General features: G+C 57.3%; 107 protein-coding genes and 16 pseudogenes (1 of these 123 cut by a window edge). 61 read left to right on the top strand and 62 right to left on the bottom strand.

Features of this window, described 5'->3' with window-relative positions; all coding sequences use genetic code 11:
• The first annotated feature begins 81 nt into the window (after nucleotides 1–81).
• Both NO878_RS14070 and NO878_RS14065 read left to right on the top strand, forming a co-directional pair.
• Nucleotides 82–330 (top strand): antitoxin VapB family protein, encoded by a 249-nt coding sequence (locus NO878_RS14070; RefSeq protein ID WP_256406600.1) that lies wholly within the window; start codon nucleotides 82–84, stop codon nucleotides 328–330.
• Nucleotides 327–734: a PIN domain-containing protein gene (locus NO878_RS14065; protein ID WP_256406599.1), complete on the top strand. Its 408-nt coding sequence runs from the start codon at nucleotides 327–329 to the stop codon at nucleotides 732–734. Before NO878_RS14070 ends, NO878_RS14065 begins: the two co-directional genes overlap by 4 nt.
• A 145-nt stretch (nucleotides 735–879) precedes the next feature.
• Here NO878_RS14065 and NO878_RS14060 read toward each other — a convergent pair whose 3' ends face one another.
• The gene (locus tag NO878_RS14060) at nucleotides 880–1,008 is read right to left on the bottom strand and encodes a hypothetical protein (RefSeq protein ID WP_256406598.1); all 129 of its coding nucleotides are present in this window, start codon (nucleotides 1,006–1,008) and stop codon (nucleotides 880–882) included.
• Between the two features lie 332 nt (nucleotides 1,009–1,340).
• Here NO878_RS14060 and NO878_RS14055 point away from each other — a divergent pair, with 332 nt between their 5' ends.
• From NO878_RS14055 to NO878_RS14045, 3 genes are read left to right on the top strand one after another with little or no spacing between them, the layout of a single operon-like run.
• Entirely contained in the window at nucleotides 1,341–2,519 is a 1,179-nt protein-coding gene (locus NO878_RS14055; RefSeq protein WP_256406597.1) for an ABC transporter substrate-binding protein, read from the top strand.
• 30 nt (nucleotides 2,520–2,549) lie between these two features.
• Nucleotides 2,550–4,022: a S8 family serine peptidase gene (locus NO878_RS14050; RefSeq protein WP_256406596.1), complete on the top strand. Its 1,473-nt coding sequence runs from the start codon at nucleotides 2,550–2,552 to the stop codon at nucleotides 4,020–4,022.
• A gap of 2 nt (nucleotides 4,023–4,024) precedes the next feature.
• Entirely contained in the window at nucleotides 4,025–4,627 is a 603-nt protein-coding gene (locus NO878_RS14045) for an ArsR/SmtB family transcription factor (protein WP_256406595.1), read from the top strand.
• 343 nt (nucleotides 4,628–4,970) lie between these two features.
• Here NO878_RS14045 and NO878_RS14040 read toward each other — a convergent pair whose 3' ends face one another.
• The 3 genes from NO878_RS14040 to NO878_RS14030 all read right to left on the bottom strand — a co-directional run bounded on the left by NO878_RS14040 (nucleotide 4,971) and on the right by NO878_RS14030 (nucleotide 7,953).
• Nucleotides 4,971–6,020 (bottom strand): hypothetical protein, encoded by a 1,050-nt coding sequence (locus tag NO878_RS14040; RefSeq protein WP_256406594.1) that lies wholly within the window; start codon nucleotides 6,018–6,020, stop codon nucleotides 4,971–4,973.
• Between the two features lie 272 nt (nucleotides 6,021–6,292).
• Nucleotides 6,293–7,681 carry a DUF6498-containing protein gene (locus NO878_RS14035; RefSeq protein WP_256406593.1) on the bottom strand — a complete coding sequence of 463 codons (1,389 nt, stop codon included), beginning with the start codon at nucleotides 7,679–7,681 and terminating at the stop codon, nucleotides 6,293–6,295.
• Nucleotides 7,682–7,749: 68 nt separating this feature from the next.
• Nucleotides 7,750–7,953, bottom strand: a complete 204-nt coding sequence (locus tag NO878_RS14030) for a hypothetical protein (RefSeq protein ID WP_256406592.1) — start codon at nucleotides 7,951–7,953, stop codon at nucleotides 7,750–7,752.
• Nucleotides 7,954–8,299: 346 nt separating this feature from the next.
• On the opposite strand from NO878_RS14030, the gene NO878_RS17200 reads away from it, so the two are divergent.
• Both NO878_RS17200 and NO878_RS17195 read left to right on the top strand, forming a co-directional pair.
• Complete coding sequence (locus tag NO878_RS17200) at nucleotides 8,300–8,521, top strand: DUF3592 domain-containing protein (protein ID WP_343218066.1); 222 nt, start codon at nucleotides 8,300–8,302, stop codon at nucleotides 8,519–8,521.
• A 24-nt stretch (nucleotides 8,522–8,545) separates the two neighbouring features.
• Complete coding sequence (locus NO878_RS17195) at nucleotides 8,546–9,010, top strand: DUF3592 domain-containing protein (protein WP_343218065.1); 465 nt, start codon at nucleotides 8,546–8,548, stop codon at nucleotides 9,008–9,010.
• Nucleotides 9,011–9,523: 513 nt separating this feature from the next.
• Here the strand turns inward: NO878_RS17195 and NO878_RS14020 are convergent.
• A complete protein-coding gene (locus NO878_RS14020; protein WP_256406591.1) occupies nucleotides 9,524–10,348 on the bottom strand; it encodes a hypothetical protein in 825 nt (274 codons plus the stop codon).
• Between the two features lie 397 nt (nucleotides 10,349–10,745).
• Between NO878_RS14020 and NO878_RS14015 the strand changes: the two genes are divergently transcribed.
• On the top strand, nucleotides 10,746–11,504 hold the full coding sequence (locus tag NO878_RS14015) for a hypothetical protein (protein ID WP_256406590.1): 759 nt from the start codon (nucleotides 10,746–10,748) through the stop codon (nucleotides 11,502–11,504).
• Between the two features lie 333 nt (nucleotides 11,505–11,837).
• On the opposite strand, the pseudogene NO878_RS14010 reads toward NO878_RS14015, so the two are convergent.
• Nucleotides 11,838–12,144: pseudogene (locus NO878_RS14010) on the bottom strand (hypothetical protein); the annotation flags it as partial.
• Between the two features lie 83 nt (nucleotides 12,145–12,227).
• On the opposite strand from NO878_RS14010, the gene NO878_RS14005 reads away from it, so the two are divergent.
• The 5 genes and pseudogenes from NO878_RS14005 (at nucleotide 12,228) to NO878_RS13990 (ending at nucleotide 14,458) form a co-directional block, all read left to right on the top strand.
• A complete protein-coding gene (locus NO878_RS14005) occupies nucleotides 12,228–12,530 on the top strand; it encodes a hypothetical protein (RefSeq protein ID WP_256406589.1) in 303 nt (100 codons plus the stop codon).
• A complete protein-coding gene (locus tag NO878_RS14000) occupies nucleotides 12,531–13,043 on the top strand; it encodes a PIN domain-containing protein (protein ID WP_256406588.1) in 513 nt (170 codons plus the stop codon).
• Between the two features lie 30 nt (nucleotides 13,044–13,073).
• A pseudogene (locus NO878_RS13995) lies at nucleotides 13,074–13,396 on the top strand (DUF8158 family protein).
• 354 nt (nucleotides 13,397–13,750) lie between these two features.
• Nucleotides 13,751–13,843 (top strand): annotated as a pseudogene (locus NO878_RS17395) (DUF8160 family protein); the annotation flags it as partial.
• 219 nt (nucleotides 13,844–14,062) lie between these two features.
• A complete protein-coding gene (locus NO878_RS13990; protein ID WP_256406723.1) occupies nucleotides 14,063–14,458 on the top strand; it encodes a DoxX family protein in 396 nt (131 codons plus the stop codon).
• 513 nt (nucleotides 14,459–14,971) lie between these two features.
• Here the strand turns inward: NO878_RS13990 and NO878_RS13985 are convergent.
• Both NO878_RS13985 and NO878_RS13980 read right to left on the bottom strand, forming a co-directional pair.
• Nucleotides 14,972–15,292: a DUF7521 family protein gene (locus NO878_RS13985; RefSeq protein WP_256406587.1), complete on the bottom strand. Its 321-nt coding sequence runs from the start codon at nucleotides 15,290–15,292 to the stop codon at nucleotides 14,972–14,974.
• Nucleotides 15,289–15,636, bottom strand: a complete 348-nt coding sequence (locus NO878_RS13980; protein WP_256406586.1) for an ArsR/SmtB family transcription factor — start codon at nucleotides 15,634–15,636, stop codon at nucleotides 15,289–15,291. The genes NO878_RS13985 and NO878_RS13980 overlap by 4 nt, the downstream gene beginning before the upstream one ends.
• A gap of 142 nt (nucleotides 15,637–15,778) precedes the next feature.
• Here NO878_RS13980 and NO878_RS13975 point away from each other — a divergent pair, with 142 nt between their 5' ends.
• From NO878_RS13975 to NO878_RS13955, 5 genes are all read left to right on the top strand, one after another.
• Complete coding sequence (locus NO878_RS13975) at nucleotides 15,779–16,132, top strand: DUF4870 domain-containing protein (protein ID WP_256406585.1); 354 nt, start codon at nucleotides 15,779–15,781, stop codon at nucleotides 16,130–16,132.
• 425 nt (nucleotides 16,133–16,557) lie between these two features.
• The gene (locus NO878_RS13970) at nucleotides 16,558–17,085 is read left to right on the top strand and encodes a hypothetical protein (RefSeq protein ID WP_256406584.1); all 528 of its coding nucleotides are present in this window, start codon (nucleotides 16,558–16,560) and stop codon (nucleotides 17,083–17,085) included.
• A 247-nt stretch (nucleotides 17,086–17,332) separates the two neighbouring features.
• Complete coding sequence (locus NO878_RS13965) at nucleotides 17,333–18,304, top strand: DUF3592 domain-containing protein (RefSeq protein ID WP_256406583.1); 972 nt, start codon at nucleotides 17,333–17,335, stop codon at nucleotides 18,302–18,304.
• A 332-nt stretch (nucleotides 18,305–18,636) separates the two neighbouring features.
• Nucleotides 18,637–19,602: a hypothetical protein gene (locus NO878_RS13960; RefSeq protein WP_256406582.1), complete on the top strand. Its 966-nt coding sequence runs from the start codon at nucleotides 18,637–18,639 to the stop codon at nucleotides 19,600–19,602.
• 168 nt (nucleotides 19,603–19,770) lie between these two features.
• A complete protein-coding gene (locus NO878_RS13955; RefSeq protein ID WP_256406581.1) occupies nucleotides 19,771–19,911 on the top strand; it encodes a TrkA C-terminal domain-containing protein in 141 nt (46 codons plus the stop codon).
• A gap of 181 nt (nucleotides 19,912–20,092) precedes the next feature.
• Here NO878_RS13955 and NO878_RS13950 read toward each other — a convergent pair.
• From NO878_RS13950 to NO878_RS13935, 4 genes and pseudogenes are all read right to left on the bottom strand, one after another.
• Nucleotides 20,093–20,773 (bottom strand): annotated as a pseudogene (locus tag NO878_RS13950) (hemolysin family protein); the annotation flags it as partial.
• A gap of 413 nt (nucleotides 20,774–21,186) precedes the next feature.
• Nucleotides 21,187–21,531, bottom strand: coding sequence for a hypothetical protein (locus NO878_RS13945; protein WP_256406580.1), 345 nt, complete (start codon nucleotides 21,529–21,531; stop codon nucleotides 21,187–21,189).
• A gap of 236 nt (nucleotides 21,532–21,767) precedes the next feature.
• A complete protein-coding gene (locus NO878_RS13940; protein ID WP_256406579.1) occupies nucleotides 21,768–22,160 on the bottom strand; it encodes a hypothetical protein in 393 nt (130 codons plus the stop codon).
• 1,463 nt (nucleotides 22,161–23,623) lie between these two features.
• Nucleotides 23,624–24,505 (bottom strand): annotated as a pseudogene (locus NO878_RS13935) (helix-turn-helix transcriptional regulator); the annotation flags it as partial.
• A gap of 138 nt (nucleotides 24,506–24,643) precedes the next feature.
• Here NO878_RS13935 and NO878_RS13930 point away from each other — a divergent pair.
• The 4 genes and pseudogenes from NO878_RS13930 (at nucleotide 24,644) to NO878_RS13915 (ending at nucleotide 28,090) form a co-directional block, all read left to right on the top strand.
• Nucleotides 24,644–24,967 (top strand): DUF6788 family protein, encoded by a 324-nt coding sequence (locus tag NO878_RS13930; protein ID WP_256406577.1) that lies wholly within the window; start codon nucleotides 24,644–24,646, stop codon nucleotides 24,965–24,967.
• Between the two features lie 58 nt (nucleotides 24,968–25,025).
• A pseudogene (locus NO878_RS13925) lies at nucleotides 25,026–25,619 on the top strand (DUF234 domain-containing protein); the annotation flags it as partial.
• Between the two features lie 218 nt (nucleotides 25,620–25,837).
• Nucleotides 25,838–26,251, top strand: coding sequence for a hypothetical protein (locus NO878_RS13920; RefSeq protein WP_256406576.1), 414 nt, complete (start codon nucleotides 25,838–25,840; stop codon nucleotides 26,249–26,251).
• Between the two features lie 624 nt (nucleotides 26,252–26,875).
• Nucleotides 26,876–28,090 carry a Cdc6/Cdc18 family protein gene (locus tag NO878_RS13915; protein ID WP_256406575.1) on the top strand — a complete coding sequence of 405 codons (1,215 nt, stop codon included), beginning with the start codon at nucleotides 26,876–26,878 and terminating at the stop codon, nucleotides 28,088–28,090.
• A gap of 320 nt (nucleotides 28,091–28,410) precedes the next feature.
• Here the strand turns inward: NO878_RS13915 and NO878_RS13910 are convergent, their stop codons facing one another.
• Both NO878_RS13910 and NO878_RS13905 read right to left on the bottom strand, forming a co-directional pair.
• Complete coding sequence (locus NO878_RS13910) at nucleotides 28,411–30,576, bottom strand: type B DNA-directed DNA polymerase (protein ID WP_256406574.1); 2,166 nt, start codon at nucleotides 30,574–30,576, stop codon at nucleotides 28,411–28,413.
• A 244-nt stretch (nucleotides 30,577–30,820) separates the two neighbouring features.
• Nucleotides 30,821–32,125: an RNA-guided endonuclease InsQ/TnpB family protein gene (locus NO878_RS13905; RefSeq protein WP_256406573.1), complete on the bottom strand. Its 1,305-nt coding sequence runs from the start codon at nucleotides 32,123–32,125 to the stop codon at nucleotides 30,821–30,823.
• Between the two features lie 44 nt (nucleotides 32,126–32,169).
• Between NO878_RS13905 and NO878_RS13900 the strand changes: the two genes are divergently transcribed.
• Together NO878_RS13900 and NO878_RS13895 are read left to right on the top strand one after the other, a co-directional pair.
• Nucleotides 32,170–32,316, top strand: a complete 147-nt coding sequence (locus NO878_RS13900) for a hypothetical protein (protein WP_021056832.1) — start codon at nucleotides 32,170–32,172, stop codon at nucleotides 32,314–32,316.
• Between the two features lie 1,413 nt (nucleotides 32,317–33,729).
• Nucleotides 33,730–34,986 carry an RNA-guided endonuclease TnpB family protein gene (locus NO878_RS13895; protein WP_256406572.1) on the top strand — a complete coding sequence of 419 codons (1,257 nt, stop codon included), beginning with the start codon at nucleotides 33,730–33,732 and terminating at the stop codon, nucleotides 34,984–34,986.
• A gap of 99 nt (nucleotides 34,987–35,085) precedes the next feature.
• Here NO878_RS13895 and NO878_RS13890 read toward each other — a convergent pair whose 3' ends face one another.
• From NO878_RS13890 to NO878_RS13875, 4 genes and pseudogenes are all read right to left on the bottom strand, one after another.
• Complete coding sequence (locus NO878_RS13890) at nucleotides 35,086–35,781, bottom strand: nucleotidyltransferase family protein (protein ID WP_256406571.1); 696 nt, start codon at nucleotides 35,779–35,781, stop codon at nucleotides 35,086–35,088.
• 2 nt (nucleotides 35,782–35,783) lie between these two features.
• Nucleotides 35,784–36,449, bottom strand: a complete 666-nt coding sequence (locus NO878_RS13885) for a helix-turn-helix domain-containing protein (protein WP_305882756.1) — start codon at nucleotides 36,447–36,449, stop codon at nucleotides 35,784–35,786.
• A 97-nt stretch (nucleotides 36,450–36,546) separates the two neighbouring features.
• Nucleotides 36,547–36,861, bottom strand: a complete 315-nt coding sequence (locus NO878_RS13880; protein ID WP_256406569.1) for a DUF8156 family protein — start codon at nucleotides 36,859–36,861, stop codon at nucleotides 36,547–36,549.
• Between the two features lie 2 nt (nucleotides 36,862–36,863).
• Nucleotides 36,864–37,703: pseudogene (locus NO878_RS13875) on the bottom strand (hypothetical protein).
• Nucleotides 37,704–38,077: 374 nt separating this feature from the next.
• Here NO878_RS13875 and NO878_RS13870 point away from each other — a divergent pair.
• Complete coding sequence (locus NO878_RS13870) at nucleotides 38,078–39,727, top strand: hypothetical protein (protein ID WP_256406568.1); 1,650 nt, start codon at nucleotides 38,078–38,080, stop codon at nucleotides 39,725–39,727.
• 545 nt (nucleotides 39,728–40,272) lie between these two features.
• Here NO878_RS13870 and NO878_RS13865 read toward each other — a convergent pair.
• The gene (locus NO878_RS13865; RefSeq protein WP_256406567.1) at nucleotides 40,273–40,473 is read right to left on the bottom strand and encodes a hypothetical protein; all 201 of its coding nucleotides are present in this window, start codon (nucleotides 40,471–40,473) and stop codon (nucleotides 40,273–40,275) included.
• A gap of 199 nt (nucleotides 40,474–40,672) precedes the next feature.
• On the opposite strand from NO878_RS13865, the gene NO878_RS13860 reads away from it, so the two are divergent.
• On the top strand, nucleotides 40,673–42,889 hold the full coding sequence (locus NO878_RS13860) for an MBL fold metallo-hydrolase (RefSeq protein WP_256406566.1): 2,217 nt from the start codon (nucleotides 40,673–40,675) through the stop codon (nucleotides 42,887–42,889).
• Between the two features lie 774 nt (nucleotides 42,890–43,663).
• Here the strand turns inward: NO878_RS13860 and NO878_RS13855 are convergent.
• From NO878_RS13855 to NO878_RS13815, 9 genes are all read right to left on the bottom strand, one after another.
• Nucleotides 43,664–44,248, bottom strand: a complete 585-nt coding sequence (locus tag NO878_RS13855; RefSeq protein ID WP_256406565.1) for a hypothetical protein — start codon at nucleotides 44,246–44,248, stop codon at nucleotides 43,664–43,666.
• Complete coding sequence (locus NO878_RS13850) at nucleotides 44,245–44,613, bottom strand: ribbon-helix-helix domain-containing protein (RefSeq protein WP_256406564.1); 369 nt, start codon at nucleotides 44,611–44,613, stop codon at nucleotides 44,245–44,247. The genes NO878_RS13855 and NO878_RS13850 overlap by 4 nt, the downstream gene beginning before the upstream one ends.
• A 707-nt stretch (nucleotides 44,614–45,320) precedes the next feature.
• Nucleotides 45,321–46,436 carry a single stranded DNA-binding domain-containing protein gene (locus tag NO878_RS13845; protein ID WP_256406563.1) on the bottom strand — a complete coding sequence of 372 codons (1,116 nt, stop codon included), beginning with the start codon at nucleotides 46,434–46,436 and terminating at the stop codon, nucleotides 45,321–45,323.
• Nucleotides 46,437–46,919: 483 nt separating this feature from the next.
• Entirely contained in the window at nucleotides 46,920–47,348 is a 429-nt protein-coding gene (locus NO878_RS13840; RefSeq protein WP_256406562.1) for a universal stress protein, read from the bottom strand.
• Between the two features lie 305 nt (nucleotides 47,349–47,653).
• Nucleotides 47,654–49,633 (bottom strand): molybdopterin oxidoreductase family protein, encoded by a 1,980-nt coding sequence (locus NO878_RS13835; RefSeq protein ID WP_256406561.1) that lies wholly within the window; start codon nucleotides 49,631–49,633, stop codon nucleotides 47,654–47,656.
• Nucleotides 49,634–49,648: 15 nt separating this feature from the next.
• Nucleotides 49,649–50,386, bottom strand: a complete 738-nt coding sequence (locus NO878_RS13830) for a DUF1641 domain-containing protein (protein WP_256406560.1) — start codon at nucleotides 50,384–50,386, stop codon at nucleotides 49,649–49,651.
• A 2-nt stretch (nucleotides 50,387–50,388) separates the two neighbouring features.
• Nucleotides 50,389–52,671, bottom strand: coding sequence for a formate dehydrogenase subunit alpha (gene fdhF / locus NO878_RS13825; RefSeq protein ID WP_256406559.1), 2,283 nt, complete (start codon nucleotides 52,669–52,671; stop codon nucleotides 50,389–50,391).
• Nucleotides 52,668–53,645: a 2Fe-2S iron-sulfur cluster-binding protein gene (locus NO878_RS17320; protein WP_256406558.1), complete on the bottom strand. Its 978-nt coding sequence runs from the start codon at nucleotides 53,643–53,645 to the stop codon at nucleotides 52,668–52,670. Before NO878_RS17320 ends, fdhF begins: the two co-directional genes overlap by 4 nt.
• Before the next feature lie 4 nt (nucleotides 53,646–53,649).
• Nucleotides 53,650–55,056 (bottom strand): NADH-ubiquinone oxidoreductase-F iron-sulfur binding region domain-containing protein, encoded by a 1,407-nt coding sequence (locus NO878_RS13815; RefSeq protein WP_256406557.1) that lies wholly within the window; start codon nucleotides 55,054–55,056, stop codon nucleotides 53,650–53,652.
• 275 nt (nucleotides 55,057–55,331) lie between these two features.
• Between NO878_RS13815 and NO878_RS13810 the strand changes: the two genes are divergently transcribed.
• On the top strand, nucleotides 55,332–56,618 hold the full coding sequence (locus NO878_RS13810; protein ID WP_256406556.1) for an L-lactate MFS transporter: 1,287 nt from the start codon (nucleotides 55,332–55,334) through the stop codon (nucleotides 56,616–56,618).
• A 48-nt stretch (nucleotides 56,619–56,666) separates the two neighbouring features.
• On the opposite strand, the gene mobA is transcribed toward NO878_RS13810, so the two are convergent.
• Nucleotides 56,667–57,329 (bottom strand): molybdenum cofactor guanylyltransferase, encoded by a 663-nt coding sequence (gene mobA, locus NO878_RS13805; RefSeq protein ID WP_256406555.1) that lies wholly within the window; start codon nucleotides 57,327–57,329, stop codon nucleotides 56,667–56,669.
• Between the two features lie 171 nt (nucleotides 57,330–57,500).
• Here mobA and NO878_RS13800 point away from each other — a divergent pair.
• Together NO878_RS13800 and NO878_RS13795 are read left to right on the top strand one after the other, a co-directional pair.
• Nucleotides 57,501–57,629: pseudogene (locus NO878_RS13800) on the top strand (Mur ligase); the annotation flags it as partial.
• Between the two features lie 44 nt (nucleotides 57,630–57,673).
• A complete protein-coding gene (locus NO878_RS13795; protein ID WP_256406554.1) occupies nucleotides 57,674–58,726 on the top strand; it encodes an NAD(P)-dependent alcohol dehydrogenase in 1,053 nt (350 codons plus the stop codon).
• Nucleotides 58,727–58,979: 253 nt separating this feature from the next.
• Here the strand turns inward: NO878_RS13795 and NO878_RS13790 are convergent, their stop codons facing one another.
• Nucleotides 58,980–59,219, bottom strand: a complete 240-nt coding sequence (locus NO878_RS13790; RefSeq protein WP_256406553.1) for a P-loop NTPase family protein — start codon at nucleotides 59,217–59,219, stop codon at nucleotides 58,980–58,982.
• Nucleotides 59,170–59,370 (bottom strand): annotated as a pseudogene (locus tag NO878_RS17190) (RNA polymerase subunit sigma-70); the annotation flags it as partial. The gene NO878_RS13790 and the pseudogene NO878_RS17190, both read right to left, overlap by 50 nt.
• Before the next feature lie 498 nt (nucleotides 59,371–59,868).
• On the opposite strand from NO878_RS17190, the gene NO878_RS13785 reads away from it, so the two are divergent.
• The 4 genes and pseudogenes from NO878_RS13785 (at nucleotide 59,869) to NO878_RS13770 (ending at nucleotide 62,204) form a co-directional block, all read left to right on the top strand.
• On the top strand, nucleotides 59,869–60,741 hold the full coding sequence (locus NO878_RS13785) for a ParA family protein (protein ID WP_256406552.1): 873 nt from the start codon (nucleotides 59,869–59,871) through the stop codon (nucleotides 60,739–60,741).
• Nucleotides 60,734–61,219: a DUF7970 domain-containing protein gene (locus NO878_RS13780; RefSeq protein WP_256406551.1), complete on the top strand. Its 486-nt coding sequence runs from the start codon at nucleotides 60,734–60,736 to the stop codon at nucleotides 61,217–61,219. The genes NO878_RS13785 and NO878_RS13780 overlap by 8 nt, the downstream gene beginning before the upstream one ends.
• A gap of 266 nt (nucleotides 61,220–61,485) precedes the next feature.
• On the top strand, nucleotides 61,486–61,857 hold the full coding sequence (locus NO878_RS13775; RefSeq protein ID WP_256406550.1) for a MarR family transcriptional regulator: 372 nt from the start codon (nucleotides 61,486–61,488) through the stop codon (nucleotides 61,855–61,857).
• Nucleotides 61,854–62,204, top strand: a pseudogene (locus NO878_RS13770) (type II toxin-antitoxin system PemK/MazF family toxin). Before NO878_RS13775 ends, NO878_RS13770 begins: the two are co-directional and overlap by 4 nt.
• Nucleotides 62,205–62,546: 342 nt before the next feature.
• Here NO878_RS13770 and NO878_RS13765 read toward each other — a convergent pair.
• From NO878_RS13765 to NO878_RS13745, 5 genes are all read right to left on the bottom strand, one after another.
• A complete protein-coding gene (locus NO878_RS13765) occupies nucleotides 62,547–63,542 on the bottom strand; it encodes a cytochrome d ubiquinol oxidase subunit II (RefSeq protein WP_256406549.1) in 996 nt (331 codons plus the stop codon).
• Nucleotides 63,535–64,983, bottom strand: a complete 1,449-nt coding sequence (locus tag NO878_RS13760; protein WP_256406548.1) for a cytochrome ubiquinol oxidase subunit I — start codon at nucleotides 64,981–64,983, stop codon at nucleotides 63,535–63,537. Before NO878_RS13760 ends, NO878_RS13765 begins: the two co-directional genes overlap by 8 nt.
• 118 nt (nucleotides 64,984–65,101) lie before the next feature.
• Entirely contained in the window at nucleotides 65,102–65,767 is a 666-nt protein-coding gene (locus tag NO878_RS13755) for a cytochrome c biogenesis CcdA family protein (RefSeq protein ID WP_256406547.1), read from the bottom strand.
• Entirely contained in the window at nucleotides 65,764–66,312 is a 549-nt protein-coding gene (locus NO878_RS13750; RefSeq protein ID WP_256406546.1) for a TlpA family protein disulfide reductase, read from the bottom strand. Before NO878_RS13750 ends, NO878_RS13755 begins: the two co-directional genes overlap by 4 nt.
• Complete coding sequence (locus NO878_RS13745; RefSeq protein ID WP_256406545.1) at nucleotides 66,309–66,995, bottom strand: SCO family protein; 687 nt, start codon at nucleotides 66,993–66,995, stop codon at nucleotides 66,309–66,311. The genes NO878_RS13750 and NO878_RS13745 overlap by 4 nt, the downstream gene beginning before the upstream one ends.
• A 954-nt stretch (nucleotides 66,996–67,949) precedes the next feature.
• Between NO878_RS13745 and NO878_RS13740 the strand changes: the two genes are divergently transcribed.
• The 3 genes from NO878_RS13740 (at nucleotide 67,950) to NO878_RS13730 (ending at nucleotide 69,846) form a co-directional block, all read left to right on the top strand.
• Nucleotides 67,950–68,309 (top strand): ArsR/SmtB family transcription factor, encoded by a 360-nt coding sequence (locus NO878_RS13740; protein WP_256406544.1) that lies wholly within the window; start codon nucleotides 67,950–67,952, stop codon nucleotides 68,307–68,309.
• Complete coding sequence (locus NO878_RS13735; RefSeq protein WP_256406543.1) at nucleotides 68,306–68,593, top strand: DUF7521 family protein; 288 nt, start codon at nucleotides 68,306–68,308, stop codon at nucleotides 68,591–68,593. The genes NO878_RS13740 and NO878_RS13735 overlap by 4 nt, the downstream gene beginning before the upstream one ends.
• A 332-nt stretch (nucleotides 68,594–68,925) precedes the next feature.
• Nucleotides 68,926–69,846 (top strand): sulfite exporter TauE/SafE family protein, encoded by a 921-nt coding sequence (locus NO878_RS13730; RefSeq protein WP_379824272.1) that lies wholly within the window; start codon nucleotides 68,926–68,928, stop codon nucleotides 69,844–69,846.
• 4 nt (nucleotides 69,847–69,850) lie between these two features.
• On the opposite strand, the gene NO878_RS13725 is transcribed toward NO878_RS13730, so the two are convergent.
• The 6 genes from NO878_RS13725 to NO878_RS13700 form a co-directional block, all read right to left on the bottom strand.
• A complete protein-coding gene (locus NO878_RS13725) occupies nucleotides 69,851–70,189 on the bottom strand; it encodes a DsrE family protein (protein WP_256406541.1) in 339 nt (112 codons plus the stop codon).
• 49 nt (nucleotides 70,190–70,238) lie between these two features.
• On the bottom strand, nucleotides 70,239–70,949 hold the full coding sequence (locus NO878_RS13720) for a DUF2270 domain-containing protein (RefSeq protein ID WP_256406540.1): 711 nt from the start codon (nucleotides 70,947–70,949) through the stop codon (nucleotides 70,239–70,241).
• A 42-nt stretch (nucleotides 70,950–70,991) separates the two neighbouring features.
• On the bottom strand, nucleotides 70,992–71,387 hold the full coding sequence (locus tag NO878_RS13715; RefSeq protein WP_256406539.1) for a DUF302 domain-containing protein: 396 nt from the start codon (nucleotides 71,385–71,387) through the stop codon (nucleotides 70,992–70,994).
• A gap of 104 nt (nucleotides 71,388–71,491) precedes the next feature.
• Nucleotides 71,492–71,809, bottom strand: a complete 318-nt coding sequence (locus NO878_RS13710; RefSeq protein ID WP_256406538.1) for a rhodanese-like domain-containing protein — start codon at nucleotides 71,807–71,809, stop codon at nucleotides 71,492–71,494.
• Between the two features lie 129 nt (nucleotides 71,810–71,938).
• A complete protein-coding gene (locus NO878_RS13705) occupies nucleotides 71,939–72,511 on the bottom strand; it encodes a DsrE/DsrF/DrsH-like family protein (RefSeq protein WP_256406537.1) in 573 nt (190 codons plus the stop codon).
• A gap of 2 nt (nucleotides 72,512–72,513) precedes the next feature.
• A complete protein-coding gene (locus NO878_RS13700; protein ID WP_256406536.1) occupies nucleotides 72,514–72,756 on the bottom strand; it encodes a sulfurtransferase TusA family protein in 243 nt (80 codons plus the stop codon).
• 206 nt (nucleotides 72,757–72,962) lie between these two features.
• Between NO878_RS13700 and NO878_RS13695 the strand changes: the two genes are divergently transcribed.
• From NO878_RS13695 to sta1, 6 genes are all read left to right on the top strand, one after another.
• Nucleotides 72,963–74,144 (top strand): MBL fold metallo-hydrolase, encoded by a 1,182-nt coding sequence (locus tag NO878_RS13695; RefSeq protein ID WP_256406535.1) that lies wholly within the window; start codon nucleotides 72,963–72,965, stop codon nucleotides 74,142–74,144.
• Between the two features lie 2 nt (nucleotides 74,145–74,146).
• A complete protein-coding gene (locus tag NO878_RS13690) occupies nucleotides 74,147–74,647 on the top strand; it encodes a YeeE/YedE family protein (RefSeq protein ID WP_256406534.1) in 501 nt (166 codons plus the stop codon).
• On the top strand, nucleotides 74,644–75,096 hold the full coding sequence (locus tag NO878_RS13685) for a DUF6691 family protein (RefSeq protein WP_256406533.1): 453 nt from the start codon (nucleotides 74,644–74,646) through the stop codon (nucleotides 75,094–75,096). The genes NO878_RS13690 and NO878_RS13685 overlap by 4 nt, the downstream gene beginning before the upstream one ends.
• 92 nt (nucleotides 75,097–75,188) lie before the next feature.
• A complete protein-coding gene (locus NO878_RS13680; RefSeq protein ID WP_256406532.1) occupies nucleotides 75,189–75,338 on the top strand; it encodes a DUF7512 family protein in 150 nt (49 codons plus the stop codon).
• 17 nt (nucleotides 75,339–75,355) lie between these two features.
• Nucleotides 75,356–76,339, top strand: coding sequence for a sulfite exporter TauE/SafE family protein (locus NO878_RS13675; protein ID WP_424020094.1), 984 nt, complete (start codon nucleotides 75,356–75,358; stop codon nucleotides 76,337–76,339).
• Nucleotides 76,340–76,405: 66 nt separating this feature from the next.
• Nucleotides 76,406–76,810, top strand: a complete 405-nt coding sequence (sta1, locus tag NO878_RS13670) for a Sta1 family transcriptional regulator (RefSeq protein ID WP_256406530.1) — start codon at nucleotides 76,406–76,408, stop codon at nucleotides 76,808–76,810.
• A gap of 112 nt (nucleotides 76,811–76,922) precedes the next feature.
• On the opposite strand, the gene NO878_RS13665 is transcribed toward sta1, so the two are convergent.
• Nucleotides 76,923–77,291: a rhodanese-like domain-containing protein gene (locus tag NO878_RS13665; RefSeq protein ID WP_256406529.1), complete on the bottom strand. Its 369-nt coding sequence runs from the start codon at nucleotides 77,289–77,291 to the stop codon at nucleotides 76,923–76,925.
• A complete protein-coding gene (locus tag NO878_RS13660; protein ID WP_256406528.1) occupies nucleotides 77,284–77,847 on the bottom strand; it encodes a class I SAM-dependent methyltransferase in 564 nt (187 codons plus the stop codon). Before NO878_RS13660 ends, NO878_RS13665 begins: the two co-directional genes overlap by 8 nt.
• 182 nt (nucleotides 77,848–78,029) lie before the next feature.
• On the opposite strand from NO878_RS13660, the pseudogene NO878_RS13655 reads away from it, so the two are divergent.
• The 4 genes and pseudogenes from NO878_RS13655 to NO878_RS13640 all read left to right on the top strand — a co-directional run bounded on the left by NO878_RS13655 (nucleotide 78,030) and on the right by NO878_RS13640 (nucleotide 82,430).
• Nucleotides 78,030–79,154, top strand: a pseudogene (locus NO878_RS13655) (MBL fold metallo-hydrolase).
• 166 nt (nucleotides 79,155–79,320) lie between these two features.
• Nucleotides 79,321–80,612, top strand: a pseudogene (locus NO878_RS13650) (MFS transporter).
• 72 nt (nucleotides 80,613–80,684) lie between these two features.
• Nucleotides 80,685–81,334: pseudogene (locus tag NO878_RS13645) on the top strand (transposase); the annotation flags it as partial.
• A 433-nt stretch (nucleotides 81,335–81,767) separates the two neighbouring features.
• Nucleotides 81,768–82,430 carry a hypothetical protein gene (locus NO878_RS13640; protein ID WP_256406526.1) on the top strand — a complete coding sequence of 221 codons (663 nt, stop codon included), beginning with the start codon at nucleotides 81,768–81,770 and terminating at the stop codon, nucleotides 82,428–82,430.
• Between the two features lie 381 nt (nucleotides 82,431–82,811).
• Here NO878_RS13640 and NO878_RS13635 read toward each other — a convergent pair whose 3' ends face one another.
• The 4 genes from NO878_RS13635 to NO878_RS13625 all read right to left on the bottom strand — a co-directional run bounded on the left by NO878_RS13635 (nucleotide 82,812) and on the right by NO878_RS13625 (nucleotide 86,060).
• A complete protein-coding gene (locus NO878_RS13635; RefSeq protein ID WP_256406524.1) occupies nucleotides 82,812–83,762 on the bottom strand; it encodes a universal stress protein in 951 nt (316 codons plus the stop codon).
• Between the two features lie 2 nt (nucleotides 83,763–83,764).
• Entirely contained in the window at nucleotides 83,765–84,781 is a 1,017-nt protein-coding gene (locus NO878_RS13630) for an LLM class flavin-dependent oxidoreductase (RefSeq protein WP_256406523.1), read from the bottom strand.
• 288 nt (nucleotides 84,782–85,069) lie between these two features.
• A complete protein-coding gene (locus tag NO878_RS17315; protein ID WP_424020093.1) occupies nucleotides 85,070–85,225 on the bottom strand; it encodes a DUF7535 family protein in 156 nt (51 codons plus the stop codon).
• A 244-nt stretch (nucleotides 85,226–85,469) separates the two neighbouring features.
• A complete protein-coding gene (locus NO878_RS13625; RefSeq protein ID WP_256406522.1) occupies nucleotides 85,470–86,060 on the bottom strand; it encodes a TetR/AcrR family transcriptional regulator in 591 nt (196 codons plus the stop codon).
• A gap of 183 nt (nucleotides 86,061–86,243) precedes the next feature.
• Here NO878_RS13625 and NO878_RS13620 point away from each other — a divergent pair, with 183 nt between their 5' ends.
• From NO878_RS13620 to NO878_RS13610, 3 genes and pseudogenes are all read left to right on the top strand, one after another.
• Complete coding sequence (locus NO878_RS13620) at nucleotides 86,244–86,843, top strand: TetR/AcrR family transcriptional regulator (protein ID WP_256406521.1); 600 nt, start codon at nucleotides 86,244–86,246, stop codon at nucleotides 86,841–86,843.
• The gene (locus NO878_RS13615) at nucleotides 86,843–88,312 is read left to right on the top strand and encodes an MATE family efflux transporter (RefSeq protein ID WP_256406520.1); all 1,470 of its coding nucleotides are present in this window, start codon (nucleotides 86,843–86,845) and stop codon (nucleotides 88,310–88,312) included. The genes NO878_RS13620 and NO878_RS13615 overlap by 1 nt, the downstream gene beginning before the upstream one ends.
• A 103-nt stretch (nucleotides 88,313–88,415) precedes the next feature.
• Nucleotides 88,416–88,538: pseudogene (locus NO878_RS13610) on the top strand (site-specific integrase); the annotation flags it as partial.
• A gap of 53 nt (nucleotides 88,539–88,591) precedes the next feature.
• On the opposite strand, the gene NO878_RS13605 reads toward NO878_RS13610, so the two are convergent.
• Nucleotides 88,592–90,904, bottom strand: a complete 2,313-nt coding sequence (locus NO878_RS13605; RefSeq protein WP_248898464.1) for a nitric-oxide reductase large subunit — start codon at nucleotides 90,902–90,904, stop codon at nucleotides 88,592–88,594.
• Nucleotides 90,905–91,060: 156 nt separating this feature from the next.
• Between NO878_RS13605 and NO878_RS13600 the strand changes: the two genes are divergently transcribed.
• The 3 genes from NO878_RS13600 to NO878_RS13590 all read left to right on the top strand — a co-directional run bounded on the left by NO878_RS13600 (nucleotide 91,061) and on the right by NO878_RS13590 (nucleotide 92,393).
• On the top strand, nucleotides 91,061–91,252 hold the full coding sequence (locus NO878_RS13600) for a DUF7333 family protein (protein WP_248898465.1): 192 nt from the start codon (nucleotides 91,061–91,063) through the stop codon (nucleotides 91,250–91,252).
• Nucleotides 91,253–91,497: 245 nt separating this feature from the next.
• Nucleotides 91,498–91,821, top strand: a complete 324-nt coding sequence (gene sugE, locus NO878_RS13595; protein ID WP_256406519.1) for a quaternary ammonium compound efflux SMR transporter SugE — start codon at nucleotides 91,498–91,500, stop codon at nucleotides 91,819–91,821.
• A gap of 116 nt (nucleotides 91,822–91,937) precedes the next feature.
• Nucleotides 91,938–92,393 carry a ferritin-like domain-containing protein gene (locus tag NO878_RS13590; protein ID WP_256406518.1) on the top strand — a complete coding sequence of 152 codons (456 nt, stop codon included), beginning with the start codon at nucleotides 91,938–91,940 and terminating at the stop codon, nucleotides 92,391–92,393.
• Between the two features lie 59 nt (nucleotides 92,394–92,452).
• Here the strand turns inward: NO878_RS13590 and NO878_RS13585 are convergent, their stop codons facing one another.
• The 4 genes and pseudogenes from NO878_RS13585 to NO878_RS13570 form a co-directional block, all read right to left on the bottom strand.
• Nucleotides 92,453–93,310, bottom strand: a complete 858-nt coding sequence (locus tag NO878_RS13585) for an MBL fold metallo-hydrolase (RefSeq protein WP_256406517.1) — start codon at nucleotides 93,308–93,310, stop codon at nucleotides 92,453–92,455.
• Nucleotides 93,311–93,359: 49 nt separating this feature from the next.
• Nucleotides 93,360–94,166, bottom strand: coding sequence for a bile acid:sodium symporter (locus tag NO878_RS13580; protein ID WP_379824236.1), 807 nt, complete (start codon nucleotides 94,164–94,166; stop codon nucleotides 93,360–93,362).
• Nucleotides 94,167–94,512: 346 nt separating this feature from the next.
• Nucleotides 94,513–96,292 (bottom strand): annotated as a pseudogene (locus NO878_RS13575) (ribosome biogenesis/translation initiation ATPase RLI).
• Between the two features lie 90 nt (nucleotides 96,293–96,382).
• Nucleotides 96,383–97,477, bottom strand: coding sequence for a hypothetical protein (locus tag NO878_RS13570; protein ID WP_256406514.1), 1,095 nt, complete (start codon nucleotides 97,475–97,477; stop codon nucleotides 96,383–96,385).
• Between the two features lie 116 nt (nucleotides 97,478–97,593).
• Here NO878_RS13570 and NO878_RS13565 point away from each other — a divergent pair.
• Nucleotides 97,594–98,232: pseudogene (locus NO878_RS13565) on the top strand (IS6 family transposase).
• A gap of 90 nt (nucleotides 98,233–98,322) precedes the next feature.
• The gene (locus tag NO878_RS17390) at nucleotides 98,323–98,487 is read left to right on the top strand and encodes a DUF7837 family putative zinc-binding protein (protein ID WP_465262110.1); all 165 of its coding nucleotides are present in this window, start codon (nucleotides 98,323–98,325) and stop codon (nucleotides 98,485–98,487) included.
• A gap of 514 nt (nucleotides 98,488–99,001) precedes the next feature.
• Here the strand turns inward: NO878_RS17390 and NO878_RS13560 are convergent.
• On the bottom strand, nucleotides 99,002–100,765 hold the full coding sequence (locus NO878_RS13560) for a transposase (protein WP_256406513.1): 1,764 nt from the start codon (nucleotides 100,763–100,765) through the stop codon (nucleotides 99,002–99,004).
• A gap of 232 nt (nucleotides 100,766–100,997) precedes the next feature.
• Between NO878_RS13560 and NO878_RS13555 the strand changes: the two genes are divergently transcribed.
• Nucleotides 100,998–101,615: a hypothetical protein gene (locus tag NO878_RS13555; protein ID WP_256406512.1), complete on the top strand. Its 618-nt coding sequence runs from the start codon at nucleotides 100,998–101,000 to the stop codon at nucleotides 101,613–101,615.
• A 615-nt stretch (nucleotides 101,616–102,230) separates the two neighbouring features.
• On the opposite strand, the gene NO878_RS13550 is transcribed toward NO878_RS13555, so the two are convergent.
• Entirely contained in the window at nucleotides 102,231–102,668 is a 438-nt protein-coding gene (locus tag NO878_RS13550; RefSeq protein WP_256406511.1) for a DUF7979 domain-containing protein, read from the bottom strand.
• 738 nt (nucleotides 102,669–103,406) lie between these two features.
• On the opposite strand from NO878_RS13550, the gene NO878_RS13545 reads away from it, so the two are divergent.
• On the top strand, nucleotides 103,407–103,994 hold the full coding sequence (locus NO878_RS13545) for a hypothetical protein (protein ID WP_256406510.1): 588 nt from the start codon (nucleotides 103,407–103,409) through the stop codon (nucleotides 103,992–103,994).
• 479 nt (nucleotides 103,995–104,473) lie between these two features.
• Here NO878_RS13545 and NO878_RS13540 read toward each other — a convergent pair whose 3' ends face one another.
• From NO878_RS13540 to NO878_RS13520, 5 genes are all read right to left on the bottom strand, one after another.
• Nucleotides 104,474–104,797, bottom strand: a complete 324-nt coding sequence (locus NO878_RS13540; protein WP_256406509.1) for a DUF7979 domain-containing protein — start codon at nucleotides 104,795–104,797, stop codon at nucleotides 104,474–104,476.
• A gap of 446 nt (nucleotides 104,798–105,243) precedes the next feature.
• Nucleotides 105,244–105,645 (bottom strand): hypothetical protein, encoded by a 402-nt coding sequence (locus tag NO878_RS13535; RefSeq protein WP_256406508.1) that lies wholly within the window; start codon nucleotides 105,643–105,645, stop codon nucleotides 105,244–105,246.
• A gap of 138 nt (nucleotides 105,646–105,783) precedes the next feature.
• Nucleotides 105,784–106,392: a ribbon-helix-helix domain-containing protein gene (locus NO878_RS13530; protein ID WP_465262111.1), complete on the bottom strand. Its 609-nt coding sequence runs from the start codon at nucleotides 106,390–106,392 to the stop codon at nucleotides 105,784–105,786.
• A 385-nt stretch (nucleotides 106,393–106,777) separates the two neighbouring features.
• Entirely contained in the window at nucleotides 106,778–108,490 is a 1,713-nt protein-coding gene (locus NO878_RS13525) for a transposase (protein ID WP_425493653.1), read from the bottom strand.
• Between the two features lie 95 nt (nucleotides 108,491–108,585).
• A complete protein-coding gene (locus tag NO878_RS13520) occupies nucleotides 108,586–109,185 on the bottom strand; it encodes a hypothetical protein (protein ID WP_256406505.1) in 600 nt (199 codons plus the stop codon).
• 416 nt (nucleotides 109,186–109,601) lie between these two features.
• On the opposite strand from NO878_RS13520, the gene NO878_RS13515 reads away from it, so the two are divergent.
• From NO878_RS13515 to NO878_RS13500, 4 genes are read left to right on the top strand one after another with little or no spacing between them, the layout of a single operon-like run.
• A complete protein-coding gene (locus NO878_RS13515) occupies nucleotides 109,602–109,982 on the top strand; it encodes a hypothetical protein (RefSeq protein ID WP_256406504.1) in 381 nt (126 codons plus the stop codon).
• 5 nt (nucleotides 109,983–109,987) lie between these two features.
• A complete protein-coding gene (locus NO878_RS13510) occupies nucleotides 109,988–110,857 on the top strand; it encodes an FAD:protein FMN transferase (protein ID WP_379824244.1) in 870 nt (289 codons plus the stop codon).
• Nucleotides 110,841–111,128, top strand: coding sequence for a thrombospondin type 3 repeat-containing protein (locus NO878_RS13505; RefSeq protein WP_220599877.1), 288 nt, complete (start codon nucleotides 110,841–110,843; stop codon nucleotides 111,126–111,128). The genes NO878_RS13510 and NO878_RS13505 overlap by 17 nt, the downstream gene beginning before the upstream one ends.
• Nucleotides 111,128–111,670: a hypothetical protein gene (locus NO878_RS13500; protein ID WP_220599876.1), complete on the top strand. Its 543-nt coding sequence runs from the start codon at nucleotides 111,128–111,130 to the stop codon at nucleotides 111,668–111,670. The genes NO878_RS13505 and NO878_RS13500 overlap by 1 nt, the downstream gene beginning before the upstream one ends.
• On the opposite strand, the gene NO878_RS13495 is transcribed toward NO878_RS13500, so the two are convergent.
• Entirely contained in the window at nucleotides 111,667–112,188 is a 522-nt protein-coding gene (locus NO878_RS13495) for a winged helix-turn-helix transcriptional regulator (RefSeq protein ID WP_256406502.1), read from the bottom strand. The two genes, NO878_RS13500 and NO878_RS13495, sit on opposite strands and share 4 nt — an antisense overlap.
• Before the next feature lie 3 nt (nucleotides 112,189–112,191).
• On the bottom strand, nucleotides 112,192–112,368 hold the full coding sequence (locus tag NO878_RS13490; RefSeq protein WP_256406501.1) for a hypothetical protein: 177 nt from the start codon (nucleotides 112,366–112,368) through the stop codon (nucleotides 112,192–112,194).
• 446 nt (nucleotides 112,369–112,814) lie between these two features.
• Between NO878_RS13490 and NO878_RS13485 the strand changes: the two genes are divergently transcribed.
• A protein-coding gene (locus tag NO878_RS13485; protein ID WP_256406500.1) for a helix-turn-helix domain-containing protein crosses the window boundary here: on the top strand, nucleotides 112,815–113,171 show its 5' end (the start). 594 nt of this gene lie beyond the right edge of the window; only the first 357 of its 951 coding nucleotides appear in the window; its start codon is at nucleotides 112,815–112,817; its stop codon lies off the right edge, out of view.

The raw sequence follows: 113,171 nt of genomic DNA, 5'->3' as shown, positions 1-113,171 counted from the left end.
TCCTGGGCGACTGAGGCGGCGACGGGGCGGTCTCTCCATATCTCCAATAAGTATATCCGTCTTGTTAACTAACTTGTTAACATGAGCGACGAGGACCATCACATCCGAGTATCGGAATCAAATTACCGAGCGCTGGAGGCACGGAAGCGAGGCGGGGAGAGTTTCGATGATGTTGTGGGGCGATTGATCGACGAGGACCGAGACCTGCTTGCCGGGTTCGGAAACCTTGCCGGAACCGATGCCGGCGAGGAACTGGAGCGGGTCGCGGAGTCGGTCGACGAGGATGTTGAGCGGGCTGTTGAGACGTTCGGCGGGGACGGCGCTGAATGACCAATCGGTTTGTCCTCGATTCATCGTTTTTGATTGATTACGAACGGGGGGAGGACGCCGCCCGGCGATTTCTGGAGAGCCACCCCGACGCGACGTATTTTATACCGTCAGTCGTGTACGGCGAGGTCCTCCTCGGCGCGGCGCTCGGAGGAGCGCGGATTACCGAGGTTCAACAGGGTCTTGAGTGGGCTGAAATCCTCCCGGTAATCGACACGACCATGCTTCGGGCGGCAGAGGTCGCGAGCGCGGCCCAAGAGAGAGGCGTCCGTCTTGATGGTGTCGACGCGTTCGTTGCCGGGTGCACCGTCGAACACGGGGCCACACTCGTTTCTCGGGATTCAGACCATGTTGACGCCGCCGACGCGGGGGTTCTGGAAATCGCCACATACGGCGACGAGGTGTGAGCGGAGAAACCCTCCACTCCGCGGCGCACATCTACTTCGGATCGACCCACGTGGTCTGTCCGATGCATCGACGCAACAATTCAGTCTCCACACCCGGTGTACAACCGCCCTTACCTCGGGGTTAGAGTATTCAGATGCGTGAGTGTCAAGTCCGGCGATCAGCGACCCCGGCTGAACCCGGGCCGTCCAGCCCGGGCACCGCCACGCCGACGTCGTGGGGGCGCCACAGGAGGGTGGTCAGGACGTGAGTCGCGGCGTAGACTGACAGTTCCACCGCCGTTGGCCACCCCGAGGTCCGGGACCGTCTGTTCACACTCGCTGGTTGTCTGCTCTGGCAAAATAGATGAGTTGCTAACACGTAATGGTCGGAATACCTCGAGAATCAGTCGCCTGATTCAGTCGCTGTCCGGATTACCGTGTTGAAAAGGGTAGGAAATCGGGGTGAATCCTGGTCAGACGAGGTCCCTCGCGGTGGGTGAAAGAAGGTATTTGATTGCTTTGGTGGTAAAATCAGCACTTACAATAGCCAGCCGTTAATTACCTATCCTGATACGTTCGAGGTGTATGTCCCCGCGAAGCCCTCCACCTCGCGGCTCAGCTCCCGAGGTGAGTGACACGCCCGCCCTCTCTCGTCGCGCGTTCCTCGGTACGATTGGCGCAGGAACCGTCTCGGCCCTGTCTGGCTGTCTGGGGAGCGGCGACTCGGCCTCCCCGTCATCGCTCTCCTCGTGGCCGCCGCAGACGGACACCGACGGGGTCGTTCTCCGTTCGGTCTACAGTCGGTGGCTCGACTGGGCGGAAGGCCGATTCGAGGACGCGTACGGCATCTCCTTTCGGAACTGGGAGGATCCTGTCCTCTGGGACTACCACCCGGCGGAGACGGACGCGCTGAGTCCGGTATTAAATCCCATCCACCACCACGTCCTTGACCCGGTGTCGGATCGACTCGGAAATCCACTGAATTCGACTCACGGTCCGACGCGGGCTATCGATATCGTCGACGTTAGGCCGGGATGGCTCGAGGCGGGCGTCGAGAACGGCTTCGTCGAACCGCTTCCCGTCGAGATGATGCCAGCTTGGGAGAACATCCCCGAACGGTTCCGTGACGGTGTCCACCGGCAGGACGGCGAGACGTACGGCGTGCCCACCGAAGCAGTCCTCACGACGCTCACCTATGACACCGATGCCTTCGACGAGTGCCCGGATTCGTGGGACGTGCTCTGGGATGACCGGTTCGACGGGGAGGTCGTCCTCGGCGGCGGCTACTGGGACCTCCCGCTCATCGTCGCACTCTACACCGGACAGGATCCGAAGAGTCCGGATGACTTCGAAGCCATCCGCGACGCGTTGGAACGGCTCAAAGCGCAGGACGTCACGATGGCGTATCGGGATGAAGTCATCGAGAAGTTTCAGTCGGACGAGGCTGTCGTGGGTACGATGGGGCAGTCGATGGCGTACCGTGCACGGTTCGACCACGGTCTGGCCGTCGACTACACCGTCCCCCGGGAGGGGAGCGTCTACAAGTGCTATTATCAGCTGGTCCCGACCGACGCGCCGAACCCGATGGCGGCGCTCCGGCTCCTGAACTGGCTGTCCCGTCCGGAGGCAGCGGCCGAACTGTTTGAACGTGAACGCGCCGTCCCGGCGGCGGGCGTCGGTGACGAACTCAGCCACGACGTTGCCTCGTACATCCGGTGGGACGACAGCTGGACGCTGTACAGGACGTTTCCGCTCTCGGATGACCTGAGCATACGATACGGGGAGATCATGCGGGATGTGTTCTGAGTCCCATCTCGCTCGGAGGAGAGCGTGACGATGGCACGACTGCGACGACTCACTCACCGGGCACTCGTGGGCGGTCTCGTCCTCGGTCTCTGCGTCCTCCTCGTCTGGCCGTCGCCCCTCGGCGGGCCGGCGCCTTGGTCGGGGACGATCGTGGATGTCTGGAGCGGCCAGGATTCGGACGTCGACGCCGAGAACGTGACCGTCCCGCCGGGTATCGCCGCCGTCCACGATCGCGGCGTTACCGGTTCGGGTGTCACCGTCGGCGTCCTTGACGTGACGGGCTTCGGAATCGACCATCCGGCGCTTGCGGGCCACGTCGTTGCCGCACGCTCGTTCGACGACTCGGTGGGTGTGGCGAACGGCGGAGCGAACAGACACGGCACTGCCGTCGCCCTCTCGCTTGCCGAACTCGCTCCGGATGCCTCGCTCTATCTCGCTGTCGCCCACTCGTCGGCCGACGTCGAGGATGCGACGGCGTGGTTCATCGAACACGATGTGGATGTCGTTGTTGCTCCGTTCAACTCACCGGGGACATCAGCCGACGGGACGGCACGCGTGTCGGTCGCCCTCTCACGTCTCCGTGAAGCCGGCGTCGTCGTCGTTGCCTCGGCCGGGAACTTCGGACAGAGCCACTGGCAAGGGAACCTCGCGCCGACCGACGATGGCCGCCACCGATTCCGTGCCGGCGTCAGAAACCGGGTGTTCCCCGTTCCGAACGAACCGCGATGGCCCACCGACGCCGGACTGTGGCTGACGTGGAACGGGTCACGTTTCCCGCACGACCTGAACCTCGAACTGTATCGATTCACTCGAGACGGTCCCGAACTCGTCGCAACGTCGCGGCGGATCAGCACTGACCGGGATCGAAGCGAGTACCTCGGCGCGACCCTCTCCTCCGGCGAGTACTACTTCGTTCTCGACGTGCCCGAACGGACGATGCCCCACGTCGACGAACACCGGCCACGGGTCGAGGTGATAGCCTCCGGAGTCGTGTTCGATCAGACTCGTCCCGGAGGAAGCCTTACGGCTCCAGCCACTGCTCCCAGCGTCGTCGCCGTCGGTGCTATCACTCCTGACGGTGATGTGAGCGAGTACAGTTCGCGGGGACCGACTTCGACCGGTCGGCGTGGTGTTGACATCGTCGCGCCGACCGATTCGCTCTCGGCCGTCGACGGCCTCAACGCCCCCGGGACTTCATCGGCGGCGGCCTACGTCGGTGCGACGGCTGCACTCATCAAGAGCGCTGACCCATCACGTTCGGCTGTAGCGGTCGAACGTCGACTCACGTCAACGGCGGATGACCGTGGCCAACACGGTCCCGACACCGTCACCGGGTACGGGCGCGTCTCGCCGGTGGCCGCCGTCTTCGGTGACGAACCAGGGTCGTCCGAAGCTCCCGAAACTGCGTCTATCCCGGCGCCGCGTCCGACGGACCGATCGGCGGATCCGACCACCCCCCGGGGAACGGTATCCGCCGCTGTCGTGAATCACACCCCTCCCTAACGATGTCAAGTCCACTCACCCGCATCACACGGACGGTTACTCGCACAGATGATGATCAGACTCCGCGGTTCGTTGCACTCGGAAGCGACGAGAGCGACGATGTCCTCGACGCGCTCGGGTCGGGAACCAGCCGTCGCATTTATCGGCGTATCCTCGAGGATCCGGCGACGTCTTCGGCCATCACTAGCGACGTGGAAACGTCCGTCCAGAACGTCGCACACCACGTCTCGAATCTCGAAGACGCCGGACTCATCGAACCCGTTGGAATGCGCTACTCCGAGAAAGGACGGGAGATGACCGTTTGGGGTGCCACAGACAGCTGCGTCGTCCTCGGACCCGACGAGGAGTCGAGCCGCGATTCGCTCGCTAGTGACCTCGGAACGCTTGCCGTTCTCGCACTGGCAACAGTTGTCGTCCACGGTGGGGTGACCGCCGCGCGTTCCGTTCTGTCGCCGGCCGTGGATCCGCTGGTGGCGTCAAGTCCCGGTACGGGGACACCACCAGCCGGCCTCGTCGAGACTGCTCTCACTATCGTTGAACCCGGCGTACTGGTCTTCGTCGTAGGTCTCCTGTTCGTTCTCGCGACCCGTCTCAGTCGGTGGTGACGAGACAGTTCAATCCTGATTTGCAGTAGTCCTGATCTTACTAGCTATATTTCAGTCACATAGATTAACTCGCTGCTTGGGGATACGTCGCGGCAATGCCTCCTCAGGAGGAACCCAATCCAGACCAAGAGCGTCAAAGAGAGAAAGCCGCTGACAAGCCGGAAGCGGAACACTTGGACTCTATATCGGGTCGAGACACGAGACACAGAGTGATGTAGATACCCTGTCGAAGCTTCTTCAAACAGCATTCGCTGATCCTGACTTTCCAATCGACTACGAGACCGTGAAAGCGCAAGAGGTGATCGGATAGGTCTGAATCATTATTTGTGTAAATGAGAATATCTCAGCTAAGAAGCAGTTGCAAAGTCTTTGGGATGGCGACACTGAGAAGTAACTGTGACCAGATGCTAAATGTAGCTGGATACTCGCTCGTGGCGTTTACTCGCGCGATTCGGTCCTCAATATCGGTCACCGTCTCTTCATGTTCCTCGGGGATCTCGTATTGCTTCACGTCCCACGGCTCCTCTATATGAGAGCGGTATTCTTCCTCCAAGTGCCGGATCTCTTCGCGCTTTTCTCGATGCATAAATCGGTGTAGCACGAACACCGCAAAAGCCACGGTTCCGATTGAAATCAGCCAAACGCTAGTGAACACAATATTGGTTATCGTCGCTGGAGGACCCGCCCACGTGTCAACGAATGGTGCATACGTGATGAGCGAGTATCCGACGAGACCGGCGACAATAAAGTAGTAAGCTTTCTTGATGAGTTCCCCTAGCGGCCGAAGACCTCCGACCCCCTGTGGATCAAGGAAGTGGATTCCGACATCCGACTTGGCGAGACGCCACGGTGCGAGAAGTTGTATCGAGAGATAGACGGTGAAAAACTGGATCAATATTGGAGTATAGACGAATGGAAATACAAAATAATTGAATACATAATCTGCCAGCACCCAACCATCAGTGACCTTTGCACCCGGGAGAAATTGGATACCAGCAGCGATCACAAACAAAATCCAAGGGAGTCGTGTAGGGATAATATTGATGAACGGTTTCGGATTACTTGCTCTGTCGGGAATCTTCATATCAGCGACAACCTGGTCATAATCACGCTTGAGGGTGTGACTCCCCCAAGCCGCACCCAGCAAGAGAATCGGCTGAAGGACAAAATACGGATTGATGGAATAAACTGTAGGAGCACCAATATATATTTTGTAGGCCGCACTCCAAATGGAGAGGGGAATGACGGTAACAACCACGTATAGATACGAGGGTGGCACGCTCCACGAAAGCCGATTTGTGAGCCACCCGAATCCAAGCCCAGTGGCAAGTCCGTCGAGCCAAAGAGTTGGGCTGCTCTGTTCCTCCTTCTGCTCGCTCTGCTGGGTGCTCACACAATAGCTGTTCGAAGTTAATACGAAAAAACTACGCACGGAACTGCCACTCAAGAGTTGATCCCACTTCCACAGGGATAGTTAAAACCGCACTTCCCAACGGGGTGATATCTACGCAGGCGTAGTGGCCGGGTGATTACGCTGTTCCAAAATAGAATTCTACGCTGGAGTCGTTGGGGTAGAATCACTGAACGTGGCTCACGAGGCAGCTCCAATATAGCGCGAGCTACCGACGATCTGTCCGGATGTGCGTAGACACGACAGGCAGTCAGTTATATGCGCCTGAGCGCCACCCAGATCATAAGTACGACCGGCAGCAGAAAGATCGGTCCAACGCCGATAGAGAGTCCGATTAGCTGTGCGGTGCCGACTTTCGGGCTGAAGGCGAGACCGACGGGAACGGCGAGAAAGCAGAGTGCAAGCACCAGGCCGGACGCGATGACTGCCGAATCTCGTTCGGGGCGAGTTGGGTCCGCTACCGGGAGTTCGAGCGTCTCGATCGTGGCGTCGAGGTCGGCAACCGGGCCGAGTTGGGCGTTACGGCCGTCGGGATCGACCCCCGAAATGTCCAGCGTGCCGGTGTCGAGCAGTCGGTTCGGAATCGCGTTGCGGATCGAAAACGTCGCCGAGTCCACCGGGGCGGTCCACTGAACGGCTCCGAGTGCGGTATCGTAGGCTACGAGCTCCTCTGCGTACCGGCGGTACTCGATCGTTCCGTACCGCAGATAGTAGCTGCCGATACGCGCGCCGGCGACGACGAAGACGAACACTAGCCACGGAACAAGCCAGACGGAACCACCGGTGAGTACGGCGAACGTCAGCCCGATTAGGGCGACGAACGTGGACCGATGGGCAAACCCGAACGCGACCATCGGGAGGCTGCCGAGGAGAACCGGCGTCGCGTCGACGGACACCCGTCCGCGAACGGGTCCGTCCGGAGCGTCGATATCCGGAAGCGGTTCGCCGTTGTCCTCGTGGAAGGTCTGTTCGAAGATGGCTGGCACCGGGAGTTCCGTGTGATCCGTGACGACTCGGTATACCGAAGTCGTCGTTTTGACGACGACGATGCCAGTAAGGAGGAACAGGCCACCGGGGCGCGTACCGGCGCTGGCAACCAGACCCAACGTGAGGATCACGACACCGAGCTGTACGGGTTCACGCAGGATCTCTTGTGCGGAGACTTCGGTGTACTCCCGTTCGGCGAGATAGTCTGACCGAAACTCGTAGCCCTGCGTGACCACCAGTCCGGCACCGCTGACGAACAGGGAAAGCGACGGTCGTATCACCGGGGCCACCACCAGCCAGAAGAGGACACTCACCGGGAGGACGGCGCCGGCCCACACCCCGAGTATCGACGCCGCGAACGGAATGTTCCGTGGATAGATCGCAGGCAGCCAGGAGGTGGGACGCCAGCCGCCACGCTTCTCACGAAGTTCGTGGAGCGGCTCGATATCTGGAACTCCCGGCGAGCCGCGTTCGGCGAACAGTGCCTTCGCTGCAGCCAGTAGCACCGTCACCAGTCCCTCGATCCAATACAGGAGCAAGAGCGAGTAGACATCCCAGCCGAGGGTCAGGACGCCGACCAGCGGAACGAAGTTAGCGACGGCCGCGACGCTGCCAACGCGATGTCTTTCCCACCTCGTCGGCGGACGGACGCGCATATATCAATCGAGTCGCGAACGCGAGATCCTGCTCGGCTTCATGACGGCGCCGCGGACGGTACTCATCGCTACCGACGGGCGAGTTCGTAGGCGAGGGTTGCCGGAACGGTGATACCCAACGTGACGAATGTCACGTCGTCGACCGAGGGACTGGATCGGGTGAGCGCAGCGAAAAACACGAGTGCGCCGACGGCGAGAACGCCGACGACGGTCGCGACGTACTCCGGTGTCCAGTCCACTTGGCGCGTTTCGGAGGGCACGTGCGATGGCACCACTATGGTGTATCGAGGCAGTCCACAAGAATACTGCTGTCGGATATCTCCAACGGCAACAGTGCTAGACTCTTCGCCGGTGTCTCAGCGGTCACACGAACGTCGGTACCAAGGCTGGCAACGGGGAGTGTAGCGAGTGCGGCAACGGCGGGGCTACGACCGGCAGTCTGGAGTCACCCAAATCGGGATAGCCACCGAATCCGAGGTATCGCTGTGGAATCTCGTTACGCTCTGTCACGCCGAAGAACGAGGCTGTCGCTCGCACTCTATCCCTCGGATACGTGTGCGGCAGACACCACTCTCATACTGCTCGGTTGCCATACCAGCGCTCGAAATGAAGCTCCCCGTGAGAATCACGACTCTCCACCTCTCACGAAAGAGCGTGTACCTGCTGGTCCTCGCCGCTGCCCTCGTTGGAGCCGGTGGGTACAGTTACGTCCAGCAGGGACAGGCGATCGACAACGCTGTCACGGTCCAAGCAACGGTCGACAGTGCGCAGGTGGAGCGACTTGACGCCGGCCGAGGCATCGATTACGAACCGGAGATCGAGTACACGTACGACTACTAGGCCGAGACATACACGAGCGATCAGGTGTTCCCGGGTCCGACCGTTCGCGCCTACTCGAAGCGGTCGCAAGCGCAGTCCATCGTTCGGTCGTATGGGCCGGGAACGACCGTCCAAGCGTACGTCCGGCCGTCCGCCCCGGGCGACGCGTACCTGATCAGGGAGCGGACCCCGTGGCCGTCGCGAGCGTTTGCCGTCGGGGGCGTTCTGCTGTGTATCGTCGTACTCGCCGGACTGGGACCGAAGCACCCGGGACAGCACGAACTCCGCCCGGCGAGCGAAGTGCGGTCGCCGCCGTCCCGAACGTGGGTCGAACGACACGGCGAGACCCTCTATTGGTTGTCGAAACGGTTATGGGCCGTCTGCTTCGTGGCGTTCTGGCTCTCGATGATCGGGCTGTTTTTCGGTATCCTGAGCCTCCCCGACAGCTCGGTGCAGACCGACCTGGTTGGCCCGGTCGGACTCCCACTGCTCGCGGGAGCCGGCTTCTGAGTCGGGATGATCCTCTCGCTGTGTCTGTACGGCATCTGGTCGTTCAGCCAGTACCGGCGGCTACGACGGCGGCTCCCCGATCCGACGCCGCCGAGCCCGTTCACGCATCCGAGTCGGCTCGTCACGATACTCGGGACGAGCCGCGACGGGTTGCCCGAGTACGGCCGACGCGTCCGATTGACCGGATAGGCGTTCGTAATCGCCGCAGGGATGACGGTCGTCGCCGTCCACCTCCGCTATACGGCTAGCTGAGGCGTACCTGGTAACCGTCGCGTGTGGGCTCGGTGGATCGAACCCACCAGCCAACCAGCGAGAGACCGCTGCTTCAGGATCACCGGTAAGCAGCGGTCGTCGACAGCAGCGAGCGTACACCGAACTACTTGAATCCGTCAGTAGTGAACGGCGCGGCCGGTACAGGTGGTGTCTGCGGTCGGCTGAGTGTCCGCTTATCGGGGCCAACTGAATCGACGGCGGGAGTTCACCCGAGCGCTCGTTGGATACCGAAGACATCGGTTAGGAGTCCGCCCCGATCTCGAAGTACCGAGTGTCGGCTGTCGGCTCAGTCGCGAAGCCGGCTTCGTCGGGGCTGAGTCGCTGAATCCCGCTCGGGACGACGGTCTCTGTCACGGTCTCGCCTCGAGGAACGATGAAGCCGACCGGTTCTCCGGCATCGGCCAGCCACGCAGGGGCGATGAGCCCCAAGAAGATCCCGTTTCTCTCCCCGACGTTGTCGACCGAGAATTCGACCCCGACATCGCCGTTCTGCTCCGTGATGATCGCGTTCTGGAGGCGCAGATCGGGCACGTGCGGGAACGCGGCGACGGTCGGATCGTCGAGTTCCCATACCGCGCGAACTTCGCCGTCCGGCCGGTACGCGATGGCAGCGGACTCCGCGGCTTCGGCCTTGACGGGCACCCCGATACACGTCCCGCCACACTCCCGTGTGACGCTCCGAACGTACTGTTGGGTCTGCGGCGGCGACCGGACCACCCCGTTACGTTCCAAGACAAACGACGACGGCTCGAAGTCGATGTCTCCGTTCACGGCGACGACGACGAACTGGATTCCGTCCTCCCGTTGAACGGCGAGAAACTGCGAGCTGTACGCGACGATGGAACTCTGCACCCTCGGGTCCGCGACCGTAACCGACACCCCATCAGCGACCGTTGTGGACTCGCCCGTGGCGAGTCGCTGTGGCCCGGGATCCGTCCGCGTGGGCGTGGTCGTCTCGTCGGTGCGTGTACTCTCGTCACTGCCCCGGTCGGGTTCCCCAGCACAACCGGCTATAGACCCAAAGGCGGCGGTGCCAAGCGTCGCGAGGACTCGACGACGCTTCATACTGGGTGTTGACGACCTCTAAGCTAACTAGCCTTTCTAACCCAAACCAAGGGGCGTACCCTCTGTACTTGTCACATCGATTATGATGGATATCCGATGAGTGGCTGAACCACCTGTTGAATGTATGAGACAGCGCTCATCTATCTGGATTGCTTCAAGAGATTTGCATACAACTGTATCGCCCATCCAGCATGATAGCGTTAGCAGCCGCATCGAACACCGGATCTAAGAGATGAAGATCCAGATAGAAGCGCTCTACGCCTCGTTACTGCCTACGATGTCGATATTCCGAACGACTGGCCTCGGCCGCTCGCGTGGCTTTAGAACGCTCATCTAACTTCGCGGTGCGTACGAACCACGCGTAAATTTTTCAATATCTGGGTATGAGCAGGCAGACATGGTCCTCCCGCCCTCCATTAGGCAGTTAGATCGCTTGGTTGACCGTAGGAGTGTCCGAGTTGTTCTGGCGGTCGTTCTGATCGGTCTGATAGCCTACTATCCAGGAGCGATGGCATCGCCGTATGAGGATACAGGGCTTGAGGGATACTACGACAATCGAATCGTAGAGCAGGCAAGCGATGTTAAATCAATCAAACATGAAAGAGTCACGGAGGAGACGCCTGTATACCAGTACACAGAACTCTCTCCTGTTGCGCAGGAAGTCTTCGACAAAACGAGAGCGGCCGAGACGAACTCCTTCACAATACGGATCTGCCAGGACTGGGTGCTTACCTGCGATGCATATCATGAATCTGAGACCCCTGAGGAGTTTCAGTACGGTGCTGTCGGACATAATGTCGACAGAAGCGAACTGTATACCGTGATCGAATATGAGGACGAAGCATATGTTCTCCAGACGGGGGCTCTGGGACACGGAGATAGCTTCGGTCTGGGTGCGGCCCTGTCCGTGATCGGTGAATCTTTGCTCGTGCTAGCAGTCTCCGGGGTTCTCGTTCATAATACGATCAGACCCTCAGAAACCGATAGTAACGAGGTTGCCTCCATCGATATTGCCCTCGCCGTCTTTATCGGGGTGGTAGCTTTAGCTGCTCCGTATCTTCATATGTGGGACGTACTCACTGTTGCCTGGTCTCGTCTGATCATCGCTGGAGCTGTTGTTATTGGGTTTCCAGTATATTACCTCAGATTCAGATAGCGTGTAGATACGCTGATTCCGTACGAAGAGAAACGTTCGTAACCAATTTCAAGCAATGCTCGGCGTGGCTAACCGTATCTGAGAACTGGTTTCCACCGTTCTACTTCACGAAAGACGCAGTTGACGGCAGCGTATGACCTGTCGTAGCCGCCAAGGAAGCTCCCGTAGGGTGCGTAGATAGATTGGCGAAATATTGGCACCGGAGACGTCACACCGAACCCGTGGCCGCCGCCCGATCACCGACGACGTCCATCGGCGAGCCGGTGACGGTGTCGTCGGCGACGGACAGCTCTCCATAAATATCGTTGCTCGTTTCGGTCACCGGGACGCTGAGCCGGAGCGTCGACAGCTCGTTTGCCGGCGTCGGACCGACTTGTTCACCGCTGTCGGGAGATCACAGACGGCGCCGTCGTGCTGGTAGGGGGTGAACTCACGTGCGACGTGGATTCGATTGAGCAACCGTTGACTGGGCGCGATCTGGGCGAGTGTCGTCGTTGCGTGTCCGTTTGCGTCGACCCAGAAGGCGGGCCCGTCGTGTAGGAGGAGGTGATCGAGCACAAGCGACTGCAAGATCGGGACGCTGCGGTCTCTCCACGTCGAGCAGCGTGATGCCGTCGTCGAGCTGCGGCAACAGCATCTCGTGGACGAGTGCCGCTCGGTCGTATTTGGCTCACATCGTACACACGAAAACGGCTAAGTACGTTGGCTCACAATGTACACATCATGAGTACCGATAAGAAGCGCGTGCAGTTTCGGGCCCCCAATCGGCTCATCGACCGGGCCGACGCACTAGCCGCCGTCCTCGGGGAAGACCGAACAGACGTCCTCGTGACCGCGCTTCGGGAATACCTCCAAGACGCCGCTCACGACGACACACTCACCCAGGAGATTGCCGCCGCCTATTACGACGACGAGATCAGTTTCGAGCAGCTCAAAGCGCTTGTTGGCGCCGAAGAGGCAGCAAACCTCCGAGTGTTGAAACAGCAGTTGGACGAGGACTTCATCGACGAGGTCGCCGACGTATAGATGTCGCGGCTCATCGCAGACGCCTCTGCCCTCGTGAGTCTCGGGATCGTTACTGACGACGACCCCGATCCACTCGCGCTCTGTCTATCCATATATGAGGTCGTCGTCCCAACGGCGGTCATCGATGAACTCCGAGAGATTGCCTCCTACGATGACGTCCATGGACACGCTGCGTCAACCGTCCTCGATCAAGCGGAGTTATTCACGACACAGTCTGCTGATCTCGATGCCGAGTTTCCGCTCGATGACGGTGAGAACGCGGCGGTCACGCTCGCGAACGATCTTGAGGCTGCGCTCTTTCTCTGTGACGAGTTCAACCAACTTGGCTTGATCCACGCCTCACTCGTTGATACCCGACTCGTCACGACACCGACACTGTTCTCGGCTTTCGTTCGAACTGGGCAACTGTCTGCTGCTGATGCGCGGGTACTCCTCGATGAAATCAGCGATGCCCGTAGCTGGGGCGCGAACAGTTACGTGCAACGGGCCCGATCATTGTTTGAGGAGTCCTGACACGAGGAGGATACTTCGGAGTGTACAGGAATGCCACGTATCGACGCTCTCTACGACGTTCGAGAGCGAACTAAGAATCCTGAGCACGCATCAGTTGACGACGTGGTTGAACCCGTCCTCAAACGCGCACAGCATCCGCGGACCGGGACGTGCATCTCGACGAGCTGATGGCGATTGTCGTCGATCGGTACGGAAGAGAGCCTGTCAGAACCGTTATCCATCGCGTCCTTGTCGACCACTCCCCTTTTCAGACTGCCACGCACGGTATTGAGTTGCGCAACGCCGACGGTAGTCGTATCGGGACAGCAGGCGGCCAGTTCCTTACAGAATTGAACGCGCAGCACCACGATTGACAGACAGTTTCTGAAAGCCCTCGGCCACTCGGCATCCCGCGACCACGCGAGACTGTGTCTCGCTTGCTCCCGCTCGCCGCTAAAGACTCGCTTCGCGCCGTGTGCTCGGGAGACGTAGTCTCCCGGTCCGAGGCGGCCTCGCCCTTTCTGAGTCCGCTAGGACGGTAGCTGGGTCGCTGATCGTCGCGGCCGACTGGACAGGTGTGTACGTCACGGCCCACCCCACTCGCCGCTGCCGCCCTCCGCGTCGCTGGCGACCGCAAATATATCAAAAATACAATTGTTATACCTTTATACCGTGAAGGCCAAAGCAGTCAACAAGGATAATTTGAGAGCGGATTCACATCTCGTTCCTACCCGCTACTCGTGCAGTTCGGTGTTGAGGCGTTCGCTGAGGCGGGTGCTGAGGAAATCCAGGCCCGCCTTTCAGAACTCGGCGACGAATGACCTCTTGATGCATACGGTCTTGGACCACTTCCTAGTGGGAACTTCTCCTCGGATGCTTATCGAATAAGACCTCTGAGAATACGAGTACCGGTCTAGAACCCGTCTACGTTTCGGTGAGCAAGCCACACGACACGTCGTGCGAGATGACCCCTGCGAGTGCCTGCGATGGAGATTCCACGAAACGCCGAGATTAAATCACTGAGTCCCGTTGTGAGCATGATGTCTGAAACGAAGACCGAAGACGGAAGTGCACCGTCACTGGTTGGTCGCCTCCTCTTTGGGGGTGGGCTCGCAGCACTGGCGCTGCGGAATCTCACAAACCTCGATGGCCGTATCGCGTATGCGGACGCCAAGGGGGTCCCGTTCGCAGAAAGACTGGTTCCCGCAGCCAGTGGCCTCCTCCTCGGTGGGGGCCTCGGCATCGGAGCTTGGAAGTTCCCCAAACTCTCGGCGAGTAGCGTCGCAGCGTTTTTCATCGGTGTTACACCCGTCATGCACGACTTCTGGGCCGACGACGACGAGGCATTCGACGAGGAACTGACCTCGTTCCTGCAGAACCTCACACTTCTCGGCGCAGCGATCGCGTTCTTCCGGCGCGCGAGTCGGAACTCATAGCTAAAGGTCTCAGTTAGCGATCTGTACTGTACGGTTGGACGAATACTCGAACCGGCGAAGAATCGGATCCTGAGTGCCAGGCGGTATTAGCGCGGGCCGAGACGGTTACTGAGCAGATAAGCCACGTTGGGTTCCGGATCCCGTTACGAAGTTCGGCCGAAACCGCGCATTACAGCCCTGCCAACCCCGGTGTAGTCTCAACTTCGGGGACACAGCAGTAGTTGAGACTGGAACTCTCAATACATCGGTAGCAGAGTTTGTCTGACCACCCAAACTAGTTCCTCCTATTCCGCTATCTCGAAATCGAACCGTGCTCCACTATCTGTTCCCCCAGTAACTGACAACTCCCAGTCGTGAGCTTCCACGATGCGTTTTACTGCTCTGTTGAATAGCGGTGACTTTGTGCAGGGTCGCGATTTTTCGGTGTGAGCGTGTCACAGAACCCTCTGTACACCTTTCTGTGCCCATGCAACATGCAACGAACGGTGGGTAGCGCGGGCAGTGTCGTGCCAGTTAGACTATGTCGGAAGCATCCGAAGCACGTGGCATCCAGAGCCCATAGAAAATCGACAATAGGCCGAGCGTCTGGCTGATAGCGGCGATACTACCGAACAGGACTTCGTCGACTGATGGAATCGCGATTACCAACACCACGAGCAGTGGAATCCAGAGTACGAGAGCAAATCCGACGGCAATGAACAACATCGGTCGCTGGCCGCTCCGCCGATAGCCGCGCACAGCCAGATACGTTACACCGAGTCCGAGCGCCACGGAGACGAGAGCGAACGCGACCCCGACGAGCGCGACCGGGTGCCACGAAGCCGCGACTATCATTGGTCTCTCACGTGGTCCACGAACTCGGCGAGACGATCTGCCATCGGTTCTTGCTGGGTTACTGTTACGGCGACGTCGTCTGCGGTGATGTCGACTACGATCTGGGTTGAATCGGCCGTAAACGTCCGATAATGATGTCCCTCTGTGTCGTATTCCATCTCCGTGTCCAGAAGGCCGTGTTTCGTGAGTGTCTCCGTCCGTCTGTAGACAGATTGCGGTGAGATTCCACAGGCGTCACTCAGTTCGTCAGCTGACATCGGTCGGTTCATCGTTTCTTGAAGGATCGTCCTGGCGTGCTCATCGCTCAATATGTTCAGGAGGTGCTGTTGCTCCTCGTCTGGCATCGTCTCTAGGTGTTCGTCAGGCGCATTCGACTTGTTCTCACCTATCAGTACATGCGATCAGCCAATAAACGGTGATACACGGTTCCACGGTCTGGAATTGTGTGGGCCCCTTCTTTGGTATCGTCCCCGAATATGGAACGCGATGGCACGAACGACCGTCGACAATGGACGAGGCAGTCAGCCGCGAAGCACCGCTAGTTCGATGCTTGTTCATATCGCTGGTCTATTTTTCGGATTTTTTGCCCTTGTCTTCGTGTATCTTGCATCGAACGACGATTTCACGAAGAAGAATGCCGCAAACGCACTAAATTGGCACCTCCCTATGTCCGTGGTCGCGATAGTCGTCGTTATGCTGGGTGTTTGGGTGAGCGAGCCCGCTGGTCTGGCCATGGGAGTGAGCATCGCGATTGCAACCGTCTGTTTCTCGCTTATTGCAGGTGTGAAAGCCTATCGAGGCCACGCGTGGAAATATCCGGTCGTCCCGCAACTTCTCTAGAACGTGTCATACCTTTATTCGATTTGGCGAGCTATCGATTTGCTCGTCTAGGTCGGCACGATGAGTGCGAGCGCCACGATGACCGCTGCCTGTACGAGAGGGATACCGTAGTACACGATCGGGCTCGTCACGCACGGACCACCTGTCTGAGGCGGGGTAGATTGACCGGCGCGTTGCAGTACCCGAAACACCGGCCCGTGTATTATGAGTGGTCGTGGCGTCTTCGGAGACGAGTACGCCCTGATGAAACGGGTACGCGACGGACCGAACGGGCCGGACTCGTATCGACAGTGCTTGCCGAACGCGCGGCGTCAGTGCTTGGGCTGGCTGCCACGGGCCGCCGCGTCGGGAGTCGTGTACCTCCTGTCGAAACGACATACTGATACGCCGAATTAACCATCTCGCGAACTGGAGAGTTGCACACATTGACCACCGACAGAGTGAACGCATCGTGGCGGTGGGCCGCTGTGCTTGCCGTCCACCCGGTTCTGACAACTGGAGTACTGGCCGGCGCGCTCCTGTTTGGCCTCACCAGCACCGCAACGACAGCCTTCGACCTACCGAAGTTTATTCCGTTGTTTCCCGGAGGGCTGATGCTTGTGTTCCTCGGATTAGCCTACCTCTACACACCCATCTACGTTGTGGGACTGGCGCTGGATCGACGACGTGTGCGAGCGACCGACGCGGCTTGGGTCCCATCGAGATTGGTCCTGTTGGGGGGTAGTACCCAGATCGCATACTTCGCTGTCCCAATAGTACAGGCCTACGGGGGTGAGACGTTCGAGGAACTGGTGTTCGGGTCGGTCGAATTCGCGGCACTCCTGTGTACTGGAGTCGTGACGGTCCGATATCTGGCGGTCCGCGACAGCAACCTACCCGGGGCCCCGGCACTGGTCTCATTGTGGTCTGGTGTGTGGTTCCGTATCGCTCAAGGGTGGCGTTTTTTCGCTTGAGTTGGTCGGTACCTGCTAAACAGATTGTGCGGAGTGCGGAAGAAATCGTCAGTACCGAGACTGTGTCATTGACTGTCGTCTCCGGATGGACCGGAGGTATTCTTGGCGCTGCAGTGACGTTTACCCTGACCGCACTCGTGGTCGAGGCTGCCGCTCGCACGTTAGATTGAGGATTGGGGAGCGCGTGCGGCAGACAGCACTCTCATACTGTTGGATTGTCATACTTGCGTCCGAAATGAAACTCCCTGTGGGAATCACCACCCTCCACTTCTCACGAAAGAGCGTCTACCTGCTGGTCCTCGCAGTCGCCCTCATCGGGGTCGGCGGGTACAGCTACGTCCAGCAGGGACAGGCGATCAACAACGCCGTCACCGTCCAAGCAACGGTCGACAGCGCACAAGTGGAGCGGATAGATAGCCGGCGAAGCATCGATTACGAACCGGAGATCGAGTACACGTACGAGTATCAGGGAGAGACGTACACGAGCGAGCAGGTATTCCCGGGGCCAACGATTCGCACTTACTCGGATCGGTCGAACGCGCAGTCCATCGTTCAATCGTACGAGCCGGGGACGACGGTCCAAGCGTACGTGCGGCCATCGGCTCCGGGCAACGCGTTCCTGATCAGGGAACGGACCCCGTGGCCGTCGCGAGCGTCTGCCATCGGGGGCGTTCTGCTGTGTATCGCCGTACTCGCTGGACTAGGACCGAAGCATTCGGGACAGCACGAACTCCGTCCGGCGAGCGAGGTGCGGTCGCCGCCATCCCAAACGTGGGTCGAACGTAATGACGAGAGGCTCCGCCGGCTGTCGAAATGGGCACTCCTCGTCTGCTTCGTGGCGTTCTGGCTCTCGATGGTCGGGTTGGCGCTCGGCATCCTGAGTCTGAGCGAGGGGTCGACACGACCGGTTGAGGCCGACCTCCTCGGACCGGTCGGACTCCCGCTGCTCGCGGCGGCCGGCTTCTGGGTCGGCATGATCCTCTCGCTGTGTCTGTACGGCATCCAGTCGTTCAGTCGGTACCGACGGCTCCGGCGACGGCTCCGCGAGCCGAAACCGCCGAGTCCGTTCAGACACCCGAGTCGACTCGTCACGATACTCGGGACGGAGGGCGACGAGTTACCCGAGTATGGACGGCGCGTCCGGGTGACCGGCTGGGCATTCCTGATCGCGGCAGGGATGACCACCATCCTCGTGCAACTCCTCTATACGGCGGGCTGAGACGTTCCGAGCCGTCGTCTCAGAGAATTGAACAGCCATCCGAACGGCGGGACTTAGGACCCCCGGTGAGCGGCGGTCGCCGACAGGAGCAAGAACGCGAGCAACTTGCCGAAATCGTCAGTAGTGTACGGGTTTACCGGCTGGTGAGTCCTGTCCGCCCGTCGTTACTCTGGAAGCGGTCGTGACTGCGATGATCGCTAAATATGTCAAATCACGGCTGGGGACTACCAGCGGCGTCCCGTCGCTTCCCCGAAGTACGTCACAGCCAGCCCCGTTGCTGACTGTGAAATACTATTTGAGCATTCAATAGCCAGTGAACGAGTCGTGTCGATATGCAAACCCGACTGCTCGTTGCCACAGCCGCAGCGGTCTGTCTCGTTGCACTCGCCGGCTGTTCACAGCCCGCCGGGTCGCTCTCGATGGAGCCGGTCAACGACACGGAACTGGCCGACCACGCCAGCACGAAAGTCTCCGAGGATGAACTAGCGGAGGCACACGAACGGGGCCCGCAACCACAAGTTCTCAGTCGGGCCGTCCAGAACGAATCCGCGACGGTCGCTGCGACGGACCCGCCACACAAGAACAATTCGACGGTGTACCGGACGGGCGACCGGTTCTACACTCTTTCGTACACCATTGTAGGCACAACGAGCGGGCGAGAAGTGACCTACAGATTCGACAGAAACGCGACTACGGACGAGGCAGATCGGAACGGGTGGGCGACCGTCGCGTACGACGACTTGCCGCCGGTCGACAGGGCGATGCTTCGTACTCTCCTGTCGGTGATAACGGCAGAGGAAGGCAGTCGGTCCAGTATCGAGGAGAGGCGAACGTACAGTCCAGCCGAACTCAACCAGTCGGTTATCGCCGACCAGCAGTACGATGCGATCAGATACGACGGAACGTTGGTCGAAGTCGACGTCGCGTCAAGCGAACCACGCTCTCTGACCGTCTATCGGTACCGACCGAGGTCCGTTGCGACGACTACTGACGCCTACGCCACATGTCTGCAGGACGAGTATGTGTTTGCGCTGTCGGGGCTCGATCCGAACACGCGAGAGGCTGTGAACGAGGCAGCCAACGGAACGTATCGTGCGGAGAACACCAGCGACACGGCGTTTCGATCTCTGATTGAGACGTTCCACAGCAGCACGGCGGTTTCAGCGAACACCGCATCTGGGTCGTGGATCACTCGATACAAGGGGCGACTCTACTGGGTTGATCTTCAGTACAACGGCTTCGAATCCTACCAGGACTCCCGTCCGCGGGTGCGAGCGCCGGCGGCTGTCTGTTCGTGACCACAGTCCGAACATACGACCCCGTGACGGAAGGTGAAACGTACCATGGTGGATGGTAGCGGCCTACAGTTGCCTCCCAGCGACGTTTAGCTGCCGATTCTGCCGACCCGCTCGACGGTTCGGACAAGCGTGTAGGCGGACAACGAAGGGCTGCTCGGGGACGACGTTTTGGTCGTTGCAATTGAACGCGGTGACGAAGTCATCACGCCACGCGGGGACACTACGATACATGCTGGCGACCTCATTACGGCGTTCTCTAAAGACGGAATCACAGGCAGTGTCATGCACACGTTCACAGGGTCTAAGTGACACCCTCCTCGGGGAAAACGGCACGTTGACTCGTCCGTAGGTGGAATATTTGCTGGTTTACGATCTGTTACCTCGTGCTGAACGCTCCGCTCCCGCGATTGCACAGATCTCATGTTGTATTTAATATATTTTTCAATTCAGAGGAGATGGTGCGAGAGCGGTACTCGCACATCGAAGCCAATCGTGGAATCATAACCTCCCGCACGACGATGTCGTCGAGATCGAAGACGCGCTCGATCATCGTCACTTCCGCAACGTCGATGTCTCCTTCCTCGCCGGAGCGAGTCAGTACCCGAAGAAGTTCCCGCTCACCGAGCGTCTCGTCCGTTTCGGAAGCGGGTGGGACGCCGAGTGCTCGCGTGAATGCGTTGGCGGCCCCATTGAACACGACAATACCCGGATAGAGGAGGTAATAGAAGATCTTCATCGGCGGGGCGAGGAACAGTGAGAGGCGCTCGGTCTGAGCGATTGCGAGTGTCTTCGGTGCGAGTTCACCGAAGACGACGTGGAGAAACGTGATGGTACTGAAGCCAATGGCGAACGCGACGAGATGGATGAGACTCACTGGGAGAGTCGGTTCCAGGACGGACTCGATGAGCGCCGCCACTGCGGGTTCGCCGACCCATCCCAATCCGAGCGAGGCGATGGTGATACCGAGTTGCGTCGTCGCGAGATAGTCGTCGAGCTTCTCCATCACTTCTTGGAGCGTCCCCGAACCGGGGCGCCCCTCTTCAGCAAGTTGTTCGACTGAGGTCCCGCGTACCCGGACGAAAGCGAACTCCGCAGCGACAAAGAAGCCGTTGAGTACCACGAGAACCAGTGCAACAACAACCTGCGCCAATGAGATCGCGACGTTTACTATTGGGGGGCTGGAAGCGATGGCTGTTCGGTTGTCGTGTGTCCATACTCGTGCGTCTTGTTCCATCTACTAAGATCATTTAAACGAGGCTCGAGGCGAGCTGCCTGTTGTGATCATCGAACCAGTCCGGTAGATCTCCTGACCGAGACTGTCCCGTTGAACATCTGCTGAATTCACCCTCTCTATTCAGCACGCCGCTTGTATCGACCTGCGGTGATTTCCAACAGAGTGGCTCTGTTGAAATCCTCAGAAATTGATAGGAACGGCGTGCAAGATACAGAGAGTCAGACTGACGACCCATTGGCTGAGTCGCGATGTTCTACCATTCTCAGTGTCGGTCCAAGTACTACTCGCGCCTCGCCTGCCAACCTTGGCTTCTCCTCGCTCCCGCGGCCTTCATCTGGCCCCACTGGAAGTTATTGGCCCCGCCCTGGAAACCACCTAGTGTCGGCTCCGCCCTGGAAAGCCCGCCGGCGGCAACATCGGGGAGGCTGTTTCTCTGCCTCCTCCATCCCCCACACCCACTCCTCTTCTCCCCCCGAACCTATCCGGCCCTCCCAGCCGTTGCGGTAGTCGTCGATCGCTGTCGGTGTCGTGCCGTCGGGGGCCGCGTCGTCGTCTTGGTGCTGTCGCTTCCCGTCGCCGTCGCTGTCGCCATCGCCATCGCCGTCGCCATCACCATCGCCGTCGACGTCGTCGTTGTCGCTCTCGCTCTCCCCAGTGCCGTGTCGTCGACGTCGGCTTCTGTTCCATCGTCGCATCGCCTTGCCCACCCCTGCACTTCCGTCTCTCCACACTGACCCCCTCGTCTCTCACCGCCGCCCCGCACACTGCAGTCTCCGCTGCCGCGCCCACACCGACCCCCGCGCTCTCGACGCTGCATCCTCACTCCGCACTCTCGCGTCGCGATGTCGGGTCGCCGCTTCGCTTCGCCCACTGCCTGTTCGCTGTTGCCGCCGCGCGCCGCCGGCTGTCTCCCGTCGCTGTCGTGCCCCAGTCAACTGCCGGTGTCGGTCGTCGGTCGTCGGTCAGTGTTCTTCGTCGCTTGCCTGTAGTGCTCCTCGTCCTCTCGCCTTCTCGTCTCGTCCCGCTCGTCTCCCGTCTGCCGGCGTCCCTGATCTCGCCTTGGCTGGTCGACTGGCTCTTTCGGGTGCTTGTCTCGTGTTCGTCTCCTGCTCGTCGGGTCGGTGGTGCTTCGTTGCTCTGTCGGGAGTCGGCTCTGGTGCTTCTCGTGCCAGCGTGGTCTGTCCGCTGTTCGATGTCCCTCTGTGTCCGCCGTCTCGAGCCGTTCTGTTTCCGCTCTGTGTGCGCCCCCGGCCAGGGTTCCAATCTCTATCACTATTCTGATAGTCCTCTCGTTGTCCGCCCCCTGATTCCCTGTTCCTGCCATGCCTGTTGCTCGGCTTCGCCCTGGAACGTCCGCCACGCGACTATCTACTGAACTTCATCCTCCCTGAACCCTATTTGTGTAAATTCGGCTGGTTATGTTAGACAAGACGAGGATCATGCATAGCATCTCTAAAGCAATCTGGTGTCGTGGCTGAACGTGAGAGGCTGGTTTCGGGGGTGCTGAATTAATTACAACCCCCGCAAATCCCGCCGCCGTCTTGTCATTACAGGAAATGACAGATTAGAATGATTATTAAATATAGGGGCGTCGAATCATGCCGCCGTCTTGTAATTAAGGCAGATCCGAGGCCGAAATTCTACTTCATTAAGCACACCCTGTATCTCGACGCCGTCTTGTAATTACAGTCTTCATTACAACACCCCGAAATCCCGACGCCGTCTTGTAATTATAGGATTCCATGTAGTGAGCGAAATGCCGATCAGTACTTCATTATATGCCCCCGAGAATCCGCCGCCGTCTTGTAATTACAGTCTTCATTATAACACCCCCCAGATTCGCACGCCGTCTTGTCATTACAAGGTTTCGTGTGGTGAGCGAGTTGCTGACCAGCACTTCATTGTATACCCCCGAGAATCCGCCGCCGTCTTGTAATTACAGTTTTCATTACAACACCCCCGGAATCCCGACGCCGTCTTGTAATTAATGTTGAAAACAGTCGCTTGAATCATATCGATTGTGATAGGTAGGGCGATAGTGGTGGACACACAGCACCGCTGACCACGGGTGACGGAGGCAGAGATGATGGTGGTCGAGTTCTGGGGACGGACTAGCGGGAACTCGTAGCCGGGACTGAGCGTGTTCGGGGACGATCGTCGTCAGAAACGTCCTGGTTGTGGGATCGGGGGTTCGTTGAGGTTTCTCACGTCCGTTGTCGTTGAGGATTGGTTACTGTGTTCGGTTGTCGTTCGTGCGGGAGCGTTGTGGAAGCGGTATACGGCCGAAACTGGCGGTTCAAAGGAGAGCTCTGGCCCAGCGGCGTTGCCCCCACCGAAGACGACCAGCATACGTCGGTCGCGTGGCTCTGAACACTTGGCGGTGACTACTGGAGCATGGATTCAACTCTCTCGTGTGAGGATCGCGTCGTGTCTCGCACAGCAGTCGTGTAGAGAGTGACTGGCCATACTGGAGGCGTTCGTTTGGAGTGGCTGTGGGATCGATGTCTTGCGCGTCTTGTCGTCGTCTGTGTGCGCTGGAGGATTCGTAAGGGACTGGCGTCGGTGACGGCCTGCGCGTGTGGAGAATAGAGTGTGGAGTCGGCTGGTGCGCTGGCGACAAGCGGTGCTGACTGGAGGATGGTCTGCTGGTGGTTACTGCTCAGATGAGGTGGTGTCGTCGCCTTCTTCGTCGCTAGGTTTCCCGTCGGATGACTCGATGGTCACGACTTCGCCGTCTTGGTCGAGGTCGATCCGGAACCCACCGCCGACGTGGTCGCCGCCGATGTCGTCGTCCCACTCTGGGAGTCGGGCATCGTCGACCTCGCCGTGCGTCTCGAGGTAGCGGAGCAAGGCGTCGATTTCGTCTTCAAGGCCGTACTTCGCCGCCTGCTCTCGGAGGTCTGCCTCGTCGACGTCGATGTGGCTAAGTAGAAGGAGACAGTACGAGCGGTGCCGGCTTCCGTCGTCGATCAACAGCGTGTGACAACACAGCTCCGCCGGCGAGACGGCGTCGATCTCCTCGGAGTAGAGGTAGTAGCGGTGGCCGGTGAGCAGGAACTGGAGGTCGAAGGCCACGAATCGAGCGAGCCCGGTTTCGTGGAATCCCTCGGCGTCAATCTCCATTTCGGCTTGGGCCAGAAATTCGTCGTAGTCCTCCCAGAGAATCGTCCCCTTCGGGGCAACGGCTTCGAGACGTTGACGATGGAGATGGTGTGCGAGTTCCCGGGCGAACTCGTGGAGGCGGTCGAAGTCAGCGTTGAACTCATAGCAGCCGTCGGTCGTCCCGACGAGCCCGCGGTCGCGAAACCGCTTGAGGACGCGGTTGACCGTGTTGCGGTAGTTGTCGCTCCGGTCGGCGATCTCGGAGACGGTTCGCGGCTGGTCGAGGTAGTACAGCACCTCGAGTGCCTTCCCGGTCAGCAGCTCGGGAAACTCGATGTGGGAGTGCTGGCGGACGAGGTCCCGATAGCGTTCGACGGCGCGAGCATCCGACGGGACGACTCGTTTTCGTCGCCCGTCGCGTTCCGTGTAGACGAGCCCCCTCTCGACGAGGTCACCGACGGCACGAGAGAGGTAGCTCTCGCTGTGGTCGAGCTTCGTCGCGAGGTCGGAGATCGTGTCGCCGCGGTCGACCGTGGCGAGAACCTCGAGTTCGATGCGCCGGAGCACTGTGTAACATAGTACGAAACTACTATATAAAGAAGTTTCGAGTAGTGTTACAACCAGCAGGTGGTAGAACCGTTTCCACCGACTTAACCAACAAAACTATGGAGTCGCGGGTTGTGTTGGTTAACACGAGAGCAGCCGATGTCCTACGAACCCCCGACCCCACCGGCGAACCTCCCGACGGAGATAGTCAACACGCTCAACGAGTCAGGCCCGGAGCGGCTCCGAGACGTTGCTTCGTACGCTGAAGCGCTCGCCGAGCACAAGGAACGTGAGGCCCGTCTCGAGGAGTCGGCAGATCAAGAGGAGGTCGAAGAGCGACCAGACGATCTTCCGGACGATGTCCCTACCAAAGCGACGATCACGATCAAGGAGATCAACGACAATCGCTACTACTACTGGCAGTGGAGAGAAGGAGAGAAGGTCAAGTCAAAATATAAAGCGCCAGTCAACCCCGACGAGTAAGCCCACAACTGTCGACATCTCGCAGGACCACATCCCCCGTGTGCGAAATGAATTCGGTGCCGGCGTCGACTCGAACAGCATCGGGTCGTACCTCTCGAAACTCCGCCGATTGCGGCTCGTGGAGCGAGACATTCCAGTCACGGCGAATCCGAATGCAACACGCAAGAGCCGGTATCGATTGAAGGAACCGCTCTTCCGATTCTGGTTCCGCTACGTCTATCGACAGACAGGAAAGCTCGTTCAACTCGGCGACGCAGGCTTCGAGAAACTCGTCGCACCGACGTTCACGGACTACATGGGGCCGATGTTCGAGATTGTCTGTCAGAACACCCTCCCGTCGTTACTCCCGAAGACGTACCAGGGGATCGGCTACTGGTGGCATCGCAACCACGAACTCGACGTCGTCGGACTCGGAAGCGACGGGACGCTCGTCGCCGGCGAGTGCAAATACACAACACGGGAGATGACTGAAGGTGATCTCACCGATCTCGAGCGGACGGCACAGGAGATCCAGTGGTCGCCGGAGGGCGGTGAAGAGCCGACGTACCATTACTGCTGTTTCTGTCGCTCGGGATTCTCCGACAGGCTCCGTAGTACCGCTGCCGAACGAGATGACCTCTCGTTGTTCATGCCGAGCAATATCGTTGGATAAATCAACGAGTTTCATTGGCGCTTCTGGAATTCAGCCACGTTTGTCGAAGATCGAAAGTCGAGGGATCAGCCGGAACACGGAGTAAAGAGATAGTTTACACATCGATAACGGAGGGAGAACGCCGTCAAACCTCAAATTTACCCCACAAATTGATATGATACGCCGTTCGTGGGGTAACTATAGCTGAGGACGGTCTGGAGAAACCGCCCGCGCCGCAGTTGCCGAAGTATCTTCGCGAGCCACTCAAGAAACAATCCCCAGAACGGCTGGAAGCAGTCGCGGCGTACGCGGCTGATCTGGCGGAGTGGAAACGTCGACAGCGGCAGGAAGAACTCGAACGCCGACGAGCCGAGGAAGAAGTCGATGAGGAAAAACTCGAGGAGCTGGAGGAGCGCGAGATCTCGACGGATCCAGAGAACTACGAAGACATCGCGACGAGTGGCGCGTATATCACGGTGAAAACGACGAAGGAGACCGGCGATAAATCGTACCGGTACTTCTACTGGCAGTGGCTAGAGGGCGATTCTTGGAAGAACGAGTATATCGCGCCAGTCAATCCACGAGAGAGACCTCAGTGTAGCCTCGCGAATACACTCCGGGTTTCCGATGAACCTGGACCGGCCGTGGACTGATTGCTGGAGTCAACTCGCAGAGAGAACGAAACGAGATGCTGGCGGTGAAAAACTCCGCACAGACACACCGTGTTTCCGGTGAAACGTAACTCCAGTAAACAACGAGGATATGAGTCGCAGCACAGCTCACGGCTCTACCGAGGGACTAGTGGACCACGAACGCCGGATGCAGCCGATGAGTCACGGGAATCCACGGAATGCTGATGACGGAGCTCGTTAAGAACACACCGGGTTTCCGATGAAATCAGCACCGAGAGATACTGGAACGGGATTATTCAGATATTCATCATGTGTCTGACGGGGCTTTATTACCTATCCACGTTTACCTGCCAGCGACTCCATCGCTGATCAAGAAATGAAGCGACATTCGTCGCTTCGGTGTTCTACTTGATTCAGTCGAACCGTCCCTATCGTGGGCGGATTTTCGTGATCTGGTTCTCGTCAGGTTTGCTCTCGTGAGGCTGCGCGTGCGTATCTTTCTTATTTTGACCTCGTTTCCCGTGGACGATATCCCCTGTTTCACGTGGATTGTAGACTCGCTCTCATACAGTTTCACCGGAAACGTGGTGTGCGTGTGTCGGGGAAAACCTCAAGCCATTTCACCAGAAACGTGGTGTCCAAGGAATGTCCGAGTCTGACGATCTATTCATTCGGGAGGATCCAATCTTCGTGAATAAAGAGCTACTTGAAATCAATCATCTCCCCGAGGAGGGACGGATCGTCGGCCGGGATGAGGAGATCGGTCAGCTCGCAAACGCCGTCAATCCCGGTATTTTCGGTCAATCCCCCAGTAATGTCCTCATCTACGGCAAGACTGGCACTGGAAAATCGCTCTGTGCCAAATACGTGTCCCGTCGACTCGTCCAGACTGCCGATGAGGAAGGTGTCAGCGCGACCCATGCTTACGTGGACTGTGCGCAGGATGGAACCGAAACGCAGGCAGTACAGACGATCGCGAGCAGTGTTAACACTGACGAGACGGATATCTATATCCCCGACAAGGGAATCAGCACTGCCACCTACTACAAGCGGCTGTGGAAGATTCTCGATGCCGAATACGATGTCGTGTTGATCATCCTTGACGAGATCGATAAACTGGAGGACGACGATATTTTGATGCAACTCTCACGAGCCGGTGAGGCTGGGAAACTCGAGTCCTGTAAGATCGGCGTGATCGGTGTCAGTAACAAGATCAAGTACAAGGATCGAATGGACGAACGGGTCAAATCGAGCCTCTGTGAACGCGAGTTCGTCTTCCCACCCTACGACGCCTCTCAACTCAACGAGATCATGGTCGCTCGAAGCGATGCGTTCCGTGATGGCGTACTCGATGATGGTGTCATTCCACGGGCCGCGGCGCTCGCCGCTCGCGAACATGGTGACGCGCGTAAGGCCATCGACATCCTGCGTTATGCCGGTGAGATAGCTCAGTCGATCGAGGCCGAGACCGTTCGCGAAGAGTTCGTGACACAGGCTCGCGAACGCGCCGAAACCGACCGTTTCAGGGAGCTAATTCGTGGCTCGACGCCGCACTCACGATACGTGCTGCAGGCGCTGACGATGCTTTCGATCAATGCCCGTGAAGATGAGACTACGCCCGACAATCAGGGATTCCGAACGACCCGAATCTACGATCTCTACGAGCAAATCTGCCGACAGGAAGGCACCGACTCGCTTTCGCTTCGTCGGGTTCGCGATCTCTTGAAAGAACACGCGTTTCTGGATATCGTCGAGCAATCGCGCCATAGCGGTGGGAGTGCTGAAGGGAGTTATACGGAACACACGTTGCTCGAAGACCCCGCTGTCGTCAAAGACGTATTGGCCGATACGATCGAGTGAGCTACAGAAGCCTCTCGATGCCGTTCCCGATCCCCGTCACGTATGCTGCTGGCTCCGACGCACACCGGGTTTCCGGTGAATCGATTAGGAAACCAGTTGGCTAGTTATCCACTTCACCGGAAACCTGGTGTGTGACGTATATTGTTTGGATGATGATTTATGCAGTTACCCCACAAAATAGATTGTTATGCAAGTGTGGGGTAACATTCTATTTTGTGATATCTTGAATGTATCTCCCCTCGTCCCGAGTGTATCAGGGGATTCTTCTTGCCAGCAAGGACTCAGTCAGCCCTCTTCGATCATGATTGCCAACGGATTAGTTACTTACTCCATGCCGAATTATATTTATTCAGGTCGGACTGGCGGTTGCTCGTTAGATCCCGTTTTATATCTATTCTATCCCAATCGAGCGGAGAAAGGATACTTTCGACAGCTCTGACGAGTTGTATCTCGTAGTACGACGCATCGTACGACTCCATCTCCTCGTGAGCCAACGCGACCCGCTCTCGCGAGCTCTTCTCGTCGTCGACGACGACGTACTCGAGGTCCTGTCCTGGGTGGACAGCGAGATCCTGCTCGCGAGCCCGCTTTAGCGCCGCCACGTTCTGGGTGTTCTGCGTGTATCCCTCGAGTGGTTTCGAGACACGATTCCGTTCGACGAGCTGCTCGACCGGCACCGTTCCAGCGTGGAGGCGCTTGATCGCGTCTTGGAGACAGTCGAGGACAGCGTCCGGAGATTGAGTCGAGTCAAGCCGTTGGAGACAGTCCCGCTGGATGTCCTCGATGAACTGCGGGGTCGAGCGCTGCCGGGCTTCGATACCTCTGATCTTGAAGCCATCGTCGCCGGCGACCTTCCCGAAGTACTTCGTCAACGCGCCGGCGTCGCTCTCGCGCTGCGGCACGAACGCGACCCAGTCGTAGTGGGCTTCGTGTTCAAGCCGAATCTCGACGCGCTCCGTGATCTCCGTCGCGAGCGTCTCGAGGTCCTCGCGGTCATCGTCGTCAACGTCGGGGTCCGGGGTCACCCAGATGGAGTCGACGATGCCGTGGACGACCCGCCAGCCGCCGGCTTCCAGCCGCTGTTTCGCCATCAGCAGAATCTCGCGAGCGAACGCGTTGATTGCCTCGTGGCACTCGATGCGACCGAACTTCGCGTTGCTGAACCCTTGATAGCCGAAGCAGGCGACGAGGATCCACTTCAGCGCGCCCGACCGCCCCTCGAGTTCCGCCAGTCGGTCCTCGTCGAGGTCGTCCCGATTCTTCTCGCGACGGATGGCTGCCTTGATCTCGTCGCGGGCGTCGATGATCGGCTGGAGGACGTCGACGAGGTAGCCCCGGTCGTCACAGATCGAGTACCCGAGGCCGGGGACGTCGTCGCGGTCGCTGTGACAGTTACACCGGATGACGTCCGGCGACACGTTCCGGGTACAGATGATGTTGGGATACAACGAGGAGAAGTCGAGTTCGTGGACGTTCTCGTGGAGCCCGACTTCGGGTGCGAAGATGAAGCCGCCGCGGTCGGCGTCGTGGAGCGTCCCCATCGGCTTGTAGAACTCGTGACGCCAGGAGTTCCATGGCACGAGGACGCCGCGGTCGTGGGCCTCGCAGATCTGGATCGCCGTGAGCACGTTCCCGATCGACGCCCACGCAAGCTCCTGGACGGGCTTTTTCGAGCGCGACACGAGGTCGAGGACGCCGTCCAGGTTCGTTTCCCCATAGAAGAACGTGTTCGACTCGTCGATGATCGCCCGGCCGGGCACGTTGTACCGCGTCGGCGAGTGACCGACGCGGCCGTAGCTTGAGTACGTCGACCGGCTCGCGAGTTGCTGGTAGTCGACGTCCGGCCACCGACTCAGCGAGAAGTCGGCGACGCCGGCGTCCGTCGCCATCTCGTACAGGGTCGGGACGATCTCGCTCGTTGAACAGACCAGGACGTCCGGATTGTGTGCGTCAATCGCTCCCTGGACGGCGGTTAGGAGATCCGTCGACGAGCCGGTGACGGTGTCGCCGGCAACGGACAGCTCCCCATAGACATCGTTGCTCGTTTCGGTCACCGGAACGCTGAGCCCGAGCGTCGACAGCTCGCTCGCCGGCGTCGGATCGACGCCGGTCTCCAGACAGTACCGGAACTCTCGCGAGAAGTCGACGTTGAAGCAGGCGAGATCCCCGACTGGATAGGCCGACAGCTGGCGTGCTTGTCGGGCGAGTGGGGTGACGCGGTCGATGTGGGCGACATCAACGGCGAGGACTGGTTCCTCGTCTCGTCGAAAGCCGGGCCGTCGCGCAACTATTTCGGTCGCGACGACGTCCGGGTGCTGGTCGTACACCGACTGGAGAGTCGTGAGGTCGAGGTTGGACGCTGGGTCGCGAGCGGCGACGTAGAAACGCGGGGTGTACTTGTCTCGTTCTGTTACGACGGCACCGTCGGTGGTCGCCTCCCACTCTAGGACGCGGCCGTCGTCCAGGAAGTCGATTGTGAACGGCATTCGTGTAGAACCAATAGGTGGTATTCCGGATAACCGATGGCGTGTCACTTCCGGATTTCAGAGAACGATGTTCTCTCTCTCGCAACCATCTCGGTCGTGGCGACGACGGATGCTGGTCGTACACTGACTGGAGGAGCGTAAGGTCGAGGTCGGCCTCTGGGGTGTGAGGGAAGACGTAGAAGCGTGGGGTGTATTGACATCCTCCCACGGCCGAACCGTGGGATTCCTCCGGTGAGGCTGTGGGCTATGCCGTCCCCACGGAGGCAAGTTTCCCGTCGCCGGTACTCCGGTCTGTGCGCTCCTCGTTGGGACTGGCCCTCTCGGGAGAGCGTGGTGACTCCGACCAAGTGTGGTCGTCCCACGTGAGGCGCACGGGCCGTGCCATCGACCCTGTCTCGAATTCAGTGCCAGTCTCCCGTTCAAGAAACGTCCGTGAGGCGTCGAGATCAGCGTGGCTCTCGTGTCCACACGAACACCGAAACACGTCGCCATAACGCTCTGTTTCCATCTGCTCGCCACACTCGACACAGGTTGCCGTCGTGAACGCCTCTGACCGCTCTTCAACAAAGATTCCGTACTCCTCGGCAGTGTCTTTGAGGCGGTCGACAAACGAGCGATGTGCCCAGAACTGGTGGGTCTTCTCGTTGACTTCTGGGTGCCAGTGTGTCGAGAGCACGTCAGTGAGGTCGCCCACGTACACCGTTGCTACGCCCTCATCATACAGCCGTTCGATCAGATCACGACAGAGTGCTTCCTGCGCGTGGTCACGGCGACGCGTTCGCTTCCGGTACAGTCGACGAATTCGCTGACTGCTGTACCGACCCTCGCGGAGTTTAGATTGTAGACGGGCAATCTCTTCGGTCGTCTCACGGAAGTCAGCGAACAACTCGCGACCCTCGTAGAGGAACCGTTTGCCGGTCGTCGTCGTACAGGCGACGAAGTTGTTTGCGCCCACGTCCAAAGCAGCCGATTCATCGGCTAGTGGTGAATCCCGTTGCGAATCTGGTACTGTGACGGGCTGAAAGGCTCTGAACGTGTCGCTCACTTCGTCGTACTGTATTTCCAACTGCCCCTTCTCGCCGTCCCACTTCGGGCTCCCAACAAGTTCCAGACGGAGTCGCTCGTAGTATCCAAGTCCGTACTTCTCTTTCAAGTCTTGCCCTACGGGGATCTCGACTCGACTCCGTTCGCCGAACTCAAGCGTGTACTGGTCGTTCCGGATACACGTACGCAGCTCACGTCCAGCGTCTTCGCTACCCCAGTAACCGGGCGGAGCGGTATCCCCGCTGTCTTCACGGGCAGCGAAGAACGACTTCCACGCCGACTTATTCTTGCGGATTACTTGTTGAGCGGTGGCAGAGCCGAGGACACCGACGTACTGCTTCCGGTAGTCGGCGGTGTCCCATACTGACTTGCCATCAAAGAACTGTTGTCGACGTTCGTAGTTGAGTTCGTTCCAGAGACTGGCGGAGGCGTCCAACAACTCGCGGAGTAGCCGCTCGTCGCCATCAGTAAGCGGTCTGACCGCGAAGGTGTTGGTTCGCCTCACGACAACAGTTTCTTATCATTTTCTGACTAAAGGTCTTTTGGACGATGAGACCAAACATCGACATCAGCCACACGCTGGCTGGACGCGTGAAGGACTACAAGGAGGCTGCCGACGTGGACAGTTTGAGTGAGGCGTATCGAGAGGTGATCGAAGCGGGGTTGGAAGCGGTGGAACGTCCAGACGAATCGTAGTCAGTGAGTAGACAAGGCCGGCTCTGTTGAAATCCTCAGCTATTGATAGTTCATTGAGGTCGTGCTGAATACAGAGCGCGAGTCGGTCATGAGCGAGTGGTCGCAACTGGCTGGTTGGAGCGGTCGATACAAGGGAGATATGTACCGAATGTCTCACGTCGAACTACCGGGAGACACACACGTCTTTGTCTATTCCTCCGCGTTCCTCGACGCAAACACGCTGTGGGAGGCTCTCAGTAAACTGCACCCGAAGCACGTACGGTGCAACTTCTCCACCTGCTGATCCCCCGCCCGAGCGACACTGTCGTTCGACGAGACGCACTTGGAGTGTGTCTGATTGCTCATCATATCGGAGGCGAGTAACGAGAATCATATCCTTCTCGTGGATACGCTTCGGGGTAGCACCTGAGAAGACTCCTGTAATCACGACGCGGGCGTTCGTGGGTTCGAACTCGATTATCGGGTCTTCGCTCGGTTTGACCGGTTGATTCTCCTCTGCGAGAAACTCAATCGTGCGTCGGTCGGGAGGGATGCTGGTGTCGGCAATTGGGTTGTCCGGGCACCCCCCGCTAACTCCCCCCAGAGCGCTACATCCAGCAATCCCGCTCAGGCCTGCACTACCAGCCAGAGCGAGCAAGTGCCGCCGACGCATTAACGTATCTTTCGCGTGCTTCCACATAAGCAGCATCCACGATGGAAAGATGAATTGGTGGATGCGCCCGGGAGATGAGACGCAATCTGAACGAGTAGCACACCTTGCCCTCATGCTGAAATCATCCTCTGTATGTGTCTCGCCACACCTGTCACACTCTGAGGATTTCAACAGAGCCATCAGGCCATATTGACGCTCAGACCACCCCTGAAGATGTTGGCTCCGCTCGCTACGTGCCATCGCGCTCGGTCGCAACGGGACCGTCGGCAGTTGCCTCCCACTCCAGGATCCGACCGTTGTTTAGAAAGTCGATGGTGAACGGCATCTCTCATACACCAATCTAGAGCACATCCGAGAATCCGATAACCGACGCTGTGTCGCTTCCAGGTGTTTCAAAGAAGAGGAGTGAGAGCACGAACGACAGCGTATTCTCTCTGATTGACCGAATTTCTCCATTTCCGGAATCCCTCACTCTATGTTAACCAACACTTCCCGATCAACCGGCCTAGTTGTTGGTTAATACACTCCAATGAATGTCGATATCTGATAGAGATACGAGCGCATACCCCCGTCTTCCCGTGAGTGACGAGTGTTCCGACACCTCTGTCGGAACCGAGGAGCGAACAGGCGGGGGGCAAGCGGACATCAGAGTGAGACTGTCCACCGCTCTATTGCAGTGCTGGATTTCTCCCAATTTCACTTCCGCTCTGGATGGCTGAGGTATATTATCGATCACAACCGAGAGGAGTACTACGGCGACGATGGCAGAACTCACGAAAACGCTCGAACTGAAGCTTGTGGACCCAAACACCCACAAGCGACAGAAACTTCGTGAGACCCGGGACGCCTACCAGCAGGCGCTTCAAGCCGCGTTCGCCGCTGGCTGTGACACACAGTCAGCGACTAACGACGTGGTAGTCGAGTACGACTTGAGCGGCTACGCGAAAAACGTCCTCAAGAAGTACGTCCCACAACTCCACAACAGCTACGACGCCGACGAGCTCCACGACGACCAGCCAGTGAAGTTCACCAACGAGGGTCTGCAACTCGACCACAAACCAGAGAACGCTATCGAGTGGTACGTCAAAATTCCACATCATGAAGATTACCACCTCTGGATGCCCGCCCGCGCCAATCCCGAACAGCGGGATTGGCTCGAAGCGGTGTACGCAGATGACGCCGAGATGGGTGAAAGTCGGCTGTTCGAGCGCGACGGGACGTGGTATCTCCACGTCACCGCTACCCGCGACGTGGAGGACAAATCAGAGGCATCCGCCGATGAGCGGACGCCCATCGGCGTGGATATTGGAGAAGCGAGTCTCGTCACGGTGTGTCACCGCGACGAACACGGTTCTCCTGTTCGCCCCCGACTGTGGGCCGACGATGGAAAGACCGTTCGTCGGCTCCGCAAAACCTACTTCACCGCCAAGCGACGCCTTCAGCAGCGTGGCAGTGAGAGAATCGTAGACTCGTTCGGTGACGCGCTGTGGGACCAGATTGACGATGTGTTCCACCGTGTGACCCGCGAGGTCGTGAACTATGCCGAGTCCGTCGAGAACCCAGTGCTGGTGCTGGAAGACTTGACGTACATCCGCGAGAATATGGACTATGGCGAGTACATGAATCGGCGGTTGCACGGCTGGGGCTTTGCCAAGCTCCACGCACAGATTCGTTACAAAGCTACCGAGAAGGGGATTCCCGTCAAGACGGTGAATCCCCGGAACACGTCGAAGGCGTGCCACGCCTGCGGTGAACATGGCTACCGACCCCGACAGGCGACGTTTCGGTGCTCGAACGAGGACTGTTGGGTCGGTGAGTACCAAGCCGACGTGAACGGGGCGATAAATATTGCAGACCGCTATCGTAGTGGAGAGAGTCACCGCCGAAACAACCGGGCTTCCCGGCAGAAGGCCGGTGACGATGACTCGGCTACGGATGGGGCTTCTTTGACCGAGCCACAAGACAGCCACGCAGATGCTGAAATCCAGCAAGAGACGCGTGGAACGTATGCGTCTTGAAACCAACAGGCCACTCCACTCGGCCTGAAATCCCGTGGTGGGATTCCTCCGTGTTCACGCGGAGGAGGAGGTCAATTTGGAAACTCAGGATCCCGTGGATCAGTCCAGTTGCCGCTCAAGGAACGAAACGAGGGTATCGATGTCTTCTGGCGACGCAGCTGACTTACCAAACAGACTCTTGAATCGATGATCAAGTCCGCCTTCCTCGACGAACTCTTTTGCTTCTCTGAGCTGTGATTGAAGCGCTTCTTCGTCGCCTCGGTGGAGATGTGATTCTACCTTCTCGAAGTCGATGTCTGGGGTCATCGCCAGAACGTCTGCGAGGTCCGTTTCTCTGGCGCTATGGAGTTTTGCGGCGACCAGAATTTCACCTTCAGCAGCCCTTGCTATCGTTGATTGTGAACCTCCTGAGACCGTCGTCTCCGTACTGTGTTCCCGTAAGTATCCGAAGGACCACTCAGCTTCTGTCTGACGACAGCCCAAGCCGTTCACGAGAACGTCAACTCCTACCGGATGAACCAGCCCTTCCGTACGTTCGAAGAGTTCGATTTCACGATTATAGATCGTCTCTTCGGGTGGTACATCGAGTTCGTCAGTCCGTTCGAAATTATGTTCTTCGAGAAAATCGACGAGTTCCTCGTAGTCCTCTGGCGCAATTACGAGATCTAGATCGGTCGAGAACCGGGTCTCAAACTGGCTAATCGCGTAGCCTCCGACCAAGACAAAGGGGATATCGGACTGTTCGAGGTCGTTGAGGACTTCGATGAGCGCCTCACTACGTTCTTCGTGACTCATGATCAGGCTGGCTCCATCCGGTAATCAGCGTCAGTTTCGACCTCTTCGTACATCCGCCCCAGCATATCCAACGCCGATTGGAAGGTCGCATAGTGGTCCTGGGCGAACTCGACGGTTTCCTGCAGGGGAATGACTGGGCGACCATCGACGGTGTCTGCTTCAACCGTCGCACACGGCTTGAGGACGAATTGAATTGACTGGTCGATCTCCTCAGCGGGTTGGCGCTCTTGAGCGACTGGAATCTTGAAGCTCCCGAAGAATTGTTCCCAATGCTCGAGGTCTGTCTCATCGATTGCGATAAAGAGTGGATAGTCCTCGGGATTGCGCGCGACTTGATAGCCGCCGCGTGTCCAGATGTAGACCGCGTCAATAGAGGTATAGGCAAATTCCAGACCGCCGAACTGCGGGAGCACGTATGCCTCTGATATTGATGGGGGGACAACATCCGCTGAGGCAGCGAGAAACGAGAGCCCAGCCTCGCGAACCGCGGGGTCGACCACGGTGAGGCCTTGATCATACTCCACGTAGCCCTCGTCCTCAAGCGCGTTGACGACGCGGCGAATCGTCTCCCGGTTTTCATCGATCTTACGGGCAACGCCAGAGATCGAATCGCCGGGATCGATCGCTAACAACGTCTTGAGTGCTTTTTCAGAACAGGGCGTATACATCGTCGTAGTTATAGTTACACAAAAATGTGCAACAGTATAGTTCTTTTCATTAGCTACCACGGTTAGCGGTCAGAACAAACATCAAAATGTTCTGCCGTTACTGAGTACGACTGCCTTGGTGGGACTCCCTCTGGTGGGCCATCTCACGCTGTTCAAGCGCTTGTTCGAGCTCCTCGAGACGTTCCTCGTGGTCGTCGAGGCGGGCCTCCTGTTCGAGATCGATGCTGAGCAGCGCCGGCAGGAGCGGATTCTGGTGGTTCAACAGCCCGCTCGCGTCAGCGTGCTCGCGGGCGTACTCGAACAGCCGGTCGAAGCGTGGCTGGTCGCGACGCCGCAGTGCCCGCCGGAACTCCGCCCAGCGCTCTTCGATGGCCCGCAGTGCATCACGGTAGGTTGGGTTCGTGCGCCCCATCGCTATCGCCCTCCTGTTCCGGTCGCGGTCCACGCATCGAGCAGGGGATCCGCGGTGGCCGCCACCGTCTCACCGTCAGCGGTGACGCCCGTCCAGACACCCTCCGGAGTCGGTGTCGACGGCGCCGGCGTCGTCGGTTCCACGCCGACCTGCGTTGCGCGTGCCGCGAGCAGCTGCTGCCAGTACGCGAACGTCGTCTGGTAGTACGCGCCGTCGTCGACGGGGTAAACAAGTGTCTCGAAGTCCTCGCCGACGACCCGAGGCCCCATTCGGGTCTGCTCGCACTCCAGGTGGTGGTCGGCGACCGTTGTGACCGGCTCGGTGAATTCGTTTCGTTCGTTTCGCGTAACGAGCACCGGGATATCGTATCCATCAGCGTAGGTCGACAACCGGGCGAGGGTTCGGGCCTGAAGGGTTTCCGCGTGGGTTTCACTGAGAGTAGCGTCGGCACGGTACTGGGCGTCGACGGCCGGTGCGACGATGAGGGCGGGCGTGTGGGGCGACGTGTCCTCGTCGTGACTCGGTGCTCTTCGATTGACCGCCCCTCAATCGGCGGCGGACGTCCGGGTCGACTTGTTCACCGCTGTCGGGAGATCACAGACGGCGCCGTAGTGCTGGTATGCGGTAAATCCGCGTGCCACGTGGATTCGGTTGAGCAACCGTTGACTGGGTGCGATCTGGGCGAGTGTCGTCGTCGTCGCGTGTCCGTTTGCGTCGACCCAAAAGGCGGGCCCGTCGTGCAGGAGAAGATGGTCGAGTACGAGCGATTGTAGGATCGGGACGCCGCGGCCTCCTTCCACGTCGAGCAGCGTGATGCCGTCCTCGAGCTGCGGCAACAGCATCTCGTCCATGGTTGGATCGGCCTGGTCAGCGAGGGGCCGATTGCGGTCTGCCCCCCGCGTCGGCTGGTCCACCGCCAATCGATTCGACGTTGAGCGTTCTCTCATACTCGACTAGTTGTCTACGTTCCCGATAAGCCGCGGCGTGGCGCTTCCGCGTTTCATGCAAGGCCCGAAACAGAGGCTTAATGATCTTCGGTCGGCGATTTTATGTGGACGTATATCGGTTTCCGAGAGCGTTTCCAGAATCAAATTTGTCTTGCGTAACCATCATTAACCAACACTCCGGGTTCGATAGATGGATATGTTGGTTAATAGGGTCGGGCTGATGAGATCTCTCGACCACGTTGAAGATTCCTCCTCCCGAATTTCCCTGTATGTGTGGCCGAAACTCGCTCTTCATCGACCAAGCCGACCTCGAGGCCGGGATCCTCCGGATCGAATCCGACCCCGGTTATTTTGCCGACGGGCCGCCCCTACTCCAGAATGACAACTTCCCGATCACAGTGAGCAACCCAATCGAGGCAGACGCCCTTTCGACCAGCTCATATGCGGACCTCAACCGGTCTTCCGACACTGAGCGGACTGAACTACAGCTCCAGGACGTCTACCTCGAGTCGAGTACCGATGACACCGCCCAACTGGGCGTCGTTGTTGCCGACACGGAGGAAACGTCACTACGCGGGACGGAAGCGCAACTCCGCGGACTCACCCAAGAAAGCCGGTTCACGGTGACCTGGGCGTCCGCAGCTGACACTCCGGACGACGTTCCCGCCGATGGAATCTACGGGACGGCAGCTGTGCCGACCACCTGGCGTGCGGCAATCGTTCAGGTGGCGCTGGCCGACGACCGCCGGTCCACTTACCGGCAGGTAACGTCCGAGCCGACGCCGTACACGCGGTCGACACACGACATGCTGAGTTCCGGCGGCCGGGAGGGAGTCCAGACGCTCATCTGGAATCTTATCTTCTACGGGGATGCCCGCGCAGGGCACTCGCTCTCGGAGGCGGCCACAGACCTCGAAGCACTCATCGGTGAATCCGAAGCCGGGGCGATGCAGGGGACGGATGACGGCAGTCCGGGAAAACGCAGCGTCAGCACTGGACGCGGTGGTGGGCGTTCAGCGAGGTCGCCGCACAAACAGCTGCAAGACAGCCTCGAACTCTCGAAAGCGAACTTGGAACATCTGGTCGCACAGTCGCCCGACTCGGGGCGGACACAGGAGCTTGTCGACCATCTTGAGAACTACTGGGTTGGTATCGAGTCCGGGTATGTTCGCGCGCATATCACTGATCAGTTGTCCGCAACGAGCGGGACCGGCCTTCGGCTCGATACTGATGGACTGCTCCCGACAGCGAGGGAGTACTACCGTGAGCTTCATTCGGCAGGGCTTCTTGGAGCGGTCAGCGACTACCTGATGGAGGCGCTGAGAATCGCCCCAGAAGCTCACGCTTCGTATCTGGACGGAGGGCAGGCGTTCGAGTGTTTGTTCGCCCGCCCCGCGCTGGTGCTTGCGCTGGATGCCGAGTTCGGAGGTGACGGTGTTCCACCGTTCTACTTCGTCCAAGACATCTTCAAAGCTCTATCCGGTTCACAGCCGATTATCGCCGAAAGCCTCCTCTATCCGTGTCTCGTCGAGGATCACTACGCTGCCGTGCTGGAGCCGTATCGGGATGGCTTACAGCAACTGGCGGAGACGTATGACTGTGAGCTTACGTTCCCGGAGCGGACAGCTCACGCACATAAGGTGCTGCTCTACACCGTGTGGTATCAGGAACTGAAGCGCAATCCTGAGCCATTCACCGAGGCTGTTCAGTCGCCGCGCTACTCTCGACAGAGCCTTGAGAAGCTCGGTCAAATGATGCTGGAGGGCCGGAATCGGCTGGACAATTATGACCGACTGACCGAGTTTACCGATGGGAGCCTGAATGCAATCGCACAGAAGATGTTCAGCGAAGACAGTTCTGGGAAGACTGCGAACCGGGAAAATACAATAGAACAGTTGGCGCAGGGAGATTGCGGGTGAGCCCTAAGAGGCCACTTGGCTCCGCAGGTGGACCTCTGGGAACACCGACCTGATTTCCGCCGAGATCGGGATTTCAGCCTACTTCAGCGAACCTATTTTGATCACAAATATACGAAATACCAGAATCGTCCTCTTGGTAAGTTGGATTAGCAGGATTTTATTCATCATACAGTCCCGGATAATTTTCGGGCGCGAGTGACGTTGCTCTTGCGACGATCAAGAGTTTACTGCCGATAATCCTCAAAAATGCATCCAAGTCCGGGTCGCTAAGCTCGGATACTGACCACGTATCTCACTCACCTGTGATTAAATCGGGCCCGGACATTGTGACGCATATTAACGGATACGAAGGATGAGATCAGCAGGCCAATTCAGTCACCTGTGTATTATTCGATTCTGTACATAGAGTGATGAACTGCCGACGATGAACGATTTCCACCGGTGACCGACTCGGACCCTGTATTCAGCATAGTCTCTACAAGCTATCAGCGACTGAAGGATTCAACAAGTCCAACTCACAGAATAAGTAATCAACAGGGGTTAGATCACACGTCGAATCCATTCCGCCTGAGTGCCTCTGCTAGCTCCCCGTCAGGATCGGCTGTAAACTCAACCAACGATGACTCTGGTCTTGTTGTCGTATATAATTCAGAGTCGATATTGTCAGGGATTTCGTTCGTATGCGAGTTATCCACAACTGCAACTGATATTTTTCGTCTCGTGGCCGTGTCTTCTGACTCACTCATTCATTGAAGATACGGAAGAGCCACATTTGGCCTTTCGCATTCAAGTATGAAATTCGATTTGCGACAGAGCATCTCACGGGGAAGTATTAGATCTGAGAATTTCAACAGAGCCTGAGAACAAGATAATAAATTGTGTCGACCGGTTCTAGTCAACCTGATGATCATATACTTAATGATAGTTGAGAATGTGATGTAGCACGTGGATATCTCGTATGAACATGCCAACCCAAGGAAAGGTAACGAGTCATATGTTATCCGTATCAGCGAGAACCATGTGGAGTCTACCTCTTGTCTTCTTGTTGATGCCGGAGACGGGGTAGACCTAGACGCATTGCTCGGGGCGGACGAGCACCTATCGGCGATTCTCCTCACCCACGCACATCTAGATCACTACAAATCAATCGACGATGCTCATCGCCACGGTGCCCCGATTATTACCAGCCCTGATACGGCGGCTGTTCTCAACAATGTGTTCACCGAAGGCGAACGCAGATACGATCTTTCAAATACTGACCAATTACTCGGACGCGTCGAACCTATTTCTGAATGGCACGATATCCTCGGTGATAGCATAAAGGTTCATCCAGTGTCCACCGGCCACGCCCCCGGAGCCTGTGGCTTCTTGATCCATATTTCGGACGGAGAACAGCAAGTACGGATCCTTGCAACGGGAGATTTCACGGGACGTGACGCCGCTGGCTATCCAGGGTTGGAACCAAACGCGTATCCAGAAGTGGATATCCTCTTTCTTACTGCTGCCACGAACGAAGAGATGGAGGCCCAGCTGACCGAGATCGTCGGCGAAGTTACCGCACGAACGAATGCAGGGTCCAAGACACTCTGTACCGCAAGCGGATTGACCGGCGTTCACTTGGCAACGCTATTTGCAGCCGTCGAGGACGAACTTGATGTTTCCATTCCCGTCATTCTCGCCGGGCACGTCGCCAAGCTGTACGATGCGCTCGGATACGACCACGGGAATGTCACGTCAGTCCCCGAATTCACCTCAACAGCCGAGTGTTTCGAACACGGGGGAGTCACTATTGCTGGCCCCGAAGTCCCAGTAGATGGAAGCAGTGGCCGACTATTTGAGTCTATCAAGGACGACGCCAGCGCGACCCTCATTCAGATACAGGGAGGAGCTACGGAAGCCAAGACTCAGAGCGATTTCGCCGGCACCGTCTCGGCGCACGAGTTTTCGAACCACCCACCGGAGGAGGTTCTGAGCGATGTTGTCGAATCCGTGTCGCCAATTCATACTGTCATCGAGCATCAGCAGGGCGACAGCCTCCAGCGATACAAAGACAAGTGGAATTCTTTCTCTTGGGCGACCGGTTCGGAGGGTGAAGAGACCCTCTACCGGGATGGACAGTACATCGCGCCACCATGGGTGAATACCTATATCGAACAGCAGGTCCGGAATCGTGAGGGACAAGTCGATACGTCCCGTGCAGATGCTGCACTCTTAGACGCTGTTGAGGAGATTCCAGAGATAGGCCGCCGGAACGATATCGATCTTAGTCAAGAGGGAGTCAAGACGACTGCTATCAAGGAACGTCTTCATATCGGATCGTCACCGAACACAGCTGGGCAGGAGGCTGCTTCCCCCGATACGAACAGGAACGTGGAGGCCAATCATAATCGTCTCTATCCAACGATAGGGCCAGAACTTCCAGAGAAATCGATAACACGAAGCTCAGAAATAGGACTCGGTGATTCAGACCTCAAAACATCCGTTGAGGGACTTATCGACACTATCCAGCCACCTGGGCAGACTGAAATCGAAGACTCACGGCTACAATCAACAGCCAGGGAGATTCACACCGAGAAAACAAATGAGGAGGAGTCCGAGCCAGACGCAGAAACGGGAGGTGAAAAAACGAGTGAAGAAGACGTCAAGGAGCAATCTACTGAACACGGGACAGCTGAATTGGAAGCGACAACAGTGACCCAACTCGAAGAACAAGAGGATACCTCGGAAAAATCGTCGTTCACGGTCGAAGTTGACCCTGCTGTACGGGAGCTCGCGCGACAGCATGCCGAGGAGGTAGATAATTCGCTAGACATATTTGTTCAATCTACTGTCGAGAGCTATATTTCAGATATCCTTCGAGGAACGGATGCATGGGCGGACACAGCGCCTATTGAACGTTCGCTTGATCTTGAGGTGGATGCCGCACTGGAAGAGCTCCTCGCGCGAGTCGCTACGGAGAAGCATATTGATAGTATGGAGAAACTCACACTCAACCTGCTTAAAGAAGCGGCAGGCCTCGACAAGGAAGTTCGAGAGATTACGCTTCACGATTCAGGCTCGTTGTCGGCTCACCTTGCTGCCGTCGCTGAGAACGATGCAAGCCCCTATGAAACCCGAAATGCGGTAGTGGAGGCTGCGCTCGAACGAGTCCTTCTGGAATGAGTTCTGAACTAAAATTCTGTTTGTAGTCTCCTACATTCGATAGGAAAATTCTCTTTTCGTTGTTTTATACTCTGTTAATCCAATGATAGCGTGGCAATCGGCGATTTATAACACAATTCCGCCCCGAATCCGCCTTTTTTGCTTTCTCGAGCTGCACATGGCATATGAATCGGCCGGGCGTTCTCTGGGCTCAGGAATAAATCGTGCCGTCAAGGGGGTCATGGTCCTAACGTTCAGAGGTGGAGGGCTTGTTCACAACGCTGGCGGTAAGCGTTTAGAATGTACGCTGGCGACCGGATTACGGTTCGTTGGGATTCACTCTGTGCCGGACGGGGGCGCGAAGAAATCCGATCGGCGTTTTTAGCCTCATCGTATAGAGGAGCGTTTGGGTGATTGAGGATGGTGCTGTAGTCGCGATCGGCTTCGCCGAGGTCCGCAGGATCCGAACGGGTGAAGCGCTAACGTCGATGGCACATGCACTTTCGCCCGGTAGTCCGCGCTACTGCAGGCAGACCGCCCGGAATGGTCGGGCGCGAGCGACGCGGAGGGCGGTAGCGGCGAGCGGGGCGGGCCGTCACGTACACACCTGTCCAGCCGGCCGCGACACTCGGCGATCCAGCTATCGTCCTGACGGACTCAAAAAAGGCGAGGCTGCCTCGGTCGTCCCCCGGACCCCGCAAGCACCGCAGGGACGAGGAGCGCAGCGGTGGTCGCGGGATGCTGAGCGGCCGAGGACTTTCGAGTGTCGTCTCCGGCGCTGGGTGTTCGGCGTCGCTACTCGGAGGCCGGTTGCTCTTCGAGACGGTGGAGCAATTGTGTGACGTACGGACTGTTCTCCCAGCTCCGATGCGGGCTAATTGTCGTGATCAGCGTTCGAGCCGCCTCGTGACTCAGATGCCCGTTCCGGGCGTAGTCGACGATGAGCCGCGGTGTCGGGACGATCCGCGGGCTCTGCAGCACGGCGTGAATTAGTGGGAAGTTCGTCCCGCCGAACTCGTCGGTGAGAAACCCGTCTACATCGAGCGCGTTTGCGAGGACGATGCCGTCGGTTTCACCGTCATCGAGCCCGAACGTCGGCCGGGAGTCCGGTGTATCCTCACGCTTGTAGGGGTCCTCAATCGTGTAGTAGCTGCGGGCCGCGAGGACGTTGTTCGCGGCCGCGGCGTGGATGTCTTGGTACTGCGTGATGTCACGGAGTTCCGCGGCCACTTCTGGTGGTACGAACACCTCACACGACGTGAGTAGATATTGAAACGGGTCCGGGGCATCGGTACTGACAGTTGCATCCGCACGAGGCACGGCGAGACTGACGAGCGCACTAGTGTCGGCGACGACCTTTCGCAGTCGCCGGCCGCTCATCGCTCATCGTCGGCTGCGGTCTCGGCCGCCGTCGCGTCGCCATCGTAGATGTCGACGTCGTCGGGAGCAGCGAGATCGAGTGCTTCATCCTCGAGATCCGCCTTGAGAAGACGGAGGCGCTGGGCGGTTTCGGCGCCGACCAGCTGCTTGACCGTCTCGAACTCAAGCTGGTCGTCGTAGTACTTCGTCGCGACGAGTTTCTGGAACGTCTCGCTGTCGGCCGTGTCCTCGATGTACTCGCGAATCGCCTCGACAAGTAGATCCGTCCGATCCTTGTCGAAGAGCTCCGCGATCGCATCCAGCCGGTCGACGAGATACTCTGGCGACTGGAAATGGACCCGTCGTGGATCGTCGCTTGCGCTCATTCTATGTGCAAGTTCTGCACATAGAGTGATAACCGTTTCGGCGTTTGCACAGAGCTTGCACATCAGGCCTCCTGACGGGACCGTCCCGCCAGTCTCAGCCGTCGTCCTGTGCGTTCATTTTCTCGAGGAACCAGCTGGCGGCCGTTCCGATTCGAACGTCGTCGACGTTAGTGGGGCTATTGATTACCCCACAACTAGCAATATATCCAACTGTGTGGGGTAACAAACTCAATCCCGACCGCTGGTCTGTTACTGCTCCCTGCTCAGCGAGGAGAGACATGTCACTCGGTACACGGAGTGTTCACGGCAATAATGAGAGCCGGCCGATTTTGGCCTCTGCAGGGTCACCGAGAAACGCCTCAATCGTGCCGTGAGAAGATCACCTGACAGTACATTCCCGAACGTACGGTCCTATTCAGGAACGAGAGGATGAAAGGCTCCGACGCGTGGGGGAACAACAAGTCGTCGTGATTCTCGATTCCCAGCATTCCCTTCTACTACAATTCGAGGGACAGAAACTGTCTGAACGTCTAGTCGGTGAGCCGGCGGGCGAGTCTCCCCGGGGGATGTGAGGTGTCTGGCGCAGCCGAGCGAATCTCTGATTCGCGAGGAGGGGGAGGCCCGAATCTTTGATTCGGGACTCCGGCCTCGGCGGGCGGGGCGCATATCGACTGGGCAAAAAAAGAAGCGCCGCGCCGGCCCGACCCCTACTTCTTGAGCGAAGCCGCGTACTCGTCGATTTCGCCCTCGGTGATCTCCCCACGGATCCACGCGTTGATGGCCTCCGTTTTCGCGTCATCGAGGTCCGCCTCGTCGCCGCCTTCCTGGACATCCGACTCGATGAGCCACTTGTGCGTCTTGGAGTCGGCCCGCCACGCCGGGGGTTCGTGCTCGTCGTGATGTATTCGCATCCGGGGCGCGTCGCCATCCCCGTGTTCGACGTGGTGAATCTCCGCTTCCGCATCCACCGCGAGCGTCGTCTCCCACTCCCCACCGCGCTGATACGCGTTCACCTTGACGCGCTCGGCCCGAATTTTGTCGCCTTCCTTCAGCAGGGGCTTTTTGCCCGACTTCTGCCACACCGTGATTTTCACACGTTCGTCCGAGTCGTCCGAGATCAGACCGACCTGATACTGGCCTTTGCCCTTCGGCTCCCAGAGAACGTCGATGGTGCCTTCGACCGTCGTCTGGTACTGATCGAACGGGTCGATGTCCGCGATTGGTTGCTCCACGTCGGGGAACTGAAGGACGGCCTCCTTCACAGCGAGGGTTGCGTCGAGGACCGTACTGCCTTCGGCGACACGTCGAGCGAGCAGGTTGGCGAACGACGCGCGGCCCAGATGGCAATTGGGACCGAATTCGCCTTCCATCTTCGCCGCTTGCTGATTGACCTTCGCCAACTGATCCTGCGTGAGTTCCTCGAAGGGATTTTCGAACTCGGGCCCGACATCGGGACGTTCGTCGCACGAGGTCCGTTCGTAGTGCGTCCCGGAGGTCACTTCGGCTCTGCATCGCTCGGCGCGACCTTCGATTTCGACGCCCTCGTCTGCGGCCGACTCGCGAACGCCTTCGAACCGTTCGGCGAGTGCGTCTGAGCGACGGTCGGCCTCTGCTTCGCCCTCGATGCGTTCCTGCGTGACGAGCGTATACGACTTGGCGTCCATGTCGGGGTCGTCGAATCCCCGCGGTGCACGTCGGGATTCACGCCGACGGACCTCGGCTTCGACGCCCACATCGCCGACGATCATCCCGCCTTCCGTCTCGTTGGCGTCCTTGAACGCCGTCGTTGCGACTTCCGATCCGACCGTCACACCGCCGCTCATCGGCGTGCGACCGGTTTCCTGATTCGACCAGGCACCGTCCACATTAACGTCGTTATCCTGAATCCCGTTCGATACAAGGGGAGACTCTACTGGGTTGATCTTCAGTACAACGGCTTCGAATCCTATCAGGACTCCCGTCCGCGGGTGCGAGCGCCGGCGGCTGTCTGTTCGTGACCACAGTCCGAACATACGACCCCGTGACGAAAGGTGAAACGTATCGCGGTGGATCGTAGCGGCCTACAGTTGCCTCCCAGCGACGTTTAGCTGCCGATTCTGCCGACCCGCTCGACGGTTCGGACGAGCGTGTAGGAATCCATTGACATCCTCCCACCCCTGAAGGAGTGAGCTTTCTCCTTGCTACCGCTGTAACTCTGCCGATAGAGGGACCGACGCGCTTTCGCTTCGCTGGGTTCGCGGGTTCCCGAAAGAACACGCGTTTCTGACTCCGAGTGAGACGCCTGTGGCGGGCGGGTCGCGATCACATCACGCCGACCGTTTGACCGTCACGGGTTGGGCGGCGTTTCGGATGACGGTCTCAGCGACGCTTCCCAAGAGGATGCGATCCATGCCAGTGTTACCCCGTGTCCCCATGACGATGAGGTCGATATCGTTCTCATCCGCGTACTCGATAATTTTCTTTGCCGGGGGGCCACGAAGGATCGCAGACTGGGTATCCAGTCCCTGCTCGGAGGCGCGTGAAACCACTGCATCGACCGCGTCGCTCCCAGCACCTTCTAAGCCCTGTTCGATTTCCGCTAATTCGACGTCGTGAGCGACCGAGATCTCGGTGGTGTCGACGACGTTGATCACGTGGAGCGTCGCACCACAGAGTTCCGCCATACCGATCGCCTCGTCAACCGCTTCCGCTACTTCGTCGCTTCCATCCGTCGGGATCAGTATGTTGTCGTACATCTACAGCCGGAGTTCTAACCCAAATATAATCAACGTTTCTATGATATGGGACGGTGCTCGGGTGGCGGGGGACGAAGGGGTGAATACTGTGTTGGCGAGCGGTGAATTTACTGGTCGTGATGTATTCGATATCGAAGTCATCCACTCACCCGATGAGTGTAGTGAGTTGAACGAGGGTCTTAGCGGTGGTTCCAGCCTTCAGCCCGAACAGAGAGACCGCGTTACCAGCCGCGGTTACCCGGTATACGGTATCAACGTCGGCTGTGACGGGTGCCAATTGATGTTACGCTCGATAGATCACCATGTCACCGCTCGTGTTCGGGTGTATGGGCAGCGGATGGCTCGACTGCGACGGTGGTGGCGTCTCGTCGGAGCAACGGATCAGCGACGGAGGCGGGCAGGAACACCGTTCCGTGACGGACGTTCTCGTCGATATCGGCGACCGTCCGGACGGCCGTCTCCTCGTGAGAGATAACGACGGTCTGATTGGGCTCGATATCCCGTGTGGCCGCATCAGTCGGATTGATACGAACATGACCGGGCGAAGGTCGGTCTTGCTGCGAGTCACTCAGGCGCCCACCCGTCACCAACAACAGTCCGTCTCGGAGCTCGGATGTCGCAAGCGGCTGTGCCGACCCGAAGACGGCGAGACCGTCCGCGGTCTCGAAGCGTTCCCGGTAGAGGGCCCCCTCCTCTCCGGCGGGCCACTGTGCCCCCTCGGGGCCCAACGTATCCCACGAGAAGCTGTCGTGGGTCGGCGCGACGCGACACAGTTCGTCGAACACCATCGAGACATCGGCGTAGGTGAACGCCTCGGGGTGGTTGGTGAGTCGCTTCCCCAAGTCGGTCAGAATGGTGAGGTCGGAGCGCACCCCAGTCGGCGGTTCGGTTACAGGACGAACCGGCTGGATTCGACGTTCGAGGTTGGTGAACGTCCCGGTCTTCTCGATCCCGCTGGCGGCCGGAAGGACCACGTCAGCGTGTCGGGTCGTCTCGTTGGAGACGAGATCGACCACGACGAGCAGATCGAGGGCGTCCAGTCGCTCTCGAAGCCACGTCGGGTCGCGCTTCGAGATGGCGGGGTTCTCGCCAACGACGAGCGCGCCGCGAACATCGCTGCCGAACGATGCGAGCAGTTCCTTCGCCGTCTTCCCTGGAGAGCGTGGTGGCTCGACCCCCCACTCCGACGCGACTCGTCTTCGAGCCGCCTCGTCGGTCACTGGCAGATGGCCGGGAAGTCGGTCGGGGGCACAGCCGGCGTCCGTCGCACCCTGTTCGTTGGCGAGACCGCGGAGGATATACAGTCCCGAGCCTGAACTCCCGAAGTTGCCCGTCAGTAAGAGTAGGTTGAGAAGCGCCGCGGACGCGTTCGTCCCCTCGGCCGAGTTCTCGATTCCGGTTCCCACCAGTCCGGCGACGCTGTTGGCGGCGGCCAGACGGTCAACGACGCCGTTCACGATATCGGCGTCGACTCCGGCAGCCCTTCGCATCGTGTCGTCGTCGCGGTCAGCCATCGACGCCTCGAACGCCTCGAATCCTCGCGTTCGCTCGGAGACGAAGCCCCGGTCGACACCAGCGCCGTCGTCGAGTAAGCGTCCGCTCAGAAGATCGAACACCAGCGCGTCCATGCCCGGTCGCGGCGCCACGTGGATATCTGCGAGCCGCGTCGTCTCGTTTCCCACGGGGTCGACGTGGATGAGCGTTGAACCGGCACCAACCGCTGGCCTGATGAAGCTGTTGAACGCGACGGGCTGGCGCTCGGCTGGATTGGCCCCAGCGACGAAGATAACGTCCGCGTCCGACAGATTCGCGAGGCTGTTTGTCGTCGCTGGCCATCCCACGCGGTCTGTGAGCGCACGCGCAGACGAGACGTGGCAGAGTCGTGCACGATTGTCGACGTTGTTCGTCCCCAGTGACCGTGCAAGCTTCTGAAGGAGATAGTTCTCTTCGTTCGTACAGTGTGGTGCCCCAAGGAACGCAAGCGCGTCAGGGCCACGTTCGTCGGTAATGCGCTGGACGTGCTCAGAGATGCGATTGTAGGCGGCCTCCCACGAGACGGGGGTCAGCTCTCCCTTTCGTCGAACCATCGGCTCTGTGAGCCGGTCGTCGGGCCGTCCGTCGAAGGCTTCAACGCCCTTTCGACAGAGGCGCCCCTTCGGATTCGCCGGGCCGGCGACTCCGCGTGCGCGTGATCCGCTTCCGGGTTGCAACCGACACCCGACTGCACAGAGCGGGCAGACCGTCTCGACGTCGTCGCCCCGTTTGTCCGATGACTGGTCAGTCACCCGCGGATCATCCTCTCATCGATCGCTGATTCGCCGTCCCTGTGACTTCAGTAGTGCGAGGAGGTAGCCGAGCCCGGCGCGCGCGTCACGGCCGCCGAGCGCACGGAGCATCCCGAAGAGCCCGACCGGTTCGGCCTCACGTTGTGCGTCGCCGACGCTCGCAAGGAAGGTATTCACCCCTTGGGCAGTATCCTCGCCGACATCCAGCGTCGAGAACGTCGTCGCGAGGCTGACGAGTCCGTCGAGGTGGTCTTCTCGTTGGAGCTCAAGGACGGTATCGAGGGCGCCGACGAGCTCTCCGCCATTTTTCTCGAGCATGGTCGAGAGCTCCTCCACCTCTTCGGGGGAGAGCGACTTGGTGAACGCCGTCGCGATCGCCACCAAATCGTCGAGATGTCCCTCCCGCTGGAGGTCGAGGACGCTGTCGAGGGCCGGCGAGAGCTCCTCGGCGTTGTTTCCGAGGTCGGTCGCCAGTGCTGCCGCTCCGTCGGTCGAGAGGCCATCGGCGGCTTCGACGAGGTTGGCGGCCGAAGAGGTAATATGATCGAGTTCCTCCTCGTCGGCGCTGGCCGCGATCAGGATAGCGGTCGTGAGGGCGTCCTGAAGTTCGTCGGTCGTCTCGAGCGCCTCGGCGAGCGTCTCACCGTGTGCGGAGAGTGACTCCTGTAAGGCTGCGTCCCCCTCGCCGTTCGTCTCCCGTTTGGTCGCGCCGTGGGTCGCTGTCTCGGGGTATGTGTCGGTCGGCTTTGCCATCGTCAGTCGTCACCCCCCGTTGCAACGTCGGCGGTCGACACGGACTCGGCTCCCCCCTCGTAGGGCGTGACTCGGACGGCGGACACCTTGAACTCCGGCGTCGCCGCAGTAGGGTCTAGGTGTTCTTCATCCGTCAACCGATTGACCGCGCTCTCGGCGAAGTGAATCGGAATGAAGACGTTTTTCGGGCCGACACGGTCGGTCACCTGTGCCGGGACCACGACCTCACCTCGACGTGACGTAACGCGGACCAGGTCGCCGCTCTCGATGCCGTGGTTCACGGCCGTCTCGGGGTGGATTTCGATGAAGTCGCTCGGGGTGTACTGCATGATGCCCTCCTCGCGGTGGGTCATCGTCCCTGTGTGGTACTGATAGAGGACGCGCCCCGTCGTGAGCGTGAAGGGGTACTCCTCGTCCGGTAGTTCGGCCGGTTCGCTGTAACCGACCGCCTGAAGGTGGGCCTTGCCGTCATCCGTATTGAACTCGTCCTCGTAGAGCCGGACAGTGCCGGGATGATCGTCGTCCCAGCAGGGCCACTGGACGCCGCCTTCGCGATCAACGCGCTCTTGAGAGATGCCACCGTATATAGGCGTCAGCGATTTCACCTCGCGCATGATCTCGGCTGTGGAGCTGTAGTCCCACTCGCGGCCCATCCGGTTCGCGAGGTCCTGCAGAATCTTCCAGTCGGGGCGGGAGCCGCCTTTCGGCTCCATCACCTGCTTCACCATCTGCACCGTGCGGTCGGTGTTGGTGAACGTCCCCGTCTTCTCGACGAACGAACAGGCGGGGAGAACGACGTCCGCGTACTGGGCGGTCTCGTTGACGAAGAGATCCTGAACGACGAGGAACTCCAGATCCTCTAGCACCGCTTCGGCGTGATTGACCCCCGGTTCGGATAGCGCCGAGTTCTCGCCGATAATGTACATCCCGCGGATGTCGTCCTCGTCGGCCGCGAGGAACATCTGTGTCGTGTAGTAGCCGTACTCGGGCGAGATCTCGCAGTCCCACGCGTCCTCGAACTTCGCGCGGATCTCGTCGTCAGCGATGTCCTGATAGCCCGGGAAGTTGTCCGGGAGCGGCCCCATATCGCCGCCGCCACCCTGGACGTTGTTCTGCCCGCGGAACGGGGAGACACCCGCACCGGGCTTGCCCAAGTTACCCGTGACGGCCGCGAGGTTCGCCATCGCCATGACGTTCTCCGTCCCGTGGGAGTGCTCGGTGAGGCCGAGCGTCCAGCCGAACACGCAACGGTCGGCCTCGGCGATGGTTTCGGCGGCCGAGACGATCTCCGCGTGGGGAATGCCGGTCACATCCTCCACGACGTCGGGTGTGAACTCCTGAACCGATTCTTTTATTTCCTCGAACCCGGTGGTGCGCTCCTCGACAAACTCCTCGTCGTGGAGGTCGTTGTTGAGGATGTGGCGCGTGATGGCGTTGATCCACACCGCGTCGTACCCCGGGTTGATCTGACTGTACTGGGTGGCGTACTCCGCGATCTGTATCTCTCGGGGGTCGAAGACGAGGAGGTCCGCGCCGTCGCGGACGTTCTGTTTGATGCGCGTTGCAAGTACCGGGTGTGCCTCGGTCGTGTTCGAACCGGTCAGGAGGATACAGTCGGCGAGCTCGAAGTCGTCGGTACTGATGGAGGCCGCCCCGTAGCCGTACGTCTTCGCGAGGCCGGCGACGGTCGAGGAGTGACACAGACGGTTGCAGTTGTCGATGCTGTTTGTGCCCAACACCTGTCTGGCGAACTTCCCCATCAGGTAGTTCTCCTCGTTCGTCGCCTTGGAGGAGGCGATGACCGACAGTGCCTCTCCGCCGTGTTGTTCTTTGATCTGTCCGAGACCCTCCGCAACGCGCGTGAGCGCTTCGTCCCACGTCGCCTCACGGAACTCACCGGTTTCGTCTCGGACGAGCGGCGCCGTCAGCCTGTCGTCAGAGTTGATGAAGTCGTAGCCGAACTTCCCCTTCACGCAGGTCGAGATGCCGTTGACGGGTGCGTCTTCTTCCTCGGTCGGTCGTGCAGCGAGGATCTCCTCGCCGTCGGAGTAGAGGTCGAAGCGACAGCCGACCGCACAGTAGCCACAGGTCGTGTCGGCGACGTTCAGGTCCTTGAGTCGCTTGTCGCCGATAGACTGTGCGATCTCGAAGAGATTACCCTCCGAGAGCGTCTCGGCGGCGACACCCTCGGCGACGTGTTCGACGTTCTGTAGCGCCTCCTGTTTCGCTTGCTGCATATAGCCCGCGACGCCGTCTAGGTCATCGCCGTCGTTTCCACCCTTCATGGCCAGTCACTCTCCCCATCGTCCCAGTTGTCGGTCGGGCTGTTGTCCTCGGTCGCGGCCGCGTCGGCCGACGCCACGAGATCGTTGCCGCCGTCCATCTGTGGTTCGGTCGTCTCCTGTTGTCGTTTCTTCGGTGTCATTGGTCCCTTGGTTTTGCCGGTGTTTTCGTGCGATTTGCCGATGCTGTTTTTTTGAGTGAATCCGGGTAGCGGAATCGTCGTCGCGTCCTCGATGCCTTTCTCCACGAGCGACCCCGTCGGACAGACCGTCGCACAGTGTCCACAGGAGACACACGTCGACTCCTCCATCGTCTCGACGTCGCTCTGGAAGCCGATTCGGGTGTCGTTACCCGAGCCCTCCACCCTCAGGACGCCCTCGACCTGCACGTCGTTGCAGGCTTCGACACAGCGATTGCAGAGGATGCACTTGTTGCGGTCGATCTGGATGAACGACGAGGAGTCGTCAAGGGGTTCGTACTCGTCGCGGTCGTCGAGAACGCCGTAGCGCGGCTCCTCGATCTCCTGCTCGATAGCGCCGTCCTGCAGTTCGCATCGGCCGTTCTTCCCACAGGTCGTACACCGGAGGTTGTGGTTCGAGAGGACGAGGTCGAAGTTCACGTCGCGTGCTTGCGACGCCTCCGAAGCGTCAGTCTCGACGCGCAGTCCGTCCTCGGCCGGAAAACTGCACGCGGGCACGACGCCGTACGCGTCGGTGTCGACCATACAGGTTCGACACTCGCTTCGCGGCCCGATGCCCTCGCGGCCATAGTGACACAGCGCGGGAACGTACTCATCGGTGTCGACGGCCTCGATGGCGTCGATGAGTGTCGACCCGGCGGTGACCGAAACTTCCTGTCCATCGACGGTGACGGTTGCGGGCGCGTCACTGCCGGTAGAGGGGTCCGAGGCTGTTCCCGGAGCGATTTTCTCCGTCAGCGGCGGTGCGTCGGCGGTGTCGTGGTGTTCTGAACTCATGTAATCAAACCTCTAGGGTCTCGAGACAGCTCCCGGCCGGACATCGACCGTCGGCGTGCGCTTCGAACTCCGCTTCGAACTCTGCGACCGCGGTTCGGGCCGGCCGCCCCGCCTCGACACCGAACGCACAGATGCTCGACGTCTCCATTACCGTGGTCAGCTCTCTCATCTTGCTAGGTTCGTACGTGCCGTCGTATACGTCGCGCAGGAGGTCAGCGAGTTGTGTGGTGCCTTCACGGCACGGAACGCACCGGCCGCAGTTCTCCTCGGCGGCATACCGTGTACGCTGGCCGACGAACTTGACGACGCAGCGTTCGTCCGCGAGCAGATGGACGACCCCTTCGGTCCCGAGATTCGCCTCGGACAGCGCCGCTGGGTCGACACCGATGTCGAGGTCGTCCGTGATGCCGCCGAACTGACCGCCCACGGAGGCAGCCTTGAACTCGCCCGTAAGCTTGACGGCGTCCACGGCCGTCTTCAGCGTCCCCGTCTCCGGAACCTCGACGGTTGCAGGTGCTTCGACGTCTCCCCGCACCGTTACCATCCGCGTATTCCGCGGTTCTCCGTGTCGGAACGCCACCGAAAGGTGGGCGAGGGTCCGTGGCGTATGCACGAGCGTCGGCTGTCCGTGCAGTCCGGCGGACTCCGGTCCGGGTGGGCCGATGCGAGCCTCCAGACGGTGGTTCCCCTCGATAGCCTCGAGGGCCATCGTCGGTTCGGCGGCCCGGTGCTCGGCCGGCCCGGTGGCGATATCGACGGGCAGTGAGAGGTCCGGGTACGCCGAGACCGCCTCACGGACCGTCTCGATGGTGTGGCGGTTCTCCGTTGAGGTGTAGACGACGACTTGGTCACCCCCGACGGCGTGGGCGAGCGCGACCGCTCCGTCCAGCACCTCGAAGGGCGCACTACCGAGCAGGAGTTTGTCCGCGTCGGGGCCCTGTGCGTTCACGACGATCGTCTTCTCGCCGTCTCCGGCGCGAACGGCTTCCCAAGTCTCCGTGAGCGAACTGTCGTGGCAGAGGTCACCCCACCCGCGTCCTCGGAGCTGGTCGCCAAGATCAAACACAGCCTCGGGGTCCGGCTCCACGAATCCGCCCGCCGCTTTGTGGTCGGCCGGGGACGTCGGTCGGCGCCATCCACAGGCCCCGGTGACGTCACGGACGCCGGGTTCCAACCCTATGCCCTCGGGCACGGGTAACTGACTCGTCTCGGGGTCGTGGTCAACGGTGGCGTCCGGCTCTGCCGCTGTGACGTCGCCGGTCTCGTTGACAGCGGAGACGATATCCTCGAGCTTCGCTGACGAGCACTGGGGATAGAACGAGGTCGTCCCGTTACGAGTGACCATGACAAGCGGTTCGATCGTGGTGAACCCCGTCGATCCTACCTCGACGATGGTGTCGCTGGTAGACACCGATGTCGGGAGGCTCCGATCCGGGCCGGAATCGGAGACTCGGATGATCGGTTCACGATTAGCGTTTGTGACTGTCATTTGATATTGTCTATCGTAGTGTGCGAACCCACTGCATCATAAATGATGCGTGGAAATGCGGTTTCGAGATACCGTAGTTGATTCATTATGTAACTCCCAAAAGTTTCGTATTTCGTCATGATAAATAAATCTTTTCTAGAAGGGTAATCACTCCTCTAAAACCACATTTATTCCCCTATGATCGACCATGATGAACTATGTCGACAACGGAAGCGAACAAGAACCGGTGGCTCATTGCGTTGTCCGCAGTCGCGATCCACCTGTCAATTGGGAGCATCTACGCGTACAGTATCTATCAGATTCCACTGAACGAGGCACAGGGCTGGAGCACGGGGAGGGTTACACTCGCCTTTTCGATTGCGGTGCTGGTACTGGGGTTCACGGCGGCGTTCCTAGGGCGATACGTTGAGGAGTACGGCCCACGAAAAGCCGGGTTCGCCGCGGCCGTCCTGTACGGTCTCGGGATGTTCGGCTCGGGGGCCAGTGTCCAGTTCGGGAGTCTCCCGATGTTCTTGGCCACGTTCGGCGTCATCGGCGGGATGGGGATCGGACTTGGCTACATCTCACCGATCGGGACACTCGTCGAGTGGTTCCCCGATCGACGGGGGATGGCGACGGGCCTCGCGGTCATGGGCTTCGGTGCCGGCGCGCTACTGACCGGTCCGCTGGGCAACTACTTGATCCAGAACTTCGGCGTTGCGATGGCGTTCTACGCGCTCGGCGCGCTGTACTTCGTTCTGATGTCACTCGGTGCGAGTTACCTCGCCAAGCCACCTGAGATGTGGCTCCCCGATGGAATGTCGGACGAAGAAGACGCACACGAGAAAGCGAAAAGCGCGCTCGCGGGGCTCGAAAACCTCACGGCCGCCGAAGCACGCACCTCGCCGCGCTTCTGGATGGTGTGGCTCATCATCTTCATCAACGTCTCCGCGGGGATCATGCTGCTGGCCTTCGCCTCTCCGATGCTCCAGCAGATCGGCGGGGCGACCGCGACGACGGCCGCGTTCATTACCGGCTACATCGGCATCTTCAACGGTGGCGGCCGGATCTTCTGGTCCACGCTGTCGGACTATATCGGCCGGACGACGACGTACGCGGGATTCATGGTCATTCAGATCGCCGCCTTCTTCGTGATGCCGGAGCTGGCTGGGGTCTGGATCCTCGCGGGGGCCATGTTCCTCGTGATTACGTGTTACGGTGGCGGCTTCGCCTGCCTCCCGGCGTATCTCAGTGACCTCTTCGGAACCAAGGAGGTCAGCGCAATTCACGGCTACGCCCTCACGGCGTGGGGTATCGCCGGCGTCGTTGGTCCACAGCTCGCATCGTTCGTCCTCGAATCGACCGGAAACTACACCAACGCGCTGTACGTGATGAACGCCGCCCTCGTCGCTGGGCTCGTGACTGTGCTCGTCCTCCGCTGGCGGATCGGAAAGCTCCAGAACGCGAGTCAGGCCAGAGACGCCGGCGCAGCAACGACGGACTGACGCAACCGAACGCTTCGTTTCCACCTGCTTCGGTGGTTGTGGTTGTTCTTACTCGATCAGCTGACTCCGAACGTGTTCCAGATCTTCGCGTGTGTTGACGTTCGTCTTCGAGCGTGAGAGTGGAACAGAGTCTGGGATGGAACGGGACGAAATGGTGTAGACACCGTCCAGTTCGGAGAGCAGTGCCTGAAGGCCGGCGGCACGGGGTATCGACTCCGTCACCTCCAAGACGCTCTCACGGCGATATAGCGTGTGTAACGGCTCAAGCGTTCCATCCGACTGTTCGATTGCGACGGCGTCGACCCGTTCGTCACCGACGTCCGCTCGGTGTGCCAATCGCTGGAGCATCCACCTGATCGCAGCTCTCGCGAGAAGTGGCATATCGCAGCCACAGCAGAACAGCCACGGCGTCTCGGTTTCCACGGCCGCCCCGACGATTCCTGATAGTGGCCCTTCGAACCTAGATGAATCGAACGTGAATTCGACCTCGATCGTATCGACGATCGCAGCGTACCGAGCTCGCTGATCGGGTGTTCGAACGACGACAACCGGCGGGGGCTCGGTCGCTCGCCGTAGGGTATCCAGAACTCGCACCAAGCAGCTCTTGGAGTCGATTCTGGAGAGGGCTTTGTCCTCCTCGGTCGATCCGTAGCGGGTGCTTGTTCCCCCCGCAAGCACCACGCCTCGCGAGATCGCGGTCTTGTCTGTCATCGTAGGATACCTCTCTAGATACCGATTCGTCGGCTGCGTACGATCACTCTATACTTTCGACGATATTGTTAGTTGTGTCGGCAAGACGAATAGAGTGGGTGAGGCGATGTGTGGGTTACCGGAGCGTACCCGTCGTCCGTCATCTCGACGGCGGGAGTCGCCGACGCTGTCCCTATCAAACGCCGCGGTCCTCGGACGACACTGTACGAGAACATCAGCGTAATCGGGGAGTTCGCTCCGGAACTTGATGCCTATGCCGCCGAGGATATCGGCATCTTCGAAAATCAGGGCATCACTGAAACAGCGCACATACATTTATATTTCATACAGTTGTAAGTCGAGCCATGCAGGCGTTCGTGATGGAGAGGGTCGGCGAGACCGGGATGGTTGAGAAAGAGAAGCCCGAGGCGGGCCCGCTAGACGCGATCCTGAAACCGACGAAAGGACTGGTCTGCACGTCGGATTGCCACACGGTACACGGCGCGCTCGGTGAGCGCGACGACCTGACGCTCGGCCACGAAGTCGTCGGCATCGTCGAGGAAGTCGGGTCGGCGGTGACGAGGTTCGAACCCGGTGACCGTGTTGCCGTCGGTGCGATCACACCCGACTGGAACTCGGAGGCCGCACAGGACGACCATCCCTCACAGTCGAACGGTGCGCTCGGTGGCTGGAAGTTCGCCAACGTCAAAGACGGCGTCTTCCAGGAGTACGTTCACGTCAACGACGCGGACGGCAACATGGCACACGTCCCTGACGGCGTGAGCGACCACGAGGCGGCCTACACCGCGGACATGCTGAGTACGGGATTCGCCGCGGCGGAAAACGCGGACATCCCGATGGGGGGAACCGTTGCCGTCTTCGCGCAGGGCCCGGTCGGACTGATGGCCACGAAAGGGGCGCGACTGCAGGGCGCTGGCGAGGTCATCGCCGTCGAAACCGTCGAGAAGCGTCAAGAACTCGCCCGCGAGTACGGCGCGGACCACGTCGTAGACTTCGCCGAAGGTGACCCCGTCGAAGAGATCATGTCGCTCACCGACGGCCGAGGCGTCGACGCCGCAATCGAGGCACTCGGCACCGACCAGACGCTCAAAGACTGCATCAAGGTCACGAAACCCGGTGGGACCGTCTCGAACGTGGGCTACCACGGTGACGGTGAGTTCCGGCACATTCCCCGAGAGGAGTGGGGTGTCGGCATGGCAGAAATCGACATCGTCACCGACCTCTGTCCCGGTGGAGGCCTGCGAATCCGCCGGATGCTTCGGATGCTGGAGAACGACCTCGTTGACCCGACGAAGATGACGACTCACGAGTTCGACTTCGAGGAAATCGAGACGGCGTTCGACCTGATGGACGAAAAAGCGGACGACATCATCAAGCCGCTCGTCCACTTCGAGTAGTCGTCCTCCCGACCGGCCGTTCGTGACCTCCCACGATGTGAGGCATACGATGGAAAACTCTCCGTGAGGGTGCGTTCCAACCCTCTCAGACTCCGGACAACCCGTCGGGCTTCGGTCCCGTGCTCCAAACTGGCGGTGCCGGCGAGCGACGCCTTTGTTGGCGAGTACTCACTCCGACGGACCGGGTCACGAGCGATCACTCAACCCGTAGCAAACGACGGATAGGATCGGTCTTTTGCCACCATGGCACAACTCATACGCTAAATCGACGCAAGCCGTACGTCTCGGCGTCGACGCCGTCGAGGGTATCGCCACGGTACGCAACCTGCCCGCCGTCGAGGATGGTGCACGCGTCACCGACCGTCGAGGCGAACCCCGGATAGTGCGTGGAGACCACGAACGTGATACCCTCGTCGGTCAGCCCGCGAATCAGGTCGACGAGCGCGGGCTGCGTCGCGTACGCGCTCGTCGACGACATTGAGGCCGCCGTCATAGGAAACGTAGCCTGCGTCTTCCAGTCGGTTGACAGCCTCTCTCACTGTCTCGTAGGGCGTGTGGAGGTGTTGGGCAACACGGCGGATGGAGTCACCACCCTCGATGGCGAGAATGGTCTGAGCCGCCGTGTCGTCGAGCACCTCATACATCTGGTGGTTACCAATAATCCGATAGTAGTTGAAAGTCTTACTGGAGAACGGTATAGTGGCTCTGACTAAGTTCCACCACTCAGGATCTCTTATTGAATGACTGGACTATGTAGATAGCATAAGTAACCTGCACAACCTGAGTAATGTAGATTATGTAGATTATGTAAATTGCGTGTTCCGAGAATTAGCTCTTGATGTGGATGGCGGTGATCGGGATGAATACGTCTGGAGTGCAGAAAATACACATTATGCAGATTATGTAGGGCTGGCAGTGATTATGACGAATGAGGATTGTATTGGCAATCTACAAAATGTGGATTGTGTAGGTAGTGTACACAATCTGTCTGACGTAGAATTAAGTTGGACGAGCTTCATTGGCCGCGTATGTACAGAGCAAAACTTACATTATTCACAAAACTCACACAACCAATAATACTTGCCCAATGTACATTACATACAAAATGTACAAAATTCGCCTCTTGCGGAGGGTACTGACCTATGAGTGCTGACGAATTTGAGGGACTCCCTGGGGCAGCTGTCTCGTTGCTAAAGGGTGGTGTAGGAAAATCCACGATCGCACTCAACATCGCTGATCGACTCGCTGCTCGTGACCATGAGACAGTCCTACTGGACCTGGATAAGGACGGGCACATGACGACCCAGCTTGGGTACGACGATGCGTACGACCGAGATGCGAACCTCGGTGACGCCCTCATCGATGGTGAGGACCCCGAAGACCTGCTTATTGAGACGGACTTCGGCGTTCATCTCCTCCCGTCGAGCAACGAACTCGAGAACGTCGAGACGAGGCTGAAAGACGAACGGTTCGCAGACGTGAAGCTTCGGCGGAACGTCGTTGATCCGCTCATCCAAAACGGATATGACTACGTGATTATTGATGCCGCAGGTGGCCGTGGGAAACTCTCCGATAATGCCCTCATCGCCGTCCAGCGCGTCATAGTTCCGCTGATTCCGCGTGCTGGCTCAATCAATGGGCTCAATAAGATGATTGAGCGCCAGATCTCCCCAATCCGGCAGAATATTGGATTAGATATCCTCGCAGTTACCCCGAATATGATTCGCGAAACGATGGGGCAACACAACGAGCATCGGACTCTCGTTGAAAATCTCAACCGAGAGTTCGGTTCGTTCGTCCCTGAGTACGCTCGCGTCGACCCGGAGATATTCGATGCCCTCGATGATCCGGGACGCACCATTGATAGTATCCCGAAGCCAGGGATTCGCGAACGGACCGCAATTTCTCGCGCCTTCAAGCAAGGAATGCCCATCTCGGAGTTCGACGAAGATTGTGACCAGATCCCGCATTTCGACCACTTAGCGGACCTCGTGGAGGAACACAGCCATGCCTAATGAGGACGACCGTTTCGGGGACGTCGCTGAACAGCTCAAACAAACGGAAGAAGGAGTCGAATCGAACAACGACGAACGTGGTGACTCTCAAGGTGAACCACAACCGGATGAGGAGATCACTACTGAGGACACAGGGTCGGAGACCGAGTCCACTCCTGAGCAGAATGAGGAGGATGTGGACGAATCCACCGGTGGCCCGGCCTTCTCATTTGACGAGACCGATATGCACGGCTTCTATGTCCGGGAAGAAACGTGGAATGGCGTCACCCGGATGCGATCATCGGTAACTGCTGCGTGCTCTATGTTTGATGTTCCCGAATTTGAGGGAAGAGAGTTTCAGGACGCGTGTCTCCGGATAATTGCGGACCACGGTGATGAGGTCGCCCTTCAGATCCTCCGAGAGCGTGGTATCGAAGCTGATGAGGACCGTATACAGGAAGTTGTGGATATGCTGAGCGAGCAAGCTACGAACGACTAACATTTGATTTGGCCTATTTTCTCCACCATTCAGATTTCGGGCATATTGTACATTATGTAGATTGTGTAATAAGCTATCTGCTTGCTGTCTCGCGATTTTCTTGGAACAGGACCCGAACGGCCGGTCGCGCAATAGTTGAGACCGGTCGTCTCAATGCATATGGTTCTCGAAGTGCTTCGTGGTCGATAGGACTCGTTCTTCTTCGGCGTTTACGTAGCTTTCACTCCTAACGCTCTTTACAGCGGATGACGTACCTCCTTTCAACGATGTCCATCGACCGAGACACATTCGAGAACACGAGCAAGGAAGAACTCGCGGATCTTTCGGTCCCTGATCAGGTCCTCGGGTTTCTCGCCGCCAACGAGGATCGGGCGTTCAAGGCGCGCGAAATTGCCTCTCAGATCGGCGTTGACGAGGGGGCGGTGAGCACTGCACTCTCACGATTGAAGGACCGCGGTCTGGTCGAACACAAGGCGACGTACTGGGCGATAACCGACGACGTCGAGCGCCTCGAAGGATACAGCGGCTACGAACGGGCGACCGCCCTGTTCAACGACCAACTCGGTACAGAGGATAAGCAGGCGTGGCGCGAGCACGCACCGCAGAAGCCCCACCCAAGCGTCGAGGATGAACAGTGACCGACGAAGGGGAACCGATCTTTGAGCGTGGCGATGTCGTCTACGGCCATGACCCGTTCAAAGGCGAAGAAGACGCTCGCCCCTAGCTTATCCTCTCGAACCACGAAGGCCGTCCCTTCCACGGCGAGCAGTATATCGCGGTAACACTAACGTCGAAGTCTTGGATGGACGGGCTCATCGACATTCCCGAGGAGAGTTGGCTTCGTGGCGGTACGCCAGACGAGAGCCGGATCGTTCCATGGAGTGTGCAATCGATAGGCCACGAGGATATCAATTTTTGGCAGGGCCGTCTGGCAGATGGTATCGTCGATAACGCGACTACTGCTCTCGTCAAAGAATTACGGTAGCTACTTTCGAGTACTCACGTCTCTACGCGTTACACCTTCTTCTGAACGAAGTCTCAACTTCCAGGTCGCGCAGTAGTTGAGACTGACCTTCTCAATGCATATGGAACTAGCTTCCTTCGATGGCCCCAGCTAGAGTGTCTGCTCAACAAACTGCGACACAATACGGTCCTCGGCAGTCCGAAGCCGATACGCTCTGTCGCGTTCAAGGCGCCGGCACTAGTGACGTGTGACACCGAGAGAGATACACTATCACGAGGATGTGATTCCATCATATCGTACACATCCCCGATCGGAGAGTCACCAGTACTGAGCGGAGAATGGAACGACGAGAGGTTGGTGAGGTTACCCCCCGTAGCCCTTACCCTCGATTGGGCCGCTAAACACGCCGTAGAGGAACTTGAAGTACCACAGTACCAGCAGCAGGACCGGAAACCCGAGGACGGTCACGAGGTTCAGCGCTAGTGGCGACACGACCGCTTCTCTAACCAACAGCCCGGTCGGCGGATAAATCGTCGGGTACAGCAGAATTGCGACCAAGATCGTCAACAGTGTGGGCAGCGCCAGCGCGCTCGCGAGCCAAGCTCGGTACCGGCCGCGTCTGGCCAGTACGCTCCCGCCCAGCCCGACGGCGATCGAGAGAACGACGACTGCAGCGACGGGCAGCGAGAGCACCCCGTCGGCAGCGCCGCCCGCATCGGTCAGCACGACGGTTCCCAGCAGCACGACCACACCGCCAAGGTACGCCAGTGTCGCACCGATGCCGTACGCTCGCAGTTCCGATGCCAGACCGGGCTCGGTCTTGGCTGCGAGGAACGCCGCCCCCGTGGCTATCGAGACGGCGACCAGGCCGACGCCAGTCAACGCCACTGGTAGCGTCGCCCCGCCGAACAGCCAGCGCCCCGCGAGCATCCCCAACAGGAGCGGCGCGAACACACTCCCGCCGATGAACGCGTAATCGGTGTAGCGCTTCCAGCGCTCGTCGTCGCGCTGCTCGCGGAGTTCCGGACCGAGGCCGCGGAACACCAACGCGACGACGAACCCGAGCGCGAGCAGATAGTTGTCCGCCAGCAGGCGCGAGTACACGCGCGGGAACGCCGCTAGCAGCATCGTCCCGAAGGCGACGACCCACACCTCGTTCGCGTCCCAGACCGGTCCGAACGCCGCCAGGAACGTCTCCCGCTCGTGTTCGTCCGACCGCGTTGCGTACAGCATTCCGATACCGAAGTCGAACCCGTCGAGGACGACGTACATCCCCAGTGCGAACAGCACCGCGCCAAGCCAGATTTCCGGCAGGGACTCGACGAGGTACGCGTCGACGGGAATCAGCGGGTCAGTCATCGCCAGTCACCCACGGGAGCGGCCCGCGCCAGCGCCCGGCACTCGACTCGCGGACGCCGAGTGACCGGAGTTCCTCCCGGACCAGCCACTTCAGGATGTACAGCGCAGTCAGCACCAGCCCGACGTAGAGCACGACGAACCCGACCAGGGTCAGTGTCGCCTCGGCCCCGGTGAGCGTCGATGACACCGCCTCGCTCGTCTTGAGCTCGCCCTGGATGACCCACGGCTGCCGACCGATCTCGGTGACGTACCAGCCGGTGAGCAACGCAGCGTAGCCGAACGGCGATGCAGCGATCATCGCCTTCAGGTAGCGTGTGCTGTCAGCCAACCGGCCTCGGTACATGAGGAACCCGCCCCAGAGCGCGAGCCCGATGAACAGGAACCCGAGCCCGATCATGAAACGGAACGACCAGAACACGAGCGCCACGGGCGGGTTCTCCTCGTACTCGTTCAGTCCGGTGACCTCGGCGTCGAAGTCCCCGCCACTGGCGAGGAACGACCCGACTGCGGGAAGGCTCACGGTGAACAGGTTCTCGGCTCGCGGGTCGGTAAGTGCCTCAGGTGACTTTGGAAACGCGAGCAGGTGTAGGTCGGCCTGCCCCGTCTCGTAGTGGGCCTCCATCGCGGCAAACTTCTGTGGCTGGGTATCCTCGACGTGACGGCCGTACGCGTCGCCATGAATCGCCTGGAACGGGGCAGAGACGAGCAGAAGCACCACCGCTAGCTTGAGCGCGGAGTTCCAGGCGTCCGTGTCAGGCTTCTTCCAGACGATGTACGCCGAGACGCCCGCAACGAGCAGTGCGACCGATATCACCGACGCGTTCATCATGTGAACGTACATCCAGGGCATTCGCGGAGTGAGGAACGCGGCGACGGGGTCTGTGAGTTTGGCGACCTCCATCCCGTTACGGGTGACCATCTCGTAGCCCCGAGGTGTCTGCATCCACGCGTTCACGATCAAAATCCAGAACCCCGACAGCCAGGCGCCGACGCCGACAAGGACCGAGGAGAGGACGTACGTTCGGTCCGTGACGCGCTCGCGACCGTACAGCAACACGCCGAGGAAGACGGCCTCCAAGAAGAACGCCATCTTCGCCTCGAAGGCCAGTGGCCCGCCGATCAGTTCCCCTGCCACCTCGGCGAACTGCGGGAAGTTTGTACCGAACTGGAAGCTCATCGGAATCCCGGTGACTGTACCCATCACGAAGCCGACGGCGAAAACCTTCACCCAGAACGAGCGCAATCGCGCATACCGCTCTTCGTTCGTCCGCACGTTTTTCCAGGTGAAGTATATAATAAACGGTGCGAGCCCGATCGAAAGGGATGCGAAGATGATGTGAACGGAGATCGTCCATCCGAACTGCATACGACTCGCGACTTCCGGAGAGAGGAACGCCACCCATACTGGGTCGACGGCACTCAGTAGTGTGATTGGACTCATTCACCTTGCGCTACGGCACAATAGCTTATGAGTAGCCCAACAGTTCCTACTTTGGAGCATTCACCACAACAGTATTGTGTTATTAGAACCATACTATTTGTACACCTCAATCGCCGTATCAGTATACGATAACTGACAGATAGAGTTGACCGATCCCAGCGATGATCATCACAACGCCGGCGAGCCGCTTGAGCCATCCAGCATGAGCCATTACGCGATTTGCGTTACTGATGATACCGACTCCGGTTGCGACGGTTGTTGCAGCCATTAGTACAGCAACAACACCGGCATAGACTCCTAATACGAGCATCGCTGCTTCGGTCGAGAGGGTGATAGCCCGGGCTACAACTGCGAGGAAGACTGGGGCGACGCATCCGGCACCAGCTAATGCGTATCCCGCGCCAAAAAGACCGAAGCCGAGAACGCTTGATCGGCGCTTTGGAAGTGATAACGACAGTGACGGAGCGCGGTCGAATGCGACAAGTAATCCGAAGATGATGAGCAATCCGCCGACCAGTGTCTCAAAAATAGTAATATCTGATAGTGCCTCGTGGCCGACCCACGTCGTGGCCCCACCCAGCAACGCAAACGTCGCAAGTACGCCCAATGCGGCTGCCACTCCTCGAATCCCCGCCCCTGTGATAGAGGCGCTTTCGGTGTTCGTAGAGTTCACGTAGAAGCCAACGTAGCCCGGCAGCAGGGGGTAGGCACACGGTGAAAAGAACGTTGCTACACCCGCTGTGAGCGCGAACGAGACGTTTGTCAGAAGCGTCTCGCTGATCATGCGTTGAGGGCGATCTCGATTCCTGTGACAATCTCGTCGGCGGTGTGAATGCCGGACTCAGACCACTGGATTCGGCCAGTTGGATCGAGCGCCACAGCAGTTGGATAGGCTCCCACATTTAGCTTCGCCGCAAGTTCAGCAGTTACATCGGCAGCGACCAACCAATCACCGTCGTTTTCACTCCACCACTCAACGACCGTTTCCTCGCTGACCGACCCACCAACGTCTTCAGTTGTTACTGAGACGAATAGTACCTCATCTCCAATCCGGTCCTCAGCCTCACCGAGTGCTGGCATCTGTTCCACACAGGGCGCACACCAAGTTCCGAAGAAGTCGACGAATGTGGCTTGATTATCTGGGGGGATCGTTACCTCACCATCGCGGCTTCCTGGCGCTTCGATCGTGTCGAGTGTCGTCGGCTCGACTGGCTCCGGTGTCTCGTTCCTGTTGCTGAAGGTGTCAGGAATTGTCCCGGTCGCGACGAGCCCAGCGCCACCAATTGCCCCGACACTAGCGAGTCCAGCAAGGAGGTTCCGACGCTTCATGCCGTGACCACCTGCTCGAAATCGTTTTCGACGGTCTCGACATCGACCGACGCACCGTTCGGGTACGCCCGTTCGACGATGCCACGCTCGTTCACGAGGAGGATCAGCCCGTAGTGTGGGAACTGATACTCCAGATTCTCGAGATCCTCAGCAGGTCGCTTCTCGATGACCAGCCCGAACTGTTCTTCTAGCAGTTCCTGTCCCGCTTCGTAGCTCTCCGGCCGAAGGAAGTGCCAGTTGCCGGCGTCGAGATTAACCCCCTGCTGGCGGGCGTACTCGCGGAGGACATCGGCCGTGTCGCGCTCAGGGTCAAAGGTGTGTGCGAGAAAGGCGGCGGCGTCGCCGTACCCACCCTCGGTAGCGACTTCCTGTGCCCGCCGCAGTCGGAGAATGAGAGCGGGACAGACACCGTCCGGACAATTCGTGTAGAACGATGTCCAGAGGATGGTTCGCTCCCCTTCAAAATCAGTCGTTGAAATATCTTCACCCGTAATCGGGTCGGGGACGGTGAACTCGGGCATCTCGTCGCCGTAGCTCGGATGGGCGGCTTCACTTAGATCCTGTTCAGGCGGGCCAAGGACTGTTCCCTCAGCGCCAGATTCAGTAAGTACGCCGAGGCAACCAGCGACGCTTGCGGTTGTCCCGGCTGCGGCGATCGACTGTAAATACCTTCGTCGATCCATATCCGGGGCTTACCATCATCCGAACAAGTATCGTCTGGCGTTTTGCACCGCCAGCAAAGAAGGTGGGTCTGTGTTTATCGTTCGCAGGACGACGAAGAGGGCCACAGTTGGATGGCAACGCCAACAATCCCAACGGCTATGGCTGAGACAAGGATTCGAATTATGCCGCCACCGAAAGCCGCTGTAGCCCCTCCAGCAACGGTGGCTCCGGCTGCACCTGTCGCTGCTGGTGCCGCAAAGAGACAGCAGAGACTTACGGCACCGCCAAGCCCGATTAATGGCCATCTGTTCTTCGAGTCCGCGTCTTCAGCTTCGCCTGTTGCAGTATCTGTCATTCTGTATGTTTGCTAGTGAGTTTGACTCCCCTGTTCTTCTATGCTACAGGCGTCACATGAACTCTGTGAACGGCTGTAAAGAAGTCCTGCAAAGAATACGATACTTCCCATACCTAAGAGGGGTCGTAACGGGTCGAAATACGTCATTAGTGCGGAGCTGCTAAACAAGGCGAGCAGAAACGCATTACAGATTGGACAGCCGAACGCCAGAAAGCCCACCACTGTTCCTGCAGTAGCTGTCTTGTCGTCATTGCGCTGGTTGTCGGTTCGTTGGAAGGTGTATACTCCCAAGAAGGCCGCAGTAGTGGTGAGAAAGAGATAATCCAGCGGCGTTCGTGGTACCTGCCGAATGTAGAGAGGATTCGAAATCAAGCCCGTGACAATCCCAAAGAGCACGAAACCACCGGTACTGATGATCGTTGCTTTTAGATAGCGTCTTGATCGCGATCGCATCTCTCTTTCGTTTCGATCTCCGGCAAATAAAGCAGGCCGTCTGTTTGCTCGTTCGTAGAAAAGCTGATTCGATTTCGTGGGAGTTCCGTTTTGTTGTTCATAGCAATGATACGTTTAGTGTGGCCAAATCGTCGCTTCTTTGCAGATGAACGCGTAATATAACCATATGACGACAGGGGAAAACAGCCAGTCTGCGGCCCTCTTGGAGCTTTTCGCGGACGACTACTCTCGGGAGATCTTGCTAGCTGCTGATGAATCCCCCAGAACGGCGAAAGAGCTCAGTCGGCGATGTGATGCGTCGTTGGCGACAATCTACCGACGTATCTCCACCCTACAGGAACACGACCTCATCAGAGTCCATTCGACGATCGGTTCCGGTGGCGAACACAAACAATTATTTGAAACGACAATTGAAACGCTTCAAGTTGCCATTTCCGACGGTGAGCTCGAACTGTCAGTCGAGACTCGGGACGAGCTCGCCGACAACTTCACCACGCTCTGGAACAATTTTCGCGAGAATATATGATTAGCATCCCGATCATCGCCATAAAGCTGATCGCGCTCTCGCTGAGTCTCTCTGTTGCGTATCTTGCGTTCTATGCGTATCGACGGAGCGAAAGCAATCCCATGTTCCATGTTTCGGTTGGATTCGTCTTTATCGGGATCGGCGCAGTTTGTGAAGGACTCATTCTCAACACGTTCAACACGTCGCTATTTTCAGCCGCGCTCGTTCAAGCGGCACTCGTCTCTATTGGAATGTTGCTGATTTTACGATCTGTTATGCTTGATCCGGAACAACAGAACATCTAGCAGAATGCTACAGTGTTGAGACTCTTATATGAGACTGGGATCTATATCGAGCAGTCAGACGAGTACTCCTCAGTGCATAGAAACCCGCTAGACCCATCTTATTGATTCGTTGGTGATTGACTGAATCAGCTAATATTGGGATAATCAATGGCAAAATTAGCCGATATGTGCGACATCTCTGGATTCTAAAAACCCTATAATATCGCTCGTCTACCGAGGAAATGGTGAGAATTGCAGTTATCGACTCGTCACACCTGTATGAGTACGTTGCCGAGGGGGACACTGAATTACACGTCCAGCTACTGTTAGCTATCAGTAGACTCCCCCATCTCATGAGTACACGTAAATCCAGAGTTAATCCTCGACAGTTCATTGAGCACCTGCTTCAATTCCGGTATCGAGAAGTCACGATGATGTTTGCGACGCTTGCAGTTCTCACGAGCTCGATCGTCTTCTTCCCTGGCTGGGAGAACGCTACGAAAGGTGTCCAGTCGAATGTCTCGACCGAATTATTCCTCCTATTTGCTGTCGTCGCTATTGTCGCTGGCGTCGTGAAGGGAATGATAGGCTTCGGGTACGCACTCATTACGACGCCCATTTTTGCGTCTGTCATCGACCCGACGCTTGCAGTTGTCGTTCTCGCAATCCCGCCCTGGATGATCAATATGTTCCAGATTGGCGAGACCAAGACCGGAATCTCGTTTATTCGCCAGGAATGGATACTCATCTTGCTGGCAATTGTCGGGTCAATCACTGGCGTCTACTTCCTTGCACAGTACACCGCTGGACCGATTGTGCCGTTCCTCATTGGCGTGATTATCTTCGCATACGTCGTGTTCCAAGTCGTTCAGAATTTTGTGACAATCGAAGAAGCACACCACCCAATCGCACTCAGCACCGCTGGATTCCTCGAGGGATTCCTGCTCGCAGCATCCAACCTCGGTCCACTACTTCCGGCGTATTTCCATACGTTCGAGCGTGATACCGAGCGCTATATCGGCGGGCTCTCTATGGTTCTGGGTATCATCTTCACGGTCCGCATTCTTCAGATGGCGCTTTTTACTGATCTCATGACCACGTACCGGCTCTGGCTCGGATCTGTTATTGCAGTTATTACGATTGTGGGGCTCCTCCTCGGGACGTATCTGCGCCGGCTCGAGGTCGACGAGCAGAAATTCAACTGGTTCGTCATTACTCTGCTGTTGGTCATCTCGCTCAACATCTTTCGGAATACGATTCCGAAGCTTTTCTAGCGCGTTAGGGTTTGATATATGCGTATCCCTTATTCTGGAGGCGGGTTAACTCGCCGACGCCGGACGACACGAGTTCGACGCCTTCGATGAGATCGTTTTCTGAGATATCGGTTCCTTCGATCGTATTGCTGCATTGCTTGACTCTCACGCCACGGTCGATTAGGTCCCTGATTTGCTCGCGCTGCTGTGACGTAGCTTTCAGGAGTTCTAGCCCGCCGCTATTTGCGACAAGTGCGACGGCTTCGACGTCGATGGTTTCGTCATCCAATAGATTCGCGATGTTCCCGACGACACGAGCGTGAAGTTCTTGAGCGTCGTTCGAGTGGTGAAAGACGGCTTTCATCCCGGTAGTATCGTGAAGCTATCCTCAAAACACTGTTTTTGTGCGGCGACTACTTGCGTCGCTGTTCCCGGAGATCCTCGGCTCGAAGTTCCCCTTTCGCATGCCACGTCCGCGGCCGACACGCGATGAGGAGCGCGGTGAGGTAGAAGAGTCCGACAGTCGCGAGCACCACGGTACCCGAAATCATGCCGATTGCTGCACTCTCTATCCACGGCTCAGGAGAGAATGCTGTAATACGGACGAGCCACGCAGCGAACAGTATTCCAAATAGGGGAAGATATATGCGCCGAAGCCGGTGAGCGATTGCCTCTTCAGCACTGATTTTGATGGTCGGTGTTCGATAATCTTCGCTGAGCTTTTCTCGCCAATTTGGATCAACGACGCCAGCTGATGGATCAAGCCCGTACGCCCACACGTTCTCTTGGAGAATCCGAACCCGAGTACGCCAGATTTCGTACCCGCGGTAGCGACGTGCTTCCACCACGAGGAAGACCGAAAGAGTCGCGACACCGATAAGAAGAATGTAGTGGGGGTTGTCAGGGCTGGAGAATGCCCATGTGATAATCGCGGCCATGACGATAACGGCCCAGTTTGTCGTCCGGTCGAGACGCTCTCGCCACAGCTTCATCCGATGGATCTCGCCGCGATACAGGTGCGCCATCGCGGAACTGGGCCCCATCTCTTCGTCCAGTAATCCTTCACCGACATCTCGATACTCGGGATCGGTCGGGTCTACATCCTCTGAGGCAGGTCCAGTCATCGATGGTAAGTGGAAGTGAGCATATTATCTGTCTATATGGCGCTAGGCTTCCGGCAGTTCGTTGAGGACGCGTTCAAACCGCTCCCGCACGTCTGCTGCGATTGAGTCTAGTTCAGAGTTCTCGGCTACGGAAAGCACGACTTCGGGATCGACTGCGCTCACGCCGGTTTCGCCATCGTCGGTCTCGTACACAACGATGTTACAGGGAAGAAGCGTCCCCAACTGTAGTTCTTCTTCGAGGGCCTGATGCGCGAGCGGCGGGTTGCACGCACCGAGGATTCGATACTGACGAAACTCTTCGTCCAGTTTCTCCTTGAGCGTCTGTTGGACGTCGATGTCACAGAGAACTCCGAATCCCTCCTCGGACAGTGTATTCATCGTCTGATCGATTACCTCATCGAACTCGCCATCAACATGCTTATCCAGAGTATAGGGCATACTATCCAATATAATCACCTTGCTAATAGGTATTGCGCCTGACCGGTAACGGAGAAAAGATGGCTACTGCGAATGGGCTCGGTGGGGAATGTATGGTCACCGCTTCAGACCGTTTGAGCGGTCTGGATAGTCCCAGTAGTCTCGGATTGCCAGCCGTTGATTCCTCCGATCATTCGCTTTGCATTGAAGCCGTGTTCACGAAGTCGGGACGCAGCAATCGCGGCATTTGACCCACTGAAACAGACCACGGCAATCTCCTGGTCATCAGGCAGCTCTACTGCTGAGACGTCCAGCCCAATGAAGTTCTTTCCTTTGAGTTGATCGTAAACCGGGAGATTGTAACTCCCATCGATGTGTTCTTCCTCGAAACTGTATGCTGGCCGAATGTCAAGGATGAACACGTCGTCAGGGCGGGACTTCACTTCTTCCGGAGAGATTATAGTATTGGTTAATACAAGCAAGACTACACAATACTAATTCATAAATTTCACGCATAGGGCTCGACCATACGCTTGCCTGGGCCTACGACTGGAACCGAAGAAACTTCAGAATTAGATGAGGAGCTGGATGTCGGCGTCGGCCATATCTTGGATGGCCGTTGCGGCACCGACACCTGTCGTCACGCCGTCGTAGAAGTCGTCCTCGTCGTAGTCCATTAGGTCGATGGTCATCTGACACGCTTGGAATTCGACGCCCATCTCGAGCGACGTGTCGATCAGTTCCTCGATCGTAGCCGTGTCGTTGTCCTCGATCTTCTTTTCCATCATCTTCGTCGTCACGCGGTCCATCCCAGGGAGCGCAGCGATGGCATTCGGGACCGGCATGTTGGGGTTGCCGACCGAACTCAACTGCAAGTTCTTGGAGCGTTCCTCGTGGAGGATGTCGAGCCCCCAGAACGTGTGGAAGACCGTCACCTCATAGCCGAACGCTGCTGCCGTACTCGCGAGGATAAGTGGCGGGTACGCCATGTCTAACGTTCCCTTCGTGGCGATGATGCTCATCTTCTTGCCGTCGTCCTCGGTGGTGGCCTCCTCGAGCGCGTTTTCGAGTTCGTCGACACGTGTGGCCAGTTCTGCACGCGAGGGTGCGTCGTCGGGTGACGCGTCGGGAGTGTCTGCACTCATCGTCATTCGGTCTTGCGCACGTAGTGCGTGTACACGCCGTCGCCCTCCTGTTGATCGACCAGTTCGACGCCGTCAGTCGTGTCGGCCCAGCCGCCCAGGTCGCTCATGCTACCTGGATCAGTCGCAAGGACCTCGAGGATCTCGCCTTCAGCGAGCTGGTCGATACTCTGCTTCGTCTTGACGACCGGCATCGGACAGTTTTCGCCCTTTACGTCGAGAGTCTCAGTGGCTTCGTACTGCGTCATGGTATTGACTTCATTACCCAATATTGGTCGACAGTAGAAAAGTATATCGGTAGTAGTTCGTATATTCAGCAATACCCTATACGCGAGTTATTAAGAATCATGCCCGATTCATGGTTAAAAAGCGATACTGTCCCCAATAGTGTTGCATAGTGAATGCACTACTATACAAAGCCTTATTTGTGAGCAGTAGGTAGATGAGGATGACGATGACCGAAAAGGAAGAGTCCAACTCGGACGCAACGGTCGCATCGACGACGCCGACGGAACTCAAGGAGCGAATCGACAGCGGCGAGGAGGTACTCATCCTCGACGTGCGTTCGGAGAGTGACTTCGAAGAGTGGCATATCGACGCTGAGAACGTCGAGATCGTGAATTACCCGTACTTCCAGCTGCTCGACGGGATTCCAGAAGATCTCGATGCCGAGCTCCCTGACGACCAGCGCATTACGGTTCTCTGTGCGAAGGGTGGATCGAGTGAACTCGTTGCCGAATATCTCGAGGAGGACGGCTACGACGTAGATCACCTCGCCCGTGGTATGAAGGGGTGGGCGCGCATCTACGAGTATCAGGAGTTCGACGTGGCTGCCGACGCCACAATCGCCCAGTACCGGCGGCCGTCCAGTGGCTGTCTTGCCTACCTCGTCGCTTCGGACGGTGAGGCGGCCGTTATTGACCCACTTCGGGCGTTCACCGACGAATACGAGCAGGACGCACGCGTCATCGGTGCCGACCTTGTGTACGCGCTCGATACACACATCCACGCCGACCACATCTCCGGTGTCCGCGACCTCGCCGACGAGACAGCCGCGACCGCCGTGCTTCCCGAGGCGGCCGTCGAGCGCGGTGTCGAGTACGACCAACCCTACGAGACCGTCACGGATACTGACACGCTCCCTCTCGGCAATACGGAGATCGAGGTCATCTCGACACCCGGTCATACGAGCGGAATGACCACGTACAAAGTCGGTAACGTCCTGTTCACCGGTGACGGTCTCTTTACCGAGAGCGTGGCTCGCCCGGACCTCGAGGACCCTGAGGCTGCGAAGGATGCAGCTCGGACGCTCTACGAAAGCCTCCAGGAGCAAGTTCTGACGCTTCCCGAGGATACGATCGTCGCGCCCGCTCACTTCAGTGACTCGGCGACCTCGAACGACGATGGAACCTATACAGCGGAACTAAGGGACCTAGTTGAGCGGATGGATGCACTCACTATGGACGAGGACGAGTTCGTCGAGTTCATCGTCGCTGATATGCCGCCGCAGCCAGCGAACTACGAGGACATCATCGCGACGAACCTCGGCCAGCAGACTCCTGACGACGAAGAAGCGTTCGAGCTGGAGCTTGGTCCGAACAACTGTGCCGCGAGCGAAGAGGCGTTGACGAACTAACGATGGAGACACTCGTCCCACTACTCGCAGTCAGCGATTTCTTCCCGCGAGGTATACTGCCGTACCTCCTCGGCGGGTTGCTCGTCGGGCTCGGCGCGGCGGTTATCTATCTCGCGACCGGGATCATTGCGGGTGCGAGTACGTTCCTTGAGTCGACGCTCTCGTACGTCTCGGATGTCGACCGGTTCAACCGGTTCAAGTACGTTCAGTCACGGAACTGGCGGGTCGTGTTCACGCTCGGCATCGTCAGTGGCGCCGCCATCTGGGGACTCGTGCTCGCCCCCGATCCAACGATCTGGACGACTGATGTCCAGTGGTGGCGGCTGCTCGGCGGCGGTATCTTGGTAGGCGTCGGGACTCGTCTTGGGAAGGGCTGTACGTCCGGGCACGGCGTCTGTGGCGTCGGCTCGCTCTCGAACACGTCGCTCGTGAACGTCGCGACTTTCATGGTGTTCGCCATCGGAACCGCGCAACTCGTCCAAGCACTGGGGGTATCACCATGAGCAATGAGACTCAAAGCCCGTGGTTCCTCCCCGTCATCTACGTCGGGGGACTAATCTTCGGCCTTGGGCTGGCCATCAGCGGGATGGCTCGTCCGGAAGTCGTGCTGGACTTCCTCCAATTCGAGGACTTCGGCCTCCTGTTCGTCATGGGAGGAGCGGCCGCCGTTACGGGTGTCACGTTCGCTGTTGCGACGCGATATCTTAACCGCGCGCCGCTCACTGCTAGCGAGTACACCCGGCGTGTGAAAGAGTTCGACCGGAACGTCGTCGTTGGCGGCGTGATCTTCGGTGTCGGATGGGGGCTCTCTGGAATCTGTCCCGGCGCGGCCTACGCCAGCTTCGGGGTCGGCAACTACCCCATTCTCTGGGCAATCGCGGGGATGTTCCTCGGCGCATACGCCCAAGGGCATGTCCGTTCGCTCATAGGCGGCAATACTGGAGGCAGCTAACCCAATGGTTTCGCCCCCTCACAGAATCGACGCAGGTCAGTAATATTGTGTAATAATGGAATTACAAAACAGGATTAAGGAGATCGCATAACATGTTCGGACTCGAGAGTATGAGCGGTTCAGCACAGGCTGTCGCCACCGTGGGACTTGTCCTTGCGGAGGCTATCGCCCTGTACGCCGTGTACGGTGTGCTCAGTAGTACGGTCGGATCAGCTGTGATCGACGCTATCGGGGGTGCCTAAAGATGGCCATCTTCGGCATGAGCCTCGTGATGGTCGCGGTCTTCATTGGGTTCGGGCTACTCATCGGGACCCTTTTCGGGTTTTTCGGGATGGGTGGGTCGTTCCTCGTGACGCCCGCGTTGCTCGTCATGGGCTATCCATCGACGGTAGCTGTAGGGAGCGGCCTCGCGTTCGTCTTCGGGACGAGCGTTATCGGTGCGCTGCGCCACCGTGACCACGGGCAGGTCGATTACAAGCTCGCGGTAATCATGACGGTCGCGATGACGCTTGGCATCGAGGGTGGGAAGAGTGTCGTGTTCTTCCTGGAGGCCACTGGGATGGCTGATCTCCTCATCAACGTCGCCTACGTCGGACTTCTCGCCGCGGTCGGGTTGCTCACGCTACGGGACGCATGGTCCGATGCTGAGACCACCGAAGCCAGTAATGACCTTGCAGATCGAGTCCAGTCGATCCACATTCCGCCGATGGTGACGCTACGTGGTGGTGTCCGCGTCTCTGCGACGATAATCTTCGGGATTGGGCTCGTTATTGGGGTCCTCTCAGGATTCCTCGGCGTTGGCGGTGGGTTCCTCCTGATGCCGGCGATGATGTACGGACTCGGTGTCCCTGCCGCTATCGCGGTCGGAACTGACATCCTCCAGATCACGATTTCGGGAGCGTTCGGCGCGTTCACGTACGCACGGTCTGGATCTGTTGCGGTACCTGTCGTCGCCTTCTTGCTCATCGGAAGTGCGCTCGGCGCACGCATCGGGGCAGGGGCGACGAATCTTGTCGATGAAGACGAAATCAAGGGATACTTCGCTGCGATGCTGCTCGCCGGGAGCGTTGCAGTCGCCTCGAATAAGATAGGGGCGGTTTACGGTATTGACTTTCTCAATACAGTGAGTACCGTACTCATCTTCGGGGCTGCGCTCCTCGTCAGCAGCGCTGTTGTCCTCGCTGCTATCTGTCGACTCCGGAACGACGAGACTGGAATGTGGTGTCGACTCACCACGTCATAGATCGGTACAGTATTGTGCCAACTAAACAAACACTTTTGAGGCTGTATCTCCTATCTACCGTTAGTAATGGCTAACTCAATGAGCGAGATGCTCCGGAAAGACATGCAGTGTGAGGGGCTGCTGGAGTGTTTCCACGATCTCAAGGAGATTGATAAGGACATCTTCCAGCTGCTTCAAGACCATCAGGAACCACTCACCGTCGACGAAATCGCGGAACAGATTGACCGTGAACGGTCAACCGCGTATCGTAGCGTTCAGCGCCTGCTCCAGGCTGGCTTCATCCAGAAGGAACAGGTGAACTATGAACAGGGTGGCTACTACCACGTCTACCACCCACGCGATGCTGAGGAGATCACGAACGAGATGCAGCGAACGCTCAATGACTGGTACGCGAAAATGGGGCAGCTCATCGGTGAGTTCGAAGAGAAATACGAGAACGAACCGCAGCCTGCCGCATCGGCTGAGAGCTAGTTCGACGTTTCACAATTGAGTTATAGCCCTGTGATGGGTGAGAATACCTAGGACGAGTGACTCAATTTTAGGTAGTGTGAACCATCAAAACCCGGGCATCTCGCTCTAACAGTTACCAAACTGCCTTTCGGAAGAACGAGACGATTCGGTACAGGACTGTATTTCGCTCGTACTGTCGCCACCCTGTATATCCTCCAGTAAGCGTCGTAGCAGTATACCCTTCTTCCTCGAGGCACTCAGTCGCTTTTCGCGCAACAATCCCAGCCTTGCATACCGTTATAATTTCCGTGTCATCTGGAATCGCGTTCAGATACTGATCGAGCGCCTCGATATTTCCTCGTTGGAGATCGTGGTATACTGGTGCGTTGTAGCTTTCCGGAATATGGTCCTCTTGGTATTGCTGTTCTGGACGGACGTCGAGGATGAACATCTCGCCATTAGACCGACGCTCGTCCAATCGCGATGGTCCAATTCTACTCATCGTAGACGCCCACCAGGAGGAATGTTTCCGGTCGTGTTGCTCGGAAGTCGATCTCGAACCCGGCATCGCGAAGCGCTGACGTTACCTCATCGGTGGTGAAGCGTTCTTCCAGTGGCGGGCCATCTTCGCCGGTGCCGTCCGCTGACCAATCGCCGATTACGAGACGGCCGTCGGAAGCGAGAGCGCGTGCAAGTTCGGAAAGTGCCTGAGCACTCGCGAACTCATGATATGTCATCGTCGAGACTGCCTTATCCAGTTCGCCTGACTTGAAGGGAAGATTATCGACGCCAGACGTGACGAGTTCCGTATTCTTCGGAACACCCTTTTTACGGTAGTAATCATGCATATCTTCCTGAATATCAACTGCATAGACCTGATCCACGTGAGGTGCGACGGTATCTGTGTAGAAGCCAGTTCCACTACCCAGATCAGCGACTGTCTCGGATGCTGTCGGATCAAGTGCCCAGAGAAGCTCTTCTCGCGAGATGTACCGATAGCGTGTCGCAGCATCCTCTAGCTTTTTCGCTTTGGCGGCGTCGAATGTGTGATACCCCATGAGTGTATAGTAATGTGCGTAGTGTGAAATAATTGGCGACCCAAATATTGTCTCGTTTGTTTCTTTGGAGTATTGAGATCACCTGAAAATACTAATTGATCGCAGATAAGCGCATATTGGTGGTATCCGTGATCTACTATCCAACACATTTATATCCCATTGAGCGAGTAGTATTGGACATAATGGGAAATACTGCTGTCGGGGCGTCCGAAGTTGCCCGCCGTATCGCTGAAGACGGCGCTGAGGACATATTCGTCCTTGACGTCCGCAACAAGGATGCCCACGAGGAATGGCAAATTCCGGGTAGCACGAACATCCCGATCTACGACGAACTCCTCGAGTACGACTACTCGGGGCTCGAGGCACATCTCGATGATCTTCCGGAGAATGAGGAGATTGCCGTCGTCTGTGTCGGAGGCGTTACGTCTGCCCGTGCTGCTGAATTTCTCTGTGACCACGGATTCGATGCGAAATCCATCCTCAACGGCATGAACGCTTGGGGGCGTGTCCACCGCGAATACGATGTTACTAGCACTGATGGCCTCCTTCAGATTGTCCGCCCCGGAACCGGCTGTGTGTCCTATCTCGCACACGATGGTGACGAAGCCGTCGTGGTCGACCCGACTCAGTGCATTGATGAGTACCTGAACGTCACGGACGACAACGACCTCAACATCATCGGGGTCGCTGACACACACGCGCACGCCGACCACATCTCCGGCGCCCGCCGTCTCGCTGGCGAACTCGACATTCCCTACTACCTCCATCCCGAGGATGCAGGCGAACTCGAAGAGGTCACCGAAATCGTCGATGGAGACACCATTTCCGTCGGCGACCGAGCGCTCAATGTGCTACACACGCCCGGCCACACGCCTGGGAGCGTTTCGTTCCGATTCGGCGACGCACTTCTCTCTGGAGACACGCTGTTCCTGCGGAGCGTCGGCCGGCCTGATCTTGAGAACAGTTCCGAAGAGGCCATTCGAGAGGCATCCAGCCAGCTGTTCGACAGTCTCACCACGCTAACCGACCTCTCAGACGAGACCGTTGTCCTCCCTGGCCACTTCAGTGATGAGGACGTCCGACCGCTTGCGACGGCACTCGGCGATCTTCAGGCAGAGACGACGAACGTACTCCTGAGTTACGTTGAAGACGGCGACGAGGAGACGTTCGTCGAGACTATCCTCGCGAGTCTCTCGGACGAGCCTGCGAACTACAACTAGATCAAGCAAATCAACTGGGGCAAAGAACAGCCCGGTAGCGATGTCGAGGCGCTCGAACTTGGGCCCAACAACTGCGCGGCGAACTAATGCCGCGTAATTTCGTGGCAAGGGAGCTCCACTCCTACCACGAATTTCCGGAGTTCCACCGAACCTCCAGCGCGTCAAGCGAACGAACGTGGGACAAGAATCGGTCCCAGCCGACGAACTGGCCGAGCTGGAACTAGGTCCCAATAACTGCGCCGTTGAGCAATCCATGAGCACGGAACTCGCACACAAACAGGGCATCCGTGAGCACCTCAGGCAGCTCTCACTGCACGTCCTGCTCGTGTTCGCCACCGGATTGACCATCGGATCTGAGCGGGCGGTCGTCCCGGTTCTGGGTCGCGACGTGCTCGGTGTCGAGTCGCTCCTCGTCATCGGCTCGTTCGTCGTTTCGTTCGGATTCGTCAAAGCACTCTTCAATCTCTATGCCGGCAAATGGGGCGTGAATACGGCCGCAAGCCCGTACTCATCTTCAGATGGGCAACCGCACTTCCGCTCCCGATCATCCTCATCTTTGCGCCGAATTGGGGCTGGATTACCCTCGGGAACGTCCTGCTGGGGATTAATCAGGCGCTGACCTGGAGTATGGCGATCAACGCCAAGATCGATATTGCGGGCCCCTCACAGCGAGGCTTAGCCGTCGGTATTGACGAGGCGCTCGGGTACAGCGGTGTCGCCGTCGGTGCCTGGGTTACGGGCGTCATCGCGGCCCGGACGAGCCTCCGACCCGAACCGTTCTACTTCCTCGCCGCCGTCGTCGTGCTGGCGTTTCTCATCTCCATCTTCCTAATCAAGGAAACCGTCCAGCTCGCAGAGATAGAAATCGATGACGACGGGCACCATGACGCGAATCTTCCGTTCGTCGAGGTGCTAAAGCGGGCGACCTACGGCGACAAGACACTATTCGCCGCGGCACAGGCGGGTCATATCGAGAAGTTCGTCGACACGCTGTTTTGGCTTGCCGTCCCGCTGTATCTCACCAGTCAGGGACTCGGAATTGCGGCCATTGGATTCGTCGTGGCCGTCCACAGCGCGATGTACTTCCTCCAGATTGCGACCGGTGGACTCGCTGACCGCATCGGACGCCGACCGCCGGTTCTTGCCGGGATGTTCCTCGCCGGCATGGGCGTCCTCAGGATGGTTCTCGTCGACGGGTATCTCCCGTGGGTCGTGCTCTCTGGGGTGTCGGGTCTCGGGATGGCATTACTCTACCCGAATCTAATGACAGCCCCGGGCGATGCGGCCCACCCGACATGGCGCGCGACCGGGATGGGCGTCTATCGGATGTGGCGTGACTCTGGCTATGGCGTCGGCGCGATCCTGATTGGACTCACGATGGAGTTCGTGAGTGCCGAGGCTGCGTTCTACGCGACTGCACTCCTGATGTTCGTATCGGGGACAATCGTGTACGTCTGGATGGAGGAGACCCATCCTAACTTCGGGACCCACGAACCACCAGCACCCGCGACCGAAACTCTGCCGGACACAGGAACTTGTGATTAACACTAGGACTCTGTAGTTTTCGTTGAGAGGACCCTGGCAGTGGTGTCATATTTCACTCCTCCCAGAGGCGCGTTGGTCGGCAACGCTGTCCCACTCGTGCTTGATGCGCGGCCAGTTCGAAGAGGCGAGTCACGCAAGGAAATCGTCGAGGATCTGCTCGACTCAGCAGAGAGTCTTGTCCACGTCGATAACGTACTGATGGACCGGGAGTTCGACAGCCAGCACGTCCTGGAGATGCTCAGCCAGCGTGGTCTATCGTATGTCGTTCCCAAGCGGATGCAGACCAGCGAGAAAGCCCAGGCCAAGCGGTTGCTCCAACGAGACCGGGATCGATACGAGACCGACCGTAAACTCCATCTGGGCAAGAACGAATGGCACGAGACGACGCTGATCTACCGTCGGAAAGAGGACTCCGAGCACGATGATCACCGGCAGTACTCGGTATTCATGACGAATTGAGAGAGTGGACACCTCACGGAGTACGGCCACCGCTGGGAGATCGAGAGCGGTACAAATCGATTAAGCGGTTCATGGCTGCGACGATCTCGAAAGATTTCGGGCTCAGGTTCTTTTACTTCGCATTCGCCCGTCTCCTCTACTCAATCTGGCGGGCTGTCGATCTACTCGTCCAAGCCGAGTTGACTGGCGAGTATGAGCACTCACCGGTGATTACATCGGACAACACACTGACGCTGCTGAAGAAGGAAACTGGAATCGGGTAGTGAGGAACTCTGTTCGGGTTAGCGTGCCGTCTGAGTGGCTACGCTGCTGGAAGTCTCGAAAATTTGCCCATATAGTTGAGTGTATGACAAGAATGGCCGCTTGGAGGGCCATCTGGGGCAGTACCCGCTGACCGAATCGGTCAAATTCACGCATCACAGCCCTTCTAAACCCGCTGTAGTCTCAACTTCCACGGTCACGCGTTCCCTGTGATAGACCTCATAGTCCGAGGGAGGGGATCAAAACTGCCCTAGAGAAATGGAATGATCGGGAGGAAAATGGGAGAAATGGGCTGAGGAAGAGGGTATGGATGTGGAGTTTGTTTTCTGGGGGCATTCAGAACTTCTAACATTTCTTAGCCAAGATAAACACAAAGGTAGGATCTATTTCTGATTTAATTCAGACCATCTTACTGACACTAAGCTCCAGGATCAGATGGATGTGTCTATTTCTAATGCCAAAGACCGCTATAGTCCAGAACTTCACGTAGATACCGGTAATGCGAATATTTTTGAACCTCTAGGAAGGACGCCGACATTCGAGGAGAAGGTGAATGAATTACTTGATGATTTGAACGAGAAGGCCAGTAAGCTGTTTACGGAAAGACGGGTTGAAGTCTTGGAGGAAGTCGATAAAGACGCCACGCTAAACCTTCGTCAGGCAATAGAAAACCTACCCGATCTGCTTGAGGATATTGAACAAATTTCTGAGGATATTCCATTAACGGAGCTACGTGAAAACGGGGAGAAAGCAGAGAATGCAATACGAGAATTAGCACCGCAGCTCCGAGCACTCAAGGAAGAAACAGATGAAGAGAAGAGTGAGACAGAAGGCCTGGGGAGGTCAGCAATGTATGATCTCAGGCAACTTCGAGGCGCCGTTGCCGATTTGAGGGGGTATCTCGACAGCAATGATCTTCAAGCTGCTGAAGATTCTGTTTTGAAGGTGCTCGGGGATGCGGGTGTAGGAAAAACCCATCTCCTTTGCAACGTTGCTAAGAATAGGATGGAAGATGGCTATCCAACGGTTCTTCTCCTTGCTGAGAACTTCAGAGACCGAGATATCTGGGCTCAGATGATTGAGCGACTTGGTCTATGATTGTACGCCTGAGGAGTTCTTGGGAGCGTTGGATTCGTTCGGCGAGTCTCGCGGTGTTCGATCACTATTGATGGTTGATGCACTGAATGAAAGCTCTGACCCCAGAATGTGGAATCGGCGGTTACCAGGGATTCTGAATAAATTGGATAACTACCCGCATATCGGATTGTGCGTTAGCTGTCGAACCGGTTATGAAGACCTCATCTTCCCCGATAGTGTGACCGACTCACCGATACTATAGAAGGACTCGAACGACGATTCCGGGGTTATTCCACAGGAATACCCAGAAAGATATCCCCCGCTTTATCCGACGGGAGGGCCAGATCCCGCTGTCTGCGATCTACTTGGATTTGACCTCTTCTTTCGCTTCTGTCGGGTGATTCACTCGGGCGGGATACTGTCACTGTCACTGTCACCCGTCTCGCCGTTGACTATCAGCATTGGCGTCGTCACCGACCGCAGTAGACTCTCGGCAACGCTGCCTCGCAGGAGTCGGTCGGACCCGCGTCGGCGGTGTGACCACATTACTACCAGATCGACATCGGCGGTCGTTACAAACGCGCGGAGCTGCGAGACGGGGAGACCGCTCTTCAGGTGCGTCTCGAACTCGATTCCCGCAGTCTTCAACGGTGTCTTCGCCGACGTGAGGAGGTCCTCACCGCGTTCTTCCAGCGTCGCCTCGACGTCGGACCGCACGGGGCCTAGATCATACGCTGACGCAAGTAGACGACGGTCGACGACGTGAAACAGGTGGAGCGTCGCGTCGAACTGTTCTGCGAAGTTGATCGCTATCTGCGGGACAGCACGACTCTCCCTCTCACCGGCGATCGGGACGAGGATGTCGTCGTAGGACATCGAGTGCTCGCTGGCCTGCGTCGCCAGCACAGGACCGGTCGCGGTTCGAAGCACAGTCTCGGCGACACTCCCGAAGAGGTACCGCGGCAGGCCTGTCCGTCCGCGCGTGCCCATCGCGACGAGGTCGATGTCGTGGGTCTCGACATACGACAGAATCGTCTCCGCTGGATTACCGTACTCGACGGTCGTCTGAATCGGCACTTCTGCCTCGTCGGCGATTCGCTTGGCCACCCGAAGGGCCTCCGCCCCGAGCGACTCGGTCTCGATCGCTTGGTCGGTGCGGTCTTCGAGGAATCCGAGCAGCCGCGGCGATACGACGTGTAAGGCGTGGACTGTTGCACCGCAGACCTCCGCAATCCGCACCGCGTGTCTCGTTGCCTGCTCCGCTGCATCGCTCCCGTCGGTCGCAACGAGGATACTATCGGCTGTAGTAATGGAGTTCTCCGCTTCTTCGCTTGGCTCTTCGGTCGTCGTCATGTCTATACGACTCCATCGGCGAGCAATTCGTGCGAACGGAGCGCGTCCTCGTGATCCGCGACGGTGTGTTGGATCATCACCTCGTTGACGCCGACGCGCTCAGTAAGTTGTTCCAAGAGCCCGACAAGTGTATCGGGGCTTCCGGAAATCGAACGCGGCCACTCGTTCGCATCCAGCGTCGCCGGTGTTGGTTCGGGTACGCCACCGAGTTCCTTGACCGCTTCCTCCACAGACGGTCGTGTACCGACGACGCCACGTTGCATCCGCTTGTAGGTCGCTTCGGCTACCGAGCGAAGTCGTGCCGCCTCGTGATCGGTCTCCGCACACACTGCATTTACTGCGACTATCCCCTGTGGCTCGTCCACACCGCCAGCGAGGGATGATGACTGGAAGTGCTGACGGTACTCCTTGAACGAGCGTGTGGCCAGTTGCGGTCGGATGAACGCGGCGAAACAATACGGAAGTCCTAGCTCACCGGCGATAGTCGCGCTGGAGGGACTCGAACCAAGCACCCACGGATCAGGGACACTCCGACCTGACCTCGGAATCATCAGATCGCTGTAGGGGTGGTCGTCGGGATAGGCGTCGTAGAGGTGATTGACCACAGCCTTGATCTTCTCTGTATGGTCCTCATCAGGATTCTGGACGTGGCGATCCGTGCCGAGTGCGCGATCAGCGGCAGGCGATCCGTTCGCCCGTCCGAGTCCAGCGTCGATACGATCCGGAGCGAGTGCACTGAGGACGCCGAACTGTTCAGCGACTTTGAACGGACTGTAGTGGTTGAGTAATACTGCCCCTGATCCGAGTCGGATCGAATTCGTTTCGGCAGCGAGATGCCCGAGCAACACCTCGGGAGCCACTCCAGCGATGGAGTTCGCCATGCCGTGGTGTTCAGCAACCCAGAACCGCGAGTAGCCGAGTTTTTCGGCCTGTTTGGCGGTCTCAATGGTGTTGGCGTACGCATTACTCGCTGTCCCGTCGTTTGGCACGGGAGACAGGTCGACGACGGAGAGATCCATACTCGAGTTCGGCGGCGATGCGAGTTAACGGTTTGGTTAGTCTAACTTCTTTCGATGCCGTTTTGACGTTCCTTCTACGAGGCGACTTAGAGAGTATTCATCAATATTTCCCGTATACAGCTTAGAAACCGCTCTAATTGAAAATCTTTTTTGTGCTAACCAAGTAATTAGCTAGTGTCAGAGGCACTCCTCCTCACTCTTTTTCTCGCCCAATAGAGACTCTTCGACCCAATAGACTCGATCCTACGTGAGATACATCGACGAGCAGGCCGCCCCCTCTTAGATAGTTCATTCCGGCGATATTTTGTCTCCGATCCAGAGGAGTCCCAGTGCGGGGAGAACGGGTAGGATCATGAGAACTATCGGCGCAGCGATTAGATAGCCAAGTACACTCATTTGTGTGTTTGACCGATCCGTTCGGGAGCGATTTACTGAGCTCGTCATGCATACCACTCTCTTCTCCTTCACCAAAAACTAACTGTTCGATAAGTAATTGATAGATGGATTCACGCTCTTTGTGCGAATATTTGCGTTTGAGAGTGTCCTCACACTGAATAAATAGTTAGCAATTCGGCGGACGTCCACCACAGTACTACCGGTGAAGTGCGGAGAAAGTGCTTGATGCGGGGAAAGCAGGTGAGACTCAGACTCTCTGGAACCTCCATTCCAACCGCCAACTCGACAACCCCTACCGCAACATCGCATCGACGTACTCACGCGCCGTTTGCCGTGCTGTTTCGAGTGATTCGAGATCGTCCAACACCACTGCCCGTGTCCGGCCCCCGTCGACGATCGTCATCAGTGAGCGGGTTACGTAATCGGCATCGACGTCGTTGAACACGCCTTCGTCGATTCCGTGATTGACGACTGCCTTCAGCATATACCGGATATACTCGTCGTTCTGCTTGAACCGTTCACTGAACGCTTCCTTGTACGGAGCCTGACTTCGCATTTCCAACAGTGCAACGGAGAGGTCAGGGTTCTCTTGGGGCTTGACGAGAAGTTCATCTAGCAGCAATTCCAACCGTTCCTCCGGATCGGTTGTCTCGACATCGTGTATCGAATCGACGAACTGTTCTAGGAGGTAATCGAGGAAGGTTGCAAGAAGTTCCTCCTTCGTGTCGTAATAGTAGTGTACAGCAGCCGTAGATTTTCCGTATTCGTCTGCAATCCGTTGTATCGTGAGATCGGCGTACCCGTGTTTGCGAAGGGCCCGGTACGTTGCCTCCATGATCGCCTCGTCAGATTCTGAGAAGGTTCGATTCGATGGATCAACCATTAGGCGGTGGTTCTATCTATGGCTGGATAACGATTATGACCCTACGAGGGGCGTCCTTTTTGATTACTGGACAATCAGCGGGGATATTGTCTCACAGCGTGCTCTATAATTCTCTTCTGTGATCTATTAGTACTCCCGAAAGACCTTTGACTAACCAGTTAGTAAGTTAGAGTAGCAGCCGAAATGGACGAGGACACAGCTACTGAAATTCTGGAGGCAACGTATCGGGCTCTCTGCCGGTACGGGTACGCCGAACTCACTCTCGAGAACATCGCTGAGGAGGCGGACCGGAGCAAGGGAATCATACACTACCACTACGACAACAAAGAGAATCTCTTCGTCGAATTGCTCGACTTTCTATACGAGCGATACACGACTCAGCTTCCGTCAGTTGAGGGAGGCACACCGCGTGCACAACTCTCTGCGCTTCTCGATGTGGTCCTCACTGACGAGGAAACCACTCCGGATCAGGAAATTCGAACCGCACTGCTCGAAGTGAAAGCGCAAGCGCCGTACAACGACGCCATCCAGACACGGCTCACCAACTTCGATGAGGTACTCTTCGAGCGGATACAGGATATCATCGCTGCAGGCGTCGAAATAGGAGAGTTCGACACGACAGTCGAGCCAGCCGTCGCTGCCGAATTTCTCGTGACGATCATCACGGGTGCCCATACGCGGTGTGTAGCCGTCGAGTGTTCATCCGAGCAACTTCACGAGACGATCACACGGTACGTTGAAAAACACCTGATCGCAGAGGAACTCTCGGAGGCACCCCACTAATGGGAGTTCGAAGTCACATTCGCTCCCTATTCAGGGGACCCGAGGAATTCGACCTGACATCCGGCAGCATCGGGAAACCGCTGTTCTTCCTCTCGATGCCGATCGTCGTGACGAACCTTTTCCAGACGGCGTACAACCTCGCAGACACGTTCTGGCTCGGCCAATACAGCACGGACGCTCTGGCGGCGATCAGCTTCGCGTTCCCGATGGTCTTCCTGCTCATCTCACTCGGGATGGGCATCTCCGTCGCCGGCAGCGTCCTCGTCGCTCAATTTACCGGGGCAGACGAGGAACGTGAAGCCGAGTACGCCGCCTCGCAGACGGTCACGTTCGCCGTCATCGTCTCGGTCGTCCTCGGCGTCGTGGGCTACTTCAACGTCGAGATGTTTCTCGGCCTATTGGGCGCATCGCAGGACGTCCTGCCGATGGCAACCAGCTATATGGAGGTCATCTCGCTGGGGCTGCTGTTCATGTTCGGTTTCTTCGTGTTCGTTGCGCTCATGCGCGGGTACGGCGACACGATCACGCCGATGCTCGTCATGTTCGGGTCGGTCGTGCTCAACATCATCATCGACCCGTTCCTCATCTTCGGGTGGACGGTGGTCGAGAATGCGCCGGTCGTCGGGACGCTCGCCTTCCCCGAACTCGGGATTCAGGGCGCCGCTATCGCGACGGTATTCTCGCGTGGACTTGCCCTGGTCGTCGGGCTGGCGATCATGTTCCGCGGGAACCGGGGCGTCCAGATTCACCTCCGGGACATGGTGCCGGATCTCTCGTATCTCCGTCGGCTCGGTCGTATTGGCCTGCCGGCGTCGATCGAAGGCACAGGTCGGGCGCTCTCGATGAACCTATTGTTGATCATCGTCGCGCTCTTCCCGGACACAGTAGTCGCTGCCTACGGGATCGGGACGCGCGTGTTCTCTGTTATCTTCCTGCCAGCCATCGCCGTCGCCCGTGGGGTGGAGACGATGACCGGCCAGAACATGGGGGCCAACAAACCGGACCGAGCGGAACAAGCGGCAGGGCTCGCAGCGAAGGTGCTCTTTGGCGTGCTCACTGCCGCGGGCATCCTCGTCTGGGTGACTGCAGCACCGATCGCCGATCTGTTCACGACGAACCCAGAGGTCGTCGAGATCACCACTCAGTTCATCCGGTACGTCGCACTAACCTTCGGGTTTATCGGAATCATGCGAGCCTACACGGGCAGCTTCCGGGGTGCTGGAAAGACGCTCACTGCCGCAGCCATCTCCGTGCTGATGCTCGGTGTCATCCGCTTCCCGATTGCGTGGGTCGCTGCCGGATCGCTCGGAGAACCCGGCATCTGGCTGTCGTTCGCCATCTCGAACGTCGCGGGGGCAATCATCGCCTTCGCATGGTATCGACGCGGGACGTGGCGTGAGACGACTCTCACGGACTCTCGAGTTGACCTCAACAAGGTCACCACTGAAACCCCAGCAGACGGTGATTGAGGGACGTAACCATCTAGAGACAGTACATCAGTCGAAGATCACCGCATAATTCAGCCGCGTTCTCAGCGACGCGGATGACCGAAGGGGTGCGTCTCGTGAATGAGCCTCGAATGAGGACATTCGGCCGCCGTCGATCACGACGGACGGCGCACGATCGATTCTCCAACGGCTCTCGGGGGCCGCGGAGATCGACATTGACCATCCGAAACACGATTATCGCACGCCGTGAAGAGAACGTCAACAGCGTCGATATCGGCGAAACACGAGTGACTGGAGGCGTTAATCGTCGTCGAGTTCGGAACCCGCGTCTCCTTCGGCGAAGATCCGCCGGGAGATGATCGTTCCGTCGGAGATAGAATCAGGTTCGTCACGGCGGACGAAGCGTTTCTTGAGAACGTCGTAGGCGAACAGACTCGCACCGACGATAATGAGGATGTCGCCCGGCAGGCGTGCCCAGAAGAGCCACTGCACGATGTCGCGGCTGTAGAACGCGAGCGAGCGGCCGGCGTCGTAGTTTGCCGTGAAGACGGTCTCTAGCTGGAGGAAACCGACGGGGACGTCGCCGATGAAGACCATCCACGCGAGCCCGGCGTTCAATATCCAGAACGCACGCTTGAGGTTCGTCTGATCCCACTTCCCGGCTTTGGTAGTGAACTGGAGGGCGTAGACTGCCATCCCGAGTGCGAGGAAGCCGAACGCGCCGAACATCGCGCCGTGTGCGTGCCCGACCGTGAGGAACGTGCCGTGCTCGTAGTAGTTCACCAGCGGGAGGTTGATGAAGAACCCGAGGACGCCACCGCCGACGAAGTTCCAGAACCCGGAGGCGATAATGAACATGAACGCCAGCCGATACGGGAAGTCCTTGCCTGCCCCCATCATCGCCCGGTACTCGTGAAGGGCTTCGTAGAGGATGAAGATCAACGGGATGAACTCCAGCGTGGAGAAGACACTCCCGATAGGGATCCAGTAGTCGGCCATACCAACCCACCAGTAGTGGTGGGAAACGCCGATGACGCCTGCTCCCATCACGAACAGCGCCTCGAACATGACGGCTTTCTCCGCGCTGCGACGTTTGAGGAGGTTCATTGAGACGAGGGAGATACCGATGATGGCGACGACGAAGAACTCGAAGGCGCCCTCGACCCACATGTGGACGACCCACCAGCGCCAGAACTCCGTCACCGGCATCGTAGTCTGCGGTGTGTACAGCATGCTCGCGGAGAAGAGCAGCGCGATGGACCCGCCCGCGTAGAGAATCATATGGGCGAGTCCGTATCGCTCCTCCCGGTCGAGCAGGGGTTTGAAGCCCCGTGCGACGAGAGCTGCCCAGAAAATGAACCCAGCGAGCAGACCGGCCTGCCAGAGGCGTCCCACTTCGAGATACTCGAGGCCCTCGTTGCCGATGATCCACCAGAGTGCGCCATCGATGTAGCCCTGGGCACCGAGCCAGATACCTACTAATCCGCCGCCGACGACGACGACCAGTGCCCCCAGCAAGACGTGAATGTACCGTTTCTGATTCTTCGGCTCGTGCCCGGTGAGCAGCGGCGGGAGGAAGAGGCCAACGCCGAGCCAGAGGGTGGCGATCCAGAGGATCGCGAGGTCGATGTGCCAGGCTTTCGTGATCGCGAAGGGGAGGGTCGCCATCGCGTCGACGCCGAGGGCTTCCGCGATGCCGTAGAAGCCCTCCCTCTCAATGTAGTAGTGCGCCATCAGCCCCCCGAGAAGCGTCTGGACGACGAAGAGCACGGCCGCCACTGGGACGAACCGAATTGCAGCGAACTGGCTCGGGTAGAGGTCGATCTCGTTAGGATGGGGGACGTCGACGCCCTTCGTGTCCGGTTCCGGGAGTTCGGCGGAGTTGTACAGCCAGATGCCAGCGCCACCCCCGCCGACGAGGAGCACCATCGCGATGACGCTCCACGTCAGCGAGGACGTCGTGGGCGTATTCCCGGCGCCAGGGTTGTACGGCCACTCGTTCGTCCAGGAGACGTCGCTGTTCGGCCGGTCGATCGACGAGAACAGTGCCGTCCATAGTGCGAAGTCCGCGAACCGCTGGGCGTCCGAGCGTGTTTCGATGAACTGTTCTGGGACGCCGTGTTCGGCGGCACCGCCGTAGTACCGCTCGACGTATGATTGCTGTACCTGTTCGTAGGCGTACGACTCCGCGGCGGTGAGCTCGAGAGTGGTCCCTAGCTCGCCCTCCTGAAGCTGGCGCGAGACGACAGAGTTCACGGCCGCTTGCTCCGGTTCGGGAAGGTCTGCGTACGGCGTGTCGTAGCGTTCCTGGGCGACGTACACGCGCATGTTCGAAACCAGTCGTTCCTGGGCGTCGGCCGTGTAATCCGGGCCGAAGTACGCGCCGTTCCCGAGGATCGACCCGTGGTTCATCAGGCCGTTCTGCTGGAACGCAGCCTTTCCTTCGACGATCTGTTCATTCGTCGTGATCACCTCGCCGTCGGGGCCGACGATGCGCTCCGGGCGGTCGGGCGATTCCTGGTACGCGAAGTACGCCCCCGACCCCATCACGATTAGATTGAAGACAAACGCCAGGAGGAGTAACTTTGCAAGGGTTTTCCTGCGGACTTCCATGTGTTACACTCCCACACTTTCGCTACATAATGGTGGTGCTGAAAAAGAAAGGTTGTGAGCGCCACGCGTCGCTTATTATACTGCGGTAGAATTCTATCACCGTTCTCCTGCTACGATTTCATAATGTATTACTATCCAGACAACCCTCCGATCGATATGGAGTTTGACCTACCGAGAGCGGGCGGAATTCTTGTTGCAATAATCGCAATCGGGGTCGGGGGGCTGGTCGCCAGCGGCGTCATGGCAACTCAGACGGTACTTATGATGGTGCTCCCATCGATGGTGATCTTCGCAGCGGTCGCGTTCTGGCTCGGAATGAAATACGGCGGGTATCGTGCCCTGCAGTAAGTCATCCGGTGAGATGATATTCCAGGATAGCTATGGTCTCCAGTATCGACGTTCCTGAGCAGTAAGAGGATGATTTGTTGTTCGCCGACTCTGTTACAATTCTGGGAAGGTGATACAACTGGGGCGCAGTGGCGGTCAATACAGTGCGTGTCGGCACCGATAGCAAACGGATAGTATAGCTAACTCTGTCTTGTCTGATGGATAGCAGAAGCTATAGACTGACTGGATAGGTAGGCGTAGCTGTGATGTCGTGGTATATACTCATACTCGCAGGCCTGTTCGAGATCGGCTGGGCAGTCGGACTTGAATATTCGGACGGACTCACGAAACCAGTGCCAACGGTCGGCACTGTTGTCGCCCTCGTCATCAGTATGGTACTGTTGGCACAAGCAGTCAAAGACCTCCCAATCGGGACAGCATATGCTGTCTGGACAGGTATCGGTGCAGTCGGGACGGCCACGCTTGGAATCATTCTCTTTGATGAACCCGCCACTCTCGCCCGCATATCATTCATCGGTGTGATTGTCGTCGGGATCGTTGGTCTACACGCTGTTTCGGGCGGCCACTAAGCAGCTAGTTATCATTATTTACACCTGAATCTACACGCATTGTAGTCAGTCTTCAACTCTCCTCTTGGATTTGACCACCCATAGCCATAAACGGATAGGCGGCGTATTTTCGCTGTATGACAAGTGAACGAGTAACCGAGCTCCTCCAGCGGGCGTATAGTGACGAGATCGAGACCGTGATGAACTACTTGACGAACTCCATTGTCCTCGACGGAGTCAGTGCCGAGGAGGTAAAACAGAGTCTCGAAGCCGATGTTCAGGAGGAACTTAATCACGCCCAATTGTTGGGCAACCGGCTCAAGCAACTCGACGAGCGCCCGCCCGCGTCAGCCGATTTCGAAGCGCGACAAGAAAGTCTTCAGCCGCCGGAGGACAGTACCGACGTCGTGTCGGTTATCGACGGCGTCTTAGACGCCGAAGAAGACGCCATCCAGATGTATCGCGACCTCATTACAGCCGCGACTGATGCCGGTGACCCAGTCACCGAAGATCTCGCCGTCACAATTCTAAGTGACGAAGAAGCCCACCGTACGGAGTTCCGTGGATTCAGACGCGAATACAAACAGGACTGAACAGACTACCGACAGACTCACGGTCCTTGGAGCGTTGTTAAACTCCAGATTTTGACTTTCTATGGAGAGAGGGTAAGCCCATCCTCAGCCACGATTACGTCGCCGTCAAATTCTGACTCGGCGTCTCGCCGCATCGATTCGAGATCACGGTACGGCATGATGTGCGTGAGAACGAGCGTCTGGACGCCAGCGTCCTGTGCGAGTTCTCCCGCGTCTGTGGCATCACAGTGATTGGCCGTCAGCGTCGATTGGTCCAAGTCCCGTTCTCCCTCGGCATACCGTTGCCAGACGAACTGGTCGTCCTCGTCCGGCACGCGGTCCTTATCGACCGGGGCAGTGTTACAGTCCTGAACGAGGACGTCCGCATCAGAAGCGAACTCTGCGAGCGACGGGATCTTCCGCGTGTCGCCGGAGAAGACGAACGATGAACCGGTTTCGTGTTCCTCGAAGCGGAATGCGTACGTCTCGATGGAATGTTCGACTGGGAGTGCGTCGACGTCCCAACCGTCCATCTCCTGACTGAACTCCTCTGTCACGAGTTCGGTTTCGATGTTCGAGATGCCATCTGTCGGGTAGATGTCTTTGCGGTACTCGATATCCTCCGCGTAGACGTCGTACAGCGCGTCGACGAGCCGATCGGTGCCGTCGGGTCCGTAGACGGTGAGCGATTCGCGGTCGCCCTCGGTCCAGCTCGTGAACGCGAAGTGGAAGAACGATGCGTTGTGATCTAGGTGGTGGTGAGTGAAGAACATCGTCTCGATCTCTCCAAATGGAATCCGCGCTTCCATGAGGCCGTAGACGGTGTTTGGCCCACAGTCAATCAGAACGCGTTCGTCTGCGATCTCGACGGCGATGCTCGTGCCACCACGCTCGGGAATTGGGATGGGACTTCCCGTACCGACGAGGGTGATTTCCATAGTCCTTCTACGGGACAAAGCCGTTTGTACGTTCGCACGGTCGCTCGGATCACAGGGTTCCTTTGACGGATAGGCACCACTGCTGTAGTGGGTCACGCTTCGCCGGGTCGGCCCCAGAAACTCGCAACCGGACCCGAGATGACGAGACTGAGGAGTCCGAACGCAACGATGATGGTGAGCACGCCTGGGTCGCGGAAACTCGTCGTGGCGATGAGCAACGCGATGGCAACGTTTCGCGCGGCGGTCGTCGTGGCGAGGACTTCTCGCGTGCCTTTACCCGGGCGACGAGGGCGTATCCGAGGAGTAACGCAGCGCCGACGACAGCGACCGAGATGAACAGTGTCCCGGTACCGACGAGTTGGCGCATTTCGCCGGCATAGACGAGCGTCAAGAGGATAATCAGGAGAACGAGCAAGACGGTCGAGAGTCGCTGGATCAGTGGATGCAATCGAGTTGCAACTGACTGAAAGCGCGCCTTGACGCCGAGGCCACCGATCAGGGGGATCAGCTGCGTCACGACGACGATTCGGGCGATTCCGAGCGGCTCAGCTGAGACATCGCCGGGCATGAGGAGTGCCACCGTAATTGGTATCGTCGCGACGGAGACGACACCCAGTACAGCCATCAGCCCGCTCGCGAACGCGACGTCGCTGTTCGAGATCTCGGCGAGTTTCGGACCAAAGGGTGCTCCCGGGGCCATGACGATCAACAGGAGTCCGACGACGTGACCGGTCTCCATCGGAACAGCAAGGACGAATGCGAACGTCAGCAGCGGAACGAGGACGAGATTCACGAGCAGTGATTTCGTCAGCAGCCACCGTTGTCCGAGTGATATGAGTATCTCGTCGGTCGTCAACACAAGCCCCATCGAAAGCATCGTCGCAAGCACGAAGACGACTGTCACAAAATCGATGACTGCGGTGACTGTTATCGGTCCCATTCGCCTACCACCGTATTTCGTGGGTTGGAGAGAAAAGTGGCCCGCACGTCGGTGGGCACAGCTTTTGCATCGATGAACTACGCGATCGTTCGAGTCCCAAGGGTGTCTGACTCGTTTCTGCTTCGAGGTGGCTCCTCTCTTTCAGGTATAGGACCTTGCCAATCCGACCCGATTTGAAGGAGTTGAATCGATAGCGATCAAACACCCGGTGTTGCTACTTATGATAAGGGATCGCAGGCGATCTGACTGGCAAGATGAGCAGTTAGCCGCTGTAGTAGTATTCCCCACTCGATTTCTGTTTTCGGTCAAGTTGACTCCCTGGCTTGTTCACTCGTGGTCTACCGGTCCGCTCGTCTCGCCTGAACGTAATTTCGAGCGAGGCAAGGAACGCGTTCATTCCCGACCGCATTGCTTGTGGGCCACTTGCCCGCCCGTGACGACTCGGTTCTCCATCGAACACGATCAGTCGGTCTGCGACACGGTCGATGACGAAAAGGTCGTGATCGACGACCAGTACGGGGTGGTCAGTTTGCTTGCTGAACTGATGAATCTTATCGGCGAGGGACACACGTCGACTGACGTCCAGGAATGCTGAGGGCTCGTCCAGGAGATAGAGATCTGCGTCGCGTGCAAGACAGAGTGCAATCCCAGTACGCTGTAACTCTCCCCCCTGAGAGCGAACCGAGCGAACGATCGTACAACGGCTCGAGCTCGAACGGATCCTGGATCCGCCTCGTGAATGACTGTGAGTGAAGATCCGCGACCGCTGTGAACCGCTCACGAACCGTTTCGTCGCTATCCGGCGTGATGTACTGTGGCTTGTACGATACTGTTACCTCACCCAGAACCGTTCTTTCGTCGGCTTCAACACTCCCAGCAAGTAATTTCACGAATGTCGTTTTTCCGAGCGCGTTCTCCCCAACGATTCCGATTGACTCACCGGTATGTATCTGACCGGACTCGACTGTCAGCGAAAACTCCTCGAACGATTTTTCCAACCGGGGATAGTCGAGAACCGGGTCACCATACTGGACGCCACGTTCACCGGCCGTGGGGAAGTCGATCGAGTTGCGGCGAATCTGGACGTTTTCCTCTTTCAGTCGGCCATCGAGGAACTGGTTGATGCCTGTTCGAACTGCGAGTTGTTGGGCGACGACACCGAATCCACCTGGTTCACCGTACAACACGTGGATCGCGTCCGAGAGGAGGTCCAGTGTCGCGAGGTCGTGTTCGACGACAAGGGCCGCTGCATCCGTTTCTTGGACGTGGCTGCGGATCGTCTGCGCGACTGACAACCGCTGTTCGATATCTAGAAACGACGACGGTTCGTCGAACAGGTAGAGATCCGCATCAGTTGACAAGGTGGCACCGATCGCAACCCGCTGCCGTTCGCCACCCGAGAGATCAGCCAGCGAACGATCCCAGATCGACCGAAGATCGAGGTCGTCAACGAACCGGTCCGGGTCGTCCGAACGCGCAACAAACAAGTCACTCACCGTCTCGGCATTTGCTTCGTGAAGCGAGTCGACTCGCTGCTGCTTGTAACTGATCGTGACGCTGTCGTCTCGAAGCCGCTCGAGATGCGTCTGCAGGGTTGTCCCACGGAAGGCTTCGATAGCCTGATTCCAATCCAGTTCCCCATTCGTGGTGCCGAAATTCGGCACCAGCTTGCCGGCCAGGATGCGGAGCACAGTGCTTTTTCCGATTCCGTTGGGACCGAGAAGACCGATGATTCTACCATCCTCCGGGATGGGGAGGTCGTACATCCGGAATCCGTTCTCGCCATACTGGTGAACAAGCTGGCCGGTTTCGGATGGAAGCGGGACGATTTTGATCGCGTCGTTCGGGATTTTCTTCTCGATGAGTTTGTGCTCGCGCATCACGTTCACGTCGTCGATGTGAAGTTCTGCGTCTTCGGTGACGTGGAACCCCTCGTGGCCGGATCGATTCAGCGGATCGTATTTGACGGCGATGTTCCGCACCTCGTCGGTGACCTTGTCCTGGTCAATAATCGCGATGTATTTCTGGTCTCGAGAATTCATAGAGTTAGTCATGGAGTGCCGTTTCTGCGGTTACTCGTGTCTTCGAACCGTCGCTGGCACCGTATCCCTCGTAGGATAGCGTACTCGGAGTCACCTAGAATACCACCCGATTCCGGTCGGTTGGGCTGGTGGCTCCAGTGGACTCGAGGGATAGGATTTGTCGGCTCGGTAGGTGTGATACGCAGGTGGTGCGAGGTCGTTTGGACCGTTCGGATAGAACAGCGAGGCGAGCGCCTGTGAGTGCGCTCGGCCAGCGTCGAGTTCGAACATTCCGCCTCCATAGAGTTCGACATCGTGTTGCAAGCCATATTCGAGAATACGACAGAGTGATTCGAGCGTCCCAGACCGACACGGCTTGATGTTGAGAGCAGTTGGTTCCCACGGGAGGTTCCGGATGCTTTCGACATCCGTTATCGGGGCGTCCCAGGAGACTCGGTCAGCATATTCGTCGAGCACAGGTCGTGTCGTATCCGTGACGGCCGGGTCTTCGATGAGTGCATTCGGAAACGTCTCGAACAACCGCCGGTAGAGGTCCGGGTCAGCGGGAGCCCCGACGTCCGAACCGTACTGTCCTTTCAGGTCCAGAACTCGAACCGCACCGGTATCCGACAGGGCCGAGAGTAACTCGTCGCTCGGTGTGTTGGGGACATCTATCTTGAACTCGATATCCGAATCCGCATCGAGGAACCGGTTCACGGGACGGATGTGTGGTGGGTCCCCGAGCTGTAGACTGACGACGAATACCATCGGTTCGTACGTACGGTCAAGTACCGATGCCAGCGTTCGCCCCGACTGTTTGAGTGCCAGATCGAGAACTGCACTCTCGATCGCCCAGCGCAAATACTCGGGAGCGTCCCTGGACGCAGTCTGTGTCGAGAAATTGGCATCGAGAGCGCCCGAAAACGTTCCGATCGTCCAGTTACCGGTCGGAAGCGCTAGTCCCTCGTCGCGAAGTCGCTCGTGAGCCTCTCTGGAACGGGTGACATCTTCTCCGAATCCAGTTACGCCTTGACCGCGAAGACGAATAATGGTTCGCTCGAACGTCCGGTGTTCCGTCTCGATACGCCTTCCGTCGAACGAGACCGCTTCGACGGTGACCGATAACGAATTTAGCTCTTCATAGAGCTCGGGGAACTCACTGTGTATCGCGTCCTCCCGATCCCCTCCGGGTTTGTGGTCGTCCATACGTTCAGTGAGTGCTCTGTGCTGAAATACCCCAGACGACTTTCCACCCAAAGGGAGGAGACATGGTCGCGTTAAGTTAGCATGAAGAGTGAGGCGTGCTGATTTCTAAGTTGTTCATGCCCGAAATCAGCCGCCTCAGCGATGGTAGCGACTGGGTCGAATTAGATTTTGTGGAGCGTCAGCGGATACTCGAGTTCGCGATGCGGCTCGGTATTCAGATGCACGTGGCAGGACTATCACTTTCGGATACCATCTCTATTCTTGAAAGGTTGGGTGTCGAACGCTCTTGAACGGCTGTCCACAACTGGGTGCAGAAGGCCGATCTACAGCCCGAAGTCGGTGCGAGCCCGAATCACGTTGCACTCAACGAAACCGTGATTCGAATCAACGGACAGCAGTATTGGCTGTATGCCGCCGTCGATCCTGAAACGAACAAATTCCTTCATATCCGGCTCTTTAGCACGTATACGACCGGCTTAACCGAAATCTTCCTGAGTGAATTACACGAGAAACACGACGTCGAAACCGCCGTATTTCTCGTCGACGATGCTCAGTGGCTCAAAACTGCCCTCGACCGACACGACCTCGATTGCAGATGCGAACTCCATGGCAATCGGAATGCCGTCGAACGTATCTTTAGAGAAGTAAAACGCCGAACCTCTTCGTTTTCAAATACGTTCAGACACGTGGAGCCGACGACCGCAGAAACGTGGCTTCAAGCCCTCGCCGTCTGGTGGAATCGATGCCAAAGTTAACGCGACCATACGATATCACACAAAGCTTACACCCAATCATTACCCCACATTCGGATGGAAGGGATATGTCACACGCTCCCTTCTCCCCTAATGACTGACGATCCACCACTGGGACGCTGTCCGAAGTGTGGTGAGGAGCTCTCTAGCGCATACGTCTTGGTCGAATACGAGAAAGACGATGGGACGACTGGAATCTGGGCAGAGTGCCCGATTTGTGACGAGATCGTGAGTCCTCAGAATAACTCACAGCGGTAGATAGTAGTATTAGATATTACCCCACATATGGGAACTATCCAATTCGTGGGTTAACTGACGCTGGTACGAGTCGTGCCGTTGTCAGACCGTTGCTATAGCCTAGATTCACAGATAACCATACTAATCTGGGCTAGTAGACCCAAGCACCAAACACCTGCCTCACGCCCGCTCCGTTCTGATATCTCCGATAGACTCCTTTTCGGTGCCAGTTCCGTGGCTTCACACCAGGGGTCCACGGCCTCGAAATACCACTCTAACCGCCAGTCGATAGCAACAGCTACAGATTCATTAAATTATATACCGCTATACTAACTCCCAGAAGTTGAGTTGCGAATGCCGGTCAAAGCGTTCACGAGAAACCGGATTCTCACGACCTCACACACCGATCTACCTCTAAAATACGCTACTCAAACTACCAGTACTCTGAAATAGAGGGTTAGGAGCGGGGAATCTGCCGAGAAAACGAGTTACTGCCGATTGCTGCTGCTCACGAAACGCTAACCCAGAACGGATTTCACAGGAGTGTGACCAGTTCCCTATCCAGCCAGTCTAAGAACCGTGAAAGGGTGATTCGCGGCTTCTTCCGCGTCTCAATCACCCCGATACGCTCCTGGGTCAAGAAATCGACGAGCAGCCACATGTTGTAGACGATACACCCGAACGCGAAGTGGAACCACCGCACTTCGAATTCTTTCGACGTCGTCCACGCAGCACACTGCTTAATCGACGAGTACGAATTCTCAATCGCTCCCCGATCGTTGTACTCCTCGATCTGCTTCGTCGCCCACCGGCGATCCAGTGCAACTTCATCACTCACATCCAAATTCGTCAGGAATGGTTGAGGTGACCCTGACGGGTTCGCGTCATCGTCTTCATCCGGCGGCAGCATCACGATATTCGTGTACACCTTCTCATTCGAGACACCGTCCTTCGCGCGACCGTGCATCACGTGATCTCTCTTCACGTACAGTGGGGTGTCTCCTGATTCACGATATCCGCGTTTGAGTTGGTCAAAGCGGTTACATAGCGAACGAACACGGTGCTTGTCTTTCTTAGCCGGAATGACGTACTCCAAGTCTCGCTCTTCAAGCGCGTGGAGCACGTCAACAGCGTGGAACTCACGGTCGGCATAGACGCGACGAATGTTCACGTACTCGTCCGCAATCGATAGCAGCCGCCGAGTGACGTTCCCGACATAGTAGCTCCTATCTTTGCCAGAATACGCGTCCGTCGGCGCGTACTCGGTACTGCCGAGCGGACAGACACCAACGACAAAGTGCGTGTTCTCCCCGACGATCACGACTGTAGCGAACTTGTGACACCAGTCGTATCCTTTGTCGTCAGGTGTTCCCTGCACCCACTTCATCTCGTCACGATCGCCATAGTAGGCAACATACGTGATGTCCAGCGCGACTTTCGCCCGAGTCCCAAACCGTGAGCCGTTGTCGTGTTCGAGCTCCTTAAGCCGGGGCTTCGCGCGTGTGTAGGTCTTTCGTAGAGCGAAATTCAGCACGGTCGTGATCTCCTCGACAGACATCTGCTTGAGGGCCTGCAACAGTGTTTCACCGGACGGACCGTCCTCGTAGAACGGGCCACTAATGTCGGGATCTGGGTTTTTCATGTCACCCAGCTTCTGCCCAGAATCGTTTGCTGCCTTCTGCTTGATCGACGCGATTGCTTCTAAGACGAGTAACTCATCGTCATCGTAGATGGCGTTATCCGGTCGAGGGAGTGAAATTGAGGGGATTGCTACTGATTTTAGCTCATCAAGCACCTGGTGGCCCTTCTTTCGCAGTAAGCGTTGGACGGTTCGATTTGACAGGGGCTTTTTGTCCTCGCTGTTCGCTGTTTTGAGAAGATCATTGCCGATTGGTGCGCCCCGTTCAGCTGCAATTCTTCGAATCTCTTTCACTCCCCGTTCAACCGTTGACTGGAGGTTCTCGAATCGTCCGTTCTCTAATCGAGTCGGTTTAAATGTGCTCTCTGATGGAAGAGTACTAATATCAAATCCCATAGCAGTAGCCAATTCCGGATTCGCTTCAAGCTGATCAGGAATTGCTGTCAAGGGAATCTTTTCTGTTTTCGCCCAAATATACGCGAGAAACATCCGTGGGAACGGTGTAGAAGTATGCCAATCCGGATATCCGTCCCGTCGCTTAAATCGGCTGATGTCAAGATTTTCAACGAGATCTGTCCATTCTGTCTCTTCGTTGATAATCTCATCTGCTTGCTTCCCAAGGCCCGTATCCGGCGAAGAGGAGGGATCATGGAGCTTCATAACAAAATGTTATCTTGTTAAATAGTGGCTCAGAATCTGAATGAGCCATATAGAGGTCGTTTCCGGAAACGGATTCATGTACGTCACGAGGTCTTCCCGTCAAATAAGTAGAATTAGCTGAGTGAGCTCCAGCTCTGATCTCCCTCAACTGGTGAACCAAGTCCGAAACAGATAATACTCAGATACTGAGTAGACTCAAAATCTTAGTCAATGTCTCTCCACGACACAGTTGATGGACAATCAAATCGAGGATTTCTTCAAGAGAGATGGTGCTATTGGGTTGATTCTCGTAATTGGCCCTGAAAATGCACGATTCAAAAAAATAGTATCTCAAGTAGCAGTAAGCCATGACACAGTATCCAACCGGGTTGATGAAGCCCGTAATATAGGATTGATCGAGACAGAAGCTGTTTCAGATCTTGGAACTAGCTTCACCAACAAATTGACTCCATCTGGTGAGATCTGTTATTGGGGAATGGTAGAATTGGGATTAGATGACGCTCATACGGAATATGTTAATATAGTCAATAAATACAGAAATCTATCAGAAGAATATACACAGCAGGTTGGGAACGAAACAGAGTGGTTAGATTGGGTACTTGAGAGTGATGTTCGCGTGGATAGTTTAATGACGAAGTTCGAGACACGTGGCGAGGATATGTTACCGCCCTTTTCAGCCTATCCAGAACCAGTTAAAGAGGCTCTTCGGCAGCAGTCAGTCAAACCACTCGAAAATATTGATGATAAGGATTTCTGGCTATGGCGTATCATGCAATACCCCCCAGAACCCGATCAAGAAGATAGTCCGACACCACCGTACGACAAGGATCGCGACTCAGATTCTAGATAGTCTATCTCTGTTGAAATTGTATCAGTTCGACACCTTCCACTCTGAAAACAGCCGCTAGTTCGCGCGGGAGATGTTGTCTGTGAGCTATGACCGCTACGAGATCGTCGCGCTCGATGCAGCGGATGGGGAGAGGCAGTGGTCGAAGACGATGTATGATGATTGTCTGTTCGCGCCGGGAGTTAGACATAGCTGCGTCTTCAGTGCGGACGAAGCAACGGTGTATCGCTTGCCGTGAGAAGTAGTGATATCTACTGGGAGCAGGCTCTTAATGTCGCAGGCTTGCCATTAGTCGTTGAGAGTCGGTCGTCATTCCGACGACTGATCTGGTTGGTGCCTGAGGTTATGGGCGGTAGCGAGCGCGCCGTTCTCGTTCGTATCTCTGTGTTCAACTGATTCGGAGCGTACTGCAGGTCTCGAACTACAGCGTTCGTAGCTGATTTCCTTGTAGTTGTCAACACTACATAGATACCTCGTGGTGGAGGTGGTGGTTGCAGGTGTTCACCTTCGGAGGAATTACTAATCTGGTCACTGTCTTCACACAAAATATACGCAATAAGCTCTGTTGAAATCCGCAGCAGGTGATTGGCACCATTCACTCAACAACCCTTCTCGTAATCACGCGGAGCCTAAACGCCAGATTCCAGCGGCCACAACCGCTGTCACACCTAACCCACCGACCAATAGTACCTGCGCCGTGCCGGCTCTATCTACGGCCACGAAATAAAATTCGTAGTACCCTCCTTGATACCGTATATAATCGTAGTTGTAGAGTGTGCCTACACTTGCGCCTTCTTGAAGTTGAGCTTGGCTTTCGTCGGTCTCAAGAGCCGTCTGAAACGCATTCTGAATGCCGGATGGCAAGTCTTGGTATGCGATGACTGAGGCGTTTTCGGGAACGCTGTCTTGTGGTTCTCCATCTTCAAGTTCAAGCAACGTGCCGGACCAAGGTTCTGCCGCTGGCGCTACAATAATGAGACTAACTCCTATCAGAAAGAGCGCGAGCTGGCCGGCTGTGGCTCGGTCTATTTGTGCGAAATATTCTTTCAATGGCACATCAGGTCGACTTAGGAGCACGACAATAAGTCTCTTGGCGAGTATTCCTCTGTAACGCAATCGTGGGTTACGGAATGATGCAGTAACCGGAGTACGCAGTACCGAGAGGATGAAACAAACGAAGTCTCCACGATACAGGGAACCGGTTAGGCAGAGACCACTCTCATCTGATCCAGTTCGGTCTCCGTTGGGCACTTCCGCTGCCGACCGCACTCCTTTCATTTGTAATTGTGAATTCGTCGATTCGCGAGTGACCCGAGGCCCACAAAGAATTTATTTTTAATATGTGAATTTGTTGTGTGACCAACCACTCTCGTCGCGGCCTGCTACGCTTCGGCATGGCCGCAGCAGGTGGCGCAAGCACTCTTCTAGCCGGATGCTCAATAGGTAGGAACAGCGTTGACGTCGAGGTGCGAAACGAAGACACTCAACCGCATACAGTAGAGATTGCCGTCGTTTCAAGCGAAGGGGAAACACTCTTTGAGAAAAATCCGCGCATCGAACCCGATAGCGAGGCCTTTTACGAGAATTCCCTCCCCCAAAATGACCGAGATAATCGAAGTTTGGTTCGTAATCCGGTCTTCAAGTGAATTATCAGAGGGAACGACCGCTCCCTGAATCAGTCGATATGGAGGGAAGACGTATTGGCATGTACAGAGGTGGCCGGTATCACATCGTGAAAGAAGGAAACAAAGACTTCCCATAAGGCACTTAATGCGATACCACCTGTAACTTAACGTGAATAAGCAAGCCCTCGTGTTATCCAGCGTAGGTCTTGTACTTTTGTGTGTCTCTATTGCTATGGGAGGTCTTTCTACAGGTTATGGAAAAGGGACACTCCCGATATTACTCCGAATCGGGGTTGGATACACCGTACTCGGCGTTCTGACCGCTCTTTTGCAGCCAATCTCCGCACGGGAAGGATATTTGAATGCGTTGGGGACAGTAATTGTTCTCTTCGTCGTCGGTGTTGGTGTCATGTACTATGATTTGGGGATACAACCGCCCGAATATGGCACTCCACTGACGATACCTCTATTGGTGGGGAATCAAATTCAATTATCCCTCATCATGCTTCCAATTCCAGCAGGCTATATCTCAGGGATACTCATTAGTGAAGAAAAACGCACGATGTCAATGCTCCTCCTTTCGAGCGCAATTGTGGTAGGCGCGCTTGGAGGTACAAAAGTCGCGTTAGCACAAGGGTCTGCACCCGGATTCACCACCGTGTATTTCTTCGTATCTACGCTTGCTGTAGGGATATTTTCGCTACTCCCACTAAGTGTGATGTCGCGGTTTGACCCGAACAGCACAGTCTATGAATGAGACAGTTAAGCCACCAGTCTGAATATTTGATTACAGATTGAACCAGTAGATTCGAACACCTACTGAGCGGCTGTTTCAGACCAAATCTAGTGATGAGAATCCACTTTGCGATGGTGTGGCTCTGTTGAAATCCTATTCTTCAGACAGATATGCACCTGAAACAGCCGATCGATGGGAACTTCGAATTCAGCAGTAGGCCATACTAACAGGACCTAGCGGCTGGCCATCATCCAAGTGTACTATCCCTTGCTTCACTACACCGAATCCTGTCTGAAACTGCTGTAATTGTAACGAACCCCGTGTCAATACACTACTGACTAGAGTGCGAAATATGTACCCTGTACTGAGCGATTGGAGTAAAAACTATCAGCTGCTGAGGATTTCAACAAAGCCTATTCTACGGAATCGACTTCGAAGCTTCGGGACAGGGAGTACTGACCCTGTTGGTGTAGATCTCAGCAATCCGCTCTATGCAGGTGTCAATCTCCAACCGCCACATATACCCGAAATAAATCTCCTCTATATCGTACAGCATCGTACTCTATCCAGACACTAGTATCTACATCGTCGTCAACTTCAACCAATCCATCTTCATTTAGTGCATCCAGAAATGCAGATTGTTGAGCAGCAGTAAGATTATCATACGAAATAAGATGTCCATCAAAATTAGATCCGTTTACTGGTTCCACGGAGATGGCTTCATGGTTTTCTGTGCTAAGCCGCTGTGAAACTATATATGCACCGGACGTAACCACAATCGCAATAACAAAAATCGCAATCAGAATCGTTGAACGTTTACTCATATTCATAATTCAACGATGAGTTTACTACGTCCGATCCGTAGCGCACGGTCACACCGACCCAAAGATATCATATCAGTAAAATATCATGCGTATGTAAATTCTTTCTGGGTTCGGTGATTCCCGCCCTTCTTGGGGCGATAACCGGCTGGAGTGTCTCACTTAGTGGATGTGGATGCCAGTCTGAGACTACTTTGACCTCGGAACCCTCTTCGTCGTTCGGACGTATGAGGGTGCCCATCTCTACCAGGAGGATTCCCGTAGTGAGATCCATAATTTAACCAGACACCCTCTATTATGTCTGAAGAAGAGGATTTCAATAGAGCCAATCCCAGTAAGGTCTCTGTTCGGAACAACTAGTCGTTGAAAGATGTATCTTCTGAATGGCTGTATTATCAGATTCTAATTCGCTCTGCCTTATATATCCACAATCTCCTATGCAGGAGTAATTAGCTTTCAAAGAAATTAACGACAGTCACTGTCCCGTTCTCTTCAACACGGAGTTCGTACCCCTCATAGTCTTGGACTGATTTGTTCCACTGGACAGTCCCGTTAGTATGGATAACAATTCGATAGTCAGTGGCCGCTTCTAAATATTGCCCAATATCTACCCTCTTCTTTGACGTATATGTTTTATTAAGCACTAAATCTTGGCTTTCTAGCTCTTTAACACGAATATTTACTCTATCTTCGGTCTGAATATTGACTTTGAAAAAGGCCTTAATTGACTCTGTTGTGGCTGGTTCCGTGGTCTCTGTTACTGTATCCGTGGGACTAGCATTCTGATCGGTGAAACTTGTACAACCAGATGTGATGACTAATACACAGACAATCAGGTATCTGAATTTCATTGTTGTCATTCTATTTTCTTGTGATGTATCCCTTTTGTAGTGAGTGAAAGCGGGAGGAGACACATCAATTGCCGAAAAATTCAACAGAGCCAGCTATTACTGAACGGGTCGCTGGTGCTTTAACCATGATTACAAGATCTATTTTCTGACTCGCGTAATATCGAAATTGTAAGCCCCATATCCTGGTTTCTCAAATCCGGGTGTAACTTCATAGAGTCTTTCGACGGTTGAGGCCCACAGCGTATCTATAGAAGCGTAAGTTGATGCCTCCGGATAACGTTCTGTGAGTCGATCTTTCAGTTCACTCGTCTTTAGAGGGCCTTCAGAGTTCAATATTTGAGCAGCAGTAAGTAGAATTTCTTGGGCGTCGTCGCTTTGCGGTCCATTCTCCTGAAGCCACCTGTCAAGTGCAGCGAACTCATCTTCTCGAGGATTTTCGTCAGCTTTCTCTTCCGATTCATCAATCACCGTCCGGAGGTCAGCAACTTCGTGTTCAAGCTCATCGATCCGATCCTCCATTTCTGAGATCAGTCCGAAGAACTCTTCGGGAGAATCTATTGACTGACCTGAAAATTCGATATCGGATGAAATCTGACCGATTCCGATCGGAGGATTCTGTTTGAGAGTCTCGCGGTGATGCAAGAGATGTCGAATGTATTCTGATCGACTACTAAATCCACTCTCTTTAGCCTCTTGTTCTAACTCCTCAGCGAGCGGCGGTTGAAGACGAAGTGTAATCGGTTCCATGTCGTACCAGTTACGTAAGGCGTGCCCGTCTCGGATTATAATATTACGTAAGTGGACCAATATCGAACCGAATACACCTACATGTTAAACGATCTCATAGGAAATCTTACTATCACCGCCCATATATTACTATTTGGGTTCTTATGAAATAATCCCATGCACATTTTCTGTCGTTCGCACCTTAACTCGGGCCTGGGAAGTTGAGACTACAGTGGGTTTAGCGGGCCTGTGATGCGTGGTTCCGGACGAATCGCGAGCAGAAATCGTTTCAGATCGGCCTACGAACGGCCGTTCCTGTTGTATTACCAACTAAGCAGGTGATTATCTGAGGGTCTCGACAGCGTTGCCACTCAGAAATCCGCGCTGACCCCGACTGAGTACTTCCCTATCCAATTCCGGTTTCCTTCTTCAGCAGTGTGAGCGTATTATCGGCGGTCACCATCGGTGAGTGGTTGTACTCATCGATCAACTCAACCTGCACGAGCAGATCGACCGCTCGCCAAATCGAGTACAACAAACAGGCGAACGCGAAGTAGAAGAATCGGAGCCCGAAATCGGTCGAGGTTGTCGCAGCCATGAATCGTTTGATCGACTTGTAGCCGCTTTCGATCTCCCACCGGTAGCCATACTCGGTGAGGTGCCCAGTCCCTCTATTCGTCATGAACACCGAGTATTGTCGGTGGTCGTCGTGCTCGGAGTTCTCTTTGCGTCGGTAGATCAGCGTCGTCTCGTGCCACTCGTTCTTCCCGAGATGGAGTTTGCGGTCGGTCTCGTACCGATCTTGGCCGTGTTGGAGCAACCGCTTGGCCTGAGCTTTCTCGCTGGTCTGCATCCGCTTGGGCACGACATACGACAAGCCACGCTGGCTGAGCATCTCCAAGACGTGCTGACTGTCGAACTCCCGATCCATCAGTACGTTATCAACGTGAACCAACTCCTCGGCAGAATCCAAGAGGTCATTGACGATTTCTAAGCGGGACTCACCCTTCCGAACTGGCCGCGCGTCTAAAACAATCGGCACGGCATTACCAACTAATTGGACTGTCGCCCACTGGTAGGCATACTCGTCGGTCTTCTCCTTTGTCCCGATGATTTCGTCTTCGTGGCCCGCACGGTCACCTGTGAACGGATCAGCTTCGGTAATGTCGATCGCGACGACCCCGGCTCGAAAGAACTGCTCTGTCTCCGCAACTTCGTTCAGGAGCCGAGTGATGGCCTGCCGGTACATCTCTCGCATTTGGTCAATCGAGAGGTCACGGATGTGTTTGCGATGGGCGTGCCCCAACGGCGTCCGATCTCGAGTCGATTCGTAGACGAAACTGCGAGCCCCTTCGTTCGCAGCCAGCCGCTCGCGAAGTCCGAGATATGTCTGCAGGCCCCAGTATGCGTTCTCGTGTATCTCACAGCCCTCGCCACGATCCAGCGAGAACGCCGGAAAGACAACACGGCTGACGTGATCAGTGATCTTCGCTGCTTCTTCCAAAACAGTCTGTTCGTCCGGATCGGTCGCACTAGATTCGTCGTTGTGGTACTGGAGCTTCCGTTCTGGGTCACGAGGAATCGCAATACCGGCATTCTGTGCGTTGATGAGAATCGTCCGCGCCGTCCTCTCGACTGCCTCACGGAAGTCAGCACTGAAGCGCTTGTTCCAACTGCGCCAGAGTGTCGACTGGTCGGGGAGGGGGTCGAACCCGAGCGAGCGACGGGTTTCAGAGTGCTGACGAAGATACTGGACGAGCGCGGTTTCGTGGCTCCAACCGTGTATCTCTTTCAGCAGAAACGCCCTGAAAAGCTGTGGCATCTCGTATCGAGTCGGACCAGAGTACTGGTCGTGGGGATTGAACTCCACGTAGGATAGTGGATACTGACAGACGAACCCCTCGACCGAGTTGTGAGCACTGTGTTCGAACCAAATCCTCGAGACGGTCCGGATATCCTCTGTGAGCGCTGTCAGTGAACTTTGGTCGTACAGTGGCGTCGAGTCGTAGGCCGGCCAATCGACGTGTGGGCGTTGAGCGATTCGTCGAAAGACATCACGGCGGGAAGTATCACTCGGGACCACTAGAACTCCATACCCCTGACTCGTGTACGGACTCATCTCCATCGAAAGATGTGTGGCACTGTCCGAAACGGGCCAATTCCAACTTTGCTGCCAGTCCTCTACTTTCAGGCTGAGTCAAGACCACGAGAAGGTCAGTCACCGATTGCAGTGATAATGTGGAGGACGAGGACGATAGCAGTGATAACAGTCAGCAAGACGTGTACTCGTCGCCATCGTGAAAAGAGAGTCTCTTTGGTGACGGTCAGCACACGGCCAACGACTGACGGTGTCTCATCTCCTCGTCCAAGCCGGACGACGTGCCGATGTAGATATCGACCATACAGGCCACTCGCCACCTCTACACCGAGTAAGACAGCAACTGCGAGACCGAGTCCTTCCCACTCTTCGACAGCAATGAAGTGTGGCAGCGTTAGTGCCGTCCCTATGAGAACGACCCACTGGTGTGTTTGTAATTGATACCGACGGTACTGCACCGGCAGCAATCGCTTTCGCTTTGCAAGACTGTACCCGAGGACACCGACGACGAGAAAGACAATGCCCGCTTCAACCACACCAATGTACGGGGCCTCACTCACTTCGCCACCAAGGCCCCACCACTCTCCAATCAGACTAGCGCCTGTCTCATCTTCGTCCGAATCCTCTGCATCTTCACCTTCCTCTTCCTTACCATCCAATTCATCCACGTCCGCAACAGGAGGGAGTGACTGTTCTGTTGCGTCGAGATTTTTCACGACTATATGATCACCATCTACTGGTGATGCCCCCGCTTGAACAGTGCCGACTCCACTAACGACTAGCAGGAGTACAACGACCAGACTTGCTCGCTGTAAACGAGTCTGCATAGAAATACGTAGATACAACGCCGAAAAGTTCGTTCGCGTCCATCTATCGAATCCTCGTACAACCGCCGAATCATTCCGTACGCAGAGCAAACAGGGGATCACCAGTAGTGCCAGCTGCTCGATAACGAAGTCACAGACATACTCAGAATCCACCTCGCGCTCTGAACCGATTCGATAGCTGTACGAAAATTCGATGGTTGGACGCGAACGCCTTACTAAGGCTGTTTCAACCCTCTATCTGCAATGGCAGAACGCAACGACCGACACGTCGAAGATAGTGGTTCTGAACCGAGGGGTAGCTAATCATGCGCGTTCCCGTCCCGAAAAACAAACTCGTCGCCTTCACGCTCGTCGGTGCGCTCCTCACAGCTGGTGTCGCCGGGGCCCTCGCGCTGCCCGGTGGCGGCCTCGCGCAGGCTGGCGAGCAACCTAACTCACCAGATACGCCCGCGTCAGAATCCTCACAACAGGTTACTGCGGATGCGCCGACGCCGAATCAAGAGTTCACCCCAGCAGTCCAGACACAGTCCGGATACGAGGACGAAGAACACGAGGAGTATGAAGAAGACGACGAGGATGAAGACGACGAGGATGAAGACGACGAGGAAGAATACGAAGAGGAAGAATACGAAGAGGAAGAATACGAAGAGGAACACGAGGACGAAGAACACGAAGAGGACGAGTGACCGAGATGATGGGATCGCTCGCATCGGTCTACGAACGGTTTGGGGACACCTACCGCGAGTTCGAGTGTTGTGACACGGCGTTTCGGATTCAGGCGACGGGCGTTCGGGCCGAGGCTGGGGCAACTGCGGCCCGAAAAACGGCTGAATCACTCGAAGCCCAGCTGAACGCCTTCGATGAGGCGAGTGCCGTCAGCCAGCTCAACCGTGAAGGAGAAGTCAGGAACGAACACGTTGCCCAAATCGTTCGCCGTGGAATCGAATACAACGACCGGACCGACGGGGTGTTCGATATTCATCAGGGCCGCGTCGAACACGACCTCAAAACGTTCTTGCGTGGTGACAGTGAAACGCTACCAACAGAGTTTGATGCCGGAACTGTCCAAATCAGCGGATCTCACATCACGACCGATGTCGAACTCGACCTGAATGGCCTTGCCAAAGGGTACATCGTGGATCGAACCGCCGAGACGCTCACGGGACTCGGCCGATGCGGGTTCGTCAGTGGTGGGGGGGATATGTCTCCACCGACGGGCCCGGTCGCCATCGAGAGCCCATACGGTGACGACACACCGCTGAAGGTCCTCGACACGGACTGGTATGTCGCAACATCCGGCGGATACCGACGGTCGCGAAACGGCACTGACCACGTCTACGATCCGACCACCGAATCGCTCGGCTCTCGCCATGAATCGGTCACCGTCGTGGCGCACCGAGACTGTATGGAAGCCGACGCCCTGGCGACGACCCTCGCGGCACTCCCACTTGCCAAGGCACGCGAATTAGCATCGGAATGGGAGGGTCTAGAGGCGCTCATCATCCACGATGGCGTCTTCCATACGACAGATGGCTTTGAGACACATGTCTTGGACACATAAGCAACGAATCACCGTCGTGGCGATGGTCGTCTTAGTGGTGGCTGTCCCTGCTCTTTGGCAGATCGGAGACGTGCGTGCCGCCCAAGCGACCGAACAAAAACAAAGCGACCTCGTCGACCAGACCGTTTCGACGCGACAGGCCCCAGCCGATTACGATGGTGATGGCATTAACGACTCCGCCGACAAGTGTCCGACACGACCGGAAACGAAAAACGGATTCCAGGACGCGGACGGCTGTCCCGATGTCGTCGAAACGACGGGGGCATCGTGATGTCACAGCTCGTCTGGCTCCTCGACCGAGGTGCCGCACTCGTGACGTATCCGGCGTTGTATCTGGCAGTTCTCACGGGAGTCCTCTACAACACGGAGTCGTTTGGAACACTCCACGAGGCCGCTCGACGAATCCATATCGAACTCTCCGTGTTCGCGATGATCGTCACGTTGCTACATGCGGGACTCGGTGTCCTTGATGCGTGGTTCGTCGTCACCGGACAGGTTCCAGCGCCGGCATACTCGATGCCGTACTTTCTCGGCGGCGTCGCCGTAGGTGCGGGGGCTCTGCTCATGCTCGTCGTCGCGGTGCTGGGCTTTACTGACGCAAGACGCTTCCAGCGCCCCTGGGGCCCACGCGTCGTCCACTCATTCGCGTATGCTGGGTTCGCCTTCGGGACAATTCACGCGGCCGCAATCGGGACTGATCTGACGGGATTCATCCGTCCTCTGCTGGGACCCTCCGTGGCGTTTCTCGTGTACGTACTCCTGTTGCGTCTGTTGGTGCTTCGAGGGATTCCGTCGAACGCGACCCCGGGTTAGTAGCTGTCCCAGAGGCCGAGGATACGGTCGACGACTTTGTCTGTGAACGAGCGCCGGTGAACTGTGTAGAGGTACTTGACGCGATCGGGATCTCTGACCTCATAGACCACACTTCGGCCGTCGCGTTCTTTCGTGACGAGGTCAGCCTCGGCGAGCTTCGAAAGATGCCACGAGACGGTCGATTGTGCCTTGTCGAGGCGGTCGCTGAGTTCGGTTGTCGAGAGCGGACCGTCCGTGAGAAGATGTGCGAGGATGCGGCGACTGTATTCCCGGCGCAGCGCGTTCATCACTATTCGATCGGCTTCGTCGAACTCGGCAGCCGGATAGTACCGCGTGTACTTGCCGTCGTCCGAGACGTCGATCAGGTCCTCATCGGCGAGCCACCTGAGCTGGTATTGGAGCGTCCCTTGTGCGTACTCAAGATCGGCGAGGAGCGCGCGAAAGTGAATACCGGGCGTATCGGCTATCCGCTGGTATATTTCCCGCCGAGAGGCCAATTCGAGATCCGGGTCCGACATTGCTCAGTCCCGCGTCAAAGCGACGAAAAACGCCAGGAGGCCACCGAGGATCAGGATTGCACTCCCGTGTTCGAGTAATTCCAGCGTCGCGTACGGGAAGTACGGGAGCAGCGGGTACTCGAGAAACACGATCAGTCCGTAGACGGCAAACATCCCGTACCCGAGCGTAACGATCCACATACGGCGATCACGTTCCCGCCGCCATGCGAGGAAGCTGAGTACACTCAGGCCTGCAGCGAGGACGAAGATACCCAGACTAACGTATTGTTCGAGGAGTTGAGCAAGTGGCATACGTTGTATCTGTACATACAGCCGGTGCGACGTGCTCGGCGATCGATACAATTCAATCGAAGGGGGTAGCGGGGAAAACGATTGGCGTTCAACCGTCGAATCCAATCTTATGCATTGAGACGACCAGTCTCAACTACTGTGTAGCCTTGAAGCACGAGAGGATTCCGATGTGGTACTATTCTTGGAGTCACATAACACGAGTCCCGAAAGGCAATTCACGGACTCTGAGATAGATGCCTCACCAGTACTATCTGAGACACTATCTATTGGGAAACGGACTAATCCTCTCAAATCACGAAAGGGTTTTATATATCGTTTGCCTCTTTTGAGACGATATGATCGAAAAGAGTCATTTCCGGGTTGTATCACACCTCATAGAAGAGGGTGAGTCGGAAGTGAGTATCAGCACGCTCGCTGATCAACTCGAATGGAGTCCTGGACACGTCTCACGTATCGTCTCCGAACTAGAAGCGTACGGATACGTCCAAACCAAACAGAGCGGTCGGCAAAAGCTGGTCTCGCTTACGGATATCGAGGCGATCGAGCAACTCGAAGGGCTCCTCACCGAATACAGCCATATGGATCTCTCCGGCCTCATCGCCGGTTCTGGATTACAGATTCTCTATTATCTCGATCAAGGACGGACTGCGACCGAGTTGGCCGAGCGGAGTGGTGTTAGCCAGGCAACGGTG

Origin of the sequence: Haloplanus ruber (assembly GCF_024494725.1) — an archaeon.
GTDB classification, from domain to species: Archaea; Halobacteriota; Halobacteria; order Halobacteriales; family Haloferacaceae; genus Haloplanus; species Haloplanus ruber.
This window is presented reverse-complemented; position numbering and strand designations above follow the sequence as displayed.

What these genes read in the sequence shown, in the direction of transcription:
- NO878_RS14070 (WP_256406600.1), top strand. Translation starts at nt 82, where the DNA reads ATGAGCGACGAGGACCATCACATCCGAGTATCGGAATCAAATTACCGA.
- NO878_RS14065 (WP_256406599.1), top strand. Translation starts at nt 327, where the DNA reads ATGACCAATCGGTTTGTCCTCGATTCATCGTTTTTGATTGATTACGAA.
- NO878_RS14050 (WP_256406596.1), top strand. Translation starts at nt 2,550, where the DNA reads ATGGCACGACTGCGACGACTCACTCACCGGGCACTCGTGGGCGGTCTC.
- NO878_RS14045 (WP_256406595.1), top strand. Translation starts at nt 4,025, where the DNA reads ATGTCAAGTCCACTCACCCGCATCACACGGACGGTTACTCGCACAGAT.
- NO878_RS14035 (WP_256406593.1), bottom strand. Translation starts at nt 7,681, where the DNA reads ATGCGCGTCCGTCCGCCGACGAGGTGGGAAAGACATCGCGTTGGCAGC.
- NO878_RS14020 (WP_256406591.1), bottom strand. Translation starts at nt 10,348, where the DNA reads ATGAAGCGTCGTCGAGTCCTCGCGACGCTTGGCACCGCCGCCTTTGGG.
- NO878_RS14015 (WP_256406590.1), top strand. Translation starts at nt 10,746, where the DNA reads ATGGTCCTCCCGCCCTCCATTAGGCAGTTAGATCGCTTGGTTGACCGT.
- NO878_RS14005 (WP_256406589.1), top strand. Translation starts at nt 12,228, where the DNA reads ATGAGTACCGATAAGAAGCGCGTGCAGTTTCGGGCCCCCAATCGGCTC.
- NO878_RS14000 (WP_256406588.1), top strand. Translation starts at nt 12,531, where the DNA reads ATGTCGCGGCTCATCGCAGACGCCTCTGCCCTCGTGAGTCTCGGGATC.
- NO878_RS13990 (WP_256406723.1), top strand. Translation starts at nt 14,063, where the DNA reads ATGTCTGAAACGAAGACCGAAGACGGAAGTGCACCGTCACTGGTTGGT.
- NO878_RS13985 (WP_256406587.1), bottom strand. Translation starts at nt 15,292, where the DNA reads ATGATAGTCGCGGCTTCGTGGCACCCGGTCGCGCTCGTCGGGGTCGCG.
- NO878_RS13980 (WP_256406586.1), bottom strand. Translation starts at nt 15,636, where the DNA reads ATGCCAGACGAGGAGCAACAGCACCTCCTGAACATATTGAGCGATGAG.
- NO878_RS13975 (WP_256406585.1), top strand. Translation starts at nt 15,779, where the DNA reads ATGGCACGAACGACCGTCGACAATGGACGAGGCAGTCAGCCGCGAAGC.
- NO878_RS13960 (WP_256406582.1), top strand. Translation starts at nt 18,637, where the DNA reads ATGCAAACCCGACTGCTCGTTGCCACAGCCGCAGCGGTCTGTCTCGTT.
- NO878_RS13945 (WP_256406580.1), bottom strand. Translation starts at nt 21,531, where the DNA reads ATGCGACGATGGAACAGAAGCCGACGTCGACGACACGGCACTGGGGAG.
- NO878_RS13940 (WP_256406579.1), bottom strand. Translation starts at nt 22,160, where the DNA reads ATGGCAGGAACAGGGAATCAGGGGGCGGACAACGAGAGGACTATCAGA.
- NO878_RS13930 (WP_256406577.1), top strand. Translation starts at nt 24,644, where the DNA reads ATGTCCTACGAACCCCCGACCCCACCGGCGAACCTCCCGACGGAGATA.
- NO878_RS13915 (WP_256406575.1), top strand. Translation starts at nt 26,876, where the DNA reads ATGTCCGAGTCTGACGATCTATTCATTCGGGAGGATCCAATCTTCGTG.
- NO878_RS13910 (WP_256406574.1), bottom strand. Translation starts at nt 30,576, where the DNA reads ATGCCGTTCACAATCGACTTCCTGGACGACGGCCGCGTCCTAGAGTGG.
- NO878_RS13900 (WP_021056832.1), top strand. Translation starts at nt 32,170, where the DNA reads ATGAGACCAAACATCGACATCAGCCACACGCTGGCTGGACGCGTGAAG.
- NO878_RS13895 (WP_256406572.1), top strand. Translation starts at nt 33,730, where the DNA reads ATGGCAGAACTCACGAAAACGCTCGAACTGAAGCTTGTGGACCCAAAC.
- NO878_RS13890 (WP_256406571.1), bottom strand. Translation starts at nt 35,781, where the DNA reads ATGAGTCACGAAGAACGTAGTGAGGCGCTCATCGAAGTCCTCAACGAC.
- NO878_RS13885 (WP_305882756.1), bottom strand. Translation starts at nt 36,449, where the DNA reads ATGTATACGCCCTGTTCTGAAAAAGCACTCAAGACGTTGTTAGCGATC.
- NO878_RS13880 (WP_256406569.1), bottom strand. Translation starts at nt 36,861, where the DNA reads ATGGGGCGCACGAACCCAACCTACCGTGATGCACTGCGGGCCATCGAA.
- NO878_RS13870 (WP_256406568.1), top strand. Translation starts at nt 38,078, where the DNA reads ATGTGTGGCCGAAACTCGCTCTTCATCGACCAAGCCGACCTCGAGGCC.
- NO878_RS13865 (WP_256406567.1), bottom strand. Translation starts at nt 40,473, where the DNA reads ATGAGTGAGTCAGAAGACACGGCCACGAGACGAAAAATATCAGTTGCA.
- NO878_RS13855 (WP_256406565.1), bottom strand. Translation starts at nt 44,248, where the DNA reads ATGAGCGGCCGGCGACTGCGAAAGGTCGTCGCCGACACTAGTGCGCTC.
- NO878_RS13850 (WP_256406564.1), bottom strand. Translation starts at nt 44,613, where the DNA reads ATGAGCGCAAGCGACGATCCACGACGGGTCCATTTCCAGTCGCCAGAG.
- NO878_RS13845 (WP_256406563.1), bottom strand. Translation starts at nt 46,436, where the DNA reads ATGAGCGGCGGTGTGACGGTCGGATCGGAAGTCGCAACGACGGCGTTC.
- NO878_RS13840 (WP_256406562.1), bottom strand. Translation starts at nt 47,348, where the DNA reads ATGTACGACAACATACTGATCCCGACGGATGGAAGCGACGAAGTAGCG.
- NO878_RS13830 (WP_256406560.1), bottom strand. Translation starts at nt 50,386, where the DNA reads ATGGCAAAGCCGACCGACACATACCCCGAGACAGCGACCCACGGCGCG.
- fdhF (WP_256406559.1), bottom strand. Translation starts at nt 52,671, where the DNA reads ATGAAGGGTGGAAACGACGGCGATGACCTAGACGGCGTCGCGGGCTAT.
- NO878_RS17320 (WP_256406558.1), bottom strand. Translation starts at nt 53,645, where the DNA reads ATGAGTTCAGAACACCACGACACCGCCGACGCACCGCCGCTGACGGAG.
- NO878_RS13810 (WP_256406556.1), top strand. Translation starts at nt 55,332, where the DNA reads ATGTCGACAACGGAAGCGAACAAGAACCGGTGGCTCATTGCGTTGTCC.
- mobA (WP_256406555.1), bottom strand. Translation starts at nt 57,329, where the DNA reads ATGACAGACAAGACCGCGATCTCGCGAGGCGTGGTGCTTGCGGGGGGA.
- NO878_RS13795 (WP_256406554.1), top strand. Translation starts at nt 57,674, where the DNA reads ATGCAGGCGTTCGTGATGGAGAGGGTCGGCGAGACCGGGATGGTTGAG.
- NO878_RS13790 (WP_256406553.1), bottom strand. Translation starts at nt 59,219, where the DNA reads ATGACGGCGGCCTCAATGTCGTCGACGAGCGCGTACGCGACGCAGCCC.
- NO878_RS13785 (WP_256406552.1), top strand. Translation starts at nt 59,869, where the DNA reads ATGAGTGCTGACGAATTTGAGGGACTCCCTGGGGCAGCTGTCTCGTTG.
- NO878_RS13780 (WP_256406551.1), top strand. Translation starts at nt 60,734, where the DNA reads ATGCCTAATGAGGACGACCGTTTCGGGGACGTCGCTGAACAGCTCAAA.
- NO878_RS13775 (WP_256406550.1), top strand. Translation starts at nt 61,486, where the DNA reads ATGTCCATCGACCGAGACACATTCGAGAACACGAGCAAGGAAGAACTC.
- NO878_RS13765 (WP_256406549.1), bottom strand. Translation starts at nt 63,542, where the DNA reads ATGACTGACCCGCTGATTCCCGTCGACGCGTACCTCGTCGAGTCCCTG.
- NO878_RS13760 (WP_256406548.1), bottom strand. Translation starts at nt 64,983, where the DNA reads ATGAGTCCAATCACACTACTGAGTGCCGTCGACCCAGTATGGGTGGCG.
- NO878_RS13755 (WP_256406547.1), bottom strand. Translation starts at nt 65,767, where the DNA reads ATGATCAGCGAGACGCTTCTGACAAACGTCTCGTTCGCGCTCACAGCG.
- NO878_RS13750 (WP_256406546.1), bottom strand. Translation starts at nt 66,312, where the DNA reads ATGAAGCGTCGGAACCTCCTTGCTGGACTCGCTAGTGTCGGGGCAATT.
- NO878_RS13745 (WP_256406545.1), bottom strand. Translation starts at nt 66,995, where the DNA reads ATGGATCGACGAAGGTATTTACAGTCGATCGCCGCAGCCGGGACAACC.
- NO878_RS13740 (WP_256406544.1), top strand. Translation starts at nt 67,950, where the DNA reads ATGACGACAGGGGAAAACAGCCAGTCTGCGGCCCTCTTGGAGCTTTTC.
- NO878_RS13735 (WP_256406543.1), top strand. Translation starts at nt 68,306, where the DNA reads ATGATTAGCATCCCGATCATCGCCATAAAGCTGATCGCGCTCTCGCTG.
- NO878_RS13730 (WP_379824272.1), top strand. Translation starts at nt 68,926, where the DNA reads ATGAGTACACGTAAATCCAGAGTTAATCCTCGACAGTTCATTGAGCAC.
- NO878_RS13725 (WP_256406541.1), bottom strand. Translation starts at nt 70,189, where the DNA reads ATGAAAGCCGTCTTTCACCACTCGAACGACGCTCAAGAACTTCACGCT.
- NO878_RS13720 (WP_256406540.1), bottom strand. Translation starts at nt 70,949, where the DNA reads ATGACTGGACCTGCCTCAGAGGATGTAGACCCGACCGATCCCGAGTAT.
- NO878_RS13715 (WP_256406539.1), bottom strand. Translation starts at nt 71,387, where the DNA reads ATGCCCTATACTCTGGATAAGCATGTTGATGGCGAGTTCGATGAGGTA.
- NO878_RS13705 (WP_256406537.1), bottom strand. Translation starts at nt 72,511, where the DNA reads ATGAGTGCAGACACTCCCGACGCGTCACCCGACGACGCACCCTCGCGT.
- NO878_RS13700 (WP_256406536.1), bottom strand. Translation starts at nt 72,756, where the DNA reads ATGACGCAGTACGAAGCCACTGAGACTCTCGACGTAAAGGGCGAAAAC.
- NO878_RS13695 (WP_256406535.1), top strand. Translation starts at nt 72,963, where the DNA reads ATGACCGAAAAGGAAGAGTCCAACTCGGACGCAACGGTCGCATCGACG.
- NO878_RS13690 (WP_256406534.1), top strand. Translation starts at nt 74,147, where the DNA reads ATGGAGACACTCGTCCCACTACTCGCAGTCAGCGATTTCTTCCCGCGA.
- NO878_RS13685 (WP_256406533.1), top strand. Translation starts at nt 74,644, where the DNA reads ATGAGCAATGAGACTCAAAGCCCGTGGTTCCTCCCCGTCATCTACGTC.
- NO878_RS13680 (WP_256406532.1), top strand. Translation starts at nt 75,189, where the DNA reads ATGTTCGGACTCGAGAGTATGAGCGGTTCAGCACAGGCTGTCGCCACC.
- NO878_RS13675 (WP_424020094.1), top strand. Translation starts at nt 75,356, where the DNA reads ATGAGCCTCGTGATGGTCGCGGTCTTCATTGGGTTCGGGCTACTCATC.
- sta1 (WP_256406530.1), top strand. Translation starts at nt 76,406, where the DNA reads ATGGCTAACTCAATGAGCGAGATGCTCCGGAAAGACATGCAGTGTGAG.
- NO878_RS13665 (WP_256406529.1), bottom strand. Translation starts at nt 77,291, where the DNA reads ATGAGTAGAATTGGACCATCGCGATTGGACGAGCGTCGGTCTAATGGC.
- NO878_RS13660 (WP_256406528.1), bottom strand. Translation starts at nt 77,847, where the DNA reads ATGGGGTATCACACATTCGACGCCGCCAAAGCGAAAAAGCTAGAGGAT.
- NO878_RS13640 (WP_256406526.1), top strand. Translation starts at nt 81,768, where the DNA reads ATGGATGTGTCTATTTCTAATGCCAAAGACCGCTATAGTCCAGAACTT.
- NO878_RS13635 (WP_256406524.1), bottom strand. Translation starts at nt 83,762, where the DNA reads ATGACGACGACCGAAGAGCCAAGCGAAGAAGCGGAGAACTCCATTACT.
- NO878_RS13630 (WP_256406523.1), bottom strand. Translation starts at nt 84,781, where the DNA reads ATGGATCTCTCCGTCGTCGACCTGTCTCCCGTGCCAAACGACGGGACA.
- NO878_RS17315 (WP_424020093.1), bottom strand. Translation starts at nt 85,225, where the DNA reads ATGACGAGCTCAGTAAATCGCTCCCGAACGGATCGGTCAAACACACAA.
- NO878_RS13625 (WP_256406522.1), bottom strand. Translation starts at nt 86,060, where the DNA reads ATGGTTGATCCATCGAATCGAACCTTCTCAGAATCTGACGAGGCGATC.
- NO878_RS13620 (WP_256406521.1), top strand. Translation starts at nt 86,244, where the DNA reads ATGGACGAGGACACAGCTACTGAAATTCTGGAGGCAACGTATCGGGCT.
- NO878_RS13615 (WP_256406520.1), top strand. Translation starts at nt 86,843, where the DNA reads ATGGGAGTTCGAAGTCACATTCGCTCCCTATTCAGGGGACCCGAGGAA.
- NO878_RS13605 (WP_248898464.1), bottom strand. Translation starts at nt 90,904, where the DNA reads ATGGAAGTCCGCAGGAAAACCCTTGCAAAGTTACTCCTCCTGGCGTTT.
- NO878_RS13600 (WP_248898465.1), top strand. Translation starts at nt 91,061, where the DNA reads ATGGAGTTTGACCTACCGAGAGCGGGCGGAATTCTTGTTGCAATAATC.
- sugE (WP_256406519.1), top strand. Translation starts at nt 91,498, where the DNA reads ATGTCGTGGTATATACTCATACTCGCAGGCCTGTTCGAGATCGGCTGG.
- NO878_RS13590 (WP_256406518.1), top strand. Translation starts at nt 91,938, where the DNA reads ATGACAAGTGAACGAGTAACCGAGCTCCTCCAGCGGGCGTATAGTGAC.
- NO878_RS13585 (WP_256406517.1), bottom strand. Translation starts at nt 93,310, where the DNA reads ATGGAAATCACCCTCGTCGGTACGGGAAGTCCCATCCCAATTCCCGAG.
- NO878_RS13570 (WP_256406514.1), bottom strand. Translation starts at nt 97,477, where the DNA reads ATGGACGACCACAAACCCGGAGGGGATCGGGAGGACGCGATACACAGT.
- NO878_RS17390 (WP_465262110.1), top strand. Translation starts at nt 98,323, where the DNA reads ATGACTGACGATCCACCACTGGGACGCTGTCCGAAGTGTGGTGAGGAG.
- NO878_RS13560 (WP_256406513.1), bottom strand. Translation starts at nt 100,765, where the DNA reads ATGAAGCTCCATGATCCCTCCTCTTCGCCGGATACGGGCCTTGGGAAG.
- NO878_RS13555 (WP_256406512.1), top strand. Translation starts at nt 100,998, where the DNA reads ATGGACAATCAAATCGAGGATTTCTTCAAGAGAGATGGTGCTATTGGG.
- NO878_RS13540 (WP_256406509.1), bottom strand. Translation starts at nt 104,797, where the DNA reads ATGAGTAAACGTTCAACGATTCTGATTGCGATTTTTGTTATTGCGATT.
- NO878_RS13535 (WP_256406508.1), bottom strand. Translation starts at nt 105,645, where the DNA reads ATGAAATTCAGATACCTGATTGTCTGTGTATTAGTCATCACATCTGGT.
- NO878_RS13530 (WP_465262111.1), bottom strand. Translation starts at nt 106,392, where the DNA reads ATGGAACCGATTACACTTCGTCTTCAACCGCCGCTCGCTGAGGAGTTA.
- NO878_RS13525 (WP_425493653.1), bottom strand. Translation starts at nt 108,490, where the DNA reads ATGAGTCCGTACACGAGTCAGGGGTATGGAGTTCTAGTGGTCCCGAGT.
- NO878_RS13515 (WP_256406504.1), top strand. Translation starts at nt 109,602, where the DNA reads ATGCGCGTTCCCGTCCCGAAAAACAAACTCGTCGCCTTCACGCTCGTC.
- NO878_RS13510 (WP_379824244.1), top strand. Translation starts at nt 109,988, where the DNA reads ATGATGGGATCGCTCGCATCGGTCTACGAACGGTTTGGGGACACCTAC.
- NO878_RS13505 (WP_220599877.1), top strand. Translation starts at nt 110,841, where the DNA reads ATGTCTTGGACACATAAGCAACGAATCACCGTCGTGGCGATGGTCGTC.
- NO878_RS13500 (WP_220599876.1), top strand. Translation starts at nt 111,128, where the DNA reads ATGTCACAGCTCGTCTGGCTCCTCGACCGAGGTGCCGCACTCGTGACG.
- NO878_RS13495 (WP_256406502.1), bottom strand. Translation starts at nt 112,188, where the DNA reads ATGTCGGACCCGGATCTCGAATTGGCCTCTCGGCGGGAAATATACCAG.
- NO878_RS13490 (WP_256406501.1), bottom strand. Translation starts at nt 112,368, where the DNA reads ATGTGGATCGTTACGCTCGGGTACGGGATGTTTGCCGTCTACGGACTG.